At 68.0% G+C, this 112,874-nt stretch carries 111 protein-coding genes and 1 tRNA gene (2 of these 112 cut by a window edge); 54 read left to right on the top strand and 58 right to left on the bottom strand.

Annotation, left to right across the window (positions count from 1 at the left end):
- A protein-coding gene (locus RQG77_RS01320) for a DHA2 family efflux MFS transporter permease subunit (RefSeq protein WP_311243085.1) crosses the window boundary here: on the top strand, positions 1-826 show its 3' portion. Its footprint begins 653 nt before the window's first position; 826 of the gene's 1,479 nt are visible here — the last part of the coding sequence; the start codon falls outside the window, past its left edge; it ends in the stop codon at positions 824-826.
- A 25-nt stretch (positions 827-851) separates the two neighbouring features.
- Here RQG77_RS01320 and RQG77_RS01315 read toward each other — a convergent pair whose 3' ends face one another.
- Positions 852-995, bottom strand: coding sequence for a hypothetical protein (locus tag RQG77_RS01315; protein ID WP_311243084.1), 144 nt, complete (start codon positions 993-995; stop codon positions 852-854).
- A 93-nt stretch (positions 996-1,088) separates the two neighbouring features.
- On the opposite strand from RQG77_RS01315, the gene RQG77_RS01310 reads away from it, so the two are divergent.
- Positions 1,089-1,670, top strand: a complete 582-nt coding sequence (locus RQG77_RS01310) for a 1-acyl-sn-glycerol-3-phosphate acyltransferase (protein WP_311243083.1) — start codon at positions 1,089-1,091, stop codon at positions 1,668-1,670.
- 12 nt (positions 1,671-1,682) lie between these two features.
- Here RQG77_RS01310 and RQG77_RS01305 read toward each other — a convergent pair whose 3' ends face one another.
- The gene (locus tag RQG77_RS01305) at positions 1,683-1,904 is read right to left on the bottom strand and encodes a hypothetical protein (RefSeq protein WP_311243082.1); all 222 of its coding nucleotides are present in this window, start codon (positions 1,902-1,904) and stop codon (positions 1,683-1,685) included.
- A gap of 69 nt (positions 1,905-1,973) precedes the next feature.
- Between RQG77_RS01305 and RQG77_RS01300 the strand changes: the two genes are divergently transcribed.
- Entirely contained in the window at positions 1,974-2,486 is a 513-nt protein-coding gene (locus RQG77_RS01300) for a DUF6328 family protein (protein WP_311243081.1), read from the top strand.
- A 38-nt stretch (positions 2,487-2,524) separates the two neighbouring features.
- Here RQG77_RS01300 and RQG77_RS01295 read toward each other — a convergent pair whose 3' ends face one another.
- The gene (locus tag RQG77_RS01295; protein WP_311243080.1) at positions 2,525-3,079 is read right to left on the bottom strand and encodes a DNA starvation/stationary phase protection protein; all 555 of its coding nucleotides are present in this window, start codon (positions 3,077-3,079) and stop codon (positions 2,525-2,527) included.
- A 95-nt stretch (positions 3,080-3,174) separates the two neighbouring features.
- Here RQG77_RS01295 and RQG77_RS01290 point away from each other — a divergent pair, with 95 nt between their 5' ends.
- The 3 genes from RQG77_RS01290 to RQG77_RS01280 all read left to right on the top strand — a co-directional run bounded on the left by RQG77_RS01290 (position 3,175) and on the right by RQG77_RS01280 (position 4,563).
- The gene (locus RQG77_RS01290) at positions 3,175-3,714 is read left to right on the top strand and encodes a GNAT family N-acetyltransferase (RefSeq protein ID WP_311243079.1); all 540 of its coding nucleotides are present in this window, start codon (positions 3,175-3,177) and stop codon (positions 3,712-3,714) included.
- Between the two features lie 74 nt (positions 3,715-3,788).
- Entirely contained in the window at positions 3,789-4,088 is a 300-nt protein-coding gene (locus RQG77_RS01285; RefSeq protein ID WP_210097446.1) for a Fe-S cluster assembly protein HesB, read from the top strand.
- 130 nt (positions 4,089-4,218) lie between these two features.
- A complete protein-coding gene (locus RQG77_RS01280) occupies positions 4,219-4,563 on the top strand; it encodes a LysR family transcriptional regulator (protein ID WP_311243078.1) in 345 nt (114 codons plus the stop codon).
- A 19-nt stretch (positions 4,564-4,582) separates the two neighbouring features.
- On the opposite strand, the gene RQG77_RS01275 is transcribed toward RQG77_RS01280, so the two are convergent.
- The gene (locus tag RQG77_RS01275; protein WP_311243077.1) at positions 4,583-6,247 is read right to left on the bottom strand and encodes an ABC-F family ATP-binding cassette domain-containing protein; all 1,665 of its coding nucleotides are present in this window, start codon (positions 6,245-6,247) and stop codon (positions 4,583-4,585) included.
- A 137-nt stretch (positions 6,248-6,384) separates the two neighbouring features.
- Between RQG77_RS01275 and RQG77_RS01270 the strand changes: the two genes are divergently transcribed.
- Positions 6,385-7,050: a hypothetical protein gene (locus RQG77_RS01270; RefSeq protein ID WP_311243076.1), complete on the top strand. Its 666-nt coding sequence runs from the start codon at positions 6,385-6,387 to the stop codon at positions 7,048-7,050.
- 67 nt (positions 7,051-7,117) lie between these two features.
- Here the strand turns inward: RQG77_RS01270 and RQG77_RS01265 are convergent, their stop codons facing one another.
- Both RQG77_RS01265 and RQG77_RS01260 read right to left on the bottom strand, forming a co-directional pair.
- Complete coding sequence (locus RQG77_RS01265) at positions 7,118-7,654, bottom strand: isochorismatase family protein (RefSeq protein ID WP_311243075.1); 537 nt, start codon at positions 7,652-7,654, stop codon at positions 7,118-7,120.
- A gap of 5 nt (positions 7,655-7,659) precedes the next feature.
- Positions 7,660-8,220 carry an alpha/beta hydrolase gene (locus RQG77_RS01260; RefSeq protein WP_311243074.1) on the bottom strand — a complete coding sequence of 187 codons (561 nt, stop codon included), beginning with the start codon at positions 8,218-8,220 and terminating at the stop codon, positions 7,660-7,662.
- Positions 8,221-8,366: 146 nt separating this feature from the next.
- Here RQG77_RS01260 and RQG77_RS01255 point away from each other — a divergent pair, with 146 nt between their 5' ends.
- Positions 8,367-8,705, top strand: a complete 339-nt coding sequence (locus RQG77_RS01255) for a hypothetical protein (protein WP_311243073.1) — start codon at positions 8,367-8,369, stop codon at positions 8,703-8,705.
- A 54-nt stretch (positions 8,706-8,759) separates the two neighbouring features.
- Here RQG77_RS01255 and RQG77_RS01250 read toward each other — a convergent pair whose 3' ends face one another.
- A complete protein-coding gene (locus tag RQG77_RS01250) occupies positions 8,760-10,526 on the bottom strand; it encodes a GNAT family N-acetyltransferase (RefSeq protein ID WP_311243072.1) in 1,767 nt (588 codons plus the stop codon).
- An 84-nt stretch (positions 10,527-10,610) separates the two neighbouring features.
- Between RQG77_RS01250 and RQG77_RS01245 the strand changes: the two genes are divergently transcribed.
- From RQG77_RS01245 to RQG77_RS01230, 4 genes are all read left to right on the top strand, one after another.
- Positions 10,611-11,390 carry an alpha/beta fold hydrolase gene (locus RQG77_RS01245; RefSeq protein WP_311243071.1) on the top strand — a complete coding sequence of 260 codons (780 nt, stop codon included), beginning with the start codon at positions 10,611-10,613 and terminating at the stop codon, positions 11,388-11,390.
- A gap of 148 nt (positions 11,391-11,538) precedes the next feature.
- Positions 11,539-11,829 carry a hypothetical protein gene (locus tag RQG77_RS01240; protein ID WP_311243070.1) on the top strand — a complete coding sequence of 97 codons (291 nt, stop codon included), beginning with the start codon at positions 11,539-11,541 and terminating at the stop codon, positions 11,827-11,829.
- Positions 11,830-12,031: 202 nt separating this feature from the next.
- The gene (locus RQG77_RS01235; RefSeq protein WP_311243069.1) at positions 12,032-13,429 is read left to right on the top strand and encodes a hypothetical protein; all 1,398 of its coding nucleotides are present in this window, start codon (positions 12,032-12,034) and stop codon (positions 13,427-13,429) included.
- A gap of 152 nt (positions 13,430-13,581) precedes the next feature.
- Positions 13,582-14,568 (top strand): hypothetical protein, encoded by a 987-nt coding sequence (locus RQG77_RS01230; protein ID WP_311243068.1) that lies wholly within the window; start codon positions 13,582-13,584, stop codon positions 14,566-14,568.
- Positions 14,569-15,006: 438 nt separating this feature from the next.
- Here the strand turns inward: RQG77_RS01230 and RQG77_RS01225 are convergent, their stop codons facing one another.
- The 3 genes from RQG77_RS01225 to RQG77_RS01215 form a co-directional block, all read right to left on the bottom strand.
- Entirely contained in the window at positions 15,007-17,100 is a 2,094-nt protein-coding gene (locus RQG77_RS01225) for an AAA family ATPase (protein WP_311243067.1), read from the bottom strand.
- Positions 17,101-17,423: 323 nt separating this feature from the next.
- Positions 17,424-18,497: a redox-regulated ATPase YchF gene (ychF, locus tag RQG77_RS01220; RefSeq protein ID WP_311243066.1), complete on the bottom strand. Its 1,074-nt coding sequence runs from the start codon at positions 18,495-18,497 to the stop codon at positions 17,424-17,426.
- 49 nt (positions 18,498-18,546) lie between these two features.
- Complete coding sequence (locus tag RQG77_RS01215) at positions 18,547-19,296, bottom strand: class I SAM-dependent methyltransferase (RefSeq protein WP_311243065.1); 750 nt, start codon at positions 19,294-19,296, stop codon at positions 18,547-18,549.
- Positions 19,297-19,355: 59 nt separating this feature from the next.
- Between RQG77_RS01215 and RQG77_RS01210 the strand changes: the two genes are divergently transcribed.
- Positions 19,356-19,949, top strand: coding sequence for an exonuclease domain-containing protein (locus RQG77_RS01210; RefSeq protein WP_311243064.1), 594 nt, complete (start codon positions 19,356-19,358; stop codon positions 19,947-19,949).
- A 44-nt stretch (positions 19,950-19,993) separates the two neighbouring features.
- Positions 19,994-21,343: a DNA recombination protein RmuC gene (locus RQG77_RS01205; protein ID WP_311243458.1), complete on the top strand. Its 1,350-nt coding sequence runs from the start codon at positions 19,994-19,996 to the stop codon at positions 21,341-21,343.
- 10 nt (positions 21,344-21,353) lie between these two features.
- Here RQG77_RS01205 and RQG77_RS01200 read toward each other — a convergent pair whose 3' ends face one another.
- Both RQG77_RS01200 and glpX read right to left on the bottom strand, forming a co-directional pair.
- Entirely contained in the window at positions 21,354-21,653 is a 300-nt protein-coding gene (locus RQG77_RS01200) for a hypothetical protein (protein WP_311243063.1), read from the bottom strand.
- A 157-nt stretch (positions 21,654-21,810) separates the two neighbouring features.
- Complete coding sequence (gene glpX / locus RQG77_RS01195) at positions 21,811-22,797, bottom strand: class II fructose-bisphosphatase (protein ID WP_311243062.1); 987 nt, start codon at positions 22,795-22,797, stop codon at positions 21,811-21,813.
- Positions 22,798-22,981: 184 nt separating this feature from the next.
- Between glpX and fbaA the strand changes: the two genes are divergently transcribed.
- Positions 22,982-24,010, top strand: coding sequence for a class II fructose-bisphosphate aldolase (gene fbaA, locus RQG77_RS01190; RefSeq protein WP_311243061.1), 1,029 nt, complete (start codon positions 22,982-22,984; stop codon positions 24,008-24,010).
- 64 nt (positions 24,011-24,074) lie between these two features.
- On the opposite strand, the gene RQG77_RS01185 is transcribed toward fbaA, so the two are convergent.
- The 3 genes from RQG77_RS01185 to RQG77_RS01175 form a co-directional block, all read right to left on the bottom strand.
- Positions 24,075-24,605, bottom strand: coding sequence for a DUF6264 family protein (locus tag RQG77_RS01185; protein WP_311243060.1), 531 nt, complete (start codon positions 24,603-24,605; stop codon positions 24,075-24,077).
- A gap of 267 nt (positions 24,606-24,872) precedes the next feature.
- Positions 24,873-25,664: an IclR family transcriptional regulator C-terminal domain-containing protein gene (locus tag RQG77_RS01180; protein WP_311243059.1), complete on the bottom strand. Its 792-nt coding sequence runs from the start codon at positions 25,662-25,664 to the stop codon at positions 24,873-24,875.
- A gap of 2 nt (positions 25,665-25,666) precedes the next feature.
- Positions 25,667-26,710: a 4-hydroxy-3-methylbut-2-enyl diphosphate reductase gene (locus RQG77_RS01175; RefSeq protein ID WP_396653379.1), complete on the bottom strand. Its 1,044-nt coding sequence runs from the start codon at positions 26,708-26,710 to the stop codon at positions 25,667-25,669.
- A 90-nt stretch (positions 26,711-26,800) separates the two neighbouring features.
- On the opposite strand from RQG77_RS01175, the gene xseA reads away from it, so the two are divergent.
- Genes xseA through RQG77_RS01150 form a run of 5 tightly spaced genes read left to right on the top strand, consistent with a single transcriptional unit; the run spans position 26,801 to position 31,118 of the window.
- On the top strand, positions 26,801-28,093 hold the full coding sequence (xseA, locus tag RQG77_RS01170) for an exodeoxyribonuclease VII large subunit (RefSeq protein ID WP_311243057.1): 1,293 nt from the start codon (positions 26,801-26,803) through the stop codon (positions 28,091-28,093).
- 31 nt (positions 28,094-28,124) lie between these two features.
- Complete coding sequence (locus RQG77_RS01165) at positions 28,125-28,370, top strand: exodeoxyribonuclease VII small subunit (RefSeq protein ID WP_311243056.1); 246 nt, start codon at positions 28,125-28,127, stop codon at positions 28,368-28,370.
- On the top strand, positions 28,367-29,005 hold the full coding sequence (locus RQG77_RS01160) for a DUF4245 family protein (RefSeq protein ID WP_311243055.1): 639 nt from the start codon (positions 28,367-28,369) through the stop codon (positions 29,003-29,005). Before RQG77_RS01165 ends, RQG77_RS01160 begins: the two co-directional genes overlap by 4 nt.
- Before the next feature lie 5 nt (positions 29,006-29,010).
- Complete coding sequence (locus RQG77_RS01155; protein WP_311243054.1) at positions 29,011-29,700, top strand: carbonic anhydrase; 690 nt, start codon at positions 29,011-29,013, stop codon at positions 29,698-29,700.
- Positions 29,697-31,118, top strand: coding sequence for a class II fumarate hydratase (locus RQG77_RS01150; protein ID WP_311243053.1), 1,422 nt, complete (start codon positions 29,697-29,699; stop codon positions 31,116-31,118). Before RQG77_RS01155 ends, RQG77_RS01150 begins: the two co-directional genes overlap by 4 nt.
- 64 nt (positions 31,119-31,182) lie before the next feature.
- On the opposite strand, the gene RQG77_RS01145 is transcribed toward RQG77_RS01150, so the two are convergent.
- The 3 genes from RQG77_RS01145 to RQG77_RS01135 all read right to left on the bottom strand — a co-directional run bounded on the left by RQG77_RS01145 (position 31,183) and on the right by RQG77_RS01135 (position 34,671).
- Positions 31,183-32,565: a PhoH family protein gene (locus tag RQG77_RS01145; protein WP_396653372.1), complete on the bottom strand. Its 1,383-nt coding sequence runs from the start codon at positions 32,563-32,565 to the stop codon at positions 31,183-31,185.
- Between the two features lie 170 nt (positions 32,566-32,735).
- Positions 32,736-33,854 carry an aminotransferase class V-fold PLP-dependent enzyme gene (locus tag RQG77_RS01140; protein WP_311243052.1) on the bottom strand — a complete coding sequence of 373 codons (1,119 nt, stop codon included), beginning with the start codon at positions 33,852-33,854 and terminating at the stop codon, positions 32,736-32,738.
- 37 nt (positions 33,855-33,891) lie between these two features.
- The gene (locus RQG77_RS01135; RefSeq protein WP_056508681.1) at positions 33,892-34,671 is read right to left on the bottom strand and encodes an isoprenyl transferase; all 780 of its coding nucleotides are present in this window, start codon (positions 34,669-34,671) and stop codon (positions 33,892-33,894) included.
- A gap of 97 nt (positions 34,672-34,768) precedes the next feature.
- On the opposite strand from RQG77_RS01135, the gene RQG77_RS01130 reads away from it, so the two are divergent.
- Entirely contained in the window at positions 34,769-35,497 is a 729-nt protein-coding gene (locus tag RQG77_RS01130; RefSeq protein WP_311243051.1) for a hemolysin III family protein, read from the top strand.
- Between the two features lie 26 nt (positions 35,498-35,523).
- Here the strand turns inward: RQG77_RS01130 and RQG77_RS01125 are convergent, their stop codons facing one another.
- Entirely contained in the window at positions 35,524-35,808 is a 285-nt protein-coding gene (locus RQG77_RS01125; RefSeq protein ID WP_311243050.1) for a hypothetical protein, read from the bottom strand.
- Positions 35,809-35,877: 69 nt separating this feature from the next.
- Here RQG77_RS01125 and RQG77_RS01120 point away from each other — a divergent pair, with 69 nt between their 5' ends.
- Entirely contained in the window at positions 35,878-36,264 is a 387-nt protein-coding gene (locus RQG77_RS01120; protein ID WP_056308752.1) for a DUF4307 domain-containing protein, read from the top strand.
- 96 nt (positions 36,265-36,360) lie between these two features.
- The gene (greA, locus tag RQG77_RS01115) at positions 36,361-36,852 is read left to right on the top strand and encodes a transcription elongation factor GreA (protein WP_056308754.1); all 492 of its coding nucleotides are present in this window, start codon (positions 36,361-36,363) and stop codon (positions 36,850-36,852) included.
- A gap of 96 nt (positions 36,853-36,948) precedes the next feature.
- On the opposite strand, the gene ilvA is transcribed toward greA, so the two are convergent.
- Together ilvA and RQG77_RS01105 are read right to left on the bottom strand one after the other, a co-directional pair.
- The gene (gene ilvA / locus RQG77_RS01110; RefSeq protein ID WP_311243049.1) at positions 36,949-38,178 is read right to left on the bottom strand and encodes a threonine ammonia-lyase; all 1,230 of its coding nucleotides are present in this window, start codon (positions 38,176-38,178) and stop codon (positions 36,949-36,951) included.
- A complete protein-coding gene (locus RQG77_RS01105) occupies positions 38,175-39,371 on the bottom strand; it encodes an AI-2E family transporter (RefSeq protein WP_311243048.1) in 1,197 nt (398 codons plus the stop codon). The genes ilvA and RQG77_RS01105 overlap by 4 nt, the downstream gene beginning before the upstream one ends.
- Before the next feature lie 75 nt (positions 39,372-39,446).
- On the opposite strand from RQG77_RS01105, the gene RQG77_RS01100 reads away from it, so the two are divergent.
- Together RQG77_RS01100 and RQG77_RS01095 are read left to right on the top strand one after the other, a co-directional pair.
- On the top strand, positions 39,447-40,709 hold the full coding sequence (locus RQG77_RS01100; RefSeq protein ID WP_311243047.1) for a DNA glycosylase AlkZ-like family protein: 1,263 nt from the start codon (positions 39,447-39,449) through the stop codon (positions 40,707-40,709).
- Entirely contained in the window at positions 40,706-41,185 is a 480-nt protein-coding gene (locus RQG77_RS01095) for a hypothetical protein (protein ID WP_311243046.1), read from the top strand. The genes RQG77_RS01100 and RQG77_RS01095 overlap by 4 nt, the downstream gene beginning before the upstream one ends.
- A 70-nt stretch (positions 41,186-41,255) precedes the next feature.
- Here RQG77_RS01095 and RQG77_RS01090 read toward each other — a convergent pair whose 3' ends face one another.
- From RQG77_RS01090 to RQG77_RS01080, 3 genes are all read right to left on the bottom strand, one after another.
- On the bottom strand, positions 41,256-41,822 hold the full coding sequence (locus RQG77_RS01090) for a LemA family protein (protein WP_042542063.1): 567 nt from the start codon (positions 41,820-41,822) through the stop codon (positions 41,256-41,258).
- 93 nt (positions 41,823-41,915) lie between these two features.
- Positions 41,916-43,229: a D-arabinono-1,4-lactone oxidase gene (locus tag RQG77_RS01085; RefSeq protein WP_311243045.1), complete on the bottom strand. Its 1,314-nt coding sequence runs from the start codon at positions 43,227-43,229 to the stop codon at positions 41,916-41,918.
- Complete coding sequence (locus RQG77_RS01080; RefSeq protein WP_311243044.1) at positions 43,226-44,473, bottom strand: alanine racemase; 1,248 nt, start codon at positions 44,471-44,473, stop codon at positions 43,226-43,228. Before RQG77_RS01080 ends, RQG77_RS01085 begins: the two co-directional genes overlap by 4 nt.
- A 497-nt stretch (positions 44,474-44,970) precedes the next feature.
- On the opposite strand from RQG77_RS01080, the gene RQG77_RS01075 reads away from it, so the two are divergent.
- Positions 44,971-45,043, top strand: a tRNA-Leu gene (locus RQG77_RS01075).
- 12 nt (positions 45,044-45,055) lie between these two features.
- Here RQG77_RS01075 and RQG77_RS01070 read toward each other — a convergent pair.
- The 11 genes from RQG77_RS01070 to RQG77_RS01020 all read right to left on the bottom strand — a co-directional run bounded on the left by RQG77_RS01070 (position 45,056) and on the right by RQG77_RS01020 (position 55,352).
- Entirely contained in the window at positions 45,056-45,754 is a 699-nt protein-coding gene (locus RQG77_RS01070) for a DedA family protein (RefSeq protein ID WP_396653371.1), read from the bottom strand.
- A gap of 2 nt (positions 45,755-45,756) precedes the next feature.
- Positions 45,757-46,575, bottom strand: coding sequence for a cation-transporting ATPase (locus RQG77_RS01065; protein ID WP_311243042.1), 819 nt, complete (start codon positions 46,573-46,575; stop codon positions 45,757-45,759).
- A gap of 288 nt (positions 46,576-46,863) precedes the next feature.
- The gene (locus RQG77_RS01060) at positions 46,864-48,363 is read right to left on the bottom strand and encodes an FAD-dependent oxidoreductase (RefSeq protein ID WP_311243041.1); all 1,500 of its coding nucleotides are present in this window, start codon (positions 48,361-48,363) and stop codon (positions 46,864-46,866) included.
- A gap of 39 nt (positions 48,364-48,402) precedes the next feature.
- Entirely contained in the window at positions 48,403-49,695 is a 1,293-nt protein-coding gene (locus tag RQG77_RS01055; RefSeq protein ID WP_311243040.1) for a S8 family serine peptidase, read from the bottom strand.
- Entirely contained in the window at positions 49,692-50,234 is a 543-nt protein-coding gene (locus RQG77_RS01050) for a DUF501 domain-containing protein (protein ID WP_311243039.1), read from the bottom strand. Before RQG77_RS01050 ends, RQG77_RS01055 begins: the two co-directional genes overlap by 4 nt.
- 64 nt (positions 50,235-50,298) lie before the next feature.
- On the bottom strand, positions 50,299-50,754 hold the full coding sequence (locus RQG77_RS01045; protein ID WP_311243038.1) for a septum formation initiator family protein: 456 nt from the start codon (positions 50,752-50,754) through the stop codon (positions 50,299-50,301).
- 161 nt (positions 50,755-50,915) lie between these two features.
- Positions 50,916-52,196: a phosphopyruvate hydratase gene (gene eno / locus RQG77_RS01040; protein ID WP_056308775.1), complete on the bottom strand. Its 1,281-nt coding sequence runs from the start codon at positions 52,194-52,196 to the stop codon at positions 50,916-50,918.
- 100 nt (positions 52,197-52,296) lie between these two features.
- Entirely contained in the window at positions 52,297-52,956 is a 660-nt protein-coding gene (locus tag RQG77_RS01035) for an O-methyltransferase (protein ID WP_311243037.1), read from the bottom strand.
- 31 nt (positions 52,957-52,987) lie between these two features.
- Positions 52,988-53,938 (bottom strand): CPBP family intramembrane glutamic endopeptidase, encoded by a 951-nt coding sequence (locus RQG77_RS01030; protein ID WP_311243036.1) that lies wholly within the window; start codon positions 53,936-53,938, stop codon positions 52,988-52,990.
- 47 nt (positions 53,939-53,985) lie between these two features.
- Positions 53,986-55,005, bottom strand: a complete 1,020-nt coding sequence (locus RQG77_RS01025; RefSeq protein WP_311243035.1) for a DUF1648 domain-containing protein — start codon at positions 55,003-55,005, stop codon at positions 53,986-53,988.
- Positions 55,002-55,352 (bottom strand): GntR family transcriptional regulator, encoded by a 351-nt coding sequence (locus tag RQG77_RS01020; protein ID WP_056308779.1) that lies wholly within the window; start codon positions 55,350-55,352, stop codon positions 55,002-55,004. Before RQG77_RS01020 ends, RQG77_RS01025 begins: the two co-directional genes overlap by 4 nt.
- A 99-nt stretch (positions 55,353-55,451) precedes the next feature.
- Between RQG77_RS01020 and RQG77_RS01015 the strand changes: the two genes are divergently transcribed.
- Together RQG77_RS01015 and RQG77_RS01010 are read left to right on the top strand one after the other, a co-directional pair.
- Positions 55,452-55,922: a DUF4442 domain-containing protein gene (locus tag RQG77_RS01015; RefSeq protein WP_311243034.1), complete on the top strand. Its 471-nt coding sequence runs from the start codon at positions 55,452-55,454 to the stop codon at positions 55,920-55,922.
- 55 nt (positions 55,923-55,977) lie between these two features.
- Positions 55,978-57,204, top strand: a complete 1,227-nt coding sequence (locus RQG77_RS01010) for an amino acid permease (RefSeq protein WP_311243033.1) — start codon at positions 55,978-55,980, stop codon at positions 57,202-57,204.
- On the opposite strand, the gene RQG77_RS01005 is transcribed toward RQG77_RS01010, so the two are convergent.
- A complete protein-coding gene (locus tag RQG77_RS01005; RefSeq protein WP_311243032.1) occupies positions 57,205-58,005 on the bottom strand; it encodes a helix-turn-helix domain-containing protein in 801 nt (266 codons plus the stop codon).
- A gap of 2 nt (positions 58,006-58,007) precedes the next feature.
- Positions 58,008-58,238 carry a hypothetical protein gene (locus RQG77_RS01000; RefSeq protein WP_311243031.1) on the bottom strand — a complete coding sequence of 77 codons (231 nt, stop codon included), beginning with the start codon at positions 58,236-58,238 and terminating at the stop codon, positions 58,008-58,010.
- A 213-nt stretch (positions 58,239-58,451) separates the two neighbouring features.
- On the opposite strand from RQG77_RS01000, the gene RQG77_RS00995 reads away from it, so the two are divergent.
- Positions 58,452-58,973, top strand: a complete 522-nt coding sequence (locus tag RQG77_RS00995) for a VOC family protein (protein WP_311243030.1) — start codon at positions 58,452-58,454, stop codon at positions 58,971-58,973.
- On the opposite strand, the gene RQG77_RS00990 is transcribed toward RQG77_RS00995, so the two are convergent.
- The 4 genes from RQG77_RS00990 to nhaA form a co-directional block, all read right to left on the bottom strand.
- Positions 58,945-59,754, bottom strand: coding sequence for an SGNH/GDSL hydrolase family protein (locus RQG77_RS00990; RefSeq protein WP_311243029.1), 810 nt, complete (start codon positions 59,752-59,754; stop codon positions 58,945-58,947). The genes RQG77_RS00995 and RQG77_RS00990 overlap by 29 nt on opposite strands.
- 60 nt (positions 59,755-59,814) lie before the next feature.
- The gene (locus RQG77_RS00985; protein ID WP_311243456.1) at positions 59,815-61,065 is read right to left on the bottom strand and encodes an ATP phosphoribosyltransferase regulatory subunit; all 1,251 of its coding nucleotides are present in this window, start codon (positions 61,063-61,065) and stop codon (positions 59,815-59,817) included.
- A gap of 65 nt (positions 61,066-61,130) precedes the next feature.
- A complete protein-coding gene (locus tag RQG77_RS00980; protein WP_311243455.1) occupies positions 61,131-61,742 on the bottom strand; it encodes a MazG family protein in 612 nt (203 codons plus the stop codon).
- Positions 61,743-61,809: 67 nt separating this feature from the next.
- Entirely contained in the window at positions 61,810-62,976 is a 1,167-nt protein-coding gene (nhaA, locus tag RQG77_RS00975; protein WP_311243028.1) for a Na+/H+ antiporter NhaA, read from the bottom strand.
- A gap of 88 nt (positions 62,977-63,064) precedes the next feature.
- Here nhaA and RQG77_RS00970 point away from each other — a divergent pair, with 88 nt between their 5' ends.
- Together RQG77_RS00970 and gdhA are read left to right on the top strand one after the other, a co-directional pair.
- Positions 63,065-65,752 carry a phosphoenolpyruvate carboxylase gene (locus RQG77_RS00970; RefSeq protein WP_311243027.1) on the top strand — a complete coding sequence of 896 codons (2,688 nt, stop codon included), beginning with the start codon at positions 63,065-63,067 and terminating at the stop codon, positions 65,750-65,752.
- A 152-nt stretch (positions 65,753-65,904) separates the two neighbouring features.
- A complete protein-coding gene (gene gdhA, locus RQG77_RS00965; protein ID WP_311243026.1) occupies positions 65,905-67,275 on the top strand; it encodes an NADP-specific glutamate dehydrogenase in 1,371 nt (456 codons plus the stop codon).
- A gap of 87 nt (positions 67,276-67,362) precedes the next feature.
- Here the strand turns inward: gdhA and RQG77_RS00960 are convergent, their stop codons facing one another.
- From RQG77_RS00960 to mfd, 4 genes are all read right to left on the bottom strand, one after another.
- The gene (locus RQG77_RS00960; RefSeq protein ID WP_311243025.1) at positions 67,363-68,796 is read right to left on the bottom strand and encodes an APC family permease; all 1,434 of its coding nucleotides are present in this window, start codon (positions 68,794-68,796) and stop codon (positions 67,363-67,365) included.
- Positions 68,797-68,952: 156 nt separating this feature from the next.
- The gene (locus RQG77_RS00955) at positions 68,953-72,012 is read right to left on the bottom strand and encodes an aminotransferase (RefSeq protein WP_311243024.1); all 3,060 of its coding nucleotides are present in this window, start codon (positions 72,010-72,012) and stop codon (positions 68,953-68,955) included.
- On the bottom strand, positions 72,009-72,635 hold the full coding sequence (locus RQG77_RS00950) for a gamma carbonic anhydrase family protein (protein WP_311243023.1): 627 nt from the start codon (positions 72,633-72,635) through the stop codon (positions 72,009-72,011). The genes RQG77_RS00955 and RQG77_RS00950 overlap by 4 nt, the downstream gene beginning before the upstream one ends.
- Before the next feature lie 273 nt (positions 72,636-72,908).
- Positions 72,909-76,472 (bottom strand): transcription-repair coupling factor, encoded by a 3,564-nt coding sequence (mfd, locus tag RQG77_RS00945; protein ID WP_311243022.1) that lies wholly within the window; start codon positions 76,470-76,472, stop codon positions 72,909-72,911.
- A gap of 80 nt (positions 76,473-76,552) precedes the next feature.
- On the opposite strand from mfd, the gene RQG77_RS00940 reads away from it, so the two are divergent.
- From RQG77_RS00940 to RQG77_RS00910, 7 genes are all read left to right on the top strand, one after another.
- Entirely contained in the window at positions 76,553-77,116 is a 564-nt protein-coding gene (locus RQG77_RS00940) for a GNAT family protein (protein ID WP_311243021.1), read from the top strand.
- Between the two features lie 33 nt (positions 77,117-77,149).
- Complete coding sequence (locus RQG77_RS00935) at positions 77,150-78,013, top strand: DNA-formamidopyrimidine glycosylase family protein (RefSeq protein ID WP_311243020.1); 864 nt, start codon at positions 77,150-77,152, stop codon at positions 78,011-78,013.
- A gap of 272 nt (positions 78,014-78,285) precedes the next feature.
- On the top strand, positions 78,286-79,320 hold the full coding sequence (gene ribD, locus RQG77_RS00930) for a bifunctional diaminohydroxyphosphoribosylaminopyrimidine deaminase/5-amino-6-(5-phosphoribosylamino)uracil reductase RibD (protein WP_311243019.1): 1,035 nt from the start codon (positions 78,286-78,288) through the stop codon (positions 79,318-79,320).
- Positions 79,320-79,949 carry a riboflavin synthase gene (locus RQG77_RS00925; RefSeq protein WP_311243018.1) on the top strand — a complete coding sequence of 210 codons (630 nt, stop codon included), beginning with the start codon at positions 79,320-79,322 and terminating at the stop codon, positions 79,947-79,949. Before ribD ends, RQG77_RS00925 begins: the two co-directional genes overlap by 1 nt.
- Entirely contained in the window at positions 79,946-81,214 is a 1,269-nt protein-coding gene (locus tag RQG77_RS00920; protein WP_056308822.1) for a bifunctional 3,4-dihydroxy-2-butanone-4-phosphate synthase/GTP cyclohydrolase II, read from the top strand. The genes RQG77_RS00925 and RQG77_RS00920 overlap by 4 nt, the downstream gene beginning before the upstream one ends.
- A complete protein-coding gene (ribH, locus tag RQG77_RS00915) occupies positions 81,211-81,684 on the top strand; it encodes a 6,7-dimethyl-8-ribityllumazine synthase (protein ID WP_056308824.1) in 474 nt (157 codons plus the stop codon). The genes RQG77_RS00920 and ribH overlap by 4 nt, the downstream gene beginning before the upstream one ends.
- Positions 81,685-81,737: 53 nt before the next feature.
- A complete protein-coding gene (locus tag RQG77_RS00910) occupies positions 81,738-82,097 on the top strand; it encodes a Fe-S protein (RefSeq protein WP_311243017.1) in 360 nt (119 codons plus the stop codon).
- A gap of 21 nt (positions 82,098-82,118) precedes the next feature.
- Here the strand turns inward: RQG77_RS00910 and RQG77_RS00905 are convergent, their stop codons facing one another.
- Entirely contained in the window at positions 82,119-83,204 is a 1,086-nt protein-coding gene (locus RQG77_RS00905; protein ID WP_311243016.1) for an ATP-binding protein, read from the bottom strand.
- 182 nt (positions 83,205-83,386) lie between these two features.
- Between RQG77_RS00905 and RQG77_RS00900 the strand changes: the two genes are divergently transcribed.
- From RQG77_RS00900 to RQG77_RS00890, 3 genes are read left to right on the top strand one after another with little or no spacing between them, the layout of a single operon-like run.
- Positions 83,387-84,823: a DUF2252 domain-containing protein gene (locus RQG77_RS00900; protein WP_311243015.1), complete on the top strand. Its 1,437-nt coding sequence runs from the start codon at positions 83,387-83,389 to the stop codon at positions 84,821-84,823.
- Positions 84,824-84,825: 2 nt separating this feature from the next.
- Complete coding sequence (locus RQG77_RS00895) at positions 84,826-85,563, top strand: ion channel (protein ID WP_311243014.1); 738 nt, start codon at positions 84,826-84,828, stop codon at positions 85,561-85,563.
- Complete coding sequence (locus tag RQG77_RS00890; RefSeq protein ID WP_311243013.1) at positions 85,560-87,188, top strand: MFS transporter; 1,629 nt, start codon at positions 85,560-85,562, stop codon at positions 87,186-87,188. The genes RQG77_RS00895 and RQG77_RS00890 overlap by 4 nt, the downstream gene beginning before the upstream one ends.
- A 31-nt stretch (positions 87,189-87,219) precedes the next feature.
- Here RQG77_RS00890 and RQG77_RS00885 read toward each other — a convergent pair whose 3' ends face one another.
- Positions 87,220-88,203 carry a LacI family DNA-binding transcriptional regulator gene (locus tag RQG77_RS00885; protein WP_396653378.1) on the bottom strand — a complete coding sequence of 328 codons (984 nt, stop codon included), beginning with the start codon at positions 88,201-88,203 and terminating at the stop codon, positions 87,220-87,222.
- A 160-nt stretch (positions 88,204-88,363) separates the two neighbouring features.
- On the opposite strand from RQG77_RS00885, the gene RQG77_RS00880 reads away from it, so the two are divergent.
- From RQG77_RS00880 to RQG77_RS00860, 5 genes are all read left to right on the top strand, one after another.
- A complete protein-coding gene (locus RQG77_RS00880) occupies positions 88,364-89,281 on the top strand; it encodes a sugar ABC transporter permease (RefSeq protein ID WP_311243011.1) in 918 nt (305 codons plus the stop codon).
- 46 nt (positions 89,282-89,327) lie between these two features.
- The gene (locus RQG77_RS00875) at positions 89,328-90,173 is read left to right on the top strand and encodes a carbohydrate ABC transporter permease (protein ID WP_311243454.1); all 846 of its coding nucleotides are present in this window, start codon (positions 89,328-89,330) and stop codon (positions 90,171-90,173) included.
- Between the two features lie 68 nt (positions 90,174-90,241).
- Positions 90,242-91,600, top strand: coding sequence for a sugar ABC transporter substrate-binding protein (locus RQG77_RS00870; RefSeq protein ID WP_311243010.1), 1,359 nt, complete (start codon positions 90,242-90,244; stop codon positions 91,598-91,600).
- A 64-nt stretch (positions 91,601-91,664) separates the two neighbouring features.
- On the top strand, positions 91,665-93,407 hold the full coding sequence (locus tag RQG77_RS00865; RefSeq protein ID WP_311243009.1) for a beta-galactosidase: 1,743 nt from the start codon (positions 91,665-91,667) through the stop codon (positions 93,405-93,407).
- A gap of 37 nt (positions 93,408-93,444) precedes the next feature.
- On the top strand, positions 93,445-93,810 hold the full coding sequence (locus tag RQG77_RS00860) for an HNH endonuclease signature motif containing protein (protein ID WP_311243008.1): 366 nt from the start codon (positions 93,445-93,447) through the stop codon (positions 93,808-93,810).
- Between the two features lie 9 nt (positions 93,811-93,819).
- Here RQG77_RS00860 and RQG77_RS00855 read toward each other — a convergent pair whose 3' ends face one another.
- Together RQG77_RS00855 and RQG77_RS00850 are read right to left on the bottom strand one after the other, a co-directional pair.
- Positions 93,820-94,341, bottom strand: coding sequence for a GAF domain-containing protein (locus tag RQG77_RS00855; protein ID WP_311243007.1), 522 nt, complete (start codon positions 94,339-94,341; stop codon positions 93,820-93,822).
- Positions 94,338-94,835 (bottom strand): metallophosphoesterase, encoded by a 498-nt coding sequence (locus tag RQG77_RS00850; RefSeq protein ID WP_311243006.1) that lies wholly within the window; start codon positions 94,833-94,835, stop codon positions 94,338-94,340. The genes RQG77_RS00855 and RQG77_RS00850 overlap by 4 nt, the downstream gene beginning before the upstream one ends.
- Positions 94,836-94,986: 151 nt before the next feature.
- On the opposite strand from RQG77_RS00850, the gene RQG77_RS00845 reads away from it, so the two are divergent.
- The gene (locus RQG77_RS00845) at positions 94,987-96,447 is read left to right on the top strand and encodes an MFS transporter (RefSeq protein ID WP_311243005.1); all 1,461 of its coding nucleotides are present in this window, start codon (positions 94,987-94,989) and stop codon (positions 96,445-96,447) included.
- A gap of 84 nt (positions 96,448-96,531) precedes the next feature.
- Here the strand turns inward: RQG77_RS00845 and RQG77_RS00840 are convergent, their stop codons facing one another.
- Positions 96,532-97,563, bottom strand: coding sequence for an LD-carboxypeptidase (locus RQG77_RS00840; RefSeq protein WP_311243004.1), 1,032 nt, complete (start codon positions 97,561-97,563; stop codon positions 96,532-96,534).
- Positions 97,564-97,656: 93 nt separating this feature from the next.
- Here RQG77_RS00840 and RQG77_RS00835 point away from each other — a divergent pair, with 93 nt between their 5' ends.
- Together RQG77_RS00835 and RQG77_RS00830 are read left to right on the top strand one after the other, a co-directional pair.
- Positions 97,657-97,863 carry a hypothetical protein gene (locus tag RQG77_RS00835; protein ID WP_056308851.1) on the top strand — a complete coding sequence of 69 codons (207 nt, stop codon included), beginning with the start codon at positions 97,657-97,659 and terminating at the stop codon, positions 97,861-97,863.
- 78 nt (positions 97,864-97,941) lie between these two features.
- Complete coding sequence (locus tag RQG77_RS00830; RefSeq protein ID WP_311243003.1) at positions 97,942-99,825, top strand: ABC transporter ATP-binding protein; 1,884 nt, start codon at positions 97,942-97,944, stop codon at positions 99,823-99,825.
- A gap of 153 nt (positions 99,826-99,978) precedes the next feature.
- On the opposite strand, the gene RQG77_RS00825 is transcribed toward RQG77_RS00830, so the two are convergent.
- Positions 99,979-101,841, bottom strand: coding sequence for a phosphoenolpyruvate carboxykinase (GTP) (locus tag RQG77_RS00825; protein WP_311243002.1), 1,863 nt, complete (start codon positions 101,839-101,841; stop codon positions 99,979-99,981).
- A 109-nt stretch (positions 101,842-101,950) separates the two neighbouring features.
- Here RQG77_RS00825 and RQG77_RS00820 point away from each other — a divergent pair, with 109 nt between their 5' ends.
- A complete protein-coding gene (locus tag RQG77_RS00820; protein WP_311243001.1) occupies positions 101,951-103,393 on the top strand; it encodes a helix-turn-helix domain-containing protein in 1,443 nt (480 codons plus the stop codon).
- A 21-nt stretch (positions 103,394-103,414) separates the two neighbouring features.
- On the opposite strand, the gene RQG77_RS00815 is transcribed toward RQG77_RS00820, so the two are convergent.
- Both RQG77_RS00815 and RQG77_RS00810 read right to left on the bottom strand, forming a co-directional pair.
- Positions 103,415-104,476 carry a winged helix DNA-binding domain-containing protein gene (locus RQG77_RS00815; RefSeq protein WP_311243000.1) on the bottom strand — a complete coding sequence of 354 codons (1,062 nt, stop codon included), beginning with the start codon at positions 104,474-104,476 and terminating at the stop codon, positions 103,415-103,417.
- Positions 104,477-104,618: 142 nt separating this feature from the next.
- Complete coding sequence (locus RQG77_RS00810) at positions 104,619-106,067, bottom strand: glyceraldehyde-3-phosphate dehydrogenase (RefSeq protein ID WP_311242999.1); 1,449 nt, start codon at positions 106,065-106,067, stop codon at positions 104,619-104,621.
- A 204-nt stretch (positions 106,068-106,271) separates the two neighbouring features.
- On the opposite strand from RQG77_RS00810, the gene RQG77_RS00805 reads away from it, so the two are divergent.
- Positions 106,272-106,643 carry a multidrug efflux SMR transporter gene (locus RQG77_RS00805; RefSeq protein ID WP_311242998.1) on the top strand — a complete coding sequence of 124 codons (372 nt, stop codon included), beginning with the start codon at positions 106,272-106,274 and terminating at the stop codon, positions 106,641-106,643.
- Complete coding sequence (locus RQG77_RS00800; protein WP_157534206.1) at positions 106,640-106,963, top strand: multidrug efflux SMR transporter; 324 nt, start codon at positions 106,640-106,642, stop codon at positions 106,961-106,963. The genes RQG77_RS00805 and RQG77_RS00800 overlap by 4 nt, the downstream gene beginning before the upstream one ends.
- A gap of 8 nt (positions 106,964-106,971) precedes the next feature.
- Here RQG77_RS00800 and RQG77_RS00795 read toward each other — a convergent pair whose 3' ends face one another.
- The 3 genes from RQG77_RS00795 to RQG77_RS00785 all read right to left on the bottom strand — a co-directional run bounded on the left by RQG77_RS00795 (position 106,972) and on the right by RQG77_RS00785 (position 109,658).
- Positions 106,972-107,637: an SDR family oxidoreductase gene (locus RQG77_RS00795; RefSeq protein ID WP_311242997.1), complete on the bottom strand. Its 666-nt coding sequence runs from the start codon at positions 107,635-107,637 to the stop codon at positions 106,972-106,974.
- 169 nt (positions 107,638-107,806) lie between these two features.
- On the bottom strand, positions 107,807-108,742 hold the full coding sequence (gene murQ / locus RQG77_RS00790) for an N-acetylmuramic acid 6-phosphate etherase (RefSeq protein ID WP_311242996.1): 936 nt from the start codon (positions 108,740-108,742) through the stop codon (positions 107,807-107,809).
- Complete coding sequence (locus RQG77_RS00785) at positions 108,732-109,658, bottom strand: BadF/BadG/BcrA/BcrD ATPase family protein (RefSeq protein ID WP_311242995.1); 927 nt, start codon at positions 109,656-109,658, stop codon at positions 108,732-108,734. Before RQG77_RS00785 ends, murQ begins: the two co-directional genes overlap by 11 nt.
- A 78-nt stretch (positions 109,659-109,736) precedes the next feature.
- Here RQG77_RS00785 and RQG77_RS00780 point away from each other — a divergent pair, with 78 nt between their 5' ends.
- Positions 109,737-110,591: a MurR/RpiR family transcriptional regulator gene (locus tag RQG77_RS00780; protein WP_311242994.1), complete on the top strand. Its 855-nt coding sequence runs from the start codon at positions 109,737-109,739 to the stop codon at positions 110,589-110,591.
- Between the two features lie 27 nt (positions 110,592-110,618).
- Here the strand turns inward: RQG77_RS00780 and RQG77_RS00775 are convergent, their stop codons facing one another.
- Complete coding sequence (locus tag RQG77_RS00775; RefSeq protein WP_311242993.1) at positions 110,619-111,701, bottom strand: DUF998 domain-containing protein; 1,083 nt, start codon at positions 111,699-111,701, stop codon at positions 110,619-110,621.
- Positions 111,702-111,847: 146 nt separating this feature from the next.
- On the opposite strand from RQG77_RS00775, the gene RQG77_RS00770 reads away from it, so the two are divergent.
- Positions 111,848-112,498 (top strand): HAD-IA family hydrolase, encoded by a 651-nt coding sequence (locus RQG77_RS00770; protein ID WP_311242992.1) that lies wholly within the window; start codon positions 111,848-111,850, stop codon positions 112,496-112,498.
- 71 nt (positions 112,499-112,569) lie between these two features.
- Here the strand turns inward: RQG77_RS00770 and RQG77_RS00765 are convergent, their stop codons facing one another.
- Positions 112,570-112,874 carry the 3' portion of an Lrp/AsnC family transcriptional regulator gene (locus RQG77_RS00765; RefSeq protein ID WP_311242991.1) on the bottom strand. It continues 133 nt past the right edge of the window, so 305 of the gene's 438 nt are visible here — the last part of the coding sequence; its start codon lies beyond the right edge, outside the window — the gene reads right to left on this strand; it ends in the stop codon at positions 112,570-112,572.

Raw genomic sequence — 112,874 nt, 5'->3', positions numbered from 1 at the left:
GCTGGCGGCCCTCGGATTCGGTGGCATCGTCTTCGGTCTCAGCCAGTTCGGTGGCGAGGGCGGATCCGGCGAAGCCGCCGGCGTGACCGCACTCATCGTGGGCGCCGTCGCGCTCGCGCTGTTCGTGTGGCGTCAGCTCGTCCTGCAGCGCATCGACGACGCACTGCTCGACCTGCGCGTGTTCCGTTCCGCGAACTTCACGTTCTCGGTCATCATCATGACGATCCTCGCGCTGTCGATGTTCGGCACGCTGACCCTCCTGCCCCAGTATCTGCAGAACGTCGCGGGCCTCAACGCCCTCGAGTCCGGCCTCATTCTGCTGCCGGGTTCCGTGCTGATGGGTCTGCTCGGTCCGATCATGGGTCGCGTGTACGACGCGCGCGGAACGCGCCCGCTGCTGATCCCCGGAACGATCCTCGTCTCGGCGGCCCTGTTCTACTACTCGACCGTGGGCGAGCACACCGTGTGGTGGGTGCTGATCATGGTGCAGGCCGCGATGTCGGTCGGACTCGCGATGTCGTTCACGCCGCTGTTCTCCGCCTCACTCGGATCCCTCCAGCGTTCGCTGTACTCGCACGGATCGGCTGTGCTCAACACGCTCCAGCAGGTCGGCGGGGCGGCAGGAGTCGCCGTGCTCACCGTCACTTACTCGGCGATCCTGCACGCCGGCGAGGCCGAAGGGCTGCCGACGGCTGCGGCCGGCGCACCGGGCGCACGAATGGCGTTCCTGATCGCCGCCATCATCTCGCTCGCCGCCGTCGCGCTGAGCGCCTTCGTGCGCAAGCCCGCAGATGACATCGCCGGCGGAGTGCACGGCGGACACTGATCACCGCCGCGGCGGCGTCTGACTGCTACTGCGTCTTCGGCGCGGGAAAGTGGCAGACGCCGCCGCTGCAGTACCCGGCGGAGTCGTTCTCGAGCAGGTTCAGAGCGTCCGGAAGCGGCTGGAGCACGGTCGGTGCGTCCTGCTCGACGGAGTCCTGTGTCTTGGCCATCATTAGATGCTACGCCTGCTCCGACCGGATGGCGCGGAAATCGACACGCCGATCGACAGCGGACGGACAGCCGCGCTCCCCTACGTTTGACGAGTGCTCAAACGACTCATCGCCCGCCTGTACTGGACGCTCAGCCGCTGGACCCTCACCGCTGAGGGCACGCCGACGCGCCCGACGATCCTGATCGGCGCGCCGCACACCTCTAACTGGGACTTCGTGCTGATGCTGGCCATCGCCTGGCGCCTCGACATCGAAGTGCACTGGCTCGGAAAGAGCAGCTTGTTCCGCGGATGGCGCGGCCCGATCATGCGCCGCCTCGGCGGCATCCCCGTCGACCGAGCGGACCCGGCCCGGGTCGTCACCGACGTGGTTGCACAGGTCCACTCGGGAAGCGTGTTCGGTCTGGTCATCACCCCCGACGGCACCCGCGGGGGCAATGAGTACTGGAAGTCGGGTTTCTACCGCATCGCCCGTGAAACGGGCATGCCGGTGACGCTCGGTTTCGTCGACCGGACCACGATGACCACCGGCCTCGGACCCACGATCGGCCTGACCGGCGACATTCCCGCCGACATGGATCGGATCCGCGCCTTCTACGCCGACAAAGCCGGAGTGCGCCCCGAGCGCCGCACGGAACCGCGCCTGCGAGAAGAGAATCCGACCGAAGACAGCTGACCGCGGCCCGGATCAGTCCGAGTCCGCCGCCTCTACTTCCGCGCGAGCCTCCGACCGCGCGTAGGCGAGATCGTCGTTTGACAGCGTCTCGGACATCCCGACCACGGTGCCGGTGATCGTGCGGATCTCCTCGCGAGCCCGTTCGCCGAGATGCGGGGCGGTGTCTCCGAGCACCTCGACCCGGGCCTCGAGCGACAGCTCTGACCACCATTCGCGAATAGGTGGAATCGTCATCCGATCCTCCTCGGTGTGCGTGTGGCAAGAGCCTGGACAGGAGCCGGCTTCGCCCGCGAGACTGACCCCATGGAACCCGAGGAGCCCCTGCCCGCGGCAGAACGCGATGCACTGGTCGACGGACGCGATGAGACCCGCAACGAGCGCGCGGACCGCAACTGGGACGAGCTGCTGCAGGAACTGCGCGTCATGCAGACAGGGACGCAGATCCTCACGGGATTTCTCCTCGCGGTGGCATTCCAACCTCGGTTCGAGGACATGGACGAGTTCCAGCGCGACCTGTACGTCGTGCTCGTCGCACTCGCCGCGCTCGCAACCATCCTTGCATTGGCGCCCGTCGGCATGCATCGGGCCATCTTCGGACGACGGCGCAAGCCCGAGCTCGTGCGGGTGGCTGCTCGCATCGTGAAGATCGATCTCGTGGTGATCGCAGCCCTGACCGTCGGGGTGACTACGCTGATCATCGACTTCACGGTCAACCGCACGGCGGGCCTGATAGCGCTCGTCGCATCTCTGGTGACGATCGCCATCCTGTCGCTTGTGCTCCCCCGCCTCGTTCGGCGGTCGGCGGACCGCGACTGACCGCGGTCCACCGGCGTCGCCTCAGCGATGCGTCTCACTCAGCTCCCGGCGGGGGTCCGGTTCTCGGCGCTGACCATCCACGCGAACTGCTCGAGGCTTTCGAGGACAGCGTGCAGGATGTCGGCCGACGTGGGGTCCTCTTCGTCGACGGCATCGTGCACGTCACGGATCGTACCGATCGTGGCCTCGAGGCGCGCAGTGATGAGGTCGATCGTGTCGGTCGTCGACACCTCACCCATCGGGAACGCGGGAAGCGAGGTCGTCTCGGTGATCGTGTCCGTGCGGCCGTCGGGAACCGCGTGCAGCGCGCGCATGCGCTCGGCGACAGTGTCGCTGAACGTGCGCGCGGCATCGATGATCTCGTCGAGCTGACGGTGGGTGTCGCGGAAGTTGCGTCCGACGACGTTCCAGTGCGCCTGCTTGCCCTGCAATGAGAGCTCGATCAGGTCGACGAGCACGAGCTGCAAGTTGGCGGCCAGCGTCGAAGAGGCTGTGAAGCCCTTCTCGGCGTTCTGTCGCCTCGTCGTCTTCGCTCCGCGCTTGGGTGCGTTGCCGGTCTTGGACGCGCTCTTGGACGTGTTCTTCTCAGCCATGAGTCCTCCTGGGTTGGAAACTGTGAGGCTAGCTCCGTTCGAGGCCCGCATCGAGGGGGTTGACAGTCCACCCGGTCTCATCAGATCGTGGCGCTGTGACGGGATCCGAAAGAGCACAGACCGAGGTCGATAACCACGCATCCGATGTGGTGATCAGACCGACCTCGGAGTCCGATGCGGGCGAGGTGCTCACTCTGCAGCGCGCGGCGTTCGTGTCGGAGGCACAGATCTACGGCAGCGCCGATATGCCTCCGCTCACCCAGACGCTGCCCGAGGTGGAGGCCGAGCTGCGTTCCAGCAGCGGGCTGTCGGCTCGGAAGGACGGGCGACTGGTCGGGGTCATCCGGTTCGTCGAGGACGACGGAGTGCTGCTGATCGGCAGAATCGCGATCGCTCCCGACATGCAGGGAGAGGGGATCGGGCGCACGCTGCTCGACGCGGCCGAACGCACGTCGACCGCGCGTGTGGCCGAGCTCTTCACGGGCAGCCTGAGCGAGGCGAACATCCGCCTCTACGAAACGTGCGGCTACCGAGAAACGGTGCGGGTGCCCGATGGCGACGGGACGGAACAGGTCTTCCTGAGAAAACCTCTGCATCAGGTGGGAGACCCCTCCGAACCGGGCGCGTCGGGTTGAAACGCATCGCGGGGTGGGGAATCGTGGCCCGCACGCCGCACCCGCGTCGTGAACGCAACCGGAAGGAGAGTCTCATGCTCACCCTCACCGATAACGCCTCCGCAATCGTGAACACCCTCGTCAGCCGTCAGACCGACGCCACCGACGCAGGACTCCGCATTCACTCCACGCCCGCTCCCGGGCCCGACGGCGGCGCGCGCCTCGCCGTCCTGGTCACGCCCGACCCCGAGCCCGAGGATCAGGTCGTCGAGGTCTCGGGCACCCGTCTGTTCCTCGATGAGACGGCCGCCGCCGCGCTCGACGACAAGATCCTGGATGCGGGAGTGGACGACGAAGGCTCGGTGTCCTTCGCCGTGTTGCCGAAGGTCGCCTGACGAAGACTCCCCGGATGCCGCGGCTCATCGAGCCGCGGCATCCGTGCGTCCGCGGGTCTGTGCACCCCGGCTCGCGTAGGTTAGAACCAGAGCCGCGATCGTCGTGGTTCGAGAAGGACCGTTCACGCGCATGAAGTTGGCATTGCTCCGTCGCTACGTCGTCCTCGCCGACACGCTGCACTTCCCTCGAGCCGCGAAAGAGCTGGGCATCCCGCTGGCCTCGCTCTACACCTCGCTCGACAAGCTCGAAGCAGAGGTGGGCCACACGCTCATCAACCGCGAGGGAACGCCTCGCCTGACGAGTGTCGGTGAGCTGTTCCTGGTCGAGGCTCAAGCCACTGTCGCCGCCGCTCCCCCGCCGGCCCCGAAGACCGCGGCTCCGGCGGGCGGTAAGGCCAAGGCGTCCAAGGGCAAGGGACGGGCGCCCATCGTCAAGGGGCAGCCCAAGCCGTACAAGAAGCGCCAGGGTCGCTGAGCTTCCGGGGCGCCGAGACTCAGCGCTCTTCGACCCGTCCGTTCTCGACGCTCCAGCGACGGTTCGTCTGCACGGCCTCCAGCATCCGACGGTCGTGCGTGACGAGCAGAAGCGTGCCCGGATATGACTCGAGGGCCTGCTCGAGCTGTTCGATCGCCTGAAGATCGAGGTGGTTGGTGGGCTCGTCGAGCACCAGCAGGTTGATTCCGCGCGCCTGCAGCAGGGCGAGTGCCGCCCGCGTGCGCTCCCCCGGTGAGAGATCGTCCACAGGCCGCGTGACGTGGTCGGCCCTGAGGCCGAACTTGGCCAGCAGCGTCCGCACTTCGGCCGACGACATCTCGGGCACGAGCGCTTCGAACGCATCTGCGAGCGCAGCATCGCCGACCAGAAGCGAGCGCGCCTGGTCGATCTCTCCGATCAGCACGCTGCTTCCCAGCGTCGAGGTCCCCTCGACGGGAGCCTGTCGTCCGAGGAGCGCGCGCAGCAGAGTGGACTTCCCCGCTCCGTTCGGCCCGGTGATCCCGATGCGGTCGCCTGCGTCGACCTGCAGCGACAGCGGACCGAGCGTGAAGTCGCCCTGCCGGAACACCGCGGAGTTCAGCGTCGACACGACGGAGCTCGAGCGAGGCGCGGACCCGATCGTGAACTCGAGCTGCCACTCCTTGCGAGGTTCCTCGACCTCGTCGAGGCGCGCGATCCGGCTCTCCATCTGACGCACCTTCTGCGCCTGCTTCTCGCTGGACTCCATCGACGCCTTGCGCTTGATCTTGTCGTTGTCCGGGGACTTCTTCATCGCGTTTCGCACGCCCTGGCTCGACCACTCCCGCTGCGTGCGGGCACGGGCGACGAGATCGGCCTTCTTGTCGGCGAACTCGTCGTACTTCTCCCTCAGGTGGCGGCGGACGACCGCACGCTCCTCGATGTACGCGTCGTACCCGCCGCCATAGACGCGATGGGAGTTCTGCGCGAAGTCGAGCTCGAGAACCCGGGTGACGCTTCGTGCGAGGAACTCGCGGTCGTGACTGACCAGCACGACGCCACCGCGAAGCCCGCGCACGAAGGACTCCAGCCGGTCGAGGCCGTCGAGATCGAGATCGTTGGTCGGTTCGTCGAGGAAGACGATGTCGAAGCGCGACAGCAGCAGGGCGGCCAGCCCGACGCGTGCGGCCTGGCCTCCGGACAGTCCCGTCATGAGCGCGTCCTCGGCCACGCGTCCGCCGCTCGGGAGGCCGAGATCCGCCAGCACCGCGGGGATGCGCTCATCGAGGTCCGCCGCGCCGCTGGCGAGCCATCGGTCGAGTGCCTGCGAATACGTGTCCGCGGGGTCCGTGCCGGCCGGCGCCAGCGACGGGTCTCCCAGGGCGGCAGCCGCGGCATCCATCTCCTGCGTCGCCTCGGCGCAGCCCGTGCGGCGCGCGATGTACTCGGCGACCGTCTCACCCTCGACACGTTCGTGCTCCTGCGGCAGCCAGCCGACGAAGGCGTCGGTCGGTGCGAGAGACACCGTTCCGTCAGCGGGGGCGAGAACCCCCGCAAGGATCCGGAGCAGCGTGGACTTGCCCGCACCGTTCGCGCCGACGACCCCGATCACGTCTCCGGGAGCGACGGTCAGGTCGAGGCCCTCGAAGAGGATGCGGTGACCATAGCCACCTGCCAGATTCTGGGCGACGAGGGTTGCGGTCATCAGACCAGTCTGTCAGGAGCGCAGCAGAGCTGCGCCGAGCTGGCTTGAAGCAGATGCCAAGGCGCGAGGATCACGATAAGTGATCGGTCGGTCCAATCCGACCGATCAGGTCGAACCTCTCGTATACGTTGAGAACCATGCGCCGCAACACCCCATTTCTGCTTGCACTCGCCGCGACCGCCGTCCTGATCGCAGGGTGTGCTGCTGAAGCCGGCCCGCCCTCCTCTTCGACTCCGACCCCCTCGGCGGAGGCGGCCCCCAGCGCCACCCCCACGCCCGAGGCGACGGCACAGCTTGTGGTGACGATCGAGGGAATCGACTTCGTCGACGGCGACGACACGCAGACGGCGAGCTTCAAGGACGCTGCAGCCCTGCGTTCGTTGCTCGAGGCGGCGACGGGCGAGCTCCCCGAGCCCAGCGAGATCGAGGATCCCCCTGGATATGAGTCCGACACGGTGCGCTACGACTGGGACGGGTTGACTCTCTTCATGGATCCCGCAGGCACGGCTCCTGCCAGGATCACGGTGATGTCGGCAGCAGTCGCTGGCATCCCGATCGCGTCGGAGGAGGGCTTGACCATCGGCTCCACCCGGGATGACGTGGTCGCAGCGCAAGGCTGGGACGTCTTCGACGCTGACGGCGATGGCATCGCCGACTACCTCGGAGTCGGCGGCATGGAGGTCCCGGGCACGACATCTCTGGTGCGCCCCGGCGAGACCGGCGTGCAGTATCTGATGTTCGATGTCGCAGGTGACGTGGTGACGCGCATCGATGCGCCGGCGGACGACTTCAGCGACCTCTGAGCCCCGCTCCGTTCCCCGGCATCACGGCCGCGCTGAACAGCCTCAAGAGCATCAGCTCATGCCGCCCTCAGAGCGCGACCCGGTCGTGCGTGGCGATCGCGAACCGCTGGCCCGGGTAACGCAGCCCGGAGAAGTACATGTTCGTGTGTGCGACGATCTGCTGTCCCGAGATCGGCACGCCGTCCCACTCGGTGTCGACGGTGGTGTGCGCGTCGCTCACGAGCGTGACGTCGTAGCCCTCCGCCGCAGCACGCTGCATCGTGGTGCGCACGCAGAAATCCGACTGCGCCCCGGTGATCACCAGGTGCGTCGCGCCGAGCTCGTCGAGCGTCTGCCTCAGCGTCGTGTCGGCGAAGGAGTCGCGATAGCTCTTCCGCACCAGCGGCTCCCCTTCGGCACGGTGCAGTGGCGCCGCGAGCTCCCATTCAGGTGTTCCCACTCCGACGGGGTCATGATGCACCCAGACCACGGGAACGTGAGCTGCTCGAGCGCGATCGACCAGCGCCGCAGCGCGCGCGAGCACGCCGTGCTCGTCGTGGCATCCGGGCATCACTCCGGCCTGCAGGTCGATCGCGAGGACGACGGTGCGCTCGCCCGAGGCCATCGGGTTCAGTCCCAGTCCAGGTATTCCTCGATGATCACGCCGGTCTCGATCGGGTGATGCATCGGGAAGAGGTGATCGCCGGCGATCGTCTTGATGCTCGAACGGTCGGGGATCGCGGACTGCAGCGCCTCGGCGTTCGCGGCGGGAGTGTCGGTGTCTTCGGTTCCCTGCACGATCAGCACGGGGATCGCGGGGGCCACCTCGATGTCGACGTCTTCGACACCCAGCAGCAGGAGGCCGTTCGCGCGGTCGGCGTGTGCGGCGACAAGCGCCCGAGCGATGGTTCCACCGAATCCGTGGCCTCCGACCCAGGTGTCGTCGATGCCGACGTGGTCGATCACGGCGACGACGTCGTCGACACGCTCGTCCAGAGTCGCGTCGCCGACACGGTGGCCGATGCGCAGCACATGGAAGCCCGCCTCCTCGGCGAGGTAGTGCGCGGCGACGCCCAGAACGTCGGCTGCGAGCCCCTGCTCCTGGATCAGCACGAGCTTGACCGGCCCGTCGCCCTCATCCACGAAGGGGATGGCGCGGCCTTCTGGCTCGAAGATCTGGGTGTCGGTCATGGGCGCGCGGCTCCTCGTTCAGCGTTCAGGGATCGTGTTCCAGCGTAGTCGAGCGCGTCTCATCGCGACCGTCGAGCTCCGCGCCGGAGGCCTACAGATGCGGACACGCAGCGCCTACTGCGGATCTCCTCGACCAGACTGGGACCGTGGACGATTGCGAGACCTGTGACTCAGCCGGGGTGCCGGGCATCGGCGCGCTGCCGTGGGATATCGGTGCGACGACGGAGGCGTTGATCCAGAGGGTCGGCAACGGGAGGATGCGCGAGCTGCGTCATGACGTTCCGCTCGAGGACATGATCCCCCTGCTCGAGTCGGATCTGAAGTACACGATCGTCAGCTTCGTGGAGTGCCTCGACTGCGGACGCGTGCTCTTCTGGGGGCTCTGCATCCGTGGGAACCCCATCCTCCGGCATGCGGACAGAACCGAGATCGATCGTCGGCGGTGGAGCGAGGTGCCGCCACGACGGCGATGGGCGCGAAGCTGACAGCATCCGCCCGTCCGCCGGCGCTGCTGCGGGCAGGCAAGCACCCGTGCGCCGCTAGAGGTGCCGCTTCAACCCGACGTGGGCAGTCTCATACCCGAGTCTGGTGTAGAAGGCGCGAGTCCGATCCCGCGCTTCGTCGGTGGTGATCTGTGACAGTCGCGCTCCCCGTGCCCGCCCGAACTCGTGTGCCCACTCGAGCATCGCCGCGCCCAGGCCCTGTGACCGTTCCCCTGGCGCGACTCGCAACCCCTCGATCTGCAGGCGGGTCGAACCACCGCGAGAGAGCCCCGGGATCACGGTCAGCTGCATGGTGCCGACGATGTGGTCGGCGCTGTCGCGGACGACCCCCAGATAGTTGGATGCATCGCGAGCGACCGCGCTGAAGCCCGCCTCATATCGTTCGAGCTCGACGCCCTCACGGTCTCGACTGAACTGGTCGTCGGACAGCAGCGCTGCGATGGCCTCGATGTCATCGCGGCTCGCGCGCTCGAGCCGGAAGGTGCGGCCCGCGACCTGAAGTCGCCCGCGCACCGAGGACCGTGCGTCCGCATGCAACCTGGCGACGAGCAGATCGAGCCAGCCACCGACGTTGGCGCGAGCCTCGGCGGTGTCGGGATAACGGCATCTCAGGTGCAGACCGGACTCGTCCAGGATGAACCACAGCATGACACCGTCGGTGTCGGTCGCCGCGCTGACGTATTGCGCGTCGAGCCCGACGGAATCGATCCGCACGGGGAGTCTGCGCAAGTCGAGCCACGAGATCGCGAACATCCCGGGAGCCACGGGCATCCCGCCCCACGGCGCGAGTACATCTGCGAGCGGCCAGGCACCGAGCTGCACCGCCTCTTTCACCGCTGCCGCCGCCGCGTGCGGTTCGGCGAGCTCCGATTCGAGGACGGAGTTGGTGATGAACCAGCCGACCGAGTCGTGCCAGTTCTCCTCGAAGCGGCTGTGCACGGGAAAGACGGCTCGCAACGCCGTGCCCGCCAGCTCGCGGGTCACCGCAGTCATCGCGACGACCGCGCGTGCGAGGGTAGAGACGCCGTCGTCACGGGCCTGCGCAGCGAACGCGGCGGCGTCGTCGACGTCGAACACATCGCGCACTTCCACGCGCTCACGATGCGGCTCTGGAGACCCCAGCGACAGCGGGAACTGCGGCATGACGCCGCCGCTGTCCGCGATGATGGCCTCCCACCGCTGACGGACGCGATCGGGTGCGGCATCCCGATCCAGCAGCGCCTGAGTGTGTTCGACGAAGGCAGGCGCTGGCCCGGGCATCGGCTTCGCGCCAGCCCTTCCCGCGTCGAGCGCAGACAGCAGGTCGCGCGCGATCACCAGCATCGACCACATGTCGACGTGCGCATGATCAGCCGCGATCACGACCGTGAGCCCCGCAGCAGTCTCCAACACACACAGCCGGTGCGAAGGACGTCGGTACGGCGAACACGCGGCATCGAGGATGTCCCGCAACGCGTCGTTGACCGCCTGACCGGGGCCCACCTCGTGTTCTACCCAGCTTCCGGGGCCGATCTCGATCTCGTGCAGCATCGGATCGCCATCAGCACCGGGCGCGAATGCCGATCGCAACGTGCCATGGCGAGCGATGACAGCCAGCCATGCCTCGGCGATCGACTCTCGCCGAGTCGGTGCAGGCAACCGGAACGACAGCGCCATCCAGGAGCCCGGTCGATCGCCGGCTCCGACATGGATCCGCTGATCGAACGACACCGGGAGGGGGCGTCCGAGCGCAGACGCGCTGACGTCGTAACCCCAGAGCCGTCCGAACGGGAGGCGGAGGTGCGTGACGTTGGTCAGTCGCATGGGCAGTACCTTATCGCCCCCAGATAACCTGAAAACTCCACGACTGCCCGACCCGACGCGGCAAGTCACCGATCGAGGAGCCCGATGCCCACTTTCGAGGTAGCCGGAGCCGAGCTGGCTGTCGCCCTGAGCGATGAAGGCGGGCACCCGGTGGTCCAGTTGCACGGACTCACGTCGAGCCGGGCCCGCGATCGGGTGCTCAATCTCGACCTCGGTCGAGGGCTCAGCGGAACTCGATTGCTGCGGTACGACGCACGGGGCCATGGTCGGTCGACCGGGCGCAAGGTCTCGGAGGACTATCGCTGGCCGAACCTCGCCGAGGATCTTCTGCGATTGCTCGATCGCTGGTTCCCGGGCGAACCCGTCCACGGGGTCGGCCCCTCCATGGGCGCCGCGACTCTCTTGCACGCTGCGTCGCGCGAGCCCGACCGCTTCACCGGGCTCACACTCATGGTGCCGCCCACCGCGTGGGAGACCAGGCCCGATCAAGCCGCGATCTATCGGACGGCGGCAGAGCTCATCGAATCCGACGGTGTGGAAGCGTTCCACGCCGCCACGCGCGGATCGACACCACCCCCGGCCACCGTCGGTGCGCCGGAGACATGGCCCGACGTCGCCGACGCTCTCATGCCGTCGCTGCTTCGCGGTGCGGCAATCAGCGATCTGCCGGCACCTGAGGACATCGCGCGGATCGATGTGCCGACGACGATCTTGGCGTGGGTGGACGATCCGGGCCACCCACTGTCGACTGCGGAACACCTCGCCCAGCTGCTCCCGCACGCGACCCTGACGATCGCCCGCACCCCAGGGGACGTCGAAGGGTGGCCCGAGGTCTTGCGTCAGGACGTCGAGCGGCACGGCTAGACCGGCTGTTCGCGCCGAGTTCGCTCGCGACAGCGCTCTGATCGTCAGAGGTCGAGTGACACCAGTTCTCGCCCTCGCTCCGACAGCGCAGTGATATCTTCATGCGGTGAGGCCAGAGTTCGGGGATGCCGCAGACGCGACTTTCGTCGTGACCATCGTCGTTGACATGCCGATCACCAAGCTCCATGCGCTGGACGTCGTAGCCTTCGCGGCGGACAGTGCCATCCGAGACGCACGCACCTCGTCACCACGCGTGCCGCTTTCGCCCGACGCCTGGGCAGAGGTGCAGATACCACGCTTTGCCGATCCGCCCCCGATCGCCATCGACGTCTGCTCAGACGCAAGCTTCGATGTCGCGCGCGCTGCCGCCGAGCGCCTTGAGAAGGCACTGGTGCAGGTCGGCTGGACCGTGCGTGCTCGACGTAGCGACGAGATCTGATTCGCGACCCGCGGCTTCGTAAGAGCCGGTGCCGATCTCCTCAGCACTCGGGCAGGACCCCGCTCAGTTGTTGAAGCGGAACTCCACCACGTCGCCGTCCGAATAAACATCAGCCCGCGGTCCGCGGCCTGTTAATTCACGTCTCTGCCGCGGCCGCTACATGCCAGCATCTGGGAGCATTGTCATTGGGTAACGTTCAGGAGTGACCTTTGAAGCTCGGATCGAGCCCTCTGTCCTCAAGATGGGACAGCCGTTCACCGTTTTCGTCAACGATGCGCCCCAGTGGTCGAACAAGACCATCAATGTGCAGATCGAATCGAGCGACGACATCGAACCCCTGACCATGTCGATGTCATTCTCGATGGATATCGGTGACGAAGGCACGGGAAGCTGGCACCACGCTTCCGGATTCGAGATCGAACACGAAAGCGTCGTCTTCGTTTCGGCGGCCGGACTCACCCCACCACCGTTTGATCCCGCGTCTCCGCAAGCTCCGCTCGCGCCGGAGTTCGTCCGTCCCGAGTCCGTGTCGCTGACTGCGTTGAACTCGCCGAGCACGGCGAGTGACAAAGTCGTCGATTTGTACTTCGACCTTCAGAAACGCAGGGAAGCCCGATTCGAACAGCCGCTCGGCACGCCCGGTCAGGGTTCCCAGTTCCGCGCGGCCGTACTCGTCGACGGGTTACTGATCACCCAGCCGATCCAGACCACGCACGGCGCCGTGCACCCGCAGGCGCTCGAGGTCTGCGACGGCGACGTTCGCGACCTTATCAACGCCTCCCTCGAGACACTCGGATGGCCAGGACGCGTCAACGACGAAGCGTGGAATCAACAGCTGAACCGCAACGACTTCGCGGTGTTCGAGTTCCCGAACATCTGGGCCGCGGACGAGGCTGAAGCCGACGCCCTTGCGATGGCCGAAACAGACAAGCTCGTCCTTACCCTTGCATACCTGCGGCATGCAGCACCTCGGCCCATCCTGGTTGCGCTCGAGAGCCGCACACCGCAGCACATCCGCTTCCGAAGCCTCCGCGGCGTCTACACCGGGAATCTCATCGGCGGCTTTATGGGTGGCGAGAGCCCTCGCGAGCTTCTCCGCGTTGGCAGCGCACTCGCTATGTCGCCCAAGGTCGAACTGTACGTCAACCTCTATCTCGAAGCCCGACGCGAGAAGCAGGAGGATTCTCGCTACTTCAAGCTCTGGGCTGTTCTCGAGATCGTTGCAATCAACGAGATTGCCGCGGGCGCGAAGGTTTCACTCGACGATGGTACGCAGTGGCCGAATGGGGGCACTACAAGCCAAGCGGCCCCTCGCGTTTTCGAACTCGTCAGATCAACTGGCCTCGCCGGACGCCAGTGGCCCGACGGCGGCGACCTCTATGACTTTGTTCGCAGCGTTTACGGGCGACGGAACGCCACCGCCCACTATGGGCGTTTCGTCCCGACCGACCCAGCTCAACAGACGCAGGCCCAGTGGCATCCGTGGGCTGTCAGGACACTCTCGGTCGAGAGCGGGCACCCAGGGTGGCTCTGGGAGCTCGACAACGTCGTTCACGAGATAGTTGGCTCTCAGATCGCCAAGAATGCGACGGTTAGGTGATTGGCACGTCGCTGAGCGGCGACAGCCGGCTCCACCGCAACAATCGAAAACTCGCTCCACCGCAGCAGCCAACGGTCGATTCGCTCGTGAACAGAGTTACTCGAAGCACCTGAGCAGACCACGCCTCTTGGCATCTCGGCGACAATGGGGTCATGGATGCCTACGATAGAAAGCCGCCGGCCGGGCTCATTAGCGTCACGAATCTGTCGAGCCGGGTGCTGGTCCCCTCGCAGATCTACGACGAGGGGATGGAGGAGTGGGGCAAAGCGTCAGGGAACCACATCTACCTCGTCGCGATCGGCCCGCGGGTCAACGTGGTCTCCGCGCTCAAGGACACAGACGGCTGGAGGATCGACACGGAGTATTACAAGGATGGTTGGCGACCGCGCACCGTGCGCCTCCCTGCCCCCGCGTTTCGATCCATAAACGTGTCTGTCTCCGACGGAGTGCTGGTCCATCTCGGCGACGATGGGGAGGAGCGCTACACTGCGGTACAACTGGCACGGAAGGCACTGGATCTAGCACGTGACGACTCGTCCCTCCAGGCGCAAAGCTGGATGAAACACACGATCGACAAGTTCTTCGACTACACGGTCGTGTACATCGGCCAGGCGTACGGCAGGGACGTCCGCAAGTCGGCCGTCAAACGCCTCACCGACGGCCACGCGGACCTCCAGAAGGCGCTTGCCGCGGTTAACGACCACCACCGAAACTCCGACATCGGCGTGGTACTGATGGACACGCATGTCCAGGGCCGGGAGCTCTTCGGCTCGATCGGACAGGATGGGAACGAGGAACTGGCCCGGCTCGCCGCGAACCTCATGACAGCTCCGGATGGGCCGCTGGAGGACAAGGCTCTCCTTATCGACGCCGCCGAGGCTATGCTAATCCGCTACATCCAGCCGAAGATGAACGAGAAACTCAGGGAGTTCCCGCTCAAGGACCGACCGGGCCTCGTGAACCCCCTGCTTGCTGCGGGGATCACTCATCTCGGCGTCCAGATCGATCTGACGGCCAGCGACGTAGTTCTTCATGACCCCATTGCCGGAACCTCGAACAGCCGTCATCGTTTCGCGGTCAACCTTTCTACCGGAGAGCGGGACGTAGCGGGCGACTCCCCACTTGCGTGGCGGATGTAGCAGTTGGTGATAGGGGGACTCTGCCAAGGGATGCGTCAATCTACACGGTGGCCAGAAAACCCTCTAACTCGACGCTGGGCACCCTGAATAGTAATGCTGCCCTCGCCGACTAAGCCAACGGCCTCCCGCTCACCTCATACGCCACCAGGGGTTAGAGCGCAAAAAACACTCCACCGCACTACATTATCGAAAAGCATGTTTGATGAAGAGGTTGCGTGATGCAACCCCTTAGCGCGGAAGCCAATTCCTCGAGGTCGCATCGTCCGCCTGGCGTGAACTAGCTCGACTCTCGACCTCCCCGCGAGCGGATGGGGCCGACCTGGCTATCCTGCATGCTCGGGCGATCGAGCGAGCTAATCGCGAACACCATCATCACCTGGCTGTCCTGCCGAGATAGCCATTCCGCTTAAGGCGGGTCGGACTCACTGACCTGCTAAGTCACGCGAAAATCTTTCCAAAGATTCTGCTGAGCTCCGCCACAACGTCGTCCGCGCTCTCGCCCAGTGACGTCCGATATGAGTCCAGAGTAGGTCGACTCGCGCGGTATGCGACCGCTTGGTTCACTTTATCGCGCTTCTCATTCTTGCTCGCGTAGTAAGCCTCAATCGCCCCACGCGAGAGCACATGACAGCCTTCGTCCGCGAGCTGCTGAAGAAGCGCAGACTTCAGCTTTGCCGCATGCCCGTCTTCAGCCGGAGCGATCAGGCTCTCGAGGCGATCCGATCGACGAACGTATGCGAAAACCCGTTCCAGGCACTCAATCGCCGCAGCTGTGTCGCCTGCATGATGGGCAAGCCTTGCTTCTCCCAGGTGTTTCCGCGTTTCGCCGCTTCGCTCCAGGTCCCGTACTTGCTGAGCAGTGATGTTCGAATCAGATGACGTCAATTCGTCGAGTGCTTCCAGCAACGCGTCGCGTGTGGCTTTGCAGCTGCCTCCCGGCGATACACGTTCAAATCCATCAGTGATGACATCGAGATCACAAACCACCGAAACCGGAATGTGGAAATTTGCGAAGAACGTTCGATAGCTCTGGATGTTCGACTTGCCCTGAACTCTTGCGAAGGAAATGTTCCGCTCTGCTGCATCCCATTCTGGATTCAAGAGCTTCGCGAGCATGGGAAGAATGACTGCGTCGCTGTCCCCTTCCACTAGTACCACGCGCTTCGCGAAGAACCCGATGCTGTTGTTCTCATGACAGACAATCTGGAACGCGGTCTTCGCCGGGAGGTTGTCGGCAAGACGAACGGGGAGGGCCTCGGCGAAGGGGGCGGCGTTGCCCGCAGACGGGATCTTGCGCATCTTGATCAAGGTCTCGGTCGCGTCGGCCTCAAAAAACAACGGCGAGTGCGTCGTCACCATCACGGAGTGGATCTCCGCGAATGTGCGCAATGCCGCAAAAAGTTGGCGTTGTGCATGGGGATGCAGGTAGAGCTCCGGCTCTTCGAACAACAACCAGTACCCGGGATGTGACGCCTGGCCATCGGTGCTACGCGTCCGAAGTTCGGCGTACGCACGAAGGATCGCGAACGTCACCGCGCGCTTGAGCCCATCCCCCTTCGAGACGATGGGCCCCGTGTGCCCATCGTCAGCGACGATCTCGGCCGAGTTGATGAGTGACCGCACTTTCGGCACCGGCACATGAATCTTGAGGTCTACGCCAGGGAAGCTCTGTCGGACGAACCCAGCGATGGTCGACTCGATATCCTTCACCCGATCAATGCGGGTGTCAGACTCGACTCCGTCTTCGCCAACCACCCGGCTCAGCTTTGACTGGATCTCCCGGAACTGCTTCTCTACATCCCCAAGCTGATCCTCGATCTCGGCCATGAGAATTCCGATCAGCTTTCCAAAGGTCGCGGATTCCGAAGTCTTCACCTCATCGCTGACGTCCTTAACCGCTTCCACGTAGATGGGCTCTGGCAGGAAGTCCTTGATCGCCGCGTCTATCCCGGTAGGAAGTGGACGATCCCCAAGTTCTAACTCGTCCTCTGGCAGTACCGCGACGGCAGCATCTCTCGCAGCCTTGACGGTCGTTTGTGTTGGTCGCGCATCAAGCGCATCGTCGAGCTCTGGAAGCACCGCGATGACTGCCTCACGGAGATCAGCTCCTCTCTTCCCCCGCACCAGTTCAGCCAACGTGCCCTCATGCCACCGTTCTTCGCGTGGGACGCGCTGGCTGATCAGGAGCTGGCTCTTGCCCGATTCCCCTGGCGAAAAGGAGCGGACGAGCCGTACCGTTCCGTCCTCGACCACACCCGAAAAATCTGCACGATGCTTCTCGTTCTTGATCCGCGCCAAATCAACGTCCGTGACCCCCTGCACAAGCAGTTCAACTCGAATCGGCCGGCCGGAGTCATAGAACTCTTCGACACGCGGCCGGCGAGTTGACGACGGCATCAACAGCAGAATCGCTTGCAGCACGGAGGACTTCCCGGAGTTGTTCTCACCGATGAGGCACCCAAGTTTCGACAAAGGAATCGTGACTTCTTTGAGCCCTCTGAAGTTTTCCACGCTCAGTTCGACGAACTGCATTCGACTCTCCCGCCTAGCAACGTTGCATTCCACGATGCGAAGGACCATATCTGCGTTGCAAGCACCTCGGCATCGACTTCGAAGCGCGACCTCCTGCGCCCTGTACAGACTATCGATGGTCACCGAGACGAGATCCTCGGACACGACCTCAGCGGCTAGGCGCCGTGTTCCCCACCTATTCGAGGCGGACGTTCGTGCAGTTGTGTTGCGTCGTCGGCAAGTTCAAAATTGACGCCGTTCACGGACTTCTTGTCGCTATACACGCTGAAGGACACCAGATTGCCCCGGATCGTGGACGAGAGCTTACTTCGATCCGTCAGATGTCAGTTGTTGAAGCGGAACTCCACCACGTCGCCGTCCTTCATGACGTAGTCCTTGCCCTCGAGGCGTGCCTTGCCCTTTGAGCGGGCTTCGACGACCGAGCCGGTCTCGACGAGGTCGTCGAACGACACGATCTCGGCTTTGATGAAGCCCTTCTCGAAGTCGGTGTGGATGACACCGGCGGCCTGCGGAGCCTTCGAACCCTTGGGGATCGTCCAGGCGCGGGCTTCCTTGGGGCCTGCCGTGAGGTATGTCTGCAGACCGAGCGTGTCGAAGCCGATGCGGGCGAGCTGGTCGAGGCCCGACTCGTCCTGACCGGTCGACGCGAGAAGCTCTGCGGCATCCTCAGGGTCGAGGTCGATCAGTTCGGACTCGATCTTCGCGTCGAGGAAGATCGCCTTGGCCGGGGCGACGAGTGCCGCGAGCTCCGCCTTGCGTGCGTCGTCCGTGAGCACGCCCTCATCGACGTTGAAGACGAAGATGACGGGCTTGGCCGTCAGCAGGCCCAGTTCGCGGATCGGCGTCAGGTCGATGCCGGCGACCGACAGAAGCACGCCGCGCTCCAGAGCATCCTTCGCCGCGGTCGCGGTCTCGAGCACGACCGACTCGATCTTCTTGCCGCGGACTTCCTTCTCGTAACGGGTGATCGCCTTGTCGACCGTCTCGAGGTCGGCGAGCATCAGCTCCGCGTTGATCGTCTCCATGTCGGATGCCGGATTGACGGCGCCGTCGACGTGCACGACGTCGTCATCGGCGAAGCCGCGGACGACCTGCGCGATGGCATCCGCCTCACGGATGTTCGCGAGGAACTTGTTGCCGAGGCCCTCGCCCTCACTCGCGCCGCGCACGATGCCGGCGATGTCGACGAACGACACGGCGGCGGGGAGGATGCGCTCGCTGCCGAAGATCTCGGCGAGCTTGTCGAGACGCGGATCGGGAAGATTCACCACCCCGACGTTCGGCTCGATCGTCGCGAACGGATAGTTCGCCGCGAGCACGTCGTTCTTGGTCAGAGCGTTGAAGAGGGTGGACTTGCCGACATTGGGCAGGCCGACGATTCCGATAGTGAGAGCCACGGGGGTCGAGTCTACCTGCCGTGGATGCGCAGTCCCTGCGGGATGCCGGTCAGGCGCGCACGGCGCGGAACGCGTGCGTCACGTAGGGGAGGTCGATCGTCGTCTCGCCATCGAGCCCCAGCTCGTCGAACAGGTCGTCCATCTGCCGGGTGATCTCCGCGCGCTCGTCGGCGGGGGCGGTGATGAGGTAGCTGCGTGAGAGCGCCATCTGGTGCAGTCTCGCCCTGCTCATCGGGCGGGCCCACTCCCACTGCTGCTTCTCGACATGCGTGAAGGGCGCCTCGATGCGTGGGCCGTCGGAACCGGGGCCGTTGACCATGTTCTCGGCCGCACTGCTGTGCATGATGTCGGTCAGGCGACGAACCCACTCCACGCGCTCGTCGCGGATGTTCCATATCAGCCCCAGGACTCCCCCGGCGCGGACGACCCGTCCGAGCTCGGCAGATGCAGCTGACGGCTCCACCCAGTGCCACGCCTGACCGAGCACGACGGCGTCGACGCTCGCATCGGGCAGCGGCATCCGCTCGGCGGTTCCCTGGAACGTCGGAACGCCGGGGACGCTCAGACGCAGGGTCTCGAGCATGGTGACATCCGGGTCGACGGCCACGACCTCGGCGTCCGGTGCCTGAGCGAGGACCCGCGTGAGCTTGCCCGTGCCCGCGCCGACATCGGCGATGCGACGAGAGCCGTGCGGCATCGGCTCGAGCATCCAAGTGACTGCCTCGAAGGGATAGTCGGGTCTTCCGGCCTCGTAGTTCGCGGCCTCGGCGCCGAAGGATGTCGCTCGGTCGGTACTCATGTCGCCAGCCTACGGCGAGTCATCCTGGGGCGTCTCGGATGCCGGGAGAGAGTGGGGATGTGCCACTGGACTTCACCGCTATCGACTTCGAGACGGCGAATTCCAGCCCCGCCTCAGCCTGCTCCGTCGGCCTCGTGCGTGTGCGCGATGGCCGGATCGTCGCGACGGCCGGATGGCTGATCCGCCCGCCGGCGGGGCACGACGAGTTCCAGGAGTGGAACACGAAGATCCACGGCATCCGTGCGCACGACGTGCTGGACGCGGCCACCTGGTCGGATCAGTTCGACCGTCTCTGCGCCTTCGCGGGCGCCGACGTGCTCGTGGCGCACAACGCAGGCTTCGACCTCAACGTGCTCCGCCGCGCGTCGGAGGCCACCGGTGGCGACTGCCCGCCGTATCGCTCGCTGTGCAGCCTGCAGGTGGCGCGCAAGACCTACGAGCTCGAGTCGTATCGGCTCCCGAAGGCCGCCGAGGCTGCCGGTTTCACCGGCTTCTCCCACCATGACGCGCTCGCTGACGCGCTCGCCTGCGCGCACATCATCATCGATGCCGCCCGCCGGAACGGCGCATCCGACGTCTTCTCCCTGGCCGATGCGCTCAAGCTGCGTGTGACCGATCCGGTCGTCGTCACTCCGGAGCGTGCCGTCGCCTGAGTCGCACCGGACGAATGTCCGTGGCCGAGCGCATCATGGAGCACATGGATGCTCTCACTCTCGTTCTCCTCCTGGCCGCTCTCGTGGCCGGAGCCGCAGTGGGATGGTTCCTCCGTGGCTCCCGCGGTGCGGCGGATCTCGCTCGTGCCGAGGCAGAGCTCGCCGCCGCCCGAGACGATCGCGACCGGCAGTACGACCTGTATCGGGATGCCGTCGAGCACGCGAGACTCGAGCAGCGCGCCGAGGCGCAGCGTGTGCAGCAGCAGAATGCGGTGCTCACGGCTCTCGCCCCCGTTCGCGAGAGCCTGCAGCAGATGCAGCAGAAGGTGTCGGCCATCGAGCAGGAACGGCATGCGCAGTTCGGGTCCCTCGCAGAGCAGCTCAGGCGCGCGCAGGAGTCCGACGAGGCTCTGCGCTCGACGACCGAGTCGCTCGCCGGAGCGCTGCGGTCGACAGCCACACGCGGCGTCTGGGGCGAGACTCAGTTGCGCCGCGTCGTCGAGGCCGCGGGACTGACCAGGCACGTGGATTTCGATCTCCAGTCGACCATCTCCTCCGACCGCGGCCAGGGTCGCCCCGACATGGTGATCCGACTGGCGGGCGGCACGTCGATCGCGGTCGACGCGAAGGTCCCGCTGGATGCCTATCTCGAGGCCTCCGCGCTGCCGATCGGCGACGCCTATGAAGCGCAGCGCCGGGTGCACATGCAGAAGCACGTCAAGGCGGTGCGTGCCCATATCGACGCGCTGGCCAAGAAGGCGTACTGGTCGGGGCTCGATGCGAGCCCCGAGTTCGTGATCTGCTTCCTGCCGAGCGAGTCGCTGCTCGCCGCGGCCATCGACGAGGATCCGACGCTGCTCGACTACGCCTTCAGCAAGCGGGTAGCCCTCGCGTCCCCCGTGAACCTGTGGGCGGTGCTCAAGACCGTCGCCTACACCTGGACGCAGCAGGAGGTATCCACCGAGGCACGGTCTCTGCTGAACCTCGGCACCCAGCTGTACGACCGACTGGGCGTCCTGGCCGGTCACGCCGACGACCTTCGTCGAGCACTCGAACGCACCGTAGACAGCTACAACCGCTTCGCCGGCTCGCTCGAGAGCAGAGTGCTCGTGACAGCACGGCAGTTCCCCGGCATCAGCGCGACGACCCTCGACTCCGCTCCCCCGACGATCACGGCGCAGACGCGCAGGTTCACGGCCGAAGAGCTCGTCGAGAAGACGGAGCTCGTCGAGAACCCGGAGCCTGCGGAGAACCCGGAGCTCGTCAAGAACACCGAACAGCAGGACTCAGGGCTTCTGGCGGACGTCGGCGAGATCCGGTCGCGCCTGAGCGGTCACGGCGCAGCGAACCCTACGACCTCCGAATCGGACGGGTCTGAGACGCTGAGACGCTGAGACGCTGAGCTCAGGCGATACCGGGCACGCCGCTGAGCAGCAGGATGACCAGGCCGCTCGTCACGACGAAGGCGCCGATCATCCACCAGGAGCTGAGCTCGTGACCCTCGTCGAGGCGCTTGCGGAAGAGCACGTCCGCACGGCGAGCCGGGTCCGCGACAGCAGGCGCCTTCGCCACCGGCACAGCCGGCGTAGCGGACGCGATCGGCACCCCGGCCTCATCGACGTTGATTCGCATGATTCGACCGGTGGGCGTCGTCACGATTTTGGTCGGCGCGGCCTTGGAACCACTCGTGTGCTGCGTTGTCATCGGTCTGCCCTCCTGTGCCTGCGGTGCCTGGCGGCTCCGTCGACGGCGACAAATCCAGTGACAATTGTGACACGGCCACGCGAGAATGCCGGGCCCAGCACTCCGCAGAGCGGTACCGGGTCGGTAACGATGGCCCGCGGAGCCTAGCCGACCGGCATCAAAGCCACTTCGAGACGAGGTGCTCGGAGGCGATTCTGCGCAGTGTTCCCGAGGCACCGCGCAGCACGACGCTCTCGGTGTAGATGTAGCCGCCCTCACGACGCACACCGGCGACGAGCTGCCCGTCCGTGACGCCGGTCGCGACGAAGATCGTGTTGTCCCCTCGCACCAGGTCGTCGGCCTCGTAGACCTTGTCCATGTCGAGCCCCGCGTCGATACCGCGCTGACGCTCGTCATCGTCGCGCGGCCAGAGGCGACCCTGGATGTGACCGCCGAGCGCCTTGATGGCACAGGCCGTGACGATGCCCTCCGGGCTGCCTCCGACGCCGACGCACATGTCGGTACGAGCGGCATGACGTGCTGCGTTGATGCCGCCGGCGACGTCGCCGTCGCTCATCAGACGCGTTCCCGCTCCGGCATCCCGGATCTCCTGGATCAGCTTCTCGTGACGAGGACGGTTGAGCACCGAGACGACGATCTCGTCGACAGGCTTGCCGAGCGCGCCGGCGAGCTTGCGGATGTTCTCGCCGATCGGAAGGCGGATGTCGACCACTCCAACGCCGGCGGGTCCTGTCACGAGCTTGTCCATGTAGAACACGGTGGAGGCGTCGAGCATCGACCCGCGGTCGGAGACGGCGATCACGGAGAGGGCGTTCTGGCGACCCGCCGCGGTGAGCGACGTGCCGTCGATCGGGTCCACGGCGATGTCGCACTGCGGGCCGGTGCCGGTGCCGACCTCTTCACCGTTGAACAGCATCGGCGCGTTGTCCTTCTCACCCTCACCGATCACGACACGCCCCTGGAACGCGACGGTGCCGAGGAACGCGCGCATCGCATCGACCGCAGCGCCGTCCGCCGCTTCCTTCGCACCCCGACCGATGAACGGCACGGCGCGGATCGCGGCTGCCTCAGTGGCCCGCACCAGCTCCATCGCGAGGTTTCGATCGGGACGAAGGGGGCTGAGATCCGCTGTAAGACTAACCATGCGGTCAGCCTAGCCATCGAGACACTGTCAATCGGGGTGTTTTCATGCAACAGGGGCCGAAGGAAATGCGATTCTTAACGTGAGCGCAGGAGCGGGATGCTCACCGCGCCTCGCCGCCGGAAACCGAGAGCCAGCCCCGATAGAGTGACTGCTGTCCCGGCTTCCCAAAATCGCAGGAGTTCTCATGCCCGTCGCCACCCCGGATCAGTACGCCGAAATGCTCGACCGCGCGAAGGCCGGCGGCTTCGCGTACCCCGCATTCAACGTCTCGAGCTCGCAGACGATCAACTCGGTCCTCCAGGGCCTGACCGAGGCAGGTTCCGACGGAATCATCCAGGTCACCACCGGTGGCGCGGACTACTTCGCCGGCCACACGGTCAAGGCACGCGCGACCGGCGCACTCGCCTTCGCACGCTTCGCGACCGAGGTCGCCAAGAACTACCCGATCACCGTCGCGCTGCACACCGACCACTGCCCGAAGGACGCCCTCGGCGGCTTCGTCGAGCCGCTGATCGCAGCCTCTGAAGAAGAGGTCAAGGCCGGACGCAACCCGATCTTCCAGTCGCACATGTGGGACGGCTCGGCCGTGCCTCTTGCGGAGAACATCGAGATCGCTCAGGACCTCCTTCCCCGCATGAAGAACATCAACGCCATCCTCGAGGTCGAGATCGGCGTCGTCGGCGGCGAAGAAGACGGCGTCGCACACGAGGGATCGAACGATGCCCTCTACACGACGTTCGCGGATGTCGATCAGGCCGTCCAGGCTCTCGGCCTCGGCGAGCAGGGTCGCTACATCGCTGCCCTCACGTTCGGCAACGTGCACGGCGTCTACAAGCCCGGTGGCGTCAAGCTGCGCCCCGAGCTCCTGGGCGAGATCCAGCAGCAGGTCGCCGCGAAGTACAACACGGGTGCGAAGCCGCTCGACCTGGTCTTCCACGGCGGCTCCGGCTCGACCGATGAGGAGATCGCCCTGGCGGTCGCCAACGGTGTCATCAAGATGAACATCGACACGGACACGCAGTACGCGTACACCCGCGCGATCGCCGACTACATGTTCAAGAACTACGACGGCGTCCTCAAGGTCGACGGCGAGGTCGGCAACAAGAAGCAGTACGACCCGCGCGCCTGGGGCAAGGTCGCGGAGACGGCGATGGCCGCCCGCGTCGTCGAGTCGACGCGCCAGCTCGGCTCGTACGGACAGTCGAAGAGCTGATCCCGGCCTGACAGAGAGATGCCCCCGACCGCTGCGGTCGGGGGCATCTCTGTGTCTGAGCCACCTACTGGCCGGCAGTCTTGGCGACGAAGTCGATGAAGGCCGGGTCGTTCATCAGCGGGATGGCAGCGCAGATCGACGCCGCGAGAAGCGTCACAGCGGCCCCGGCGAGCGGTACCCACCACGAGGTCTTGCCGCTGCGCAGCCGACGGATCGAGAAATACGCGGTGAGTGACCATCCTGCGGCGAGCACGATCGCGGCAACCGTGCCCCAGACCTTACCCTGGGCGAAGTTCGTGAACTCGCCGTCGACACCGAGAACGCTCATCATCTGGTTCATCGCGGTGGGGAAGTCGAGATACGACAACCCGGTCACCACGACGTTGACGAGACCGTAGGCGAGCAGGCCGATGGTGATGAACCTGTCGACCGGGCGCGGCCGGGCTGCTGTTGCTGCTGCACCCCGGGATGCGACCTCAGGGGCCGGCGCGACGGGGACGGCGGGAGGCATCTCGTCGAGCGGCGGCAGCCCTGCTGCCTTGCGCTGCTCTTCGAGGGTCGCGATTTCGCCGTATTGAGGCCGCTGGTCGGTCATGCCGCCATGCTATCCGCACCGTCTCTGCGCGGCTCTCAGAGTGAGCCGCCCGAACATGATGGCGGCCCCGGAGAAGTGGGGACTCCTCGGGGCCGCGGATTCGGAACGCTGGGGACATTCGTCATCCAAGTGGGTCGAGGAACGCTGGGGACGTTCCACCACCAGTAGTGCCGTTTGCACATGCGACTACACCTCACATGTTAGGAAAGCGCGTGCCGACCCGCTAGTGGCATTTCTTCAGATAGCGAACATTTTCGTGGACGAGCGTCAGATCGCCGTCTGAAGATCCGGTTCTCCGCCCGTCAGCGCATCCGCGCCGAGCTGCAACGACAACCGTGTCGCGGTCTGCTTGAGCTTCGTGACGAGGCCGCGGCCGACGTGCGCCCGGTCAGACGGGAGGGAGATCGCCAGCGACGCCACGATGTTCGGTGCGATCACGGGAACGGCGACACACGTGTTGCCGATCGCGTACTCCTCACGGTCCAGGGCGAAGCCCGGTGACCGCTCCAGCTCCGCCAGCAGTGCGCCCCGGTCGCTGATGGTGCGCGGCGTGAGCTCCTCCAGGCGATGGCGTGACAGATAGTCGAGACGCTCACCACACGTGAGGTCGGTGAGGATCTGCTTGCCGAGCGCCGTCGCGTGCGCACTCGACTCGAGCGCCACCGACAGGTCGATCCGCGGAGTCCGTGCCGCATCGCCGATGTCGACGAGGTGCATCTCGCCATCGTGGTACCGAGACAGATAGGCCGTCTCTCCCACTGCTTCCGTGACCTCGCGCAGCGCCGATCGCACTCGCGCGAGGAGCACTCCGCCGGCATCCGGAGCCGCCCGGAACACCGGGAAGCTGGCGCCGAGAACGAGTCCATCCGGCTCGTTGGCCAGGTATCCCTCGTGAATCAGCGTGCGCACGAGGTTGTAGGTCGTGCCCTGGGTGAGACCGGTGAGCGCGGCGAGCGCCTTGACAGGCACGGGCCGGCGCGAGTCCGCCACGATGTCGACCAGGCGCAGGGCGCGCTGGACCGATCCGATCAGGGTCGGCGCCGCCTCGGTGGTGGGCACAGTCAGGTGTTTCCGCCGGAGGCGCGGCCCCCCAGCGCACGATCATCGCGCTGACCCGAGGCATTCTGTCGGAGCTCCTTGGGCAGCGAGAACATGAGGTCCTCCTCTGCCGTCTTGACCTCTTCGACGTCGCGGTAGCCCGCTCCGTCGAGGGCCTCGAGCACCTCCCGGACGAGCACCTCGGGAACGGATGCTCCGCTGGTCACGCCGACCGTGGCGACGCCGTCGAGCCACTCCTGCTTGACCTCTTCGGCGTAGTCCACGCGGTAGGCGGCCTTCGCTCCGTATTCCAGGGCGACCTCGACCAGGCGCACGGAGTTCGAGGAGTTCGACGAGCCCACGACGATCACGAGGTCAGCGTTCGCCGCGACCTTCTTGATCGCAACCTGACGGTTCTGCGTCGCATAGCAGATGTCGTCGGACGGAGGATTGTGCATCTCCGGGAAGCGGGTCCGCAGACGGTTGACCGTCTCCATGGTCTCGTCGACCGAGAGAGTGGTCTGCGACAGCCAGACGACCTTCGATGGGTCTTTCACCTGCACGGTGTCGGCCTCAGCGGGAGAGTTGACGATGGTCACGTGATCGGGCGCCTCGCCGGCAGTTCCCTCGACCTCCTCGTGTCCTTCGTGGCCGATCAGCAGGATCTCGAAGTCATCCCGAGCGAAGCGGACGGCCTCACGGTGGACCTTCGTGACGAGCGGGCAGGTCGCATCGATCGCGTGCAGGCCGCGATCGGAGGCAGCCTCCACGACAGCGGGCGAGACACCGTGCGCGCTGAAGACGACGTGAGCGCCCTCCGGAACCTCGTCGACCTCCTCGACGAAGATCGCGCCCTTCTCTTCGAGTTCGGACACCACGTGGATGTTGTGCACGATCTGCTTGCGCACATAGACGGGCGCGCCGTAGCGCTCGAGCGCCTTCTCGACCGCGACGACCGCGCGGTCGACGCCAGCGCAGTATCCACGCGGTGCCGCGAGCAGAACGCGCTTGTTCCCCACCACCGGGTTATCCTGAAGCCGCCCGGCCGCCCCACGTACTCGTGGGATGCGCGGCAGAGGCAGATGAACGGCAGTCGAAGTCACACTCGAATTCTACCGCCGAGAACCTGAGCAGGAGCGGGAAGGTGCACTGAGCGGATGACGGTCTTCGAAGCCTCCACGCGTCCGGGCGAGACTCCTCCGGCGGATGCGGTCGCTCCGCGTGACTCTTCGGCGGACGCCCCGACCTCCGTCGCCCGCCTGAACGGCACGATCCGAGATTTCGTCGCCCGGTGGAACACCGTCTGGGTCGAGGGAGAGATCACGTCCTGGAACGTCCGTGGCGGCAACATCTTCGCCCGGCTCAAAGACACCCGCTCGGACGCGCAGATCTCGATCCGGGTGTGGTCGAGCGTCCGCCCCCGCATTCCTGGAGATCTGGCCGTGGGCGACCACGTCGTCGCAGCCGTCAAAGCCGACTACTTCGTCAAGGCGGGCGACTTCAGCTTCACCGTCTCGGCGATGAAGCACGTCGGGCTCGGCGATCAGCTGGAACGCCTCGAGAAGCTCCGCATGCAGCTGCGCCAGGAGGGGTTGTTCGACTCCGCGCGCAAGAAGCGTCTCCCCTTCCTCCCGCACGTGATCGGTCTGATCACGGGCGAGCGCTCCGATGCCGAGAAGGACGTGCACCGCAACGCGGAGCTGCGCTGGCCGCAGGTCCGCTTCCGCACCGAGTACGCCGCCGTCCAGGGCGACCGGTGCGTGCCCGACACTCTTGCCGCCCTCGCCCGACTCGACGCCGACCCCGATGTCGACGTGATCGTCATCGCCCGCGGCGGCGGAGACCCGCAGACCCTCCTCGGATTCAGCGATGAGCGGCTCGTCCGCGCCGTAGCCGCAGCATCCACCCCCGTGGTGAGCGCGATCGGACACGAGAACGACCGCCCGCTCCTCGACGACGTCGCGGATCTCCGCGCCTCGACTCCGACCGACGCGGCGAAGCGCGTCGTGCCGGACGTCAGCGAGCAACGCGCGCTGATCGCACAACTGCGGTCCCGGGCGACCTCACGCCTCACGCAGCGGCTGTCGCATGACATCGCCCAGCTCGAGCAATTGCGCTCCCGCCCCGCGCTGCGCTCACCCGATCCCATCATCGACTCGCGCTCTCAGGATGTGTGGTTGCTGCTCTCGCGTGGACGCGACACGATCACGCGCCAGCACGATGCGGCAGGGCGCGCGACCAGCGAGCTGCGCGCGTCACTTCGCGCCCTCTCCCCCGCCGCCACGCTCGCGCGCGGGTACGCGATCGCTCACCTCGAGGGCGGTGTGATCCTTCGCGATGCGGCGGATGCACCGGCCGGCAGCGCTCTGACGATCACCGTCGACCGAGGGTCGGTCGCGGCGCGTTCCGAAGGAGAGATCGCCGAGGGACCGGCGCCTCGCTCCGGATGAGCACAGCCTGCGCACCGCGTAGGATGGAGGCGTGAGTGCGCTGAACGACACCCCTGTGGACACGCTGTCGTTCGAGGCCGCTCGCGACGAGCTCGTGAAGGTCGTCTCCGAGCTGGAACAGGGTGCTCCGACCCTCGAGCAGTCGCTCGCCCTCTGGGAGCGCGGCGAGGCTCTCGCCGCCCGATGCGAGGAGTGGCTGCTCGGCGCGAAGCGTCGCCTCGAGGCCGCCCGCGCCGCCGCCGACGCCCCCGACGCCTCCGATAAGGACGAGTCGTGAACAAGCCCGCCCCCATCGTCGCGGAGCTCGGTCGCCCCGAGACTCCCGCTGAGACCGCGGCCCGCAAGGCCGCATCGAGCAAGGCCTACCGCTCGAGCCAGACGGTGCGCAGCCTGATCGCCGCTCTGATCGCCACCCTGGCCATCGTCGCGGTGATCGTGTTCGCCGTGCCCCGCGGCGAACCAGCGACGAGCACCACCATCGACATGGTCAGCATCGCCGCCGACGTGGAGTCCACCGTCGACAGCCCGGTGATCGTTCCCGATCTCAACGACTTCTGGCGCGTGAACGCGGCCGGCCTCACGAGCGGCGCGACCTCGGTGTGGGACGTGACGCTGGCCCCGTCCGCCGAGGACGAGCGCGGCTTCGTCAAGCTCGCGCAGGCCTTCGGGGCCGATTCGTCGTGGGCACCGCAGCGTCTGAACGGAACCGCGCCGACGGACACGACGTCGATCGGCGGCCTCGAGTGGGATGTCTACGAGCCCGGTGATGCCGGCGCGAAGCAGAACATCACCTACGCGATCGGCACCCAGGCGGGTGACGACTACCTTCTGCTCTACGGCTCGCGTTCGGCCGACTCCACGGCTGAGCTCGCCGAATCCCTCGTCCCGCAGATCCGCGACCTCTCGGAGTAGCCCTCATGACAGATACGCTCACGCCCGCCGCCGCCTGGAAGCAGATGCAGGAGGGCAACCAGCGATTCGTCGATGACGCCCCTCGGCACCCGAACCAGGACGTCGCGCGACGCAAGCACCTGGCTGCCGCGCAGCATCCGGTCGCGACCCTGTTCGGCTGCTCGGACTCGCGCCTCGCGGCGGAGATCATCTTCGACCTCGGCCTCGGCGACCTCTTCGTCGTCCGCAACGCCGGCCAGGTGATCGGCGAATCCATCGTCGCGAGCCTCGAATACGCGGTCGCCGTGCTGAACGTGCCCCTGATCGTCGTCCTCGCGCACGACTCGTGCGGCGCCGTGCGCGCCGCCATCGACGGCACCGCGATCGACGCCGCTCCCCTGCCTCCGCACATCTGGAAGCTCATCGCGCCGATCGTCCCCGCCGCCCGCAAGGTGCTCGTCGAGAACGGCGGAACCACCGTCGACGAGATCGACGCCGACCTGGTCGGCCAGGAGCACCTGCGCAACACCGTGAGCGATCTGCTGCAGTCGTCCGAGGTGATCTCCAACGCGGTCGCCGAAGGCCGCCTGGGCATCGTCGGCGCCAACTACCGTCTGGCCGAGGGCACCGCGGTGCCCGTCATCACGGTCGGAATCGACACAGACGGAATCGAGACCGAGGGGCACGGCCCCGCAACCAAGGAGGGTTCGGAATGACCGACACCGACCAGCTCAGCGGCGAGAACTCGCAGGGCTACCGCATCGAGCACGACACCATGGGCGAGGTGCGGGTTCCCGTGAACGCGCTGTACGGCGCGCAGACGCAGCGCGCCGTCGAGAACTTCCCGATCTCGGGCAAGGGTCTCGAGTCGACGCAGATCGCCGCTCTCGCGCGCATCAAGAAGGCCGCAGCGCTCGCGAACAAGGAGCTCGGCACGCTCGACGGCGCGATCGCCGACGCGATCGCCCAGGCCGCCGATCTGGTCGCCTCGGGCGCACATGACGGCGAGTTCCCGGTCGACACGTACCAGACAGGTTCCGGTACGTCGTCGAACATGAACATGAACGAGGTGCTCGCGACTCTCGCCACCCGCATCCTCGGTGCGAACGTGCACCCGAACGACCACGTGAACGCTTCGCAGTCGTCGAACGACGTGTTCCCGACCTCCGTGCACATCGCCGTGACGCAGGCCCTGATCGACACGCTGATCCCGGCGCTCGACCACCTCGCCGTCGCCCTCGAGGCGAAGGCGGAGCTGTGGAAGGACGCGGTGAAGTCCGGCCGCACGCACCTCATGGATGCGACCCCGGTCACCCTCGGCCAGGAGTTCGGCGGCTACGCCCGTCAGATCCGCCTCGGCATCGAGCGCGTGCAGTCCGCCCTCCCCCGCGTCTCCGAGGTCCCTCTCGGCGGCACGGCCACCGGAACGGGCATCAACACGCCGCTCGGCTTCCCGCAGAAGGTCATCGCGCTGCTCGCGGCCGAGACCGAGCTGCCGATCACCGAGGCGAAGGACCACTTCGAGGCGCAGGCCAACCGCGACGGCCTCGTCGAGGCATCCGGTGCGCTGCGCACCATCGCCGTCTCGCTGACCAAGATCAACAACGATCTGCGCTGGATGGGTTCCGGCCCCAACACGGGTCTCGGCGAGCTGCACATCCCCGACCTGCAGCCCGGATCCTCGATCATGCCCGGCAAGGTCAACCCGGTCGTCCCCGAGGCCGTGCTGATGGTCTGCGCCCGAGTGATCGGCAACGACGCGACCGTCGCCTGGGCCGGCGCATCCGGTTCGTTCGAGCTCAACGTCGCCATCCCGGTGATGGGTACGGCGCTGCTCGAGTCGATCCGTCTGCTCGCGAACGCGTCGCGCGTGCTCGCCGACAAGACCGTCGACGGCCTGGAGGCCAACCTCGAGCGGGCCGCCGCATTCGCCGGGATGAGCCCGTCGATCGTCACTCCGCTGAACAAGCTCATCGGCTACGAGGCTGCGGCCAAGATCGCCAAGCACGCCGTGGCGAAGGGCATCACCGTCCGCGACGCCGTGATCGACCTCGGCTACGTCGAGCGGGGCGACCTCACGATCGAGCAGCTCGACGAGAAGCTCGACCTGCTCTCGATGACCCACCCGGGTTGATCGTCGCACGCTGAGACGCCGGATGCCGCAGGGACTCGTCCCTGCGGCATCCGGCGTTTCGAGCTCAGCTGAGTTCGCCGCCCTCGAGGAGCTCGGTGACGAGAGCCGCGATCGCAGACCGCTCGGACCGCATCAGCGTCACGTGTGCGAACAGGTCGTGCCCCTTGAGCGTCTCGATCACACTGGCGATGCCGTCATGACGACCGACGCGCAGATTATCTCGCTGGCCCACGTCGTGAGTGAGGATGACGCGGGAGTTCTGGCCCATCCGGCTGAGCACCGTGAGCAGTACGTTGCGTTCGAGCGACTGCGCCTCGTCGACGATCACGAACGCGTCGTGGAGCGACCGGCCACGGATGTGGGTCAGGGGCAGCACTTCGAGGATGCCCCGTTCGACGACCTCTTCCATGACGTTTCCCGAGACCACCGAACCGAGAGTGTCGAAGACGGCCTGACCCCAGGGCCCCATCTTCTCGCCCTGGTCTCCGGGAAGGTAGCCGAGCTCCTGCCCGCCGACCGCGAACAGCGGGCGGAAGACGATGATCTTCTTCTGCTGCTGCCGTTCGAGCACCGCCTCGAGTCCGGCGCACAGCGCGAGCGCCGACTTGCCCGTGCCCGCTCGTCCGCCGAGAGAGACGATGCCCACGTCGGGGTCGGTCAGCAGGTCGATCGCGATGCGCTGCTCAGCCGAGCGTCCGTGCATCCCGAAGATGTCGCGGTCGCCACGAACGAGCTTGTACTCTCCGTCGCCCGTCATCCGACCGAGTGCGGATCCGCGCTCGGAGTGGATGATGAGTCCGGTGTTCACCGGAAGCCCCCTGGCGTCCTCGCTGATCCCGACCTCGCTCTCGTACAGGTCGCTGATCTCGTCGCCCGAGAGGTTCAAGGTCGTGATGCCGGTCCAGCCGGAGTCGACCGCCTGCTCGGCCAGGTACTCCTCGGCACGGAGTCCGAGGGAGGCGGCCTTGACGCGCATCGGGAGGTCTTTCGAGACGATCGTGACGTCCTGGCCGTCCTGCGAGAGGTGCATGGCGACGGAGAGGATACGGGTGTCGTTGTCGCTGAGCCGGATGCCGGCGGGAAGCACCGAAGCATCGGTGTTGGCGAGCTCGACGCGAAGAGTGCCGCCCTCTCCGACCTCGACCGGGAAGTCGAGACGACCGTGCTCGACGCGCAGGTCGTCGAGATGACGAAGAGCCTGCCGCGCGAAGTAGCCGATCTCGGGGTCGTGGCGCTTGCCCTCGAGTTCGGTGATGACGACCACCGGAAGCACGACCGAGTGCTCGGCGAACCGGAAGAACGCCTGCGGATCGCTCAGCAGGACGGACGTGTCGAGCACGTAGGTCCGGAGATCCTGATCAGGATCAGCGGACGCCGCTCGCGTCGTCGTCTTACGGGTGGACTGCTGCGCGGTGCTTGCGGACTGCTGCGCTGTACGTGAGGTCACGACCCACTCCCGACCCGGGGAGAATCCCGGTTTTTCGAACGAGTCGACCAGGGGGTCACGAGTCGTCAACCTGAGGCCGACCCGACGGGCACCTTGCCCGATGCCTAGAAGCTACGACCAGGTGCCGACATTAACCCGACTCGACACGCCATCACTTCGTTACGTGTTGGTTAACGGGCGGTGCCGCACCCCTGAAGCGCCTCGTCGAGCATCGCGAAGGTGGCGGCATCGGTGCCTGCGTGAGGCGCCACACGGATCGATGCGCCGCGCGCGGTGACCACGAGACCGGCGTTCGCCAACGACGCGGCGAGACGCGCCGGCTCGTCGGGCAGCAGTGACACGATGCCGGCCCGGCGCTCGCGCTCGCGCGGCGAGATCACCGCGACGCCGTGCCTATCGGCGATCTCGATGACCGCGTCGACCTGCTCGGCGAGACGCGCCTCGATCGCCGCGACACCCGCGTCGCGCATGTCGCGCAGGCCGATCGCGAGCCGACCGGCCGCGAGCGTGTCGGGGCCGCTGACCGTGTAGGCCTGCGCCGTCGGAGCAGGCACCGGCAGCTCATCCACGGGAAGCCCTGCGGACGACGAACCGGTGATGCCGCTGAGCACAGGCGCGATTCTCTCCCGCGCGCGGGGCGAGAACCACGCGAAACCACTGCCACGCCCGGCGCGCAGCCACTTGTATCCGTGGCCGACCACGACGTCGGCCACGGAGTAGTCGGCATCCAGCACACCGAAGGACTGCACCGCGTCGACGATCAGCAGCCGGTCGGGACCGATCAGCTCTCGCAGTGCGGCGAGATCGGCGCGATAGCCGGTGCGGAAGTCCACGTGGCTCAGCACGAGCGCGGAGACATCCGCATCGAGCGCCTCGGCGACGGCATCCGGCGTGATGCGTCCGTCAGCAGGGGCGAGCCAACGCGGGGCGAGCGATCCACGCGATGCCGCGGCGGCACGCTCGAGGGTGAGGCTGACACTCGGGAACTCGGCGCCGCCTGCGATGACCGATCCGTGCAGCCCGTACAGGGCGTGCATCAGGCCGTGGGTCGACGAGGGCTGCAGCGTGACGTCGGCGGCATCCGCGCCGAGCATCTCCGCGATGAGCTCCTGTGCCTGTCCGACCCGCTCTGCCACGAGCGCGAGGGACGAGGGGCGACCGCTCGCGAGCAGATCCGCGTCGGCGAACACCTCCTCGCGCACGGACGGAGACAGCGGTCCGAAGGCCGCCCAGTTCAGGTAGCCCGGCTCGCCCTCGAAGGAGTCGATGTAGGCGTCGAAAGCACTCACCGACCAATTCTGGCACGGCGGTGCAGAACGCCTCGGATCAGCGCCCGAAGCGCCGATCGCGGTCGGCGAAGTCGCGGATCGCTCGCAGGAAGTCGACCTGGCGGAGATCCGGACCGAGGGCCTCGACGAAGTAGAACTCGCTGTGCGCGCTCTGCCAGAGCAGGAAGTCGCTCAGGCGCTGCTCACCGCTCGTGCGGATGACGAGATCGGGATCGGGCTGCCCGCCCGTGTAGAGGTGCTCTCCGATCATCTCGGGAGTGAGGTGCGCGGCGAGATCCTCGATGGTTCCGCCCGAGGCCTGGTGCGACGTGACGATGCTGCGCACCGCGTCGACGATCTCGTTGCGTCCGCCGTAACCGACCGCGAGGTTCACATGGAGTCCGGTGTGATCGCGCGTGCGCTCCTGCGCGTCGTCCAGCACCCTGGCGAGCTCCGGCGGCAGGATGTCAGATCGTCCGACGTGCTTGACCCGCCAGTTCGGCTCCTGCGACAGCGCCTCGGCGAGCTCGGCGATGATCTCGATGAGGTCGGCCAGCTCTGCGGAGTCGCGCTTGAGCAGATTGTCGCTGGAGAGCAGATACAGCGAGACGACACGGACGCCGAGCTCGTCGCACCATCCGAGGAACTCCCGCATCTTGGCGGCGCCTGCCCGATGCCCCTCCGCCGGGGTCTCGTATCCGAGCTGTCGGGCCCACCGCCGATTGCCGTCGATCATCATCGCGACGTGGTGCGGAACGGACGCCGGGTCGAGGTGGCGGCGCAGCCTGCTGGTGTAGAGCCGGTACAGCGGCCCCCGCCCCTGACCATCACGTGACATCACCTCCCTACGCTATCGTGCCGGGGCCCGAGCGACAGTGGGCTCACGCTCAGGATATGTACGCGTGGTGGAATGGCGGCCCGCATAGAGTGAGAGCGTGAGCACTCCCGACTCCTCGGTACCTGACGTCCCCCAGCTGCCCCTTCTGGAGGAGGCGGCGCACGATGCGGCGGTAGAGATCAAGCCCACGTGGCGAGGCTGGATCCACGCGGCCACCTTCCCGATCGCGATCGTCTGCGGCGTGGTGCTGATCATCGTCGCCCAGGGCGGCGCGGCGAAATGGGCGGCCGCGGTATTCATGGCAACGTCGCTGCTGCTCTTCGGCAACTCCGCGCTCTACCACCGATTCGACTGGAGCCCGAAGGTCAAGGTCGTCCTCAAGCGGATCGACCACGCGAACATCCTGCTGCTCATCGCCGGCACGTACACCCCGCTGGCCGTGCTCGCCCTGCCGCCCGAGAAAGGTGCACTGCTCCTCGTGCTCGTCTGGAGCGGCGCACTGCTCGGCATCCTCTTCCGGGTGTTCTGGATCAACGCTCCGCGCTGGCTCTACGTCGCGCTGTACCTCGTGCTCGGCTGGGCGGCCGTGATGTACATGGCCGACCTGCTCGTCGCGAATGCAGCGATGATGGTGCTCGTCATCGTCGGCGGCCTGCTGTACACGGGCGGGGCGATCGTCTACGCGCTCAAGAAGCCCAACCCGTGGCCCGGCCATTTCGGCTTCCACGAGATCTTCCACGTGTGCACGGTGCTGGCGTTCCTGTGCCACTGGACAGCGTGCCTGCTCATCGCCCTGGCGCCGCTGTCGCCGTCGCTCGGAGCCTGACCGAGCCTGAGCGGCTCAGTGGCTGATCAGCGCTTGTCGGGATCGTCGTCGCCCTCGCGGACGATCGGCAGGTCGGCATCGGTCTCGGTCGCCTCATCCGCTTGGAGAGCGGCCTCTTCGGCGTCGAGCTCTTCTCTGACCTCTTCCCGGTATCGGACGCGGCGGATCCGTCGGTTCATGTCGAGGATCAGGAGGATCACGGCGACCAGGATGATCACCACGGCGGCGAAGCCGACGAAGCCGGGCGTGACCAGCTGGGGGTCGACCGTCATCGAGGGCGTCGGCATCGGGGTCTCGGTCAGAGCAAGCACGGAGTCGGCCTTTCATGCGCAGGTCGCATAACCTGGAGTTACCAGCCTAACGACCGGAAGCGCCACCCCGTGACAACCGCAGAACAGCTCGACGACCGATACGGCCGCACCCGCCGGCGACGAGGCCCGTGGATCGTGGTCATCGCGATCGCCGTCCTGCTCGTCGGGGCCTTCGGATGGATGACGGTGACCACCCAGATGAACGCGGTCGACTCTGACGATCTCGGTTTCGATCTTGTCGACGAGCACACTGTCAACGTGCGGTTCCAGATCACAGGAGTGCAGGGCAAGGACGTGGCCTGCGTCGTCGAAGCGCTCGACGAGGAGTTCGGCGTCGTCGGGTGGAAGGTCGTCGAGATCCCCGCCGGCGACACCCATTCCCAAGCCCTCTCGGCCACCGTTCCCACGGTCTCGGCCGCGACGACAGGTTTGGTGAACAGCTGCTGGGTCGCCTAGACTCGTCGCAGCAAGACGACGCCCTGGCAACCTGCCGGGGCGTCTTGGCATATCCCCCGCGGATCGTCGGCGGGTACCTACCGAAGGAGCTTCGTCATGTCTACTGACGCTCAGGTTCCCTTCCTCACGCAGGAAGCATACGACCGGCTCGTCTCCGAGCTGGAACACCTGTCCACGACGGGACGCGACGAGATCGCCAAGCGCATCGAAGCGGCCCGCGAAGAGGGCGACCTCAAGGAGAACGGCGGCTACCACGCGGCCAAGGACGAGCAGGGCAAGCAGGAGGCGCGCATCCGCACGCTGGAGAACCTGCTCAAGACCGCGAAGGTCGGCGAGGCTCCTGCCAGCCGCGGCATCGTCGAGCCGGGCACCGTGGTCACCGCGGTGGTCGCGGGAGGCGAAGAGGTCTTCCTCCTCGGCAGCCGCGAGATCGCGGCCGGCGGCAGCGACCTCGACGTGTACAGCGAGGCCAGCCCGCTCGGGCAGGCGATCCTCGGCCTCAAGGTCGGCGAGAAGTCGTCGTACGAGGCTCCGAACGGTCGCTCCATCGCCGTCGAGATCGTCAACGTCGAGACCTACACCGGCTGACACCCCAGCCAGGGCGATCGCGCCCGTCATACGAAGAGGCCCCGTCCGGTCGGACGGGGCCTCTTCGTATGCTCGGGTGCTCAGGTGCTCGGGTGCTCAGTCCGGGACGATCATCGGGTGGAAGCCCGCCCGACGCAGCGTGTCGAGCGTGTGCTCGGAGTGCTCGGCACCGCGCGTCTCGACGCTGAGCTCGAGGAACACCTCGCTGATCTGCAGTCCGTGGCCGTGGCGGGTGTGCATGGCCTCGATCACGTTGGCTCCCGCCTCGGCGATCAGCTCGGACACGCGCGCGAGCTGGCCGGGGCGGTCAGGCAGCGGGATGCGGATCGTCAGATACCTGCCGGATGCCGCGAGACCGTGCGAGACCACGCGCTGCAGCAGCAGCGGGTCGATGTTGCCCCCGGAGACGACAGCCATGGTCTTGCCGCTGGCCTTCACCTTGCCGGCGAGAATCGCGGCGACTCCCACGGCACCCGCGGGCTCCGCGATCACCTTGGACTGTTCGAGGAGCACGAGGATGGCGCGTGCGAGGTCGTCGTCCGTCACGGTGACGACCTCGTCGACGAGGTCCTTGATGATCTCGAACGGGATCGCGCCGGGGCGCGCGACCAGGATGCCGTCAGCGATCGTGGGCTTCGTCTCGATGTCGACCGGGAATCCCGCTTCGAGTGAGGGAAGCATCGCCGCGGCATTCTCGGCCTGGACGCCGATGATGCGGACGGTGCGGCCCAGCTCGGCCGCCTTCGCCTTCACCGCGGCGGCGACACCGGCGATGAGGCCTCCCCCGCCGATGCCCAGCACGATCGTGTCGACGTCTGGGGCGTCCTCGAGCAGCTCGAGTCCGAGCGTGCCCTGCCCGATGACGACATCGCGGTGGTCGAACGGATGAATGATCACCGCTCCCGTGCGCTCGGCGAACTCGGCGGCGAGCCGCAGCGAGGTCGCGACGGTCTCTCCCTCGAGCACGACCTCGGCGCCGTAGCTCCTGGTCGCCAGCAGCTTGGGCACCGGGATGCCGATCGGCACGAAGATGGTCGCCGGGATTCCGAGGGTCTGCGCCGCGAGGGCGACGCCCTGCGCGTGATTTCCGGCGGAGGCCGCGACCACCCCGCGTGCGCGCTCTTCGGCACTCAGCTGGGACAGACGATATGCGGATCCCCGGATCTTGAAGGACCCCGTTCGCTGCAGGTTCTCCATCTTGAGCACGACCGGCGCTCCGAGGACATCCGACAGCGCGCGCGAGGGCAACGTCGGCGTTCGCGTGATCACCTCAGCCAGACTCTGAGCGGCGCTCTCGAACTCGGTCAGGCTGGGGACTGCGCTCATCGATTCCTCCGTCTCCGCTCGCGCGGAACTGTACTCCAGATAAGGTCTGCGTCGGGTTGGTCACCGGTGCGCCACGACCCGGTGCTGACGGTGACGGCTGCGACGTTGACGAACGCCGCGAGCGGCACAGCGAACAGCGCGCCGGGGATGCCGCCGACCATCGAGCCGCCGGCGACGACTAGCACGACGGCGAGCGGATGCACCTTCACGGCCGACCCCATCAGGATCGGCTGCAGGATGTGGCCCTCGAGCTGCTGCACTCCGAGCACCACGGCCAGCATGGCGAGTGCGATCCAGGGGCCGTTGTAGACGAGCGCGAGCAGCACGGCGATCGCGCCGGTCACGACGGCACCCACGATCGGGATGAACGAGCCGAGGAAGACGAGCACCGCCACGGGAATCGCGAGCGGGACGCCGAGGAGTGCGGCGCCGACTCCGATGCCGACCGCGTCGATCGCCGCCACGAGCATCTGCGTGCGCGCGTAATTGACGATCGTGGCGAACCCGTTGCTCGCGGCGGCGTCGGCGGCGGGGCGTGCGGCGCGCGGGAAGAGACGCAGCGTCCACCTCCAGATGCCACGCCCGTCGGCGAGCAGGCAGATGAGGATGAAGAGCGAGAGAACGGCGCCGGTCACGACATGCGCGGCCGTGGTGCCGACAGCGAGGGCGCCGTTGAGCAGCGCCTGAGTCTGCTCGTTGATGATCTGCAGGCCCTGATCGATCCACCCCTGGATCTGCGATTCGCTCAGGTGCAGCGGGCCGTCGAGCAGGAACGTGCGGAACTCATCGACGGCTTGGGAGCTGCGCGCCTGGACATCGGGGAGCTGCGCACGGATCTGCCAGATCACGAGCCACAGCAGCAACGACACGATCGCCAGCGTGCCGATGATCGAGAGGGCGACGGCGAGCCACCGCGGGACGCGGTGGCGCAGCATCCACTGGAACCCCGGCCAGAGCAGCGCGGTGATCAGGATGCCGACCATCAGCGGGATGACGAGGAGCTTGAGCTCGATCACGAGCCAGATGAAGCCGGCGACGACCGCGGCTATCAGCAGCACCCGCCACGCGTACGCCGCGGTGACACGCAGACCGACTGGCACCGACGCATCGGCGTCGGCGGCCGGAACGCGATCGGTCACCACCGGGCGCGGACGGAAGAGATCCCTCAGCCGCGGACGCTGCTCTTCGCTCATCGCCCAAGTCTACGGCGCTGCCGTGGGCGGCATGACGACGGTCACGATGTCCGACACCGGCGATACGCTGACGACGTGACCGACACTCTCAGCTCCGCCCAGGCGCGTCGAATCGCGCTGGCCGCGCAGGGATTCACCCGCGCCCGCCCGAGTTCGGTGGCGGCTCGGCACGTGCATCGCGTGATGGATCGGCTCGGCGTGCTGCAGATCGACTCGGTCAACGTGTTCGCCCGCTCGCATTACCTGCCGCTGTTCTCGCGTCTGGGTTCATATGACCCCGCGCTGCTGGACCGGGTGTTCCACTCGCGCACGACCCACTACGTCGAGTACATGGCCCACGAGGCGACGTTCATACCGGTCGAAGATTGGCCGCTCTGGCGGTTCCGCATGGATGACTTCCGTGCGCGCTGGGCGGGGCCGGACTCCTGGATGACCAACAACGCCCGCACTCTGCGCTGGGTGCAGGACGAGCTGCGGGATCGTGGCCCGCTGCGCCCCGCCGACCTCAGAGCCGACGCTCCTCGAGAGCGCGGCACCTGGTGGGATTGGGACGACGTGAAGCTCGCCCTCGAGCACCTGTGGCGCACGGGCGACGTGGCGATCAGCGGCCGCAAGGGATTCGAGCGCAGCTATGCGCTCGCCGAGCACGTGATCCCTGATTCCGTTCTCTCTCAAAAGGTCCCCCGCGACCAGGCGATCCGCGAGCTCACGCGCCGCGCGGCACGATCCTCCGGAGTCGCGACGCAGTCCGATCTCGCCGACTACCACCGCATCCGCGATCGTGCGGCGGTGTCGCAGTCCATCGCCGACCTCGTCGATGCCGGGGAGCTCCTCCCGGTCGCAGTGCGGGGCTGGGAGCGCGCCGGGCGCCCACTCCCCACCTGGCGCCACCACGAGGCCGCGCTCCCGCGAAAGGTCGATGCTGCGGCACTGCTGACACCCTTCGATCCCGTCGTGTGGTTCCGCGACCGGGCGCTGCGGGCCTTCGACCTCGACTACCGCATCGAGATCTACGTCCCCGCCGAGAAGCGGCGGTACGGCTACTACTCCCTGCCGGTGCTCGTCGGCGACCGGATCGTCGCCAGGGTCGACCTGAAGTCCGATCGGGCGAGTTCGACCCTGCAGGTGCAGTCGGCCTGGTGGGAGCCGCAGGCCAGGCCGCATGAAGATGCAGAGCGGATCGCGGCCGAGCTGGCACTCGCCGCGTCATGGCAGGGGCTCGCCCACATCTCCGTATCGGGGTGGGGCACCGCCGCCGAGAGCCTGCACGACGCCCTCTCCGGCCATCCGGGGGCCTCTGTCCGGCGGCACGTGCACGCCAGGGAAGCCACGCCATGACACGTCGCCTCGCGTGGACGATCGGCGGAGGCGTCGCCGCCCTCGTCATCGCCGTGGCAGCGGTGTGGCTGTGGCAGTCATCGAGCGTCCGTCCGTCATCTCAGGCATCACCCACCGCTACCGTCGCACCCGTCGCCGACGCACAGTCGCTCGCGCAGCAGCAGCTCGACGAGCATCTCGAGAGCTGCACGGCGAAAGAGGTCGCAGGCGGCGCCGTCCCCGAAAAGTGCGGCATCCGGATCCCCTGGGGTACGGAGTTCGCGGCGGTCGACAGCGTGCGCTTCCGGATCGATCGGATGCCCGTGCTGGAGCTGACCGACGACGGATTCGTCGCTGACGGCGGAGTTCTGGTCGCGACGGTCTCTGGAACCGGGCAGAACGGAGCCGCGAGAACCGAGACCTATCGCACCGAATCGTGGAGCGTTCGCGGCGACCTCGCGGTCCACGACGACCGGGTCGATCTCGACGTCTGGTGACGCACAGCATGCCGCCCCGCCCGGGTACGCAGAAGGCCCGATGCGGCGGTGCGCATCGGGCCTTCTGACGTCAGAACTGCACGCGTGGCGGTTCGGAGATCGCACCGCTGTCCGCGACCTCGAAGAACTCACGCTCGGTGAATCCCAGCCCCTTGGCGAACAGGTTGTTGGGGAAGACCTTGATCTTCGTGTTCAACTCGCGGACGCCGCCGTTGTAGAACCGACGGGCAGCCTGGATCTTGTCCTCGGTGTCGACCAGGGCCTGCTGCACCTGCAGGAAGTTCTGGCTCGCCTGCAGCTGCGGATACGCCTCGGCGACGGCGAAGAGGCTGCGAAGGGCCTGCTGCAGGTGCCCTTCTGCGATTCCCGCTTCACCGGGGCTCCCGGCAGACAGCGTCTCGGCGCGCGCACGCGTGACGTTCTCGAACACCGCCTTCTCGTGCGAGGCGTAGCCCTTCACCGTCTCGATGAGGTTGGGTATCAGGTCAGCTCTGCGCTTGAGTTGCACGGTGATGCCGCTCCATGCCTCGTCGACGCGCACATTCAGCTGCACCAGCGAGTTGTAGGTCGCCCACAGGTAGATTCCGATGAGCAGAATCACACCGACGACGATCAGTACCGGCACGAGCCATTCCATCAGAGGCCCACCCTTCCTCGTGTTTGTCTCATCCTATCGGCGCAGTCTGCGCGTCGACTGGGTGCGGCGCCGCACGGTCGGCGGCGATCCGGATCATTCACCGAGCACGCGATCCAGGTACCGGTTCGTGAACCGACGATCGGGATCGAGCTGATCCCGAAGCGCCGTGAAGTCACCGAACCGCGGATACCGGTCGCGCAGCTGTTCCGAGCCCAGAGTGTGCAGCTTGCCCCAGTGCGGGCGCCCGCCGTGCTCGAGCATGATCTGCTCCACGGCCTCGAAGTACGTCGTCGGGTCGGCTCGCCAGTACCGGTGCACGGCGATGTATCCGGTCGCTCTCCCGTACGCGGTCGAGAGCCACCGGTCGTCCTCCGCCGCGAACCGCACCTCGATCGGGAACTCGATCCGCCACCCGCGTTTCTCGATGAGCGCACGCACGGCACGGAAGGCGGGAACCACATTCGCGGCGGGCAGCGCGTACTCCATCTCGCGGAACCGCACGGTGCGGCTCTGCGTGAGCACTCGGTGGGACAGGTCGGTGTACTTGCGGTCGCCCGTCAGCTTCACCGCGAGACGACTGAACGGCGGAGTGACAGCGGGCACGACCTGCCCTGCCGCGCACACTGCTCGGTACACGCCGTTCGACAGCAGGGTCTCATCGATCCACCGGCCCAGCACCGGGAGAGGCTGTCGCCTCGTCGACTCCGGCACGCGGGTCTGGCGTTTGGTCAGGGCGACGTCGGTGTGCGGGAACCAGTAGAACTCGTAGTGATCCGACGCTGCGACACGGTGAGCGAGGGTCGCGAGCACGTCGTCAAGCGGCGCGGGCTCATCGATCGCCTTCATCACGAACACGGGCACGCATTGGAGCGTGACGTCGACGATGATGCCGAGCGCACCGAGGCCCAGCGCCACGGCGGGCAGCATCTCGGCGTTCTGCTCCGCGTCGATGCGCAGGAACTCCCCTCCCGCCGTGACCAGCGTGGCACCCACCACCTGCGTCGCGAGTCCGCCGAACCCGGCGCCGGTGCCGTGCGTCCCCGTCGAGATCGCACCGGAGATGGACTGTCGATCGATATCGCCGAGGTTCTCCATCGCCAGCCCGAACGGCGCGAGCAGGCCGGGGATGCGGTGCAGCCGCGTGCCCGCGAGCAGCGTGACCCGCCCGGTGGCCGCGTCGGCCGACACCAGCCCCTGGAGGTCGTCGAGCTCGAGCAGCACACCCGGTGCCACGGCGATTCCGGTGAAGCTGTGGCCGGCGCCGACCGCCTTGATCGTGAGGCCTTGGGCGACGGCCGCCTTGACGGCGCGCTGCACCCCTTCCGGCGTCCGAGGGCGCTCCACGCGGAGTGGTTTCACCTGCGCCGATCGCCCCCAGTTCTGCCAGGTGCCACCGATCCTCGTCACAGGAACGCCTTTCCTTCGCCGCGGTACGTCGGCAGCTCGTCGATGATCTCGTCGCCGGAGACGAGCTGATAACTGAGGATGCGCTCGGCGGGTTCACCACTCTTCGAGTGCCGGAACCAGACGCGGTCTCCGACGCCCAGTCGCGCGGCCTCGCGCCCCTGCAACGGCGTCTGCACCTCTCCCGCAGCTTCACGCGGGAGCGTGCGCAGTCCCTGCGGCCACACGGGAAGAGGTTGACGCGACGCCAGCGCGGGTCCGGATGCGATCCATCCGCCGCCGAGCACCGTCGCGATGTCGGCGGTCGGTCGCCGCACCACATCGAACGCGAAAGCGGACGCCGGGGCCGGGCGAAACGAGCGGTAGTGGTCGAAGAGGTGGCCGCCCAGCAGTCCGCTGCCCGCGCTCGCCTCGGTCAGAGACTCGTCGCTGCCGGTGAACTCGAGCGAACCGGTACCGCCGCCGTTGAGGAACTCGAGGTGTGCGATATCGGTGAGCGCTCCGACGATGGCCGCTCGCCGCTCGCGCAGTTCCGCGCGCGAACGCGCCTGGACGAGTCGAATGACCGGAGCATCCGCCCCGGCGTTGTCGCCCTGACCCGCGATCTGCGCCTCGTACATCTGCAGCCCGACCAGCGTGAAGCCCGGGCGGCGGACGATCGTGCGAGCGAATGCGGCGACTTCCCCAGCGGTGAACAGGCCCGACCGGCGCACCCCGATGTGACCGAGTGCAGCGGAACGAAGCGATGCGTCGGCATCGACGGCCACCCGGATGTCGGGGCGGCTTCCGGCGGGAGCGACGCTGTCGATGATGTCGAGATGCGCGGAGTCGTCGACCATCAGAGTGATGCGACGGGCGGCTTCCTCGGACTGGAAGAGCTGGGCGAGGCCTGCACGGTCGACAGTCGGGTAGCCGAGGACGATGTCATCGTGGGTCTCTGCGAGCCACAGCGCTTCGGCGAGGGTGAACGCCAGGATCCCCCGGTAGCCGGGAAGTTTCAGCACCGCATCGAGCACCGAGCGCACGCGCACGGACTTCGAGGCGACGCGGATCGGCAGCCCTCCTGCGCGGACAAGCAGGTCCATGGCGTTGTGCCGCAGAGCCTCGCGATCGATCACCGCCACGGGAGCAGGTAGGTGACCGGTGGCCGCGGAGAGGCGCGGCCAGAATCGCGACGGGTCCTGCCACTCGGGGGAGACGGCGGTGGGTCCCTTTTCAGGGCTCAGATCGGCGGTGAGGTCGAGCACTCCCCCACCCTACGGCGTGAACGAACTCGGATTCATTCTTTCTGGAATCGAGTCGCACGGAGCAGTTCGCCCAGGGGCGTAACAAGAATCCCGATACATTAGCCCGCAGCGACGTCATGAACGTGCACGATCATCGTCTTAACCTGCGGGGACGTCGTTCAGACGGACTCACCGGCCGTGTTCGGTCGGTTGCCGGGGGTGCGATGCTGTCTCGGCAGCATCGAGAGAGGGACGGGCGCCGAGACGCCCGTCCCTCTTCCGCGTCCTCGCGGAGATGGGGCGGGCCGTCTTTGAGATTCTCGGGAGGACACCGTCACGTTCCTACTGGATCGAGGTCTTGCTTGATGGACCGTTCCGGAGCGGTCTGCAGCACCGCGGCCGTCGACCCGCCTCCCCGTGGTCGCCGGCGGTCAGTTCGCATGCTGGAGAGGCGGGCGTCCCCCTGACGGGCGCCCGCCTCTGACCCCGTGTACTCTGAGCCAGAGTCAAGGCCGACCGCCCCCGTAGCCCAATGGCAGAGGCAGGCGACTTAAAATCGCTTCAGTCTGGGTTCGAGTCCCAGCGGGGGCACCCGGCGCTCTGTCACTCGAGCACTCCGCCGGGCCGGTCAGCAGCCTGAGACGCCCGCACGGGTTCCGATCCGCGCGCCTCGCGCACTCGACGGACGAGGAGTATGCCGAGGGCGATCGCGATCGCCGCGTAGACGACGTAGTCAACGTACCCGAGAACACCCTCGAGCTGCTCGTGCTGGGTGCCGAGGGCGGCGCCGACCCCGATGAGGAACGAGTTCCACAGACCGCTTCCCACGATCGTGTACAGGCTGAAGCGGACGAGATTCATCCTGGTCGCTCCGGCCGGGATCGAGATCAGGCTCCGGACGCCCGGCACCAGGCGGCCGACGAGCACCGTCCATCCTCCGCTGTGCAGGAACCACTGTGCTCCTCGGTCGAGGTCCGAACGACTCACGAGCTTCGTCGCCGCGAGGAATCGCACGGCTCGTTCGACCCCGACCGCCGCGCCGAGCCAGTACAGCAGCAGCGCGCCGATCCACGACGCGAGGGTGCTCCAGACGATGAGCCATCCGAGATTCAGGTCTCCGCTCTGACTCAGGTATCCGGCGAACGGAAGGATCACCTCGCTCGGGATGGGTGGGATGAGCACCTCGACGAACACCAGCACGCCGACTCCGACGTCGCCGAGTGCGGTGAGGACGTCAGCTGCGAAACCGGTAAGGCCGGAAAAGCCGTGATCCGCCTGGGCGGCGATGACGGAACTCGTCACGCTCATCGGCCGAACAGGTCGCCGATGCCGGGGATCCCGAGGTCTCCGAGACGCTGCCCCCACTCGCTCGCCGTGTCTCCGAGGCCCGACACGGTCTCCCCCGCCGATCCGAGTAGCCCCTCCGCGGCGCCAGCCAACTCCTCTCCGCCGAGGCCGCCCGCGATCGCCTCGACGTCGAGGCCCTGAGCGAGGGCGTCGAAGTCGACGCCGAGGCCGGCCGCCTGTTCGAGGATGGGCCCGGCGACCGCGCTCCCCACTGCACCGATCGCGACGACGCCGAGCACGCCAACGGCTGCGCCGCCGACCATTCCCGCGGTACCACCCGGGACTCGCGAGAGCAGTCCGCGCATGCGCCCGGGTCGCGCGGCTTCTGTGCGACCCGCCGCGCGCGCAAGATCATCGATCGAGGATGACGCGGGTCGCTCGCCGGGTGAGAGCTCCGTGTTCATGCGCTCCTGCACCTGTGCACGCTGCGCGGGGGTGAGACGTGTGAACGCCTCGCGGTGGATCTGCTCGACGCTGCGGGGGTCGGCCGTCTCGAGCAGATAGTCGTACCGGGCGATCGCGGCGCGATCGGCATCCGACACCGAGGCGCTGCGGCCGGAGCGCACGGACCGCGGCGCGGTCGCTTCCTGCCCCATCGGACGCGCGGGAGGCGGTGCATACGGGTTGTGCACGGTCTGGCGCGGAGCGGCAGGGTGCGCGTGTGCATGCGATGGGGCCGCCTGCGCAGAGCGCTGGTCACTGCGTCCGTCGCGTCCGCCGTCGTCGAGATCGAGCGCGCGAGCGGCCATGCCGATGAGCTTGGTCAGTTTTCCCATGGTGTCGATTTCCTTCGTGGCGTGTGGACGACCACGGGAACCGACAGCGGTGCGACGAGGGTCCATGGTCGTCCGCGAATACGGACGCCAGGTCTCCTCCACCCTCACGGGCCGGTGGGCCGGGACACGACATCATGTCCGTAATGACGACACCACCGCAGACGGGAGTACTCCCCTTGCTCTACCGACCCTAGCGGCCACTCCTATGAGCCCGGTGCGAGGCCCCTTCGGCGCCGGAGACGGCGAACGCCCCGAATCCGCAGGACTCGGGGCGTTCGCGAAGAGACGTTACTTGGCTGCTGTCGTCTCGGAGGCCTTCTCTGCAGCCTTCTCGACAGCGGGCTTCTTCGCTGCGGGCTTCTTCGCTGCGGGCTTCTTGGCAGCGGTCTTCTGGCCGGCAGGCTTCTCGTCTGCCGCCTTATCGGCAGCGGTCGCCTGAGCGGCCGGGGCCGTGGTCGCGGGAGCCGCGGGACGCGGGCGGGCGGCGAACTCCTCGAAGACGTAGCGCGGGTTCTGCACCGTCTCGAGGTTCACCAGGTCGCGGCCGAGCCACAGGTTGTTCCACCAGCCCCAGACCACGCGGAACTTGCGCTCCCACGTGGGCATCGCCAGACCGTGGTAACCACGGTGCGCGACCCAGGCGACGAAGCCCTTGAGGGCGATCTTGCCGGACTGGAAGACACCGTTGTAAAGGCCGAGGCCGGCGACGGCACCGAGGTTCTTGTGGAAGTACTCCTTCGGGTCCTCACCGCGCAGCACGGCGACGAGGTTCTTCGCGAGGAGCTTCGCCTGACGCACGGCGTGCTGGGCGTTCGGAACGCAGAAGCCACCGACGCCGCCACCTGAGAGATCGGGGACGGCCGAGACGTCACCGGCAGCCCAGGCGCCTTCGACGAATGCCTCAGGGGTGCCGACCCGCAGGTCGGCGCGGGTCTGGATGCGACCACGCTCTTCGATCGGGAGGTCGCCACCGCGGACGACGGTCGGGTTGGCCATGACACCGGCGGTCCAGACGATGAGGTCGGTCGGGATGACCTCGCCCGTCGAGAGCTCGACGTTGCCGTCGACCGCGCTGGTGAGCTGCGTGTCGAGGTGCACGTTGGCACCGCGCTTGGCGAGGTCCTTGAGAACCCACTCGCTCGTGGGCAGCGAGACCTCGGGCATGATGCGGCCCATGGCCTCGATGAGGTGGAAGTGCGTGTCCTCGAAGCTGATCTGCGGGTACTTGCCCACGAGCGACGAGGCCAGCGAACGCAGCTCGGCGAAGACCTCGATACCGGCGAAGCCACCACCGACGACCACGACGGACAGCAGGCGGTCGCGCTCGGGTCCTGCCGGAAGCGACGCGGCCTTGTCGAAGTTCGACATCAGGCGGTCACGGATCGCGACGGCCTCTTCGATCGTCTTCAGGCCGATCGCATTGTCTGCGATGCCCGGGATCGGGAACGTGCGCGAGACGGCACCGGCGGTCACGACGATCTGGTCGTACGCGAACTCGTAGGGCTCACCCACCGGCGGCGTGATGGTCGCGACCTTCTCGGCGTGGTTGATGCCGGTCACCTTGGCGGTGAGCACGTTCGTCCGCTTCAGGTGACGACGGTGCGCGACCACCGAGTGTCGGGCCTCGATCGACCCGGCGGCCACCTCGGGAAGGAACGGCTGGTACGTCATGTACGGCAGCGGGTCGACCATGGTGACGTCTGCTTCACCCTTGCGAAGGTGCTTCTCCAGCTTCCACGCCGTGTAGAAGCCTGCGTAGCCTCCACCGACGATCAGAATCTTGGGCACAGTGCTGTTCTGAGGCACAGGGGAACAACTCCTCGGGAGTCAGGGATGTGGCGTGCGAGCGCTCGCCGATCGGATGCGCCGGGCAGCTGCGGTGACGCCAAGCGCTACCAGGATACCAGGGACTGTGAGCGCGATGAGCGGCAGGGTACCGTAGCGCAGCGAATCAGCGCTGGGAAGCAGCGGTGAACCGGGATCCGTCGGCGCGTCGGCTGCAGGAAGCGGCGGCACCTCGACCGGTGCGACGGTGGGCTCGGGCTCCGGAACGGTCTCGGCCCTTCGATACAACCGCACCCACTCGGCGAGGTCGCCCATCGGGTTCTCGTCGACCTTCGCGACGTCGGCGCTGACCGCGGCCCCGGCGTCGAGCAGTCCGTAGCCGTAGAGCGGGTCGGGCAGCTTCGCCGCACCGGGCACGGGGATCGCCGTCTTGATGATGCGGTTGATGACGTTGGCGGCATCCAGGTCGGGGTGCGCCGAGCGGATGAGCGCCGCGACGCCCGCGACGATCGGGGCCGCGCCGCTGGTTCCGCTCCAGGACACGAGCGTTCCGTCGGCGGACACGCCCCGGAGCCCCTCGCTGGGGGCCGCGATGCCGATCGTGATGCCCTGTGTGGACGCCTCGATGCTCGCTGTTCCGGTCTGGTCGACGCCGCCCACGGTGAGGACTCCGGGGATCGTCGCGGGGGCGCCGATGATGTTGGTTCCGCTCCCCCTGTTTCCCGCGGCGACGACGACCACCACGTCGTGATCGAACGCATAGAGGAACGCGTCGTCCCAGCTCCGGTCCCAGTCGAGCGTGTTGGTCGTGAACGAGAGGTTGATGATGTCGGCGCCGTGGTCGACGGCCCAGCGCATCGCCTTCGCGACCTGCTCGGTGAACGGCACGGCTGCCGCGGCGCCGAAGCCCACCGAGATCGAGAGGAGGTCCGCCTCCGGAGCGACGCCGATCATGCCCTTGCCGTCGGCGGCACCACGACCCGCGGCGAGAGAGGCCACCCAGGATCCGTGGTTGCCGTCGATCGCGCCGACCGGGGTGCGCCCGTCGGGAGACCCGGTGCCGGACACATCCGTGCCGCCGATGACGGCCTCGTCGAAGACCCCGGGCACCTTGCCGATGCCGGTGTCGATCACGGCGATCGTCACCCCGTCACCCCGCGTCGTCTGCCAGGCGTCACGGATGCCGGCGCCGTCGAGCCAGTACTCCGACGCACGCACGGGATCTGCGGGGTCGTCCGGCACGGGAGGCGGAGTGGCCGCCGCCCCGAGGAGCAGGACGGATGCCACGACGGCCGCCAGCGCGACGCCGTTGCGCAGCACCCGGCGCGGCCTCATGCCGACGATGCCTCGGCGTCACGCACGGCAGCACCCGGATCGTCGCAGCGGCACTTCTCGGGAGACCAGCTCGAACGCTCGAGCGCCAGGTCGCCGATCGGATTCACACCGCGCCCTGCGGCGAGGGCGTGACCGGCGAGAGCATGGAGGCACTTGACGCGCGTGGGCATGCCGCCTGCGGAGATCCCGTCGATCTCGCTCACCTCGCCGAACTGCGCGCGGTCGCTCAGGTAGGCCTGGTGCGCGGCGAGGTACGCTGCCGCGACGCCTTCATCGTCGGCGAGCAGCGCGGCGAGCTCGGGCATGACCTGCGTCGCCTCGAGCGTCGACATCGCCGCGGTCGCTGCCGGGTGCGTCAGGTAGTAGAACGTGGGGAACGGCGTACCGTCGGGGAGTCGGGGCGTGGTGGCGACGACCGTGGGGTTTCCACACACGCAGCGTGCCGCGATGCCGACGACGCCTCGCGCCTGACGCCCCAACTGGGCCGACACCACGGCGAGCTCGGCGGTCGTGGGGGCGGCGAAGGGAGGCGTGGTCACTCCTCCAGCGTACGGGAGACGCCGGGGAGGATGCTCGGAGCCGCGGCGTCGCGAGCCACAGTGTTCAGCGGTCGACCACGGCAGTGTCGCTCAGTCCGGCGGCGGTCAGGGTGCGCAGCAACTGCGCCATCCAGTCGGACGGCGTCTCTTCGAGAGTGTCGCTGACCGGGCCCTGCTCCTGCGGAAGGGCCGCGGGGTCGAGGTCGTTGTCGATCAGGTAGACGACCTCGCCCGGCTTGACGTAGTAGAGGCGCTCGCGCGCCTGGGTGGTGATGTAGGCCGGGTCGTTCCAGCGCTCGCGCTCCTTCTCGAGCGCGACGATCTCGTCTTCGGAGACCTGGATCGACTGCTCGAGAGCGGCGATCTTCTGACGCTGGTCGATGAAGGTGCCGAGCGTGGGGACGAGCACCCACGCGCCCAGGACGACGAGAGACAGCATGATGACGGAGAAGGCGGACAGCCGGATGCCGGATGCCCATTCGCGCACGTCGACGCGTCGCTCCTGACCTCCCCTGCCCACCGCTCCACGCGGTGGTCGGGAGTTCCCGGTACGCGGGGCGGACTTCGCAGCCGCGGCCGGGCGGGACGATCCCGGAGACGCCGAAGGAGGAGCCGGTCGTCGTGCCACGGCTCCTCCTCCGTACGTGCCGCTCAGGCGGCGTGTGTCTGTCTCAGCTGCATTCAGCCCTGGTAGCGCGGGAACGCCGAGCGTCCGGCGAAGACCGCTGCATCGCCCAGCTCCTCTTCGATGCGCAGAAGCTGATTGTACTTCGCGACGCGCTCGCTGCGAGCAGGCGCTCCAGCCTTGATCTGACCCGCGTTCGTGGCGACGACGAGGTCGGCGATCGTGGTGTCCTCGGTCTCACCCGAGCGGTGCGAGAGCATCGCCGTGTAGCCCGAGCGCTGCGCGAGGCTGACCGCGTCGAACGTCTCGGTGAGCGTTCCGATCTGGTTCACCTTGACGAGCAGCGAGTTGGCGACGCCGCGCTTGATGCCGTCCGCGAGACGCGTCGGGTTGGTGACGAACAGGTCATCGCCGACGAGCTGGACCTTCGAACCGAGAGCATCCGTGAGGAGCTTCCAGTTATCCCAGTCGTCTTCAGCCAGTGCATCCTCGATCGTGACGATCGGGAAGTCCTTGACCAGACCCTCGTAGTACTCGATCAGCTCGGGGCCGGTCCAGTCCTTGTTGTCGAGGCGGTAGACGCCGTCCTTGAAGAACTCGGTGGCAGCGACGTCGAGGCCCAGCGCGATGTCGGTGCCCGGCGTGAAGCCGGCCTTTTCGATCGCCTTGACGAGGAAGTCGAGGCCCTCGCGGTTGCTGGGCAGGTCGGGGGCGAAGCCGCCCTCGTCGCCGAGGCCGGTCGCGTAGCCGGCGGCCTTCAGCTCGCCACGCAGCACGTGGTAGGTCTCGACGCCCCAGCGGAGCGCCTCGGAGTAGGTCTCGGCGCCGATCGGCGCAAGGAAGAACTCCTGCATGTCGATGCCGTTGTCGGCGTGCTCGCCGCCGTTGATCACGTTGAAGAGCGGAACGGGCAGCACGTGCGCGTTCGGGCCGCCCAGGTAGCGGAACAGCGGCAGGTCGGCCGAGTCGGCCGCGGCCTTCGCGACGGCCAGGCTGACGCCGAGAATCGCGTTCGCGCCGGTGCGCTGCTTGTTCTCGGTGCCGTCGGTCTCGATCAGGATCTCGTCGACGATCCGCTGCTCGCTGGCCTCGACGCCTTCGAGCGCCGGGCCGAGTTCGTCGATGATGGCGTCGACGGCCTTGAGCACGCCCTTGCCGCCGTAACGGCTCTTGTCGCCGTCGCGGAGCTCGTACGCCTCGAATGCGCCGGTGGATGCACCGGACGGGACGGCGGCCCGCTGGACGACGCCGTCGTCGAGGAGCACCTCCACCTCGACGGTCGGGTTTCCGCGCGAGTCGAGAATCTCGCGTGCGCCTACAGCCTCGATCAGTGCCACTGATGTGCTCCTTGCTCAGAGAAAAGGTGTGTGGAGCGTCGTCGATCCGCGCCCCAGTCTAGCCCGCCCGAGCGCGAGCCCCGGGGTCGCCCCCGAGTGTTCACACCACGACTGCGAGCGCGACGCCGTCCCACCCCTTGACCCCCACCGTCTGCAGTGCTGTGGCGTCGAAGCGGGGGTCCTCCCCCAGCATCCGCAGCGCGTCCCTGGTGCCGATCACTTTCGTGTCGGTGGAGTCCTCGCGGACGATCTCGCCGTCACGACCGATGTTGTCGAGAACGATCACGGTGCCGGGATGCCCGAGCTTCGCTGCCCAGTCGAGGTAGATCGTGTTCGACTCCTTGTCGGCGTCGATGAAGACCAGGTCGAACCCGCCGACGAGCGTGGGCAGCACGTCGGCACCCCGTCCGATCCTGATGTCCACGCGGTCGCCGACTCCGGCCGCGTCGATGCTCGCCCTCGCCACGGCGGCGTTGTCGGCCTCCGCCTCGACCGTGACGACGCGGCCGTCAGGACCGACGGCGCGGGCCAGCCAGATGGTCGAGTAGCCACCCAGCGTCCCGATCTCCAGAACGCGGCGAGCGCCACTGATGCGAGCGAGGAGGTGGAGGAACTTACCGCCTACCGGTGCGACCTCGATCTCGGGCAGGCCCGCATCGCGCTGAGCGGTCAGAGCAGCCTCGAGCCCTGGATCGTGGCCGACCAGCAGGTCTGCGAGGTAGGCGTCGGCATTCGACCAGGCGTCGGGGGTGGAGTTCATGACCTCAGCAAACCGCGAGGCCCGTGGGTCGTCAAGAGGCCGGCGAGCGCTCTCCCCCGCGAGGGGCGGACAACAGCCGCCCGGGTGCCCCCGCGAGCTCCGGCTGCTCCCGGAACTGTCCGGTGAGGACGAGGACTGCGATCACGACGGCGGCCACGATCCACGCGGCGATGCCCAGTGGGCCGGCGAGCGCGAGATCGGGCTGCGACGCGGCGAAGAGGATCACGAGTCCGGCTGCAGCGTTCAGCGAGCCGTGTGCGAGGACCGCCGGCCAGATCGAGGCGGAGCGCAGGCGCAGCCAGCCGAGCAGGACGCCCCAGGCGATGCATCCGCCGATCATGAAGAGCACACCGGTGATGTCGGTGCGGCCGAAGTTGTAGCCCAACAGGATCACTGGGCTGTGCCACAGACCCCAGATCGCTCCGCTGATGATCAGGGTCGGCCAGGTGCCGAGCGGCCGAAGCGCGGGCACGAGCCACCCGCGCCAGCCGAGCTCTTCGCCGAACGCCAACACGCTGTTGATGAGCGCTCCGAGGGGGATCATCGCGATCTGCGAGATCACCAACAGCTCGACCGGAGGCATCGGTGTGCCCTCCGGAAGCATCTTCGCGAGTTCGGCAGAGAACCCGGCGAAGGTCGGATCGAGCCGGACGAAGCCGAGAGCCGCCGCGAGCAGGATGGCGAGACCCACGAGAAGCGGAGGGGCGAGCCAGCCGACGACCATCAGCCAGACCACGCGCTTGGCCGGGCGCAGCGGCCACAGGCCGAGGAAGCGCACCCTCTCGCCCGGCGCGGGGATGCGCATGGTGAACGTGATCACGAGCGCCGAGATCGCCGGCGTGAGCATCATCGCGGGCAGCAGCGCTCCCGAGATCGGCTCGGCCAGGCCGTCGCCCAGCCACAGCGGCAGGGTCACGAGCCACGCGAGCCCGCACGCGAGCACGGTGAAGGCGATGATGGCGGCGACGCGGATGCGGGTCATTATGGTTCTCCTCGGTCGAATGCGGTGAGTACGCGGTCGGCGCTGGGTCAGCGCCGGGCTGCTGCTGCGAGGACCGATGCGGCGGTGGCCGCGTCGTCGACTGTGACCACGAACACCCGCCCGTTCGTGCGGGTAACCTCGACCGCATCCCCCTCGCGGAGCACGATCCCGCGACGACCGTCCACACCGAAGCGGTAGCCCCACCCTCCGAACTCGGCGAAAGGGTTGACCTGAACCGCGCGAGCGCTGGCGATCTCGTCGGCGGCGATCTCGAGTCGGGGCCACCCGGCCACGGAGCGCACCCGAAGGCCGGCGTCGCTCGCACGGACGCGGAAGGACAGCCCGGTCGCCATGAGGATGACGAGGATCAGTGAGACGCCCGCCACGATCCATCCGCCGGCGACGCCACGAGCCAGAAGCAGCACGCTCATGGCGATCGTGACGAAGACGCTGATCCCGAGCACCACCCGACCGCTCCGGGCGATCGTCACAGTCTTGATCCACACCGCGCGGTCGTGATCGGCCAGCGGAAGCGGGGTGGCGGTTGCGCCCGTCGACTCGGGCGAGAGGGGCACCGACGGCTGCAGGAACCATCCCGCGGCACCGAGTCCCGCCATGACGACGAGGAAGACGGGCACCCATGGGGTGATGTCGGCGGCATCCGCCGCGTCCGCGAGCCCCCGCTGAGCGGCGGTCGAGGCGATGGCGAGCAGAGACATCATGCCTGCAGTGCCGAGGTTCACGGCGCCGAGCAGTCGTGCTGTGGCGGACCGCTGCGGCTGCGGGACGGCTGCGGCGGCGCCCCGCTGAGGGAGCCGGTGGGAGAACAGCGCGATGAAGGCGAACAGAATCACGGTACCGCCGCCGACACCGATCAGGAGGGCGAGGGGCATCCACCGAGGGCCGAAGCCGTCGGCCCCGTCGAGACCCCAGTGGATCGCGGCCGGGTCAGGCACGTCGGGGAGCCATGCGACCACGACGATGCTCGAGAGCGCGATGAGGCCCAGCGGGAGGATCACCCCCACCCACCAGAAGGCGGTGCGGGCTCTGCGGATCTCGGGGGTCATGCGTCGGTCTCCTTGATGAGGGCGGCCAGGGTCGTGGAAGAGACACCGAGGGATGCGGCGCGGGCGACGAGCGCGGTGATGTCCTGCGACAGCTCGGCCAGAGGAGCGGCGGAGGCTGCGACCACTGCTCCCCTGCCGCGGCGCAGGTCGATCAACCCCTCGTCTCTGAGCTGCTGATAGGCGCGGAGCACCGTGTGCAGATTGATCTCGAGGGCGTCGGCCAGCTCGCGCGCGGCAGGCAGCCGATCGCCGGGACCGAGCCGCCCGGTCAGGACGTCGGCACGGACGGACGCCGCGACCTGGTCGAAGAGCGGCCGAGCACTGTCGGCATCGATTCGAATCAGCATCGCGTTCCTCAAATTCTATTAGTTATAGGAGAACTATAACAACTGTCGAAACCCTCCAGCAAGCTTCGCCTCGCTGACCGCGTCGTCCACACTGACCTCATGCGCATCACTCCCCGACGCCTCGCCACCGGCATGAGCCTGTGGATCCCCAACCTGTTCAGCGGGATCCGCATCCGCCGCTTCAGCGAGGACTGGACCCATGCGACCGTCGAGCTGCACGTCAACGTCTTCACCCGCAACTACGTCAAGACGGCGTTCGGCGGCTCGATGTCGGCGATGACCGACCCCTACTTCTTCATGCTCGTCATGCACCAGCTCGGACGCGACTATGTGGTCTGGGACACCCGCGGCGAGATCGAGTTCCTCAAGCCCGGCCGCGGCGTGCTCACCGCCGAGTTCGAGGTCAGCAAGGAGCGTGCCGCGGAGATCCGCGAGCGCGCCCACGGCGGAGCGAAGGTGCTCGAGTGGTTCGAGACCGTGATCACCGATCGCGACGGTGATGTCGTCGCGAAGGTGCGCCGCGAGGTCTACATCCGCGAGAAGAAGCGGGTCACATCAGCGCGCAGCTGAGCCCTGGCGACAGAGCAGACACCCGGAGTTCACCCGGTCATGGGACGATGACGGGATGCCCCTCGCACGCCGCCTGACGCTCGGCGACGCCACAGCCCTCGGACTCGGTTCGATGATCGGTGCCGGCGTCTTCGCGGTCTGGGCGCCGGCGATCGGAGTCGCAGGCAGCGGCCTGCTGACAGCCCTCGCGATCGCTGCCGTCGTGGCGTACTGCAACGCCACCGCATCGGCTCAGCTGGCCGCGGTGCATCCTGTCGCCGGCGGAACCTACGCCTACGCCCGCGCGGAGATCGGCCCGTGGTGGGGTTTCGTCGCCGGATGGAGCTTCGTGATCGGCAAGATCGCGAGCTGCGCGGCGATGGCCATGACCTTCGCAGCCTACGCCGCCCCCGCCGGCTGGCAGACGCCCGTCGCTATCGCCGCGGTGGGAGCCCTCGCGACCGTCAACTGTCTCGGAGTCACCCGGACGGCGCTCGCGACTCGGATCCTCGTGGTCTGCTCGCTTCTCGGGCTGGCCGTCGTGGTCGCGGTCGGACTCGGCGCGGCATCCGCGGCGACCCCCTCCCCTCTTCCCGCCGCGACTGCCTACGGCGTTCTCCAGGGTGCCGGACTGCTCTTCTTCGCCTTCGCGGGATACGCGCGGATCGCGACCATGGGCGAAGAGGTCGTCGACCCCGCACGGACGATCCCCCGCGCGATCGCCCTCGCGCTCGGCGGAGCTGTGGTCGTCTACCTGCTGGTGGCGGTCACGGTCGTCGTCACCCTCGGCGGCAACGCGGCGTCGAGCTCGGCACCGCTCGCAGACGTACTCGCATCGACCGGATGGAGCGCGCTCACGCCCGTCGTCCGGATCACGGCCGCCGCGGCCTCGCTGGGAGCACTGCTCGCCCTCCTCACCGGAATCGGACGAACGTCACTGGCCATGGCGCGCGAGAAGGATCTGCCCTCGTTCCTCGCGAAGGTCGACGATCGCCGGCGGGTGCCCCGCCGGGCCGAGATCCTGATCGCCGCCATCGTGGTCGCGATCGTGCTCGTCGCCGATGTGCGCGACGCGATCGGGTTCTCGTCCTTCGGAGTCCTGCTGTACTACCTGATCGCGAACGCCGCGGCATTCCGTCAACCGGCATCCGCGCGGCGCTATCCTCGAGCGCTGCAGGTCGTCGGGGCGCTCGGCTGTCTGCTGCTCGTGAACACACTGCCTGTGCTGGCCTCGATCGCCGGAACCGCTGTGGTGCTGATAGGAGTGCTCTACCGGGTGATCCGTCTGCGGATCACGAGCTGATCAGGGGCCCGCGCCCTCTGCGGGCTCCTCGCCCGCCGCGGCGCGATACGTGCGCGGGGCGATCCCCAGGACGCTGCGGAAGTCCCGCGTCAGGTGTGCGTGGTCGGCATAGCCCAGCTCGGCCGCGAGCGCTGACAGATCGAGACCCGCATCGAGTCGCAGCCGCTCGGCGGCCTCCTGGAGCCGGCGCCGCCGGATCATCGCGGCCGGCGAGATGCCGACGTATCGGTGGGCGAGGCGCTGCAGAGTGCGCACCGAGACCGCGAGTCGCGTCGCCGCCTCCTCGACCGTGTCGGCCGCATGGTCTCCCATGAGGACATCGACGAGCGCGTTCGCCTGAGACGCCGCACCGTCGATCCGACCGACCCTGTGCGCGAGCCAGTCGGAGAATGCCGTGACGGCACGCGCGCGATGCCCGGCTCCCGTGCGCATCGCGGCACCGACGGCACTGACCAGGTCAGGGGCATCGATGATCGCCTCATCGTCGACGAGCGCCGCAGGATCATCGGCGAGCGTCGCGACAGCGGCCGGTCGCAGCAGAGCACCCACCGCCCACCCGGAACCGCTCAGATCACGATGCGATGCGCGGGTCGTCGCACCCGACAACGTGACCGCACCCTGCTCGACCACCAGATTCAGCGCCGGATAGCCCACGATGTCCTGCCGCGAAGATCTGCCGGGCTCTACGTTCCACTCGGGAATCCAGAACCACACAGTGAGATCACGCGCGTTCGCCTCAGGTGGCAGACGATGGAACTCCGGCAGCCGTGCCGGATACAGCACCCCACGTGTCCGGCGCACGTCTATTCGTCGCTCGGACGAGCCGGTGAGGAGTCGGCCCCGCGCGGAGACGGCGACGGAATCTCCGCCGGAGGCCACACCACGAGCAGGAACGCTGCGATCGGACCCAGGAAGACCGTCAGCACGAACCACGCCAACGCGGATCGGTTCCGGGTGCGCGCGAACCCGCCGGCGAGGAGCGCCACGGTCAGCCACATCGCGGACACTGTGGGTCCGAGGTACTCGACATCCATGCCCTCGACCCTACGACGAGACGTCCTGGTTGCCGGTGCGGGGTCGAACATGCATCCTGCGATTCGTGCGGGGTCGAATACGCACCCGAGGGCTGCGTCTCCGGTGCAGGATCGACCCCGCACCGGCCGGAGCACGTCGATCCCGCGATCGCGGGCAGGAGTCTGTCGCGAATGTTCAAGCGCACGGTGCCTGCTGCTCCGTACGGTGGCGATATGACCACCGAGAACACGACCGGCGCGACCGGCGCACACACCACGGACGGACGACCACACAGCGCGACCTCGCTCACCCCGTTCCTCGCAATCCCTGCGGCGCGCGAGGCGATCGAGTTCTATCGCGACGTCTTCGGCGCCCGTGTCGTCGACGTCACGGAGTTCGGGGGCGTCGTCGCCCACGCCGACCTCGACTTCGGTCTCGGACGTCTGCAGCTGGGCGAGCCGAGTCCCGAGTACCACCTTGTTCCCGCGCCCTCGGGCGACGACGACTGCTACTCGATGGGGCTGTACGTCCCCGACGTCGACGCCGTCGTCGAGCGTGCCGTCGCCGCCGGGGCGACCGTGCGGGAGGCTCCGTCGGCATTCGTGTCGGGAGACCGCTTCGCGAGCATCCGGGATCCCTTCGGCGTCCGGTGGTCGGTGATGACCCGCGTCGAAGACCTGTCGGACGAGGAGAGCGCGCGACGGGTGGCCGAGTGGGCGGCGTCGTTCAGCGCGGCGCCCGACGACGCGAGCTGAGCGCGGCCTCGGCGGCGAGGCACGCGGCCGGAAGGAGCGCCTCGGCCGTGCGGCGGTACCCCAGAGCGCTCGGATGGAAGCGGTCCATGCTGAACATCGCATCCGGATCGTCGAAGAACATGGGGCCGACGGCGCGACGGAGATCGACAGGGCGCGCCCCCGCGGCGAGCGCTGTCTCTGTCTGCGCCTCCGCGAGCCTGCGCGACATGCTGGAGACCAGACGGCGCAGCGGCTGAGGCACGGGGCGCAGCGCGCCGAGGTCGGGGCAGGTTCCGACGACGACCTCGGTGCCGCGACGACGCAGTCGCAGGATCGCGTCACGCAAGTGCTGGGTCGAGACGGCGACCGGGATCCGGTGCGTGACGTCGTTCCCGCCCACCACGATCACGGCGACATGCGGCGCGTAGTCCTCCGGGAGATCGGCGAGCTGAACCGCCAGGTCGGGCGACTCCGAGCCGACGATCGCGGCCGTGCGCAGGTGGACCGGCCATCCCATGCGCCGGGCCATGCCTTTGGCGAGGCGACCACCGAGCGTCTGCTTGCGTCGCTCGGCGCCGAGACCCGCCGCGAGCGAGTCGCCGAGCACGAGCAGTTCGATCGGCTCGCCGCCGAGCGACGGACGCCAGACGCGGTCGGCGTCGATCGAGCTCTCACCGAGCGGCTTGCCGATGCGTCGACGTGCGATTGCCGCCTGATGGGCAAGCACGAACCGGATGCCGATGGCCACCCCCACCGCCGCGACGCCGACCCCGGCGACGGCGACGAGATGCTGTCGTCTCATGCGCCGATTCGACCCGACCGGTGTGAACGCCGAGTGAACGGCATCCGCGCTTCCTGAGCCTCAGGAGAGGGGCTTGAGCTCCAGCTGAGACGCACCCGCGGAGACGGTCGCGAACTCCGTGTACCCGTCGGCGGCCGAGCGCTCGAGCAGCGCCTTGACGTTCTTCGTGCGTCGTTCCAGCCGCACTCTGGCACCGGTCGCCACGAGCGCGGCCTTGTGGGTCACGAGCTCTACGACGGGCACGTCGGCGTCGTGGATCAGCACGACGGCGCGCTCGGTGGCATCCACCCCGGCTGTCACGAGGTCGACGAGTCGTTCGAAGCCGAGGGAGAACCCGACCGCGGGAACCTGCTGGCCGAGGAAGCGCCCGATCATGCCGTCGTAGCGGCCTCCGCCGCCCAGCGAGTAGGAGACCGACGGGTGCGCGAGCTCGAAGATCGTGCCGGTGTAGTAGCCCATTCCGCGCACGAGGAACGGGTCGAAGACCAACGGGATGTCGGTCGCGCCACGACCGGCCGCGACAGCCTCGCCGATGCCGACCAGGTGTCCGACGATGTCATCCGGTGCGCTGTCGGGGAGTGCCTTGCGGATCTGGCGCTCACCGAACGGGTTGTACTCCATGGTCTGCGGGCGGCGCAGGAACTCCTCGAACGCGTCGACGGCGGATGCCGCGGCACCACGCTCGCGCAGCTCCGTCGCGACGCCCTCCGGCCCGACCTTGTCGAGCTTGTCGATAGTGATCAGCACGCCCGGACGCTCGTCGGCGGTGAACCCGAAGCTGTCGAGCATCCAGTCGAGCGCGCGCCGGTCATTGATGCGCACGGTTGCGCCCTCGAGCCCGAGCGCGTCGACCGCGTCGAGCGAAGCGACCATGAGCTCTGCCTCGGCGCGCGCGGAGTCATCGCCGATGACGTCGATGTCGCACTGCACGAACTGGCGGTAGCGGCCCTTCTGCGGGCGCTCCGCGCGCCACACCGGGCCGATCTGAATGGCGCGGAAGACGCCTGGCAGCTGACCGCGGTTGCTCGCGTAGAACCGCGCGAGCGGCACGGTGAGGTCGTAGCGGAGTCCGAGGTCGGCGAGTGCACCCTGGTCGTCCGCCGCCTCCCGGATCGCCTCGGCGTCCAGGCCACGGCGCAGCACGTTGTAGGCGAGTTTCTCGTTGTCGCCGCCGATGCCGGCATGCAGCCGCGAGTACTCCTCGAGCGCGGGCGTCTCGATCTCGTCGAATCCGTGCGACCGGTACCGATCGCGGATGACGGAGAGGACGCGCTCACGGCGGGCCTTGTCGGCGGGGAGGATGTCGCGCATGCCGCGCGGCGGGTTCACAGTAGCCACGCCCCCATCTTTCCAGGTCGGCGGGGTGGCCCGTGGCGTCAGGCGCCGGATTCGGCGTCGCGGACCTCAGCCTCGAGCCCGGGGAGCCGCTCGCGCAGCGCCCGCTCGGCGTCCCACCCGTTCGTTCGCGCCACAGCGACGAGCCCGAGCAGAACGTCGCCGAGTTCCGCCTCGGTCGTGGGTGCGGCCACGGCGCCGCCGGTCGGCCCTTCGACCTCCACGCCCGCCCCTGCTGCTCGTCCGACGATCTTCTGTGCGAGCGCCAGCGCCGGCATCCCTCGCGGAACACCGTCGAGAACGCTCCGCCTCGTGCGCTTCTCGGCCGCCTTCGCGGCGTTCCAGTGCACGAGCACTTCGTCGGGGGTGGTCGCGACCTCCCCCGCGAACACGTGCGGGTGACGGCGGACCATCTTCTCGGTCAGCGTGTCGGCGACGTCGTCGATGTCGAAGGGGTCGTCGGGATCCTGCGCGGCGATCGCCGCATGGAACAGCACCTGCCAGAGCAGGTCACCGAGCTCTTCGCGAAGATCGGCGCGCGTGCCGCTCTCGACGGCGTCGATCACCTCGTGCGACTCCTCGATCAGGTACGGCACGAGGTCGCGGTGGGTGATCTGCTGCGACCAGACGCACCGCTCACGCACCGCGCGCATGGTCTCGGCGGCCTCGCGCAGCGGATCGCGTTCCCGATCTCCGGTCACTGTTCCTCCTCGAACATCGTCAGGATGCCGCGTCGCTCAGCCGACGATAGGAGCGAGCGCGAAGCGACACGATCACCCCGGACAGCACGAGCGCGATGAGCGAGCCGACGAGCACGCCGAGGATCGCCTGGTCGCGGACGCCCGCATCCGACGCGAACGCGAGATTGGCGAGGAGCAGCGACACCGTGAACCCGATCCCGCCGAGGGCTCCCGCCGCCAGGATGTCGGCGAACGGAAGCGACGGTGCCGTACCTCGGGGCCGGATGCGCATAGCGAGCCAGCCGAACAGCGAGATGCCGATGATCTTGCCCACCGGGAGAGCGACGACGATGCCCCAGAACGCCGGAGAGAGCTCGGAAGGAGCCAGAGCCGGGATCACCACGAACGCCGCGACGAACGCGAACACAGGCAGGATCGCCCCGTTCACCGTCGGTTCGAGGGTATGCCTGGTGCGGCCGGCGGGCACCGGCGACATGACGAGGCCCAGCATGACGCCAGCGATCGTGGCATGGATGCCGGACACGGCGACGAGTCCCCACGCCACGACTCCGACGACGACCATCGCGACGGCGATCGCGGGATGGCCCTTGGCGTGCAGCGCTCGACTGAGAATCCAGAACACCACGACCGCGACCACGGCGAGTGCCAGCATCAGCCACTGCACGTCGTGTGCGAAGAGCACGGCGATGAAGATGATGCCGATGATGTCGTCGAGGATCGCCAGTGCCAGCAGGAACACCCGCACGGTCGAGGGCAGGCCCTTGCCGAACATGGCGAGCACACCGAGTGCGAAGGCGATGTCGGTCGCGGTGGGGATCGGCCATCCGGTGGCCGTTGCCGAGTCGCCGGCGATGAGCAGGTAGACCGCGATCGGCACCAGCACACCACCCGCGGCGGCGATCGCCGGCTGCACGGCCTTGCGCGGCGAATCCAGCTCTCCGTGCGTGAGTTCGTGGCGCAGCTCGATCGCGACGACGAGGAAGAACACCGCGAGGAGCCCGTCGGACACCCAGTGCTCGATCGAGAGATCCAGGGAGGTTCCTGGCACCGCGATGTGGAAGTCGAGCACCGCGGCGAGCGCGTCGTGCGTGGGGAGATTCGCCAGCAGCAGACCGAGGCCGGCGGCGACGAGGAGGAGGACAGCGGGGAACTGCTGCCCTCGGAGGGGGTTCGCGGAGATTCGCATCCCCTCCATGGTAGTTCGCCGGTCGCCGCGGGCGTCTCGGATCGTCATGCGTTCCGAGCACCACCCCGACCCGGGATACTCTCGAACGGTGACCCCCGAACACGCCTTCCCCGAGCCCACCGACACCTCGGCCATCCGCATCATCGGCCGTTTCGAAGCGGGCCGAGGCATCCCGGACGCGATGCGCTCCGACGTCAGGATGCTCGGCGCCCTTCTCGGCCAGGTGCTGCGAGAAGCCGGCGGCGACGACCTCTTCGAGGATGTCGAGAAGCTGCGCCTCGCCACCATCCAGGCCTACGACGAAGAGACGTCCGACGCGTTCGAGCGTGCCGCGGCGATCGCCGGATCCTTCAGCATCGCCCGCGCCGACGAGGTCGCACGGGCGTTCACGTGCTACTTCCACCTCGTCAACCTCGCCGAGGAGCACCAGCGTGTGCGCGTCCTCCGCGAGCGCGCAGGTCAGCCCGGCCGTGAGGATGCCGCCGACACGGTCGCCACGGCCTACGCCCGTCTGAAGACCGAGGTCGGCGACGACGAGGCACGTCGTCGCCTGCGGGGCCTGCGCTTCCACCCCGTCTTCACCGCTCACCCGACCGAGGCCCGCCGCCGGGCGGTGTCGTCGAGCATCCGTCGCCTGTCCGAGCTGCTCACGCAGCACGACGCGGCGAGCGAGGGCGGCTCCGAGGACCACCGCGCGCGTCGTCGGATGCTGGAGGAGATCGACACCCTCTGGCGCACCGCGCCGCTGCGCGCCGAGAAGCCTTCGCCGACCGACGAGGTGCGCACGGTCATGGGCGTCTTCGACGAGACGCTGTTCACGACGGTCCCCCACGTCTACCGCCGCATCGACGACGCACTGCGCGGTGACGACTCCGGTGCCTCCGAGCCCGTGGTCCCCGCTTTCGTGCGGATCGGCTCCTGGGTCGGCGGCGACCGCGACGGAAACCCCTTCGTCACGGCTTCCGTCACTCGCGAGGCCTCCCAGATCGCCTCGGATCATGTGCTCCGCGGTCTCGAGCGCGCGCTCGAGCGCATCGGCCGCACGCTCACGCTCGACGCCGAGGACACCCCGGCGAGCGCGGCCGTCTCGGCGCTGTGGGACGACTTCGCCGCCGCGGATCCGCGCAGCGCCGAGGAGCTGGGCGCCCGCTCCCCCGGCGAGCCGCACCGCCGGGTGCTGCTCGCGCTCGCCCACCGCGTCGCCGCCACCCGCCGCGGTGACGAGCAGCGGTACGGCCGCCCCGAGGAGCTCCTCGCCGACCTCCGCGCCGTGCAGTCGTCACTGTCGGATGCCGGTGCGAAGCGCCACGCCTTCGGCGGCGTCCAGCACCTGATCTGGCAGGTGGAGACCTACGGCTTCCACCTCACCGAGCTCGAGGTGCGTCAGCACTCGCAGGTGCATGCGAAGGCTCTGGCGGAGCTCGCGAGCGGCGAGGCCATCAGCGCGCAGACCGAAGAGGTGCTCGAGGTCTTCCGTGCGATCGCCGAGATCCAGCGCGACCGCGGCCTCCGAGCCGCCGGCCGCTATGTCGTGTCGTTCACGCAGGCGGCCTCCGACCTCGCGAACGTGTACGCACTCGCACGGCATGCGCTCGGCGACGACGCGCCCGTGCTCGACGTCGTTCCGCTGTTCGAGACCTTCGCCGACCTCCAGGCGGCTCCCGAGATCCTCGCCGAGGCGGTGACGTTCCCCGAGTTCCAGGAGCGGATGGCCGCCACCGGCAACCGCCTCGAGGTCATGCTCGGATACTCCGACTCGTCGAAGGACGTCGGCCCCGTGGCCGCCAACCTCGCCCTCTACGAGGCACAGGAGAAGATCGCGCTGTGGGCGCAGGAGTCGGACATCGAGCTGACGCTGTTCCACGGCCGCGGCGGTGCCCTCGGTCGCGGTGGCGGACCTGCCAACTCGGCGATCCTCGCGCAGCCGCCGCACTCGGTCGACGGGCGCTTCAAGCTCACCGAGCAGGGCGAGGTCATCTTCGCCCGCTACGGCGAGCCCGCGATCGCGATGCGCCACATCGACCAGGTCGCCGCAGCGACCCTGCTCGCGTCGTCGCCGACAGTCGAGAAGCACACCAGCGAGGCCGCAGCGCGGTTCGCGGACATCGCCGCGGTGATGGACCGCTCCTCGCGCGAGCGCTTCTTCTCGCTCGTGAAGGCCGAGGGCTTCGCACCCTGGTTCGCCACGGTCACCCCCATGGAGGAGATCGGTCTGCTCGCGCTCGGCTCGCGCCCCGCGCGACGAGGCCTCTCCGTCGAGTCGCTCGAAGACCTCCGGGCCATCCCGTGGGTGTTCGCGTGGACGCAGGCGCGCATCAACCTCGCCGGCTGGTTCGGTCTCGGCACCGCGCTGGCCGCAGTCGGCGACGAGGCCCGCCTCATCGAGGCGTACCGCGACTGGCCGCTGCTGCGCACCATGATCGACAACGTCGCGATGAGCCTTGCGAAGACCGACGAGCGCATCGCCCGCCAGTATCTGGCGCTGGGTGATCGCGACGACCTCGCCCAGCTCGTGCTCGACGAGATGACGCTCACCCGCGAATGGGTGATCCGCCTCACCGGCGGCGTCGGGCTGCTCGAGAACAAGCCGATCCTGCAGCGCGCCGTGCAGCTGCGCACCCCGTACGTCGACGCGCTGTCGCTGCTGCAGCTGCGCGCCCTTCGTGCGCTGCGCGACCCGGCTGAGGCGACCGGATCCGGTGCGGACGAGGAACAGCGGCGCCTGCTCCTGCTCTCCGTGAGCGGCGTCGCGGCGGGTCTGCAGAACACCGGGTGAGCCACCCCGTGGTCGTCGTCGCGTGTATTCCGGTGTGAGATCCCTCACGTCGGGGTGCCCGCTAGAGTGAAGTTTCTGCCCGATCCGGCGACCTCTCACGCGACACGATCGCACGCATCATCTTCTTCCCCCCGTTCAGAAAGCTCTTTCGCGTGACCTCTTCGTCTTCCGCTGATTTCCACCCGCTCGCCGACTCGGTGCAGCCCGTATTCGACACGGTCCTCACCCGCAGCCCGCACGAGCCCGAGTTCCAGCAGGCAGTGCATGAGGTCCTGAACTCGATCGCGCCGGTGCTCGAGCGCAATCCGCAGTTCGTCGACGGCGGCATCCTCGAGCGTCTGGTCGAGCCGGAGCGACAGATCCTGTTCCGTGTTCCATGGGTCGACGACGCCGGACGCCTGCAGGTCAACCGCGGCTACCGCATCCAGTTCTCCTCGGTCCTCGGCCCGTACAAGGGCGGGCTCCGCTTCCACCCGTCGGTCAACCTCTCGATCATCAAGTTCCTCGGCTTCGAGCAGATCTTCAAGAACGCCCTCACGGGGCAGGGCATCGGCGGCGGCAAGGGCGGCTCGGACTTCGATCCGCACGGTCGGTCGGACGGCGAGATCATGCGCTTCTGCCAGTCGTTCATGAACGAGCTCTACCGCCACCTGGGCGAGCACACCGACGTCCCCGCGGGCGACATCGGAGTGGGCGGCCGCGAGATCGGCTACCTCTTCGGCCAGTACCGCAAGATCACCAACCGTCACGAGTCCGGCATGTTCACCGGCAAGGGCACCGGCTGGGGTGGCGCCGAGGTGCGCACAGAGGCCACCGGCTACGGCGCCGTGTTCTTCGCGCAGGAGATGCTCGGCGTGCACAACGACTCGCTCGACGGCAAGCGCGTCGGCGTCTCGGGCTCGGGCAACGTCGCGATCTATGCGATCCAGAAGGCCACGCAGCTCGGCGCGACCGCCGTGACCGCGTCCGACTCGTCCGGCTACGTCGTCGACGACGCCGGGATCGACGTCGACCTGCTCCGCCAGATCAAAGAGGTCGAACGCGCTCGCATCGTCGAGTACGCCAACCGTCGTCCCGGTGCGCGCTTCGTCGAGGGCGGCAGCGTCTGGGAGGTGCCCGTCGACATCGCGGTGCCCTCCGCGACGCAGAACGAGCTCGACCTCGACGCGGCCGAGGCTCTCATCGCGAACGGCGTGCGAGCGGTCTCCGAGGGCGCGAACATGCCCTGCGTGCCCGCAGCCGTCGACGCCTTCCAGGCCGCCGGCGTGCTCTTCGCTCCCGGCAAGGCCGCGAACGCCGGTGGAGTCGCGACGTCCGCCCTCGAGATGAGCCAGAACGCGTCCCGCCAGCGCTGGAGCTTCGACGCCAGCGAGAACAAGCTGCGCGAGATCATGGCAGACATCCACAGCGCCGCATTCGACGCGGCCGAGCGCTACGACGTCGCGGGTGACTACGTCGCCGGGGCGAACATCGCCGGCTTCGAGCGCGTCGCGGGCGCGATGCTCGCGCAGGGCGTCATCTGACCCGCCGGTCTCGGCCTGCACACGCCAGAAGAGCCGCCCCTCCCAGGTGGGCGGCTCTTCTGCATCCCTGTTCTGTGCGCGCAGGACTCAGCTCTCGTCGACAGGCACCTTCACGACCTTGTTGAATCCGGTCACCGCCTGGTTCTCGTCGAACGCGACCACCTTCTTGCGGAAGCCCTTCGTGATCACGGCGAGGTAGATCAGGCCGATGGCCGTCCAGATGAGGCCTCCGGTGAGGGCATCGGCGTGCAGGTTCACCCACAGGAGTCCCGTCAGCAGCATGCCGATGCCCGGCATCACGATGTACGAGAAGATGTCGCGCGGCGTGTGACGCCGCCCCTTGCGGATCGCGAACCACGCGATCACCGAGATGTTGACGAACGTGAAGGCGATCAGCGCGCCGTAGTTGATCCAGGCCGCGATCAGCTCCAGCGTGAACGGGATCGCCAGCAGCGAGATCGCTCCGACCAGCACGATGTTGAACGTCGGCGTGTGGGTGCGGGGGTTGATGTAGCCGAACGCCTTCTGCGGAAGGACGTTGTTGCGCCCCATCACCAGCAGCATGCGCGATACCGAGGCGTGAGAGGCGAGGCCTGAGGCGAGGGTGGCGCAGAATCCGGCCGCCGTCAGCACCGCCATCAGGACGTTGCCCCCCACGAGGTTTCCGATGATCGGCAGCGTGGAGTCCTCGACGTACTGCATGTCGCCGCCCGGGGCGAACTCGTTCCAGTCGGGGAAGCGGAGCTGCGTGACGTACCCGGCGATCAGGAAGATCGCTCCGCCGAGCATCACGGTCAGGAGGATCGCCTTGGGCATGATCTTCGGGTCCTTCGCCTCCTCGGCGTACATCGTGACGGCGTCGAAGCCGATGAACGAGAAGCAGACGATCGTGGCTCCCATGAGCACCGCGCTGATGGTCGCGCCATCGTGGATGAACGGGGCGGCCGAAGCGATCGTGGCCGCACCCTCGCCGCGCATGAGCTGGGCGACGACCATGACGACGAACACGATCATCACGACGATGGAGAACACGAGCAGGATCATGTTCATGTTCGAGGTGCCGCGCATGGTCATGTAGATGATGCTCGTCACGAGGATGCAGTACAGCACCACCCAGATCCAGCCGGGGATGTCGGGGAACAGCGCCTCGAGGTAGCTGCGGATGATGAGGCAGTTGACCATCGGGAGCAGCACGTAGTCGATCAGCGAGGTCCAGCCGACCATGAAGCCGAGGTTCGGGTGGATCGACTCGCGCACGTAGGTGTAGGCGGAGCCGGCGCTCGGGATGGCGCTGGAGATCTTGCCGTAGCTGATGGCCGTGAAGACCATCACCACGAGCGCGACGAGGTACGCGGCCGGGACGACGTTGTCGGTGTCGCGGGCCACCATGCCGAAGGTGTCGAACACGACGGTCGGCGTCATGTAGCCGAGGCCGAGACCGACGATCGCCCAGAGTCCGAGGTTGCGTCGGAGTGTTCCTCCGCCCTGCGCGAGCGGCTTCGTCTTGACGGTCGTGGCCATGAGTACTCCTTCGGGAACAGCGCATGGGTCGAACTTCGGGTGGTCCGACACTGACGCTCAGTATGTACCCGAGAGAATCGTCAGCGGAAGAGCGGATCTGATTCGAAATACGCATTTAACATGGCGAATCCACACGCGATTCGAAGACATCCGAGATCACCAGCCTTCGGAGAGCACCCGATCCAGCATCGCGACCACGTGCTCGGCGCTCTCGACCGTCAGGCAGAGCGGCGGCTTGATCTTCAGCACATTCGAACGCTCGGAGGTGGTGAGCACGATGACGCCGAGCTCCCGCATCCGCTCGCAGATCGCGGCGGCCTCGGCGTCCGCCGGCTGCATGCTCTCGCGGTCGCGTACGAGCTCGACCCCGAGGTAGAGACCCTCGCCGTGGACGGGACCGATGAGTGGATGCCGGTGCGCCAGCGCCCGGAGAGACTCGGCCAGGTGCGCTCCCACCTCGAGTGCGTTCTGCTGCAGATTGTCCTCGACCATGGCATCGAGCACCGCCAGCCCGACACGGCAGCTGAGGGTGCTGCCGCCCGCCGAGGAGAAGAACTGCCCCTGGCTGCTGAGGGCATCGGCGATCCGCCGTGAGGTGATCACTCCCCCGATCGGGAATCCGTTGCCCATCGGTTTCGCGATCGTGACGATGTCTGGCACGACGCCGGACTGCTCGAACCCCCAGAAGCTCGAGCCCATGCGACCGAAGCCCACCTGCACCTCGTCGGCGATGCAGAGACCGCCGCGATCACGCACCAGATCGTAGGCGCCCGCCAGATATCCCTCGGGCAGCAGCACACCGCCGGCGTTGCCGAGCACGGATTCGCACAGGAATGCCGCGAGGTCACGCCCGTCCGCGGCGAGACGCTCGAGGTCCGTGGCGAGGTCCGCGAGATACCGGTCGGTGGTGTCGTCTCCGCGATACGTGCCCCGGAATCGGTTGGGCACGTCGGCGACGTGCACCCAGTCGGGTCGCGTCTCGAGAGCCTCGGGGTTGTCGTAGGCGCTGGTCGTGACGGCATCGCTCGCCATGGTCCAGCCGTGATAGGCCTCACGGAGCGCCACGACCGTGCGCCGTCCGGTCGCCGCCTGCGCGAGACGGATGCCGAGATCCACCGCCTCCGAGCCGCTGTTCACCAGCAGCACCGTGTCGAGTCCGCTCCCCTCTGGCATCAGCGCGATCAGGCGCTCGCTGTACTCGGCGAGGTCGCGGAACAGGAAGCGCGAGTTCGTGGCGAGGGTCTTCAGCTGCCGGTTCGCCGCGTCCGCGACCTTCAGATGCCCGTGGCCGAGGCCGGCGACGTTGTTCACCATGTCGACGTAGCTGCGACCGGTGGTGTCGACGAGGTGATGCCGCCAGCCGCGCTCGATCTGCGGTGGGTGCTCGTAGTAGCGCTCCTGCGCGTCGGCGAAGATCCGCTCACGACGACGCAGCTCGTCGTCCGCGCCGTCGCGCTGCGCGTGCGACGCGAGACCGAGAAGAGCCGCGGGGTCGGCGGTGAAACGACGCCACGCGTCGACCCGGTCGGGCGTGACCCGGTGTGCGGCAGTGGGTTCGCCAGGCAGCGACGGAGCATCCGCTCGACGGAGTCCGACGACCAGCGTCCTGAGTTCGAAGGACGCCGCGAGTCGGCCGATGCTCTCGCCCTTCTCGACCCTGCCATTGCGCGTCGGCTCGAAGTCGGGGCCGCGGACGTCGAGTTCCCAGCCTCCGTCGATCGTGATGCGGACGCTGCCTTCGGTGATCTTCAGGTCGCCCTCGACGGGGGCGATCATGCGCGACGACGGCCCGGGAGCGACATGCACCTCGGTCTCGACCGGCCAGGTGGCTGCGGCATCCGGGGTGTCGACCTCGGTGCGCGTGAGGCGGTACACCCCGTAGGGAACCACGGCAGCGCGCGCACCCCGGGCGTGGGCCTCGGCTATGAGCTCAGCCTCTGCATCAGGCGCCGCCCAGCGTCCGCCGTCCAGCGCGTCGGATTCCACGCCAGGGTCGACCACGACGATGCGACCGTCGAGTTCAGGCAGCAGCGGCGCGAGTGGTGAGATCACGTCAGCACCGTCATGCGGCGGTGCGTCATCCTCCGCCCCCTCGTGCTCGGGCCCCTCGCCCTCGGATCCGTCCACCTCCGGTGTCTCGACTTCCGCCCCGGTGACGACCGGCCCGGTGACGACGGGCACCTCGAACGCAGGCGCGGCGAAGCCCAGCCTGTCGAGCACCAGCTCCGTCGCCTCGGCGAGCGGAACAGCGGTCGCGGCGTCGAAGATGGCCTGCTCCCCCGCGATCCGCTCCCGTGCATAGTCGTTGTCGCCGTCGATCTCGAGCTGCCTCCAGCCGCTCGCGACCAGCAGAGCCGATCGGAGCACGACCAGTGGCCAGACGGCGACTGCCTCATCGCGGCTGAGCGGCGCGTCGGAGTGGAACGCCGCGATCGTGTCGAGCGCGCGCAGAGGCCGCTCGGGCTCGTGGTGGAGCATCGACGAGACGCACACTGCGAGTTCGGCCACACGCCAGCCGAGGCCCAGGTCACCGAGATCGAGGACGACATGCGGATGGAGCCGCGAGTCGGTGCCACGCCGACCGGTGACGTTGTCGTCGGTGAGATCGCCATGGATCGGCTGCACCGGCAGCCGATCGGCCACGACCGCCACCGCCTTCTGCGCGTCGTCCGATGCGGTGCGCACACGCGAGCGCAGCTCCGCGTCGGTCACCGACGGCGCGAGCACCGTGACCTGCTCGAAGGCGACGCGCATGTCCCACATGTGCTCGCGGTCGAGCCCCGGATGCTCGAGCCCGGCGAGCGCGTTCACGGACGCCGCCGCCAGCGCACCGAACTCCGCGAGCACGATCGGTGCGAGGTATCCGGCATCGACGAGGGCCTCGCCGTCGGCGAACTCGCTACGTCGCACCGCGAATCCGTGCCATCGCTGCGTGAGCGCGCCGTCGAGGCCCGGCAGGACGGCGGGAACCGGCACGCCCGCCGCACGATATGCCTCGAGCGCCTGATGCTGCGCGTCGCGTGCGTCGTCGCCGAACACCGGGTTGTCGACGCGCAGGACGCTGCGCGAACCGTCGGTCTCGACGAGCACGAAGTTGCGATCCTGATTGCTGCCGAGTTCGCTCGCCACCGCCTCGATGCCGTAGCACTCCCGAGCGATCGCGGCCGCGTCGGCCGCACTCACATCGGGTCGGATGAGCCCTGCACCGTCGCTCACTCTCGACCCGCCGCGCGGCCGTCGACGTCGAGACGCACATCGTGGGCGTGACGCGCGAGCGAGCTGCCGTAGCGCTCGGTCAGCTGCACCATCAGATCGGGGGTGTCGCGGTCGACGCCGAAGACGTGACCGGGGAAGTCGAGCTCGGGCTGCGCAGCCGAGATCTCCTCCTCGCGGTCGGGCGAGAGCAGCTGCACCGGGTCGCCGACCGCGACCCATCCGATCGGCACGACCGTCCCGGCCGGAAGCACAGCGCGGCGGTGCACGATCGCGTTGACGCGCACCTCGCAGCGGTCGCCGACCAGCGCGCCGTTGAAGATCCGTGCACCGGATGCGAAGAACACCTCTTCACCGACTGTGGCCCCCGCGATGCTCGCGAGAGTGCCGATCAGCGTGTGCGCGCCGACGTGCACGGCGTTCGCGGCCGTCGCACGGATGAGCGCGTTCTCCATCACGATGACATGCTCTCCGAGCGTGATCGGTCCGCCCTCCGCCGTGATCACGGCGCCGTGCAGCACTTGGCAGCCGGCGCCGATCTCGACATCGCCGGAGATCACGGCGGTGGGAGCGACGACGGCGGTGTCATGGATCCGGGGCCGAGCCCCGAGGTGCTCGTACAACATGACGCCAGCGTAGTGCTGCGGTGCTGCGCGCACACGCCCCGTCGATCCTCGACCGGCGTTCGCTGCGCCGATCGCGCCTGCTCCGGGCACAGCTTCGGACTCCGGCGTCGCCGCGCCGCAGCATCCGCCTCGCCCCCCGCGCGTCAGCGACAGACTCCGAAGCTGTGCACGGAGGAGTCCTCCTGCCCGATGCTCTGACGTGGCCCTGGCGCGACACTGGCGAGATCTGAGGCGCCGCGCGCCCTGTGTCTCGCGCGACGGCTCCGGACGCTGCTACTCGACCTTCGCAGGCTCGGGGAAGATCGCCGTGAGAAGCTGACCGACCCACTCGAGCAGCTCCGCGTTCGGCAGTGGTTCGAGGCCGACGCCCACTGCTGCGGGAATCGTCGGCATCGGCACCACGAGGGCCTCGCCACCCGCGACCAGCTTGGCCTTCGGATAGAGACGCTGCAGACGCACCTTGATCGATTCCTCGAGACGAGCGGGCGCGATGCGCAGGTTCGACCCCATCACCACGACGTCGGCGAGCCCTGCCCTGGCCGCGCGGCGACGCAGACGGGCGACCGCGATCAGGCCCTCGACCTCGTCCGGCGGAGTGCCGTAGCGGTCGGTGAGCTCGTCGATCACGAGGTCGATCGCGTCGTCCTTCGCCGTCGCGGCGGACGCCGCGGAGAGCTTCTGATAAGCCTCGAGCCGCAGCCGCTCGCTGTCGATGTAGTACTCGGGGATGCGCGCATCCAGCGGGAGCTCGAGTCGCAGCTCCTGCCCGGACTCGACGTCTTCGCCACGGAAGGTCGCGACGGCCTCGCCGATCATCCGCAGGTAGAGGTCGAAGCCGACGCCGGCGATGTGGCCCGCCTGCTCGCCGCCGAGCAGGTTGCCCGCACCGCGGAGCTCGAGGTCTTTGAGTGCGACCTGCATGCCCGACCCGAGATCATTGTTGACCGCGATCGTCTGCAGACGGTCGGCCGCGGTCTCGCTGAGCGGCTTCATCTCGTCGTAGAGGAAGTAGGCGTACGCCCGCTCACGACCACGCCCGACACGGCCTCGCAGCTGGTGCAGCTGGCTGAGCCCGTACTTGTCTGCGCGGTCGATGATGATCGTGTTCGCATTCGAGATGTCGAGACCCGTCTCGATGATCGTGGTCGAGACGAGCACGTCGAACTTGCGCTCCCAGAAGTCGTCGACGACCTGCTCGAGCGCGTGTTCGCCCATCTGGCCGTGAGCCACCGCGATGCGCGCCTCGGGCACGAGCTCCGCGAGCTGCGCCGCGACCCGCTGGATCGACTGCACGCGGTTGTGCACGAAGAACACCTGGCCCTCACGGAGGATCTCACGCCGGATCGCCGCGGTGATCTGCTTGTCGCTGCGGGGTCCGACGAACGAGAGGATCGGATGCCGGTCTTCCGGCGGGGTCGCCAGGGTCGACATCTCGCGGATGCCGGTGACCGCCATCTCGAGCGTGCGCGGGATCGGCGTCGCGCTCATCGCGAGGATGTCGACGTTCGTCTTCATCTTCTTGAGCGTGTCCTTGTGCTCGACCCCGAAGCGCTGCTCCTCGTCGATGATCATCAGACCGAGGTCCTTGAACATGACCTGGTCGGTGAGGATGCGGTGCGTGCCGATGACCATGTCGACCGTGCCGTCGAGCAGGCCGTCGAGCGTCAGCCGCGCCTCCTTGTCGGTCTGGAACCGTGACAGCGGGCGCACCTTCACGGGGAATCCGGCGAAGCGCTCGGTGAAGGTCTCGAGGTGCTGCTTCACGAGCAGCGTCGTCGGCACCAGCATCGCGACCTGCTTGCCGTCCTGGATCGCCTTGAACGCCGCACGCACGGCGACCTCGGTCTTGCCGAAGCCGACGTCACCCGAGAGCAGACGGTCCATCGGGATCGGCCGTTCCATGTCGGCTTTGATCTCATCGATCGTCTGCAGCTGGTCGGGAGTCTCGGCGAACGGGAAGGCCTCTTCGAGCTCACGTTGCCACGGGGTGTCCTGCCCGAACGCGTGCCCCTTCGCGCTCATGCGCGCCGAGTAGAGCTTGACCAGCTCGACGGCGATGTCGCGCACGGCCTTGCGGGCCTTGCCCTTGGCCTGCGACCAGTCGCTGCCTCCCATCTTCGAGAGGGTGGGCCCCTCGCCGCCGACGTACTTCGACAGCAGGTCGAGCTGATCGGTGGGAACGAAGAGCTTGTCACCCGGGTAGCCGCGCTTGGACGGCGCGTATTCGAGCACCAGATAGTCGCGCACGGACTTGGTCGCATTGCGACCGCCCGTGGACACCTCGCGCTGCGTCATCTCGACGAACCGGCCGATGCCGTGCGTATTGTGCACGACGAAGTCGCCCTGTTTGAGCTGCAGCGGATCGACGACGTTCTTGCGGCGGGAAGCGAGCTTCTTGACCACGCGCTGGTCGCCACCGATCGTGCGGCCGTAGAACTCGTTGTCGGTGAGGACCGCGAGCTTCGCGTCGGGGATCTGGAATCCGGCCTCGACGGATCCGGTGACCAGCGTCGCGACGCCGGTGTCTGGCGCATCGACGAGCTCGGACACGATGCGGGCGGCGATGCCGCGATCGGAGAGCACGTCGCGCGCACGGTCGACGAGACCGGCACCCGCCGCGATGACGACGACGCGCCACCCGTCGGCGACCTTCGCGTCGACGAACGAGATCGCGCCGTCGACGTTGCCGTGGAACGACGGGATGACGGAGGCGTCGATCGTCTCGGCGTCCTCTCCGCCCATCGAGAACGGGCTCAGTCGCCACCACACGCCGCCGCGGTCGCGCACGACCTCGCGCAGCTCGGCGATCGTGAGGAAGTCGCCCGCGCCGAGATCGATCGGCGCGGATGCTCCGGAGGTGGCCGCGCTCCAGGCGGCGTCGAGGAACTCGCGGTTGGTCTCGCCCAGGGTGATCGCGCGGGCGCTGGATCGCTCGGGGTCGACGATGGCCGTCGCGCTGCCCTCGGGAAGGTATTCGGCGAGCGACTTGAGCGGACCCGAGACGGCCGGGAGCAGCGACTCCATTCCCTCGACCGGGATTCCCTCCGACATCTTCTCGAGCATGCCGGCGATCGCGGGGAACCCGCCGATCAGCGCTCTGGCACGGTCGCGGACATCAGGAGTGAGCAGTAGCTCACGGCTCGGCGGAAGGTCGACCCCGTCGACGGCGCCGGGAAGGGAGCGTTGATCGGCGACCGAGAACGCGCGGATCTGGTCGACCTCGTCGCCGAAGAACTCGACACGGAACGGATGCTCGGAGATCGCCGGGAAGACGTCGAGGATGCCACCGCGCACCGCGAACTCGCCCCGTCGCGACACCATGTCGACGCGCGAGTAGGCGCGCTCGACGAGCTGTTCGACGACGTGGTCGAGTTCGTGACCGCGGGTTCCTGCACGCAGCTCCAACGGCGCGATCTCACCGAGGTTGCCCGCGATGGGCTGCAGCGCTGCTCGCACCGAGGCGACGACGACGAGCGGGTGATCGCCCGACCACTCGGCGATGCGGCGGAGGGTCTGGAGCCGCTGTCCGACGGTGTCAGGGCTCGGGCTGAGGCGTTCGTGAGGAAGAGTCTCCCAGGCCGGGAAGGTCACGACCTCGGCATCGGGGATGTACGCGCCCAGCGCCGCCGCCAGGCTCTCGGCACGCCGACCGGTCGGAACGACGGTGAGGAGCGCCGCCGGCTGCCCGGCCGCCCGCCGCTTGTCGAGGAGACCCGCGAGCGCAGGCGCATCGAGGCCGTCGACCAGGCCGAGGTCGGCATCGGTCTGGGCCCACGTCAGGGCGTCACGAAAAAGAGATGCCTCTTCCAAGGCGCGCAGAATCCCCGGCACAGTCACCGGACAAGCCTAGCCGCGGCCACGGACACGGGCATCGGGATCACTGTCGACACGCGCTGCGCGAGCCGTAGGATGCCGGGATGGAACCGGTCACTCTCACCACCGAGCGCCTCGTCCTGCACGTGCCCGACGAGTCCGACATCGACGCGATCACCGCGGCCTGTCAGGACCCGGAGATCCCTCGATGGACCACCGTGCCGAGCCCGTACACCCGTGAGCACGGTGAAGGGTACGTCCGTCTGATCGGCGAATGGTGGGCGGACGGCAGCCAGACGATCTGGTGCGCGTACCGTGACGGCGAGCTGGTCGCCTCGATCGGCCTGCACCACATCGTCGAGCACCACACCGGCGGGCATGCCGAGATCGGATACTGGGTCACCGCCGCCGCCCGCGGCAACGGCTATCTCGTCGAGGCCGCGCGGGCCGTCGTCGACTGGGGCTTCGGCGAGCTCGGGCTCGCACGGCTCGGCTGGCGCGCTGTCGCGGGCAACGTCCCGTCGGCGCGCGCGGCGCGGGCGCTCGGATTCCGGTACGAAGGGTTCGCGCGCCAGGCCCTCACCAGCGATCGCGGTCGCGACGACGGCTGGTTCGGTGGACTCCTCGCGTCAGACGACCGCACGCCTGTGGAGTGGCCCATCCTCTAGTCCGGTGTCGGTCGTCGATGGCAGGATGAGCCCATGCCTGAGATGCCGGAAGTCCAGGGCCTGACCACGTTCCTGACGGAGCGCGCCGTGGGGAGCACGATCATCCGTACGGCCGTGGGAGCGATCGCCGCGCTGAAGACCTACGATCCGCCGAACACCGCGCTGCACGGTGCCCAGATCACCGCCGCGTCGCGGCAGGGCAAGTTCATCGTGCTCTCCTGCGGCGCCGACCTGCATCTCGTCTTCCATCTGGCCAAGGCCGGGTGGCTGCGCTGGTACGAGACTCTGCCGACGACTCTGATCAAGCCGGGCAAGTCGCCGATCGCGCTGCGGGTCGCACTCGACGACGAGAGCGGGTTCGACCTCACCGAAGCCGGTACCAAGAAGTCCCTCGCCGTATACGTGGTGTGCGATCCGCAGGAGGTCCCGGGAATCGCCCGGCTCGGCCCCGATCCGCTCGAATCGGCCTTCACACGGGAGGTCTTCAGCAGCCTGCTCGACGGGCGGCGCACGCAGATCAAGGGTCTGCTGCGCGATCAGAGCATCATCGCCGGGATCGGCAACGCCTACTCCGACGAGATCCTGCACGCGGCTCGCATGTCTCCCTACGCGATCGCCGACAAGCTCGGCGACGACGAGGTCGACCGACTGTTCGCGGCGATGCAGACGACGCTGACGGATGCCGTCGCCGAGGCGTCGGGCAAACCCCCGGCCGATCTGAAGGACGCGAAGCGCCGAGGCATGCAGGTGCACGCCCGCCGGGGCGAAGCCTGCCCCGTGTGCGGAGACACCGTGCGCAGCGTCTTCTTCGCCGACCGCTCTCTCGAGTACTGCCCTACCTGTCAGACCGGGGGCAAGCCGCTCGCCGACCGCCGCCTGTCACGGCTGCTGAAGTAGCAATTCGACGCGGAATGAAATGTCCCCAGACGCGTTGAGTACACTCAGAGCATCAACGTGCTCCGGGGTCGGTGAGAATCCGAACCGGCGGTGACAGTCCGCGAGCGTCTCGGTTCTCCGAGGTGCCGATCCGGTGGAATTCCGGGACCGACGGTGGTGCGAGGCCCAGCCTCGCTAGTCCGGAAGGGAGGCAGCACGGTGCGCCGCCGTGCGCGCGTTCTGCCTGTGTCTCCTCACGAGGAGAACCCCCGGAGCCTCAGAGAGGACCACGGATGGCAGTGAACGAGACGGAACGCCGGGCGATGACCCGTGCGCTCGAACTCGCAGCCCTCGGCCCGCGCGGAGTGAACCCGCAGGTCGGAGCGGTCATCCTCGACTCCGACGGGGCTGTCCTCGCCGAAGGGTGGCACCACGGTGCCGGCACCCCTCACGCCGAGGTCGATGCGCTCTCGAAACTCGCGCCGGGCGCGGCACGAGGCGCTACCGCGATCGTCACCCTGGAGCCCTGCAACCACACGGGACGCACAGGACCCTGCGCAGTCGCGCTCATCGAGGCGGGCGTCGCGCGAGTCGTCTACGCCCTCGACGATCCCGGCGCACTGTCGGGCGGCGGCGCCGAGCGCCTGCGCGCCGCGGGAGTGAGCGTCGACGCCGGCGAGCAGGCCGATGTCGCCCACGGGCTCATCGACGGCTGGCTCACCGCCCAGCGGCTGGGTCGGCCGCACGTCACCGTGAAATGGGCTCAGTCGCTCGACGGCCGCGCCGCGGCATCCGACGGCTCCAGCCAGTGGATCACCGGTCCCGAGGCCCGCACCGACGTGCACCGACGCCGAGCGGCGGCCGATGCGATCGCCGTCGGCACCGGAACCGTGCTCGCCGACGATCCCTCCCTGACGGCGCGCGACGGTGAGGCACTCTACGAGACGCAGCCGGTCCCGGTCGTGATCGGCTCGAGGCCCACCCCCGACGCGGCCGCGATCCGTCGGCATCCGCAGACGCCGCTCTTCTACGACACGCACGATCTGCACACCGTGCTCGCGGATCTGCACGCGCGCGGCATCCAGAGCGTGTTCGTCGAAGGCGGCCCCACTCTCGCGAGCGCGTTCATCGCGCAGGGCCTCGTCGATCGGGTGCTCGCCTACATCGCGCCGGTGCTGATCGGCGGCGACCGGCTCGCACTGACCGACATCGGCGTCGCCACGATCGACGCCGCCCACCGTCTGACGGTCGAGGAGTGGCTGCCGCTCGGCGCCGACCTGCTCGCGATCGCCACCCCCGTGCTCGACCTCGAAGAAGGAGTCGCCTGATGTTCACCGGAATCATCGAGGAGATCGGGGAGATCACCGCGATCTCGCCCGCAGGAGACGGGTGGCGACTGACCGTGCGCGCGCCGAAGGCCGCCTCGGACGCGATCCACGGCGAGTCGATCGCCGTCTCGGGAGTCTGCCTGACGGTCGTGGGTTCGACGCCCGACACCTTCGACGCCGATGTGATGAAGCAGACGCTCGACGTCGCAGCCCTCGGCGGAGCATCCGTCGGGACGCGCGTGAACATCGAGAAGGCGATGCCGGTCGGCGCGCGCCTCGGCGGTCACATCGTGCAGGGGCACGTCGACGGCGTCGGCAGTGTCATCGACGTGCGGCCTGGCGAGCAGTGGAGCGTGCTGCGCATCGCACTGCCCGACGATCTCGCCCCGCTCGTGGTCGACAAGGGCTCGATCTCTGTCGACGGCACATCTCTCACCGTGAGCGCCGTGAGCCCCGCGGATGCGGCGAACCACTGGTTCGAGATCTCGCTGATCCCCGAGACCCTCGCCGCCACCACCCTCGGATCCCGAGCGATCGGCGACCGCGTGAACCTCGAGACCGACATCCTCGCCCGCCATGTCGAACGCCTTCTCGCGTTCCGGGCAGCACCGGAAGGAGGCTCGCGATGAGCCTTTCCACCATCCCCGAGGCCCTCGAGGCCCTTCGCGCCGGGCGCCCCGTGCTCGTCGCGGACGACGAGAACCGCGAGAACGAAGGCGACGTCATCCTCTCGGCCGAGCTCGCGACGCCAGAGTGGGTCGCCTGGACTGTTCGCTGGTCGTCCGGCTTCATCTGCGCGCCGATGCCGACCGACCTCGCCGACAATCTGAACCTGCCGCCGATGGTCGCCGCCTCCGAAGATGCGCGCTCGACCGCGTACACGGTGAGCGTCGACGCGGCGGAAGGCGTCACCACCGGCATCAGCGCGCACGACCGCGCACACACGCTGAACGTCCTGGCGAACCCCGCATCGACCGCGACCAGCATCATCCGCCCCGGGCACGTCCTCCCCCTGCGCGCTGTCGACGGCGGCGTGCGCGAGCGCAGCGGCCACACCGAGGCGGCCGTCGACCTGATGAAGCTCGCAGGACTCCGTCCGGTCGGGGCGATCGCCGAGGTCGTCGCCGAAGACGGCAGCATGATGCGCCTGCCGGGTCTCATCGAGCTCGGCGCCCGCGACGGGGTGCCGGTCATCACGATCGAGCAGCTCATCGCCCACCTCAACGAGATCGACCCCACAGGCTGGGCACCGGAACGCGCCAGCCGCCGAGTGAGCCTGCGCGCAGATGCGACAGTGCCCACCACGCACGGCACCTTCCGCTTCCTCGCCTACAAGGACCGGGTCACAGGGACCGACCACATCGCGGTCGTCTCGGGAGAACCGGGCGAGACCGCTCTCGTGCGGGTGCATTCGGAGTGCCTCACGGGTGAGGCGTTCGGCTCCCTCAAATGCGAGTGCGGTCCGCAGCTGGATGCGGCCCTGGACGCGATCGAGCAGGACGGCGGCATCGTCATCTACATGCGCGGGCACGAGGGTCGGGGCATCGGCCTGATCAACAAGCTCCGTGCCTACAGTTTGCAGGAGGAGGGCCTCGACACGGTCGACGCCAACCTCGCGCTCGGGCTCCCTGCGGATGCCCGCGACTACGCGGCCGCCGCCGGCATCCTCGCCGACCTCGGGGTCTCGAAGGTGCGCCTGCTGACGAACAACACCGACAAGGTGAACCAGCTGCGCAGCCTCGGCCTCGACGTCGTCGAGCAGGTTCCGCTGATCGTCGGAGTCGGTCCGAACAACCACCAGTACCTCGAGACCAAACGTGACCGGATGGGTCACATCATCGGTGAGGCGGAGCTCGCAGAGGCTCTCGCCGACGGAAAGAAGGATCACTCATGAGCGGCGCAGGAGCACCCAAGACCGAGAAGATCGACGGACGCGGCCTCAAGGTCGTCATCGTCGCCGGCACCTGGCATGACGTCATCACCGACGGCCTGATCGCCGGCGCGCAGCGCGTGCTCGACGATGCGGATGCCGCCTACCGGCTCGTGCGCGTGCCGGGGTCGTTCGAACTCGCCCTCGCCGCGCAGGCCGCGTTCGCGGGCGGAGCTGACGCTGTGGTCGCCCTCGGCGTGATCATCCGAGGCGGCACCCCGCACTTCGAGTACGTCTCGGCGGCGACGACCGACGGGCTCACCCGCGTCTCGCTCGATGCGGGCAAGCCGGTCGGCTTCGGCGTTCTCACACTCGACGACGAGAAGCAGGGCCTCGACCGCGCAGGACTCGAGGGCTCGAAGGAGGACAAGGGCGCGGAGGCTGCGGATGCCGCGCTGCGCACCGCCCTCCTCGTGCGGGATCTGCGCGGCTGAGGTCAGGGCGCCCTTGCTGGCGCGCACGCCCCGCGTGCTCGTATCGTGAAGGCATGGAGACTCTGCGCCACGTCGTTCTGTTCGTCCATCTCATCGGCTTCGCCGTGCTGTTCGGGGCCTGGGCAGTGCAGGCGTTCGGCGGGAAGCGCGAGTTCACCCGACTGATGAGCATCGGCATGACGATCGCCGCGATCGCCGGCCTCGCACTCGCGGCCCCATGGGGCCTTCCCGAGGGCGTCGAGATGAACTACGCCAAGATCGGCACGAAGCTCGTGGTGCTGCTCGCGATCGGCGCGCTTCTCGGCATCGGCACGGCGAAGCAGCGCAAGTCCGGATCCGTGCCCGTCGCGATGTTCTGGCTGGTCGGCATTCTGACGGCCGTCAACGCCGCCATCGCCGTGATCTGGCGCTGACGCTTTCCGTCGCACGCCGCGTCACTCACGCAGTGGCACGACGACGTCGCCGCCCGCCTCTTCTGTCAGCCGCGCACCCATCTGCACGAAGGACGGCTGCGCGATGAACCCTCCGGCGAAGAGCGCCTGACCCTGTGTGAATCCCTGCGCTCGGCGGATGTCGTCCTCGCCGACGAAGCCGAACACCTCGGCCAGCTCGGCGATGTCGCGCGGCGCATTGACGCGCATCAGGCCGAGGTTGTCGCACTGCGAGAGCACGTTCGGGTGGATCTTGGTCGGCCGCTGGGTCGAGAGGAACAGCCAGAGGCCGAACTTGCGGCCTTCTGCCGCGATCTGCACGAGCTGCTCGGTGAGTGCGCGCTCGACCGCGGTGCGCGGTTCCGGCGAGCAGAGGTTGTGCGCCTCATCGATCACGATGAGGATCGGCCGGCGGCTCTCCCGGCGCGCCCAGAGCTGCTCCAGAACCGCGAGGGCTGCGACCTTCGGCTCGGCCGGGTGGTCGAATCCTCCGAGGTCGAGCACCGTCGCCCGCGGACGCCCGTCGATCACGTCGACGACGGAGTGCGCTCCCCGGGACCACAGATCCCACTCCAAGACCTGGAGGTTCTCCATACGGTTGGCCAGACGTACGCGCGCCGGGTCTCCCGAATCACGGAACTCCCGCAGCATCCTGTCGGTGTCGAACTCCGTCGCGCTCACGGACCAGTGCAGCAGGACGTTGTACTCCTCGGCATCCGCGATCGGGTCGATCTGCAACACGGCCGCCTTCGCGGCCGGCGACAGATCGAGGTAACGCACGTGCAGCCGCTCCCCCTCCTGATGCCCCGATCGGAACACGCGGATATCGGTCTGGGCTATCCGATCCGAGTGTTCGACGGGCGCGCCATCGCGTGTCTCCGCCAACCTGACGAAGTCCGCGTTCGGATCGAGGACCAGCATGGGCAGCTCGGTGTGCAGCAGGAGCTGTTCGAGCACGACTCCCAGCGCATAGGTCTTGCCGCTGCCGCTCTGCCCGCACCAGAAGGTGTGACGGTTGAATCTGCGCGCATCCAGCTTCGCGATCACGGTGGGGTCGGCGGTGAGGGTGCCGATGCTCAGGTCGGTCATGCCGCCACCGTAGCGTCGCGTGGGGCCGAATCCGAACTGGCCTCACCCTCACAGTGTGACCCGTGAATCGCGCAGGGTGCGGCTCATCCTGTTCGGATGATCCCCCGCTGGATCATCCGTGCACGCCCTGAGATACTTGCGCCGAATTCTCGTCCGACCGTCATCTGAGAACGGAGAACCGCATGGGCAGGGGCCGCCGCGCGGAGGACACGGGACCGTTCGGTGCGAGACGCGAGGCGGGCCGCGCGGCACGTGCGCGGCTGCCGCGGGCGCAGCTCGGTGTCTGGTCGCCGTCTTCAGAGCGCCCCGATCCGATCGCGCTGCTGGAGGAGCAGTCGGAGTCACGGGTTCGAGAGCTCACACCCGTTCGCCATGCCCGAATGGCGGCATCGCCGCTCTCGTTCTACCGCGGTGCGGCTCTGCTCATGGCATCGGATCTCGCGGCCCACGCACACACCGGGATCATCACGCAGCTCTGCGGAGACGCCCACCTCTCGAACTTCGGTCTCTACAGCACTCCGGAGAGATCGCTTGCGTTCGACATCAACGACTTCGACGAGACACTGCCCGGTCCCTTCGAATGGGATGTCAAGCGGTTGGCGGCGAGCTTCGCCGTGGCCTGTCGACAGCGAGGATTCACCGTCCAGGCCGAGCACGAGTGCGTGGCCGCTGCCGCCCGCGGATACCGGACCGCGATCAGAGCGGCCGCGAAGTCCACGGTGCTCGACGCCTGGTACGACCGACTCGATGCAGAGCGCGCGCAGCGGTGGATCCGTCAGGAGCACCGCGACGAACGCGCCGGCGATGACGAGGTGCAGCGCCTCGACGCGGTGATCGAGAAGGCACGCACCCGGGTGCACAGGAAGGCGTTCCGCAAGCTCGTCCGCGTGATCGACGGCGAGCTGCGCATCGCGGCCGTACCTCCGCTGATCGTGCCCGTGGAGGATCTCCTCCGTGACGCCGGCGCCGTCGATGACGACGTCGTGACCATGAGGCGGATCCTCGACGAGTATCGGGCGACCCTGGTCGGCGATCGGCATCCGATCGCGGAATACCGCTATCGACACATGGCGCGCAAGGTCGTCGGGGTCGGAAGCGTGGGGACTCGCGCCTGGGTGCTTCTGCTCAGCGGGCGCGATGATCGCGATCCGCTTCTTCTGCAGGCGAAAGAGGCGCAGGAATCGGTACTCGAACGTTTTCTGGGACCGAGCGAGTTCGCAACCCACGGGGAACGCGTCGTCAGAGGGCAGCGTCTGATGCAGGCGTCGAGCGACATCTTCCTCGGCTGGCAGTCGGTCATCGGTCTCGACGGACAGGAGCGAAACTTCTACCTCCGCCAGCTTCAGGACGGCAAGGGCGGAAGCGACCCGGACACGATGACAGCGCGCGGCGCTGCCCTGTACGCCCGCATCTGCGGGGAGACCCTCGCCCGGGCCCACTCCCGCTCCGGCGATCGCGTCGAGATCGCCGGCTACATCGGGCGCGGGACCGCGTTCGACGAGGCGATCTCCGACTTCGCCGCGGCCTACGCCGACCAGAACGAGCGGGACCATCGCGCGCTCGTCGCCGCGCTCGCGTCGGGTCGATTGCCGGCGGCGCACGGGCGGGGCGAGGTCTGAGCATGGAACCGGAGAGCGCCGTGACCGCGGCGCACCCGAGCCTTCGATCCCCCGGCACGGGCGGTGCCTCCGGATGGCGCAGCGGATACTGGCTCGTACTCGCCCTGCTCGTTGCGACCTACGCGCTGTGTGCGATCCAGGACACGAGCAACCCGAGTCCGCCGGCGTTCCTCGTGCAGCTCGTCACGGTCGCCGTCGTGCTCCGGGTCACCCATGCGCACCGGCGCGTGCAGCGCGTCGCGTGGGTGATCCTCGCTGCGGCGGGCGTCGCCGCCATCATCACGACCGCGCTCGGCACCGAGGGTCAGCTCCTCGATGTCGCCCTGTCGACGGCGTCGATGGTCGCCTTCCTCATCGCCCCGGTGGCCATCATCCGGCATCAGGTCACACGGCGGGGCTTGGACATCGAGGCGCTGCTCGCCGCGACGGCGGCCTACGTCCTCGTCGGAATGTTCTTCACGCTCGCCTACAACCTGGTCGCGTTGCTCGCCGTCGCACCGACCTTCGGAGACGACACCGTCGATTCTCTGTCCAGTCAGCTCTTCTTCTCGTTCACCACACTGACCACCACCGGGTACGGCAACATCGTGCCAGGCTCCGCCGGCGTCCAGGCGATCGCTGTCGCAGAGGCGATCACCGGACAGCTGTTCCTGATCACCGCGGTGGCCAGGATCATGCGCGGGTCCCGACGCCCCGCATACGAGCCTGCAGCAGCGCCAGCACCCGAGGAGCAGCCATGAAGAAGTGGAATGTCGTGATCGTGCTCGGGGCCGCGCAGTTCGTGATGGTGCTCGACGGCACCGTCATGAACGTGTCGATCTCGACGGTCGTGAGCGACCTGGGCACCTCGGTGGCGGCGATGCAGGCGGCGATCACGTTCTACACGCTCACGATGGCGGCGTTCATGCTGTTCGGAGCCAAACTGGGCGATGTGTGGGGACGACGCCGCGCCTTCGTGATCGGCTCCTGCGTGTATGCAGTGGGCTCCCTGATCACGGCGGTGAGTCCGTCGGTGGGTTTTCTGTTCCTCGGCTGGTCGATCATCGAGGGGCTCGGCGCAGTCCTGGTGATCCCGGCGATCGCCGCGCTCGTCGCCGACAACTACCGTGGGCGGGAGCGCGTCACCGCCTTCGCCGTGATCGGCGCCGTCTCGGGAGCCGCCGTTGCCGCCGGCCCGCTGATCGGCGGCGCGGTCACCACCTACTCCAGCTGGAGGTTCGTGTTCGCCGCCGAGGTGGTGATCATGCTCGGCGTCGTGCTCTGCGCGCGGATCATCACGGATTCCACGCCGCGGCAGGCGATCCGCATCGACATCGGCAGTGTCCTCCTGTCGTCGGCGGGTCTGGTGCTGATCGTCTTCGGAATGCTGCAGAGCAAGACCTGGGGATGGGTGATCCCGCTGCACACCCCCGAGATCGGAGGCCTTCCCCTCGCTCCCCTCGGAGTCTCCCTGACGACATGGTGCATCGGTCTCGGAGCCGCCTTGATCGCGCTGTTCATCCGGTGGCAGCGTCGACTGCTGCGCGACGGCCGATCGCCTCTGATGCAGCCGGATCTCTTCTCGATCACCACTCTGCGCAGCGGTCTCTCCGTGCTCGGCGCCCAGTACACCGTGACCGCCGGGTTGTTCTTCATGGTGCCGGTGTACCTGCAGATGACACTCGGGCTGGACGCGCTCGAGACCGGCGTCAAGATCTTCCCGCTCTCCGTGGCCCTGGTGCTGTTCTCGATCGTGGGCACGGCCCTGTCGCGGCGCTGGTCGCCTCGCCGCATCGTCCGCGTAGGGCAGTGGGTGCTGGTCGCCAGCGCTGTGCTGCTGCTCGGTTCCGTGACCGAGGACCTGCGTGGCGTGCTTTTCGGTGTCGGCATGTTCTTCACGGGAAGCGCGCTGGGACTTCTGGCCTCCCAGCTCGGCAACGTCAACATGTCGAGCGTGAGCGAGAAGGACACGAGCGAGGCCGGCGGACTGCAGGGCGTGTTCCAGAACCTCGGATCCTCGCTCGGCACTGCCCTGATCGGCTCGCTCCTGATCGGGGCGCTCTCCACATCGTTCGCGTCCGGCGTCGCCGCGAGCTCTCTTCCTGCGGAGGTGCGCGCGACTGTGAGCGCGGCGACGGACCGCGGCGTCACGGTGGTCCCGGCGGCCGACGTGGTCGGTCTCGGCGAGGCCGCCGGTCTCGCCGATGACGAGGCGACCGAACTGGCCGGGATCTATCGCGCCTCGCAGCTCTCGTCGCTGCGAGTGGCGTTCGTGGGACTGATAGCGATCAGCCTGCTGTCGATACTGTTCTCGCGCGGCATCCCTGCAGAGGCGATGATCCGCCGACGAACAGGCGCCGACGAGAACGCCCCGGAGAAGACGTGATCCTCGCGCGTCGACGGCCAGCCGCTCTGATTCAGCGGCGCGGCGATGCCGTGCTCTCGCGCACCACGAGCTCGGTGCCCACGAGGGGCGTCTGAGTGCGCTCTCCCCCGTCGAGCTCGGCGAGCAGCGCATCGACGGCCAAGGCGCCCACGCGTTCCGGATGCTGCTGCACCGTGGTGAGCGGGGGCCAGAGCTGCGCGGCATCGGGCAGACCGTCGAAGCCGACGACGCTGACATCTCCAGGGATGTCGCGCCCGGCCTCACGGAACGCCCGGACGACACCGATCGCCATCTGGTCGTTCGCCGCGAACACCGCCGTGACGCCGTCATCGTCGCGCAGTCGGAGCCCCGCGCGATAGCCGGACTCCGCTGACCAGTCGCCCTGCAGCGGATCGGGAGCGGCGACCCCGCGGGACTCGAGCGTCTGCCGCCACGACTCGCGTCGACGCTCGGCCGAGTACGACTTCGCCGGGCCCGCGATGTGCCACACGGTACTGTGCCCGAGGTCGAGTAGATGCTCGGTCGCGAGTCGGGCCCCCTGCGCCTGATCCGTGTCGACGAACGGATGCGCGTCTCCGCGGTTCGAGTCGACCAGCACGACGGGCAGCCCGTCAGGGATCTCGACCTCGGCCTCATCGAGCTGGTGAGCCTCGATGACGATGATGATGCCGTCGACCGCGTGCTCTTCGAGACGGCGGAAGGCCCCCGCCACGGTGTCGCGCGCACTCGACTCGACCGGGATCAGCGTCAGCGCGTATCCCATCTGCGAGGCGCGGACGGCGATCGCGTCGAGCGTGCGCTGATTACCGTAAGAGCTGAACGAGAACATGATGACCCCGATAGCGCGGAATCGGCCCGATCGCAGTGCCCGAGCAGCGCTGTTGGGTCGGTAGCCGAGCCGCTGCATGGCGTCTTCGACCCGGACTCTGGTCGCGGCCCCGACGTAGCCTCGGGCGTTCACGACGCGGGAGACGGTCTGCCCGGAGACGCCGGCCTCACGCGCGACGTCTTCCATCGACGGGTCTCGCCGCCGCTGCGGCGGCTCTGCCGACTGCTCCGGGGTCACGATCAACCATCCATTCATATGTTGACGTTGACACACTAGCAGCGGATCGCATATGTTGACGTTGACACACGGCGCGATGAGCGCTCGATCTCTAAGAAGGTTCTCGTCAATGACGACTCAAGATTCCGCAATCCCTGCGGGCAACGGCATCCGCCGGCGCGAGAAGCGCGACTGGAAGGGCTGGGCCTTCGTGGGCCCGTTCATGGTCGTGTTCGCGCTGGTGTTCCTGACACCTCTCGCCTACGCGCTGTATCTCAGCTTCTTCCAGGAGAAGCTGATCGGCGGCACCGCGTTCGTGGGGTTCGACAACTATGTGCGCGCGCTCACCGACCCCCAGTTCTGGGAGGCGTTCGGCCGCGTCGTGCTGTTCCTCGTCGTGCAGGTGCCGATCATGCTCGTCCTGGCGCTGGCCGCTGCTCTCGCCCTCGACAGCGCACGCCTGCGCGGAGCCTCGTACTTCCGCATCCTGATCTTCCTGCCGTACGCGGTGCCGGCGGTCGTCGCCGTGCTCATGTGGGGATACATCTACGGCGACCAGTTCGGTCTGACGTCGAACTTCAACGACTTCCTCGGCAGCGACCTCATCACCCCGTTCGCTCGCGAATGGATCCTGGTCTCGATCGGAAACATCGTGACGTGGCAGTTCGTCGGCTACAACATGCTGATCTTCTACTCCTCGCTGAAGACGATCCCGACCGACATGTACGAGGCGGCATCCCTCGACGGCGCCGGCGCGTGGCGGACGATCTTCTCGATCAAGATCCCCAACGTCCGCGGTGCCCTTGTCATCGCCACGATCTTCTCGATCATCGGCAGCTTCCAGCTCTTCAACGAGCCCAACATCCTGCGCCCCCTGGCCCCGAATGTGATCACGACGTACTTCACACCCAACATGTACGCGTACAACCTCTCGTTCGCCGGACAGCAGTTCAACTACGCCGCGACGATCGCCATCATCATGGGCGTCATCACCGCGGTGATCGCCTACGTCGTGCAGCTGCGCGGCTCGAAGTCTGAGGTGCGCTGACATGGCACTCCCCCTCGCTCGCCCCTCGAAGAAGCGCCACGACCTGATGAACCCGCGCAAGTCCAAGACGCTGCTCATCGTGATGGTCGCGTACGCGCTGTACACGCTCGTGCCTCTCGTCTGGCTGCTGTTCAGCTCGACGAAGACGCAGTCGGGGCTCTTCAGCTCGTTCGGTCTGTGGTTCTCCGACGACTTCGCGTTCTTCGACAACCTCGTGGCCACGTTCTCGTACCAGGACGGCATCTTCCTGCGCTGGCTCGGCAACACCCTCCTCTACGTCGTGGTGGGCGCGGGCGGCGCGACGCTGCTCGCCACCATGGCGGGCTACGGCCTGGCGAAGTACCGCTTCCCCGGCCGCCGCGCGGTGTTCGCCGTCGTCCTCGGTGCCGTCGCCGTCCCCGGCACCGCCCTCGCCGTACCGACCTTCCTGCTGTTCAGCGAGCTCGGTCTCACGAACACGCCGTGGGCCGTGATCATCCCCTCGCTGATCAGCCCGTTCGGCCTGTATCTGATCTGGGTGTTCGCCTCCGAGTCGGTGCCGACCGAGCTGCTGGAGGCCGCCCGCATCGACGGCGCCGGTGAGTTCCGCACCTTCTTCACGATCTCGATGAGGCTGCTCGCTCCCGGCATCGTGACCGTCGCGCTCTTCACGGTCGTCGCGACCTGGAACAACTACTTCCTGCCGCTGATCATGCTCTCCGACCCGGCCTGGTACCCGCTCACCGTCGGCCTGAACCAGTGGAGCGCGCAGGCGATCGGCGCCGGATCTCAGCCGATCTACAACCTCGTGATCATGGGCTCCCTCCTCACCATCATCCCGATCGTCATCGCCTTCCTGCTGCTGCAGAGGTTCTGGCAGTCAGGTCTCACCGCCGGAAGCGTCAAGCAGTAGCCTCCGGCACCCTCCGCACCGCCCCCTGTCGGTCCGACGCTGGACCGCACCCCCGAAAGGACACAGCAATGAAGCACCTTCCCTCACCCGCCGCACGGCGCACCCTCACGGTGCTCGCGGCCGGAACCGTGGCAGCGCTGGCGCTGGCCGGCTGCAGCACCGGCGACTCCGGCTCCGGCGGCAGCGCTGCCGGCGACGGCTCGTTCGACTCCGTCGAGGCCGCTCTCGAGAAGGGCGGCGAGATCACGTACTGGTCGTGGACCCCCTCCGCCGAGGCTCAGGTCGAGGCGTTCGAGAAGGAGTACCCGAACGTCAAGGTGAACGTGGTCAACGCGGGCACCAACAACGAGGAGTACACCAAGCTGCAGAACGCCATCAAGGCGGGCTCCGGCGCCCCCGACGTCGTGCAGATGGAGTACTACGCCTTCCCGCAGTTCGCGCTGACGGATGCCTTCGTCGACCTCTCGCAGTACGGCTTCGCCGACTTCGAGGACGACTACACCGCCTCGACCTGGAACTCCGTCACCGACGGCGACGCGATCTACGGCCTCCCGCAGGACTCCGGCCCCATGGCGCTCTTCTACAACAAGGCCGTGTTCGACGCCGCCGGCGTCACCGTACCCACCACGTGGGACGAGTACTACGAGGCGGCGAAGGCGATCCACGCCGCGAACCCCGACGCCTACATCACGAACGACACCGGCGACGCCGGCTTCGCGACCTCGATGATCTGGCAGGCCGGCGGCAAGCCGTTCGAGACGTCGGGCACCGACGTCACGATCGACCTGCAGGACGACGGATCGAAGAAGTGGACCGAGAACTGGAACCGCCTCGTCGAGGAGGACCTGCTCGCGCCCTACGGCAGCTGGAGCGACGAGTGGTTCCGCGCTCTCGGCGACGGCAGCCTCGCGACCCTCGTGATCGGCGCCTGGATGCCGGGCAACCTGATCACGGGCGCCCCCGACGGTGCCGGTGACTGGCGCGTCGCTCCGATGCCGACCTACGACGGCACCCCGGCGACCGCGGAGAACGGCGGCGGCGGCCAGGCCGTGACCACGCAGAGCAAGAACCCGGCACTCGCCGCCGGATTCCTGTGGTGGCTGAACAACTCGGAGGAGAGCATCTCGACGTTCCTCGAGTCCGGCGGATTCCCGTCGACGACCGCCGAGCTGTCGAGCGAGGAGTTCCTCGCCGACGCGCCCGAGTACTTCGGCGGCCAGAAGATCAACGAGGTCCTCGCCGCAGCGGCCGACGACGTGGTCGAGGGCTGGAGCTACCTGCCCTACCAGGTCTACGGCAACAGCATCTTCGGTGACACCGTGGGTCAGTCGTACCAGAACGGCACCGACCTGAACGAGGGCCTCACGACCTGGCAGGACGCCCTGGTCGAGTACGGCAACTCGCAGGGCTTCGCCGTCAACAAGTAATCGCACGTCCGGGCCGGACGGGGATTCCTCCCCGTCCGGCCCTCCCCATCGAAAGCACCTCATCGTGATCTCCTTCTCCATCGGCGAGACAGACTTCCTCCGCGCAGGGCGCCCGCACCAGGTGATCGCCGGAGCCCTCCACTACTTCCGCATCCACCCGGATCAGTGGCAGGACCGCATCCGCAAGGCCCGCCTGATGGGGCTCAACACGATCGAGACCTACGTGGCCTGGAACGCGCACGAGCCGCGGCGCGGCGAGTGGGACGCCACAGGCTGGAACGACCTCGGCCGATTCCTCGACCTCATCCAGGCCGAGGGGATGGATGCGATCGTCCGCCCCGGCCCGTACATCTGCGCCGAATGGCACAACGGCGGTCTTCCGAACTGGCTCACCGCGGGCGAGCGCGAGCTGCGCTCCTCCGAGCCCACCTACCTCGCCGATGTGAGCGAGTACCTGCGCCGCGTCTACGAGATCGTCGCCCCGCGGCAGATCGACCGCGGCGGCTCGGTCGTGCTCGTGCAGATCGAGAACGAATACGGCGCCTACGGCTCCGACAAGGCCTACCTCGAGGCCCTCGTCGCCCTGACCCGAGAGTCGGGGATCACCGTCCCGCTCACCACCGTCGACCAGCCGACCGACCAGATGCTCGCAGATGGCAGCCTGCCCGAGCTGCACAAGACCGGATCCTTCGGCTCGCGCAGCGCCGAGCGCCTCGCCACGCTGCGCACCCACCAGCCGACCGGCCCCCTGATGTGCTCGGAGTTCTGGGACGGCTGGTTCGACTGGTGGGGTGGCGTGCACCACACGACCGACGTCGCCGCAGCGGCCGCCGACCTCGACGAGCTGCTCGCGGCCGGAGCATCGGTCAACATCTACATGTTCCACGGCGGCACCAACTTCGGTCTCACGAACGGCGCGAACCACAAGGGCCGCTATCTGCCCATCGTCACCTCGTACGACTACGACGCCCCTCTCGACGAGGCCGGAAACCCGACGGCGAAGTTCTTCGCATTCCGTGATGTCATCGCGAAGTATGCGCCAGTGCCCGATGAGCTGCCGGTCGCGGCCGAGCCCGCGCCCGTCTTCTCGGTACCTCTGAGTCCGGCAGGCGCATGGACGGATGCCGCGGCGAACGCGTCCGTCGCCGCGACCCCGGCGACGTTCGATCAGCTGCAGCACCTGAGCGCTCTCGTTCGCTACGACGTTCCTCTGCCCGAGGGCCGGGGCGGTCAGCTGGTGCTCGACGAGGTGCGAGACCTCGCCTGGGTCAGTGTCGACGGCCAGCCCGTCGGAACGCTCTCCCGTACCCGGCACGACCGCGCGCTGCGGATTCCGGCCGGCCGGACGCTCAGCATCCTCGTCGAAGAGCAGGGCCGTGTGAACTACGATCACCGGCTCGGCGAAGAGAAGGGGCTCATCGGCACGCCTGAGCTCGACGGCCTGCCGCTGACCGGGTGGCACTCGACACCGCTCGACGTCGCCGCCCTGGCCGCGGAGATCGGTTCCCGCGCCGCGGAGTCGTCGGTCGCTGCGACGACAGATCCGTCGGCGTGGGTCGCGGAGTTCGACCTCGACTCCCCCGCAGATCTCTTCCTCGACACCGCGTCATGGAGCAAGGGCTACGCGTTCGTCAACGGGTTCTTCCTCGGGCGTTACTGGCGGAACGGCCCGCAGCGCACCCTCTTCGTCCCCGCACCCGCGACCGTCGCCGGGGCGAACAGGCTCGTGGTGCTCGAGCTCGAGCACCTGATCGATCCGACCGCCGACTTCGTCTCGGCACTCGCTCTCGGCGACACAGAGGAATAGAGCTCGGAGACGGGCATCCGCCCGGTACCGTGTGTCTGTGCCGCGTCGAAGGTTCTCCACCCCCACGCCCGCTGCGCGCGCCCGCTACGCGAAGCGACGTCAGGGCCGCGTGGCGAGGGCCGACAACGACCTCACCGCCGAGCAGTGGGTCTCACTGCGGGAGGCCTGGGGAGGATGCGCGTACTGCGGAGAGGGCGACATCGCCCTGCAACGCGATTGTGTGATGCCGATCTCGCGCGGCGGGCGGTACACCGTCGAGAACGTGGTTCCGGCGTGCGGGTCGTGCAACGCGAGCAAGCGCAACGACGAGGTCACGTCATGGCTCCGTCGTAAGCGACTCGACGAACGCGCCTTCCTCACCCGTTACGCCGAGATACTCGTCGCGCTGCACCAGACCGAGTGAACGGCCTCACTACCCGCCCGTCCGAGACTTCCAGACGGTTGCGGTGAGGCGAGCGGCGTCGGCACGAGTGATGCTCTGCCAGTTGCGGCCGCCGCGCGCGAATGTCTCGTGCACGCCGGGCGGCACCGCAGAGGCCTCGACCGGGAGATCGAGCCAGTCGCACGCGCGCACGTGCACGAGGTCGACATCTCGGGCCTCGGCTGAGGCGTCGTAACGCCACGGTCCTGTGATCCGTCCCAGCCACAGGAACCCGTCGGCGTCGCGCGTCCAGACGAAGGAACCTTCGGAGGCGGAGACGAACCTCTCCAAACGGCGTGCCATCCGCTCGCCGAAGACGGCATCGACTGCGGCGAGCGCATCGGCCGGCGAGTCCGGGATGCGATCGAGTCGTCCTCCCACTCCGCAGACCCCGGTCTGCAGTGCACGCTCGACCGCGAGCCCCCCGCGCACCCGGTCATCGCGCGATCGCATCGGGGCGCGGTACACCGCGGGAACCTCGACGTCTTCGCCCGCGCGAGATGCAGCGGTCATTCGATCGGCACCAGAGTTGCGTCGATCCGACCGCCGTCGATCACGACCGTCATCATCGTGCACACCGGCTGACGACGGCGGTCGGTGGGCGAACCGGGATTGAGCAGCCGCATCCCGGACGGGGCGACGGTGTCCCACGGGATGTGGGAGTGCCCGAACACGAGCAGGTCGACGCCCGGGAAGGCCTCGTCCATGCGTTCCTCGCGCCGCAGCTTCGGACCGGTCTCATGCACCACGGCGACCTCGACGCGCTCGACCGTCAGACGCGCGATCTCGGGCAGTCTGTCTCGCAGCGCCGGCCCGTCGTTGTTCCCGTAGACGCCCACGAGCACCCGCGACCGGGACTCGAGCAGATCCAGCGTCGCGACATCGATCCAATCGCCCGCATGCACGACGATCTCGGCGTCGTCGACCGCTCGCAGCGCGGCATCCGGCAGCCGCTTGGCACGAGCCGGCACGTGCGTGTCTGCGAGCAGCAGAAGTCTCGTCGTCATGATCCCTCCGATCTCGCAGCGGTCCCGCATCCGCTCCGACTCTACGCACGACGTGCCCCGGACCGCCGTCACACGTACACAGCAAACGCTCAGGAAGGCGTAAGATCTCTCGGTGCCTTGGTATACCGGGCACTCGGAACGAAGGAGCAGTATGAGTACGACCACAGCGCCCGCGAATCCGCGCTCGCGCGTCATCACGGCGAGCCTCGTCGGCACCACGATCGAGTTCTACGACTTCTACGCGTACGCGACCGCGGCGGTTCTCGTCTTCCCGGTGCTGTTCTTCCCGACCGGCAACGACACGACGTCGCTGCTCTCGTCGTTCGCCGTCTTCGGCGCCGCGATGGTCGCCCGCCCGATCGGTGCGGTCGTCTTCGGCCACTTCGGCGACAAGTTCGGACGCAAGGCCACGCTCGTCGCCTCGTTGCTCACGATGGGCATCGCGACCTTCATCATCGGCCTGCTCCCCACGTTCCAGCAGATCGGCTGGTGGGCAGCGCTCCTGCTGCTGATCATGCGTCTGGCGCAGGGCTTCGCGCTCGGTGGTGAGTGGTCGGGCGCGGCACTCGTCGCCACCGAGAACGCCCCGGCCGGCAAGCGCGCCTGGTACGGCACGTTCCCGCAGCTCGGCGCACCGCTGGGCTTCATCATCGCCAACTTCCTGTTCCTCGGAATCAACTGGCTGCTGCCGCACGCCGAGAACCCGGCCCTCAAGTCCGAGGCGTTCCTGTCGTGGGGCTGGCGCATCCCGTTCCTGTTCTCGGCGGTGATGGTCATCATCGGCCTGTGGGTCAGGCTCAAGCTCGTCGAGTCCGACACGTTCAAGAAGGCCGAGAAGAAGGGCGCGATCCGCAAGCTGCCGCTGGCGACCGTCTTCCGTCATCACTGGAAGCAGCTGATCCTCGGCACGTTCATCATGCTGGCGACGTACGTCCTCTTCTACCTCATGACGAACTTCACCCTCGCGTACGGTACGAAGCCGGCCACACTCGAGGCCGCATCCGCTGCCGCACAGGCGGCCGCCGAGGCGACGGGCAAGGACTTCGACGCATCAGCCTTCGCGGCGCAGTTCTATCCGGGGCTGGGCTTCGGCTACACGGACTTCGTGCTCATGCAGATCGTGGGCGTCGTGTTCTTCGGCATCTTCACGCTGCTCTCCGGACCGATCGCGGATGCGATCGGTCGTCGCAAGCTGCTGCTGTGGGTCACCGGGCTCATCATCGTGTTCGGCTTCACGTTCAACGCCTTCCTGCTCCCGGCGATGGACCCGAAGTTCACCGGTGCGCTGGCACAGGCGTTCCTCGTGTTCGGCTTCATGCTCATGGGCGCGACGTTCGGCCCGATGGGCGCGCTGCTGCCGGAGCTCTTCCCCACCAACGTCCGCTACACGGGCTCCGCGATCTCCTACAACGTGTCGTCGATCCTCGGCGCGGCCGTGGCACCGCTCATCGCCCTGTGGCTCTGGGAGCTCGGTGACGGCGCTCCCTGGCTCGTCGGCCTCTACCTCTCGGCGATGGGCGTGCTGACCTTCATCGCGCTCCTGCTCTCGAAGGAGACCAAGGACAACGACTACGACGCCGATCTCGGCGTCGCGGCTGCCGTCGAACTCTGACGTCGACGTTCGAATCGCCTGAATGGCTGCATCTCGCGTCGAGATGCAGCCATTCGCGCTATTCGAACTGCTTCGCGCCGAGGCTCAGTACGAGGCCGTGACCGAGCGCGCGGCGCCGTCGAGGGCCATGGTCCCGCCGTACGGCAGGATCCACTGCGGACGAGTATGGCCGAACGGCACACCGACGCAGACCACGGCATCCGGGTTGTAGCGGGCGACCGCCTCGATCACGACATCTCGCTGCGCCGCACGAAGGCCATCGGCCTCGTGGCGTGACGGCAGGAACTCGAAGTCGCTCACGGGCGGACGCGCGACGACGACACCCGCGACGGCAGCGAGGATCCCGCGTTCGCCCAGTCCCCGCATCCACCGGCCGACCCAGCTCGCGGGCGGGCGCTCCTCGCTCGTCTCCAACATCAGGATGCCGCCGCGCAGGTCGTAGGCGGTCGGCAGCCGGTCGGCGAGTGCGAGCCCGTCGATGGATTCGAGGCATCCGCCCCACGTGCGTCCCTCGACCCGCGCAGCCGGGCCCGACCATACCCAGTCCCCGGTCGGGACACGGTCGCCGTACTCCGAGAGTGCGAGGGGATCCGCCCAGCGCCGCCCGTTGTCCTCCGACTCGCCGGGTTCCGTGATCTCGACCGTGCCGCCGTCGAGCAGCGCCGCGCGCAGTGACCGCAGATGCACGTCGTCGACTGCGGGACCGGGGCCGAGATGCACCGCGGTGGACCCGCCGTGGTAGCTGCGGATGCCGAGACCCCAGAGCCAGTTCAGGATGTTCGTGTTGTCGCTGTACCCGAGGAAGGGCTTGGGGTCGGCCTGCGCGAGCGCGGCGTCGAGGTGCGGCACCACCAGGATCTGATCATCGCCGCCGATCGTCGCGAGGATCGCCCGGATGCCCGGGTCGGCGAATGCGGCGTTCACATCGGCCGCGCGGGCCTCGGGGCTCGCGTCGAGCTGACGCGTCGTCGCGTACTCGACGGGCACGAGCCCTGTGAGGTCCTGAAGCCGGCGCATCGCCTGCTCGTGGAGCTCCGGCGCGACCGCAGGAGCGGCGAACGCGGGTGAGAGGATGGCGATCCTGTCGCCGGGGACGGGTTTCGGTGCAGCCAGCATCCGCCCAGTCTCGCACCGCGAAGCCTACGGCGCTCGTCAACATCAATTGACAAACCGCTGCGAGTCAACAAGGATTGACGTCGGAGGCCCACCATGACGATCGAGACAGCACTGGCACAGGATGACGGCGGCGAGCCGCTCTCCGAGCTCCACCGCCTCGCGGCGCTGCGCACCGAGCTCGCCCGCTCAGAGGAGACCCAGGTGCGCCGCGCGCGAAACCTCGGGTATTCGTGGCAGGCGATCGCGAGCGCCCTCGGCGTGACCAAGCAGGCGGTGCACCGCCGGTTCGGCAAGCGCTGAGGCGCATACAGCCCATCCACAGAATTCGGCCCTGCACGAAGTACGGTCGAACTACCCCCTTTCAGAACGAGGTTCCGCATGTCCAGCACGGCGACATCACGCCGACGCGGACGCGGCGCGCAGCACGACGGTCCGCGCGCCACCTTCCGCCAGCTCCTCCCCTTCCTCTTCGAGCACAAGCGCACGCTCATCGTCGTCGCTGTGCTCAGCGTGTTCGGAGCGGCCACGTCGCTCGCGCAGCCGCTGCTGGTCGGCCAGCTCATCGAGACCGTGCAGTCCGATCAGGGTCTCGGCATCCTCGTCTGGATCCTCGTCGGTCTCGTGATCGTGTCGTCGATCATCTCCGGCTACCAGCACTATCTGCTGCAGCGCACCGGCACAGCGGTCGTGTACTCCAGCAGACGCAAGCTGATCTCCCGCATCCTGCACCTGCCGATCAGCGAGTTCGACGCCCGACGCACCGGCGACCTGGTCTCGCGTGTCGGCACCGACACCACGCTGCTCTATGCCGTGCTCACCCAGGGATTGGCGGATGCCGTCGGCAGCGCGATCCTCTTCCTCGGCGCCCTGATCGCGATGCTCGTGATCGACCCCGTGTTGCTGTTGCTCATCGTCGTCGTGATCGGCGCCTCGGTCGTCGTGGTCACCGCGCTCAGCGGTCGCATCCGCACCGCTTCCACCGCGCAGCAGGAGAAGGTCGGCGAGCTCGCCTCCGGCGTCGAGCGCGCCGTGGGCTCGATCCGCACCGTGCGCGCCTCAGGGGCGACCGAACGCGAGACCGAGACGGTGTCCGTCCTCGCCTCCGAGGCCTACGGCATCGGCGTGCGCATCGCGAAGATCTCATCGCTCGTGGTTCCGATCGCCGGCGTCGCGCTGCAGGTCTCGCTCCTCGTCGTTCTCGGCGTGGGCGGCCTCAGGGTCGCGGCGGGCACCATCACCATCGCGTCGCTGATCACGTTCATCCTGTTCCTGTTCATGCTCGTGATGCCGCTCGCGACCACGTTCGGAGCGATCACCTCGGTGAACCAGGCGCTCGGAGCACTCGGCCGTATCCAGGAGGTGCTGAACCTGCCGGTCGAGACCGAGCACGATGCCGAGATCGCCGCCTCCTTCCCTCGCGACGAGGCGGACCCTCACGCCCCTGCGATCGAGTTCCGCGACGTGCGCTTCCGCTACCCCGAGAACGTGGTCGCCGCACGGCTGGCGGCTGCGAAGGAGGCGCAGACGCTTCTCGCCGACGCCCACCTCGAGCCGACCGACGGCCCGGCCGCCCCGGCGGAGCGCGAGGTCCTGCGCGGAGTCTCGTTCGCCGTGCCCCGCGGCACGCGCGTCGCACTCGTCGGCCCCAGTGGGGCAGGCAAGAGCACGATCCTGTCTCTCGTCGAGCGCTTCTACGATCCGACGGGCGGATCGATCCGTCTCTACGGCCACGACTCGCGCACCTATCCGCGCGACGAACTGCGCGCGCAGTTCGGCTATGTCGAGCAGGACGCCCCCACGCTCGCCGGAACCCTCGGCGACAACCTACGTCTCGCCTCGCCGAACGCCTCGGACGAGGCCTGCGAGCAGGTGCTGCGCGCAGTGAACCTGGGCGACGTGCTCGAGCGCGACACTCTGGGCCTCGAGGCTCCCGTCGGCGAGGACGGCGTGATGCTCTCGGGCGGAGAGCGTCAGCGTCTGGCGATCGCGCGCGCGCTGCTCACCGATGCGCCGATCCTGCTGCTCGACGAGTCGACGTCGTCTCTCGACGGCGTGAACGAGCAGCGCATGCGCGAGGCGATCGATGCGGTCTCCACCGACCGTACGCTGATCGTGATCGCGCACCGACTGTCGACCGTCATCGACAGCGACCTCATCGTGGTGCTGCAGGACGGCGCTGTCGTCGGCCAGGGCACACACGCCGAGCTGATCGAGTCGACGCCGCTGTACCGCGACCTCGCACGCCACCAGCTGCTCGCCTGAACGGGGTCAACGCCCCAGAGAAATGCGCGAAGGCGGGATGTCAGAGACCACTCAGCCATGGGTTCGTCTCAGCCATCCCGCCTTCGCGGTCTGGGGGTAGGGGGATCTGGGGTCATAGAGCGCCGGCTCCCCCGAACCGGCGCCCGGTCTGTGTCAGGCCTTGTCGAGCCTGTAGCGCAGCGACGCCAGCTCGGCGCGGAGCGCGGCCGGGACCTTGTCACCGAAAGTGTCGTAGAACTCCTCGGTGAGGTCGGCCTCGGTCTTCCACGCCTCGGTGTCGACCGAGAACAGCTCGTCGAGATCAGCCTCGGGAACATCGATGCCGTCGAGATTGAGGTCCGAGACGATCGGCAGGCGACCGATCGGGCTGTCGACGGTGGACACCTCACCGGAGATGCGGCGGATGATCCAGTCGACGACGCGCGAGTTGTCGCCGAAACCGGGCCACAGGAACCGGCCGTCGGAGCCCCGACGGAACCAGTTGACCTGGAAGATGCGGGGTGCTCGATCGAACCGCAGACCTCGTCCGACCTTCAGCCAGTGGCCGAAGTAGTCGGCCATGTTGTAGCCGCAGAACGGGAGCATCGCGAACGGATCGCGGCGCAGCTCGCCGACTTTGCCCTCGGCCGCAGCCGTGCGCTCCGACGAGATGTTCGACCCGAGGAACACGCCGTGCGTCCAGTCGGTCGCCTCGACGACGAGCGGCACGTTGGTCGCACGACGTCCTCCGAAGAGGATGACGTCGAGCGGCACCGCCTCTTCCCAGTCCTCGGAGATCTGCGGGCACTGCGCGGCCGAGACCGTGAAGCGCGAGTTCGGGTGCGCAGCCGGGCGGTCGGAGTCCGGCGTCCAGTCGTTGCCCTCCCAGTCGACGAGGTGCGCGGGTGCCTGATCGGTCAGGCCCTCCCACCACACGTCTCCGTCGGGGCGCAGCGCGACGTTCGTGAAGATCGTGTTGCCCCACAGCGTCTCGACGGCCGTCACATTGGTCGACTCGCCCGTGCCGGGTGCGACACCGAAGAAGCCGGCCTCGGGGTTGATCGCCCAGAGGCGACCGTCCTCACCCGGGCGGATCCATGCGATGTCGTCGCCGAGCGTCTCGACACGCCACCCGGGGATGGTCGGTCGCAGCATGGCGAGGTTCGTCTTGCCGCATGCCGAGGGGAATGCCGCAGCGACGTGGTAGGCCTTGCCCGCAGGGTCGATCACCCGGATGAGCAGCATGTGCTCGGCGAGCCAGCCCTCATCGCGGGCGATCACCGAGGCGATGCGCAGGGCGAAGCACTTCTTGGCGAGGATCGCGTTGCCGCCGTAGCCGGAGCCGAACGAGTAGACCTCGAGCGTCTCGGGGAAATGCACGATGTACTTGTCGTCGTTGCACGGCCATTCGACGTCGGCCTCCCCCGCGGCGAGTGGGGCTCCGACCGAGTGGACCGTCTTGACCCACGGCGCTCCGTCGGCGATCTGACGCGTGACGGCATCGCCGACACGGGTCATGATGCCGATGGAGGCGACAGCGTAGGCGCTGTCCGTGACCTGGACGCCGATGTGCGAGAGCGGGCCTCCGACGGGTCCCATCGAGAACGGGACGACGAACATCGTGCGACCGCGCATCGATCCCTCGAAGATCTCGGTCATCTTCTCGCGCATCTCGGCCGGCGGCGCCCAGTTGTTCGTGGGACCGGCATCCTCTTCGCTCTCCGACGAGATGAAGGTACGGCCCTCGGTGCGGGCGACGTCACTGGGGTGCGAGCGGGCGAGGTACGAGCCGGGGCGCCACTCGGGGTTGAGCTTGATGAGCTTGCCCTCGTCGACCAGGCCGCGCAGCAGCCAGTCGTTCTCGGCACGCGAACCGTCGACCCAGTGGATCGAGGCCGGCTTTGTGAGGGTGGCGATCTCATGGACCCATGCGGTGAGCTCCGCCATCGCAGGGGTGTCATACGTCGGAGCCGTCCCGAAGGTGCGCACCGGTGCGACGGATGCTGCTCGGGGGGTGAAGACTTCGGCGATCGCCATGACTACTCCTTTGAAGTGAGGGGCGTTTGTTCCATCTTCTTCCGGTCCGAGGGCAACTTTCCGCCATTCATGCCATTAAGAATTGCTTTTCTTTCGCTAAGATCAAGGAATGGCTCCTTCCGGCATCCACCTCGCGACTCTCGGTCACCGCATCAGGCATCACCGCCTCGAGAAGGGGTTCACGCTCGATGAGCTCGGCGCACTCGTCGGGGTCGCGGGATCGCAGCTGAGCCTGATCGAGAACGGCAAGCGCGAGCCGAAGCTGTCGCTGCTCCAGGCCATTGCGCAGGCCACCGACACTCAGGTCACGGATCTCATCTCGGGCGAGCCGCCGAACCGCCGTGCCGCGTTGGAGATCGAGCTCGAACGCGCGCAGGAGAGTCCGGTGTTCCGCCAGCTCGGTGTCGCCCCCGTGCGCGTCACCAAGGGAATGAGCGATGAGACGATCGAATCGATGCTCGGTCTGCACCGTGAGCTGCAGCGACGAGAGCGTGAGGCGATCGCGACGCCCGAAGAGGCGCGACGGGCCAACACCGAGCTTCGGCTGCGCATGCGCGCGCAGCACAATTACCTCGGGGACATCGAGAAACTCGCCGAGAAGCAGCTCCGCTCGGCCGGACACGTGCAGGGTGCGCTCACGCACCGCACCGTGAGCATCATGGCCGAGAAGCTCGGTTTCGAGCTGATCTATGTCAACGACCTGCCGCACTCGACCAGGTCGGTGACCGATCTCGAGAACGGCCGCATCTACCTGCCGCCGGCGTCGATCCCCGGTGGACACGGCCTCCGGTCGATGGCCCTGCAGGCCATGGCGCACCGCCTGCTCGGACACACCCCTCCCACCGATTACGCCGACTTCCTGCAGCAGCGGCTCGAGATCAACTACTTCGCCGCATCCTGCCTGATGCCGGAGACGGCTTCCGTGGCTTTCCTGCAGCAGGCCAAGAAGGACCGCAACCTCGCTGTGGAGGACTTCCGCGACGCGTTCGGCGTCACGCACGAGGCCGCGGGCATGCGCATGACGAACCTGCTCACGCAGCACCTGGGCATGTCGCTGCATTTCCTCCGCGTCGACGGCACCGGCGCGATCACACGGGTGTACGAGAACGACGACCTCCCGCTGCCCATGGATGTCACCGGCGCCGTGGAGGGTCAGCGCGTGTGCCGGAAGTTCCAGGCGCGGGCGGCATTCACCCAGCAGAACCGCACGAACGAGCACCACCAGTACACCGACACACCCTCCGGAACCTTCTGGTGCTCCACTCAGACCGGCGTCGCGACCGACGGCGAATTCTCGATCACGGTGGGCGTGCCCTTCGATGACGCCCGCTGGTGGCGCGGGCGCGAGACGACGGACCGCGCCGTCTCGACGTGTCCCGATGAGGCCTGCTGCCGGCGCCCCTCGGCCGATCTCACCGAGCGCTGGAACGGCAAGGCCTGGCCGAGCGCGCGCGTGCACACGCACATGTTCTCGCCGCTCCCCCGCGGCGCCTTCCCCGGCGTCGACGACAACGAGGTCTACAACTTCCTCGGGCGGCACGCGAGCGAGTGACCTGAGCCGCGGCAGACCGGATCAACCGTCGAGGAAGCGTGTGAATCGGGCGAGAGCGGTGCGCACCGCCTCGTCGTCCACTGCGCCGTCGCCCGGTGCAGGCTCGAAGAGATCCGGCGGCGCGTGCAGCGAGGCGCTCGCATGCGTCCAGCATCCGATCACCCGGCCGTCGGCGATGATGGTCGCGCGCACCATGCCGTTCTTGCCGGGTCCGACCGCCGCGAGATGCTCGGGAGCACACACCGCCGTGCGGTCGGCGTACGAGATGTAGTACTCGTCGAAGGCCCCGAGCGCGAGCACGGCCGCGGCAGACGACGAGCGGCGAGGGCGCGCCTCTGACACGAACACGCCCTCCTCGATCTCGACCACCCTGCCCGCGGCCCTGTCGCGCGCTTCTCGTGACTGGCCGAGCGTGAGCCCCGACCACCAGGCGAAGTCGGGCACTCCCGCGGGGCCGTGCCCATCGATGTAGCGGACGAACAGCTCGGCAAGCGGGTCGGACGGAGCCTCGTGCTCGCGGATGTGCTGATCGACGAGCACGAAGCGCTGTTCGCGCGCGATGCCCTCCCGAGCCGAGACCGGCCCCTGGCAGATCAGCCCGTCGAGGGTGAGCACGTTGAGCAGATGGATGCCCCGCTGGCCTCCAGGGTCGACCCCTATGCCCGTGAACACCTCGAACATCTCGGCGCGCGTGAGTCCGCCGTCGCGAAGCCGCGGCTGCGCCGCCCGTGTGACCGCGGCGACCATCTCGTCGTCTATGCCGAGCTCGCGCTTTCTCGTCGCCCCTTGCTGGCGCTGTCGGTCGCCGGTCACCGACAGCACCCAGCGCAGATCGCGGGCCGGGATGATGTGCAGGGTTCCGCGCATCGTCCACGCGCGCACCAGGTCTCCCCGGTCGAAGGCGCGATCGACCAGGCGCAGCGTCGGTTCGTTGCGCGTGCGCGCCGCGAGAGCCCAGCGTCCGGCGGTGAAGTCCTGGCTCTGCACCGCGAGCATGTGCGCCGCGGCATCGGACACCGAGCGCGCGGGTGCCGTGAGTCGATGCGAGCGCAGACGCTCGGACAGCAGGGATGCGGACGTCATGCCCTCATCATGCCCGGCCCCTGTGACACGCGCCGGGAAACCCAGACCATTCGACGTTCAGTCAGCGCGTCGAGACGAGACACACCGAATCCGACCGCCCTCGCCTCCGTTCTCCGACTCGGGCCAGCGGGGGATGTGGCACTCAGCCGTGCAGCGTCACCTCTCGACGCTCCGGGAGCACGACGGGGTGCGATCCTGCCATGACCTCGAGCACCCGGATCACCTGGCAGGAGTATCCGTACTCGTTGTCGTACCAGACATAGAGAACGACGTCCGTCTCGTTCGCGATGGTCGCGAGCCCGTCGACGATCCCGGCGCGGTGGGATCCGACGAAGTCCGTCGAGACCACCTCGGGGCTCTCCACGTAGTCGATCTGCTGGCGCAGCTTCGAGTGCAGCGAGACACGACGCAGGTAATCGTTGAGCTCATCCTTGACCGCGGGGCGCTCGAGGCTCAGGTGCAGTACTGCCAGCGAGACATCGGGCGTGGGCACCCGGATCGCGGATCCGGTGAGCTTGCCCTCGAGCTCGGGGAGCGCTCGTGCGACCGCTTTTGCTGCTCCCGTCTCCGTGATCACCATGTTCAGCACCGCCGAACGCCCCCGGCGATCACCGCTGTGGAAGTTGTCGATCAGGTTCTGGTCGTTGGTGAACGAGTGCACCGTCTCGACGTGACCCCGCACGATGCCGTACGCCTCGTCGATCGCCTTGAGCACAGGCGTGATGGCGTTCGTGGTGCACGACGCCGCGGTGACGATGCGGTCGTCGGGTTCGATCGTGCCGTCGTTGATGCCATGCACGATGTTCTTCAGCGCGCCCTTGCCAGGCGCCGTGAGAAGCACCCGCGCTACGCCGGTCGCCTCGAGGTGACGGCTGAGCCCCGCCTCGTCACGCCAGCGTCCGGTGTTGTCGACGACGATCGCGTCATGGATGTCATAGGCGGTGTAGTCGATCGCCGAGGGGTCGTCGGAGTAGATGACCTGGATGCGGGTGCCGTTCGCGATGATCTGCTCGGCGTCTTCGTCGACCGTGACGGACCCGGCGAACCGGCCGTGCACCGAGTCCCGCAGCAGCAGCGAGGCGCGCTTGACGAGATCGTTGTCCGAGCCGCGTCGCACGACGATCGCTCGCAGGCGCAGGCCGCTGCCCCCGCCGTTGTGGGCGATGAGGATGCGAGCGAGCAGCCGGCCGATGCGGCCGAAACCGTAGAGCACGACGTCGGTGGGCGCGGCGGCGACCGCCCCGACAGCGGGCGCGAGCACCTCGGCCAGGTAGGTGTCGAGAGGCAGGTCGCTGTCGGCGTGCCCTGCGACGAGACGCGCGAGATCGAGAGAAGACGCGCCAGGCGCGAGCTCATGCACCCCCTCGAGCACGGCGAGGGTCTCATCGACCTCGAGGCGTTCGTGCCCGAGCTGCGCGACCCGGTCGTGCACTTCGACGATTCCCGTAGCGGAGAGCCCGAGCAGCCGGTGTCCGTGGAGCGAAGTGACCACGTCACGTTCGCGCTTGAGAGCACCGATCAGCGGGATCATCCGCTCGGCCAGCTCTTCTCTCGCCGTCCAGTCGTCGTGGGGTGCGGCGGTAACGTTCATCTGCGTCCTTGCATGTGTGAGCGCGCCGAGGTCGCCGGCGCGCGAGATTGCCGGGTGAGCTTCGGGGGATGCATCCAGGGTACGCGCCGTGCGCGAGTGTTCCGAAATCGCGGCCTCTCGCCCGCCGTTCACCGGGGCGACAGGGAATCGTGCGAGCATCCGATGCGTTCTCCCCCGGGCACGCCCCGCGTCGAAAGGCACCAGATGACCGACACCTCCCGCCCGTCCGCGTGGCCACCGCTGCTGATCGCGATCGCCCTCGAGGTGACGGCCACCCTGTCGCTGCGGGCCGCCGAGGGTTTCACCCATCCGCTGTGGCTGATCCCCGTCGTGATCGGCTACACCGGCTCGCTCTGGCTGCTGTCGATCGTGCTGGATCGAGGGATGCCGGTGGGTGTCGCCTACGGCATCTGGTCGGCCATCGGCGTCGTCCTCACCACGATCATGGGCACGGTGCTCTTCGGCGAGCTGCTCGGGACGGTGCAGATCATCGGGATCGGCGCGATCGTGGTCGGCGTGCTGCTCGTCGAACTCGGATCCCACTCACGCGAGACACCGGTCGAGGTGGCGTCGTGATCTGGGCGCTCCTCGTCCTCGCGATCGCGAGCGAGGTGACCGCGACTCTCAGCCTGCGCGCATCGGAGGGCCTGCGGCGGCGGCGGTGGATCCCCGTGATCGTCGTCGGCTACCTCGCCGCGTTCACACTGCTCGGCACGATCCTCGCGATGGGGATGCCTGTGGGCGTCGCCTACGGCGTGTGGGCCGCAGCCGGTGTCGCGATCACGGCGATCCTGGGCCGAGTGATCTTCAAGGATCACTTCTCAGTCATGATGGCGATCGGCGTCGCGCTGATCGCCCTGGGTGTGGTCCTGATCGAGTTCGGCGGAGCCCACTGACGCGCGATTCAGTACCGCGCCGAGAACGCCCCGTCGGTGTTGAGCAGTTGACCCGAGATCCAGCGGCCCTCATCCGATAACAGGAACTCCACCGTCGCCGCGACGTCGGCTGGCCGGCCGAGGCGCCCGAGAGGGGTCATCCCGGCGAGCGCGACGCGCGTCTCGTCGTCCATCCAGCCGGTGTCGATCGGGCCGGGGTTGAGGACGTTCGCGGAGATACCCCGGGGTCCGAGCTCGCGTGCGGCAGAGATCACGAGCCTGTCGAGGGCGCCCTTGGACGAACCGTACGGGAGGTTGCCCGTGACGTGATCGCTGGTGAGCGCGACGATCGCTCCGCCGTCCTCCCCCGCCTGCCGGGCGAATGCCGCGATCAGCAGCAGGCTCGCTCGCGCATTGACTGCGATATGCCTGTCGAAGCTCTCGGCGGTCGTGTCGAGGATCCCCGACTGCACGTCGTGCGCATGGCTGAGGACGAGCGCCGAGATCGTGCCATGAGCGCGGTTCACGTCGGCGATCAGCGCCTCGGGGCCTTCATGGGTCGAGAGGTCGGCGACGACGTCGGCATCGCTGAGGTCGCTGGTGACGACGGTCCAGCCGGCTGAACGGAGACGAGGGACGATACCGGCGGCGATACTGTTCGCCCGTGCGGCGCCGGTGACGAGTGCGAGAGGCATCCGGCCACGCTACCGGAATCGTCTCAGACGCCTGTCTCCGCGGATGCCGGACGCTGCGGCGGCGAGTCCTGCTGCTGCAGTGCCTGACCGTCGACCGTGTCCCCGGCGACGTCAGCGCCGTCGTGCCCGCCAGGAATCCCCTGACGGAAGCACGCAGCGAATGTGCCTCTCACGACAGACCGGCGATCGCGATGCGCAGGATGCCGTCGGCATCACGGAGTGCCTGCGCCGAGCGGTCCGCCGATGCCCCGGTCGACACCATCAGGATCGCGAGCTTGACAGAGCCGTCGGCCGAGGCCAGGGCAGCGGCGGCCTCGTCGACGGTGGAACCTGTGAGCTCGGTGACCGTGCGGATCGAACGGGCATGAAGCTTCTCGTTCGTCGCGAGAAGGTCGACCATCACACCGTGATGTGTCTTGCCGAGTTTGATCATCGACAGCGTGGTCAGCATGTTCACCACGAGCTTCTGCGCGGTACCCGACTTCAAGCGGGTCGAGCCCGAGATGAACTCGGGCCCCGTGACCACCTCGATCGCGATGTCCGCCACCGCGCCGATGTCGGATGCCGCGTTCGAGGCGATCGCCACGGTGAGCGCGCCGACCCCGCGGGCGAACTCCAGTCCCCCCACCACATACGGTGTGCGCCCGGACGCGGAGATCCCGACGACCGTGTCCCGCTCGGTCAGCCCTATCTCGCGCAGTGACAGACCCGCAGACTCGGCGTCGTCCTCAGCGTTCTCGACCGCGGATCGGATCGCCGTCTCGCCTCCGGCGATGAGGCCGACGACCATCGACGGATCGGTGCCGAAGGTCGGCGGGCACTCGCTGGCGTCGAGCACGCCGACGCGGCCGGCGGTACCCGCACCGATGTAGATCAGGCGTCCGCCTTCGCGGAACCGCGCGGTGATGCCATCGACGGCGGCGGCGATCTCGGCGCGGCGTTCGGCGACCGCTTCGGGGACGCGGCGGTCCTCGGCGTTCATCCTGTCCACGAGCTCGATCGTGTCGAGCAGGTCGAGATCACCGCGGTCGGTCGACGATGCTTCGGTTCCGAGCGTCGACAGAACGTCGAGCAGGTCGGCCAGTCGGGAGGAATCATTCGGCACGGTGGACGAACCTTTCATGGGGAAGATCGGTGCGGTCTGCGATGAGCAGTGCACCGTCGAGAGCATCACCGGCTGAAGCGACGACCGTCCGCCCCGCAGCGCGCAGGGCGTCTTCGATACCGGTGCGGAACCAGACATGCTCGGTGAGGCCGCCGTGCAACGCCACCGGATCGGTACGCGACGACGCGGCGACCGCTGAGGCGGTGAGCAGGCGAATGCTCTCTGCGGCGATCCCGGCGGCGACGACGTCGCCGGACTCCGCGGCGTCGAGCACGAGCGGGGCGAGGGCCGCGAGGCGTCGGGGCAGCGGGCCGTCCTGAGCGAGCCACCCGTGGATCGCGGACGGTGCGCCGATCGGCATGGCCACGGCGTCCGTGAGTGCGGTGCTCTGCCCGAGGCCGACGGATGCTCGCAGCACCGCGCGCAGTGCCTCACGCCCGAGCCACGAGCCGCTGCCGAAGTCGCCGAGCTCAGGACCCCAGCCATCCACGAGCGTGGCGCTGCCGGCGTCGATCCCGAGCGCGGCCGCGCCGGTGCCCGCGATCAGGAGCACTCCCGCGTCACCGTCGAGGGCGCCGACGTGCGCCGAGACGACGTCGGATGTCACGGCGGCGGGGACGCCCAGCGCGTCGGCGAGTCGCCGAGCGAGTTCGGATGCCGAAGTCGGTGCGGTCCAGGCGCCCGCAGCGCCTACGGAGATCGACGAGATCGGCTCGTCGAGATGAGCCGTCAGCGGAAGGATCGAGTCGAGCGCGGCGGTGACACCACCGGCTGCGGCGAGCCCGGGTGCTCCGACGCCGTCATGAAGGGGGCGACGGCCCGATCGGCGGCCGGTGACGGCATCCGGCTCCGAGACGACCACGCGGCACCGTGACTTGCCGAGATCTACGGCCACGACGGCGGATGGTGGAGACATGGAAATAGTCTACGCACTGAGCATCCGACGTGAAATAATTCTTCATCAGTGTCCTGAATCGCCGAACGCAGGAGAGCGATGAGCATCCAGACGACGATCGCGACAGCGGCGGAGAAGCTTCCGCCGTCGCTCGCGCGCATCGCCCGCACCATCTCCGACGATCCGACGATCGTCGTCGACAGCACCATCACCGAGATCGCCGCGACCTGCGCCACCTCGGTCGCCTCGGTCGTGCGATTCTGCCGAGCGATCGGCGTGAACGGATACGCGGCGCTGCGCATGGCCCTGGCTGCCGAACTCGGGCGCGAGTCCGCGCAGTTCCCCGCGTCAGCCGGTTTCGGCGCCGAGATCTCTGCTGCGGACTCACTCCGGGAGGCGACCGCGAAGGTGGCGGCACTGGAGCTGCTCGCGATCGAGGAGACGATCGCCGGCGTCGACTACGACGTGCTCGCCGCAGCAGTCGATGCGGTCGACGACGCCGACCGCATCCTGCTCTTCGGCATCGGCGCGAGTGGTCTCGTCGCGGCCGACCTCGGCCACAAACTCCTGCGCATCGGCCATGCGGCGATCGTCCTCACCGACGCGCACGAGGCGAGCGCCGCGGCCGCACTCGGCGCCAAGAAGACCGTGGCGATCGGCTTCTCCCACTCGGGCACGACCCGCGAGACGCTTCACTTCCTGCAGACCGCACGGTCGGCGGCGAGCACCACGATCGGCGTCACCGGCGCATCCGGCTCCCCGCTCGCCTCTGAGGCGGACCACGCACTGCTCAGCCACGCCCGCGAGCCTCGCCTCCGCGCAGGCGCCATGGTCAGCAGGATCGCGCAGCTCGCCCTGATCGACTGTCTCTTCGTCGGGGTCGCGCAGAAGCGCCACGCCCACTCCGTGCACGCCCTGCAACGCACAGCCGAAGCCACTCAGACGCTGCGCTGACCCGCCCGCAGTGCACCCGCTCGCCTCTCAGGCGGCAACGGGATCGCTGCGCCGGTCGGTGCCGACCGAACCGGCAGTGCGCAGGAAGACGATGATCCAGCTGAAGATCAGCACCGCGGCGATCAGCTCGACGGCCGTGAGGTTGTAGTAGCCGACGGCGAAGAAGGCCGCCAGCAGGATGATCACGAGCACGTAGACCCAGCCGAACACCACGAAGACCCGCGGGATGGCGCGGAGGAACCACGGCAGCCCGACGACGATCACCGCGAAGGCGACCGTCATGCCGGTCGCGACCGTGTTGTGCACGAGAAAGAACTCGTCCACGGGGAAGACGCCGACGCACGCGAGGAAGACGCCGATCAGGATGAGTCCGCCGCGCACGACGAACCGGCCGCGGCGATCGACGGGGTCATCGACGGGCAGGCCGGCCGTCGCATATCGAGCGATCGTCGTCACGAGCACGCCCGCGATGATCAGTGTGGCGTTGAAGGCCAGCGAGGCACTGTTCGTACTCATCCCGAGAGCCGAGAGGTTGTCGCGCCACCAGTGCACGTCGCTCGAAGCGAGCATCGCCGCGAACGCCCCGACGACGAGGAACACCGCGAGCACGAGCGACAGCACGGTGGGCGTGAGCGCGACGGCGCTGAGGAAAGTGACGTAGGCGGTGAGCGCGAACGCCACCGCGACGAGGACGGCTCCGGGGAACGGGAAGACCGGAGCATCCGTGAAGCTCCGATCGAGCAGCTCGGCGATGCCGAGCCAGCCGAGATACGCGATCGCCGCGTGCGCGAAGGCGATCGCCACGAGGTCGTACCAGCGCAGCCGGTCGCCGGGAACGCTGAAGCCGTCACGTGTGCCGTCGGGTGCCACCGTCGCCGGCCGGGAGACGAGACGGCCGAGGGCGAACGCGAGCACCGCGGTGACCGCGCCCCCGTACGCCGCGAACGAGCCGATCGACCCCGTGCCGCTGATCGCCATCTCATGGCCCCAGAAGACAGGGAATCCGATCGCGAAGCCCAGAAGCAGGAAGACGGCGCCGACGATGAGCGCGGTCGCCTCGAAGACCGCATCTGCGGTGTCGGGCCCTCGCAGCTGCCGCAGGACCTGCATGACTCTCTCGCCAATATTCCTCATTGCCGACCTCCGTCGACATCATAGAAGCCTCGCTCTCGGCAGCACGCCGACCGCGCCTGCTCGGACCCCGGCCTTCACCGCGAGCGGTCATCCGAGGCGTGCCTCGCAAGTACCCTGAGGAGATGACCGAGACCCTCAGCGCCCGCGCCGTCCTGCTCGACATGGACGGCACCCTCGTCGATTCGACGGCCGTCGTGGAACGCCTGTGGCTGGCCTGGGCCGCACCGCACGGGATCGACCCCGCGACAGTACTGAGCGTCGTCCACGGTCGTCAGGGCCATCAGAGCATGGCGATCATGCTGCCGGAGCGCGATCATGAGATCAACATCCGAGAGAACGCCGTCATGCTGGCGAACGAGAGCGAGGACGTCGACGGCGTCGTCGCGATCGAGGGTGCCGGCACTCTGCTCGAGGCGCTGCTCCCTCACCCTCACGCGATCGTGACCTCTGCTGACGTCACACTGATGAACGCCCGCATGGGACAGGCCGGGCTCACGGTGCCTGCGCTCACGGTGACCGCCGAGGATGTGTCCGCGTCGAAGCCGCATCCGGAGGGTTTCCTGCTGGGCGCGAAGCTGCTGGGTGTCGACCCTGCCGACTGCGTGGTGTTCGAAGACTCGGGCGCCGGAATCCAGGCCGCGCACGCAGCCGGCATGCGTGTGATCGGTGTGGGCTCGCACGCGACCTCGCACGAGCCGACCTTCCACGTCGACGACCTCACTCAGGTCGCTGTGGTGCCGACCACGGACGGATTCGAACTCCACCTGAGGTGACGCCGCGGATCCTGATGGTTCCTGCAGACGAGAGATCGCGAGCCCGCTGCCGGTGATGCTCACGCAGGCCCTCAGATCAGGGTGAAGTCCTCGAAGATCAAGGTCGTCCGTGTGGAGCGGATCGACGGGATCGCCTGGATGTCCTCGAGGACGATGCGCCGGAGGTCCCGAGCATCGCTCGCCCGCACGAGCAGGATCACATCGAAGTCGCCGCCGACGAGCGCCATGTGCTCGATCTCGGGGATCGCCCGCAGTCGCGCGCTGACGTCCTGCCAGGTGGCCTGCTCGATCGCCAGGGTGACGTACGCGCTCGCATGGTGGCCGAGCAGCACCGGGTCTGTGCGCACCGAGTAGCCGGTGATGATGCCCGCTTCGG

The organism is Microbacterium sp. WCS2018Hpa-23, assembly GCF_031843845.1.
In the GTDB taxonomy this organism is placed as follows: domain Bacteria; phylum Actinomycetota; class Actinomycetes; order Actinomycetales; family Microbacteriaceae; genus Microbacterium.
The sequence above is the reverse complement of the archived record's forward strand: the minus strand, read 5'-3'. Positions and strand labels throughout refer to the sequence as shown.

What these genes read in the sequence shown, in the direction of transcription:
- RQG77_RS01315 (WP_311243084.1), bottom strand. Translation starts at nt 995, where the DNA reads ATGGCCAAGACACAGGACTCCGTCGAGCAGGACGCACCGACCGTGCTC.
- RQG77_RS01305 (WP_311243082.1), bottom strand. Translation starts at nt 1,904, where the DNA reads ATGACGATTCCACCTATTCGCGAATGGTGGTCAGAGCTGTCGCTCGAG.
- RQG77_RS01300 (WP_311243081.1), top strand. Translation starts at nt 1,974, where the DNA reads ATGGAACCCGAGGAGCCCCTGCCCGCGGCAGAACGCGATGCACTGGTC.
- RQG77_RS01295 (WP_311243080.1), bottom strand. Translation starts at nt 3,079, where the DNA reads ATGGCTGAGAAGAACACGTCCAAGAGCGCGTCCAAGACCGGCAACGCA.
- RQG77_RS01285 (WP_210097446.1), top strand. Translation starts at nt 3,789, where the DNA reads ATGCTCACCCTCACCGATAACGCCTCCGCAATCGTGAACACCCTCGTC.
- RQG77_RS01280 (WP_311243078.1), top strand. Translation starts at nt 4,219, where the DNA reads ATGAAGTTGGCATTGCTCCGTCGCTACGTCGTCCTCGCCGACACGCTG.
- RQG77_RS01275 (WP_311243077.1), bottom strand. Translation starts at nt 6,247, where the DNA reads ATGACCGCAACCCTCGTCGCCCAGAATCTGGCAGGTGGCTATGGTCAC.
- RQG77_RS01270 (WP_311243076.1), top strand. Translation starts at nt 6,385, where the DNA reads ATGCGCCGCAACACCCCATTTCTGCTTGCACTCGCCGCGACCGCCGTC.
- RQG77_RS01265 (WP_311243075.1), bottom strand. Translation starts at nt 7,654, where the DNA reads ATGGCCTCGGGCGAGCGCACCGTCGTCCTCGCGATCGACCTGCAGGCC.
- RQG77_RS01260 (WP_311243074.1), bottom strand. Translation starts at nt 8,220, where the DNA reads ATGACCGACACCCAGATCTTCGAGCCAGAAGGCCGCGCCATCCCCTTC.
- RQG77_RS01250 (WP_311243072.1), bottom strand. Translation starts at nt 10,526, where the DNA reads ATGCGACTGACCAACGTCACGCACCTCCGCCTCCCGTTCGGACGGCTC.
- RQG77_RS01245 (WP_311243071.1), top strand. Translation starts at nt 10,611, where the DNA reads ATGCCCACTTTCGAGGTAGCCGGAGCCGAGCTGGCTGTCGCCCTGAGC.
- RQG77_RS01230 (WP_311243068.1), top strand. Translation starts at nt 13,582, where the DNA reads ATGGATGCCTACGATAGAAAGCCGCCGGCCGGGCTCATTAGCGTCACG.
- RQG77_RS01225 (WP_311243067.1), bottom strand. Translation starts at nt 17,100, where the DNA reads ATGCAGTTCGTCGAACTGAGCGTGGAAAACTTCAGAGGGCTCAAAGAA.
- RQG77_RS01215 (WP_311243065.1), bottom strand. Translation starts at nt 19,296, where the DNA reads ATGAGTACCGACCGAGCGACATCCTTCGGCGCCGAGGCCGCGAACTAC.
- RQG77_RS01205 (WP_311243458.1), top strand. Translation starts at nt 19,994, where the DNA reads ATGGATGCTCTCACTCTCGTTCTCCTCCTGGCCGCTCTCGTGGCCGGA.
- RQG77_RS01200 (WP_311243063.1), bottom strand. Translation starts at nt 21,653, where the DNA reads ATGACAACGCAGCACACGAGTGGTTCCAAGGCCGCGCCGACCAAAATC.
- glpX (WP_311243062.1), bottom strand. Translation starts at nt 22,797, where the DNA reads ATGGTTAGTCTTACAGCGGATCTCAGCCCCCTTCGTCCCGATCGAAAC.
- fbaA (WP_311243061.1), top strand. Translation starts at nt 22,982, where the DNA reads ATGCCCGTCGCCACCCCGGATCAGTACGCCGAAATGCTCGACCGCGCG.
- RQG77_RS01185 (WP_311243060.1), bottom strand. Translation starts at nt 24,605, where the DNA reads ATGACCGACCAGCGGCCTCAATACGGCGAAATCGCGACCCTCGAAGAG.
- xseA (WP_311243057.1), top strand. Translation starts at nt 26,801, where the DNA reads ATGACGGTCTTCGAAGCCTCCACGCGTCCGGGCGAGACTCCTCCGGCG.
- RQG77_RS01155 (WP_311243054.1), top strand. Translation starts at nt 29,011, where the DNA reads ATGACAGATACGCTCACGCCCGCCGCCGCCTGGAAGCAGATGCAGGAG.
- RQG77_RS01150 (WP_311243053.1), top strand. Translation starts at nt 29,697, where the DNA reads ATGACCGACACCGACCAGCTCAGCGGCGAGAACTCGCAGGGCTACCGC.
- RQG77_RS01135 (WP_056508681.1), bottom strand. Translation starts at nt 34,671, where the DNA reads ATGTCACGTGATGGTCAGGGGCGGGGGCCGCTGTACCGGCTCTACACC.
- greA (WP_056308754.1), top strand. Translation starts at nt 36,361, where the DNA reads ATGTCTACTGACGCTCAGGTTCCCTTCCTCACGCAGGAAGCATACGAC.
- ilvA (WP_311243049.1), bottom strand. Translation starts at nt 38,178, where the DNA reads ATGAGCGCAGTCCCCAGCCTGACCGAGTTCGAGAGCGCCGCTCAGAGT.
- RQG77_RS01105 (WP_311243048.1), bottom strand. Translation starts at nt 39,371, where the DNA reads ATGAGCGAAGAGCAGCGTCCGCGGCTGAGGGATCTCTTCCGTCCGCGC.
- RQG77_RS01095 (WP_311243046.1), top strand. Translation starts at nt 40,706, where the DNA reads ATGACACGTCGCCTCGCGTGGACGATCGGCGGAGGCGTCGCCGCCCTC.
- RQG77_RS01090 (WP_042542063.1), bottom strand. Translation starts at nt 41,822, where the DNA reads ATGGAATGGCTCGTGCCGGTACTGATCGTCGTCGGTGTGATTCTGCTC.
- RQG77_RS01065 (WP_311243042.1), bottom strand. Translation starts at nt 46,575, where the DNA reads ATGGGAAAACTGACCAAGCTCATCGGCATGGCCGCTCGCGCGCTCGAT.
- RQG77_RS01055 (WP_311243040.1), bottom strand. Translation starts at nt 49,695, where the DNA reads ATGAGGCCGCGCCGGGTGCTGCGCAACGGCGTCGCGCTGGCGGCCGTC.
- RQG77_RS01035 (WP_311243037.1), bottom strand. Translation starts at nt 52,956, where the DNA reads ATGAACTCCACCCCCGACGCCTGGTCGAATGCCGACGCCTACCTCGCA.
- RQG77_RS01030 (WP_311243036.1), bottom strand. Translation starts at nt 53,938, where the DNA reads ATGACCCGCATCCGCGTCGCCGCCATCATCGCCTTCACCGTGCTCGCG.
- RQG77_RS01025 (WP_311243035.1), bottom strand. Translation starts at nt 55,005, where the DNA reads ATGACCCCCGAGATCCGCAGAGCCCGCACCGCCTTCTGGTGGGTGGGG.
- RQG77_RS01020 (WP_056308779.1), bottom strand. Translation starts at nt 55,352, where the DNA reads ATGCTGATTCGAATCGATGCCGACAGTGCTCGGCCGCTCTTCGACCAG.
- RQG77_RS01015 (WP_311243034.1), top strand. Translation starts at nt 55,452, where the DNA reads ATGCGCATCACTCCCCGACGCCTCGCCACCGGCATGAGCCTGTGGATC.
- RQG77_RS01010 (WP_311243033.1), top strand. Translation starts at nt 55,978, where the DNA reads ATGCCCCTCGCACGCCGCCTGACGCTCGGCGACGCCACAGCCCTCGGA.
- RQG77_RS01000 (WP_311243031.1), bottom strand. Translation starts at nt 58,238, where the DNA reads ATGGATGTCGAGTACCTCGGACCCACAGTGTCCGCGATGTGGCTGACC.
- RQG77_RS00995 (WP_311243030.1), top strand. Translation starts at nt 58,452, where the DNA reads ATGACCACCGAGAACACGACCGGCGCGACCGGCGCACACACCACGGAC.
- RQG77_RS00990 (WP_311243029.1), bottom strand. Translation starts at nt 59,754, where the DNA reads ATGAGACGACAGCATCTCGTCGCCGTCGCCGGGGTCGGCGTCGCGGCG.
- RQG77_RS00985 (WP_311243456.1), bottom strand. Translation starts at nt 61,065, where the DNA reads ATGCGCGACATCCTCCCCGCCGACAAGGCCCGCCGTGAGCGCGTCCTC.
- RQG77_RS00980 (WP_311243455.1), bottom strand. Translation starts at nt 61,742, where the DNA reads ATGCGCGCGGTGCGTGAGCGGTGCGTCTGGTCGCAGCAGATCACCCAC.
- nhaA (WP_311243028.1), bottom strand. Translation starts at nt 62,976, where the DNA reads ATGCGAATCTCCGCGAACCCCCTCCGAGGGCAGCAGTTCCCCGCTGTC.
- RQG77_RS00960 (WP_311243025.1), bottom strand. Translation starts at nt 68,796, where the DNA reads ATGGCCACGACCGTCAAGACGAAGCCGCTCGCGCAGGGCGGAGGAACA.
- RQG77_RS00950 (WP_311243023.1), bottom strand. Translation starts at nt 72,635, where the DNA reads ATGTTGTACGAGCACCTCGGGGCTCGGCCCCGGATCCATGACACCGCC.
- RQG77_RS00940 (WP_311243021.1), top strand. Translation starts at nt 76,553, where the DNA reads ATGGAACCGGTCACTCTCACCACCGAGCGCCTCGTCCTGCACGTGCCC.
- RQG77_RS00935 (WP_311243020.1), top strand. Translation starts at nt 77,150, where the DNA reads ATGCCTGAGATGCCGGAAGTCCAGGGCCTGACCACGTTCCTGACGGAG.
- ribD (WP_311243019.1), top strand. Translation starts at nt 78,286, where the DNA reads ATGGCAGTGAACGAGACGGAACGCCGGGCGATGACCCGTGCGCTCGAA.
- RQG77_RS00925 (WP_311243018.1), top strand. Translation starts at nt 79,320, where the DNA reads ATGTTCACCGGAATCATCGAGGAGATCGGGGAGATCACCGCGATCTCG.
- RQG77_RS00920 (WP_056308822.1), top strand. Translation starts at nt 79,946, where the DNA reads ATGAGCCTTTCCACCATCCCCGAGGCCCTCGAGGCCCTTCGCGCCGGG.
- ribH (WP_056308824.1), top strand. Translation starts at nt 81,211, where the DNA reads ATGAGCGGCGCAGGAGCACCCAAGACCGAGAAGATCGACGGACGCGGC.
- RQG77_RS00910 (WP_311243017.1), top strand. Translation starts at nt 81,738, where the DNA reads ATGGAGACTCTGCGCCACGTCGTTCTGTTCGTCCATCTCATCGGCTTC.
- RQG77_RS00905 (WP_311243016.1), bottom strand. Translation starts at nt 83,204, where the DNA reads ATGACCGACCTGAGCATCGGCACCCTCACCGCCGACCCCACCGTGATC.
- RQG77_RS00900 (WP_311243015.1), top strand. Translation starts at nt 83,387, where the DNA reads ATGGGCAGGGGCCGCCGCGCGGAGGACACGGGACCGTTCGGTGCGAGA.
- RQG77_RS00895 (WP_311243014.1), top strand. Translation starts at nt 84,826, where the DNA reads ATGGAACCGGAGAGCGCCGTGACCGCGGCGCACCCGAGCCTTCGATCC.
- RQG77_RS00890 (WP_311243013.1), top strand. Translation starts at nt 85,560, where the DNA reads ATGAAGAAGTGGAATGTCGTGATCGTGCTCGGGGCCGCGCAGTTCGTG.
- RQG77_RS00885 (WP_396653378.1), bottom strand. Translation starts at nt 88,203, where the DNA reads ATGGAAGACGTCGCGCGTGAGGCCGGCGTCTCCGGGCAGACCGTCTCC.
- RQG77_RS00880 (WP_311243011.1), top strand. Translation starts at nt 88,364, where the DNA reads ATGACGACTCAAGATTCCGCAATCCCTGCGGGCAACGGCATCCGCCGG.
- RQG77_RS00875 (WP_311243454.1), top strand. Translation starts at nt 89,328, where the DNA reads ATGAACCCGCGCAAGTCCAAGACGCTGCTCATCGTGATGGTCGCGTAC.
- RQG77_RS00870 (WP_311243010.1), top strand. Translation starts at nt 90,242, where the DNA reads ATGAAGCACCTTCCCTCACCCGCCGCACGGCGCACCCTCACGGTGCTC.
- RQG77_RS00855 (WP_311243007.1), bottom strand. Translation starts at nt 94,341, where the DNA reads ATGACCGCTGCATCTCGCGCGGGCGAAGACGTCGAGGTTCCCGCGGTG.
- RQG77_RS00850 (WP_311243006.1), bottom strand. Translation starts at nt 94,835, where the DNA reads ATGACGACGAGACTTCTGCTGCTCGCAGACACGCACGTGCCGGCTCGT.
- RQG77_RS00845 (WP_311243005.1), top strand. Translation starts at nt 94,987, where the DNA reads ATGAGTACGACCACAGCGCCCGCGAATCCGCGCTCGCGCGTCATCACG.
- RQG77_RS00840 (WP_311243004.1), bottom strand. Translation starts at nt 97,563, where the DNA reads ATGCTGGCTGCACCGAAACCCGTCCCCGGCGACAGGATCGCCATCCTC.
- RQG77_RS00835 (WP_056308851.1), top strand. Translation starts at nt 97,657, where the DNA reads ATGACGATCGAGACAGCACTGGCACAGGATGACGGCGGCGAGCCGCTC.
- RQG77_RS00830 (WP_311243003.1), top strand. Translation starts at nt 97,942, where the DNA reads ATGTCCAGCACGGCGACATCACGCCGACGCGGACGCGGCGCGCAGCAC.
- RQG77_RS00825 (WP_311243002.1), bottom strand. Translation starts at nt 101,841, where the DNA reads ATGGCGATCGCCGAAGTCTTCACCCCCCGAGCAGCATCCGTCGCACCG.
- RQG77_RS00820 (WP_311243001.1), top strand. Translation starts at nt 101,951, where the DNA reads ATGGCTCCTTCCGGCATCCACCTCGCGACTCTCGGTCACCGCATCAGG.
- RQG77_RS00815 (WP_311243000.1), bottom strand. Translation starts at nt 104,476, where the DNA reads ATGACGTCCGCATCCCTGCTGTCCGAGCGTCTGCGCTCGCATCGACTC.
- RQG77_RS00810 (WP_311242999.1), bottom strand. Translation starts at nt 106,067, where the DNA reads ATGAACGTTACCGCCGCACCCCACGACGACTGGACGGCGAGAGAAGAG.
- RQG77_RS00805 (WP_311242998.1), top strand. Translation starts at nt 106,272, where the DNA reads ATGACCGACACCTCCCGCCCGTCCGCGTGGCCACCGCTGCTGATCGCG.
- RQG77_RS00795 (WP_311242997.1), bottom strand. Translation starts at nt 107,637, where the DNA reads ATGCCTCTCGCACTCGTCACCGGCGCCGCACGGGCGAACAGTATCGCC.
- RQG77_RS00785 (WP_311242995.1), bottom strand. Translation starts at nt 109,658, where the DNA reads ATGTCTCCACCATCCGCCGTCGTGGCCGTAGATCTCGGCAAGTCACGG.
- RQG77_RS00780 (WP_311242994.1), top strand. Translation starts at nt 109,737, where the DNA reads ATGAGCATCCAGACGACGATCGCGACAGCGGCGGAGAAGCTTCCGCCG.
- RQG77_RS00775 (WP_311242993.1), bottom strand. Translation starts at nt 111,701, where the DNA reads ATGCAGGTCCTGCGGCAGCTGCGAGGGCCCGACACCGCAGATGCGGTC.
- RQG77_RS00770 (WP_311242992.1), top strand. Translation starts at nt 111,848, where the DNA reads ATGACCGAGACCCTCAGCGCCCGCGCCGTCCTGCTCGACATGGACGGC.